Source organism: Bacillus sp. FSL K6-1218 (assembly GCF_038006445.1).
Lineage (GTDB): Bacteria > Bacillota > Bacilli > Bacillales > Bacillaceae_G > Bacillus_A > Bacillus_A thuringiensis_S.
Genome location: NZ_JBBOVE010000001.1, coordinates 4,586,445 through 4,701,787, shown reverse-complemented (window position 1 = coordinate 4,701,787; position 115,343 = coordinate 4,586,445). Strand labels below are relative to the sequence as shown.

Genomic DNA, 115,343 nt, shown 5'->3' with positions numbered 1-115,343 from the left:
CAATGATTGATCAATACTTTATTCGCCACCCAGAAGTACTTGGAACATTTGATCCACGTGGTGTAAATCCATCGCTTGTATTCGCACTTCGCAAGGCGCTTGATGAAGAAGGATTCCAGCATGTAGACATCGTTGTAACTGGTGGATTTGATGAAAAGCGTATTCGTGAATTTGAAGCTCAAAAGGTACCTGTTGACATATACGGGGTAGGGAGTAGCTTGTTAAAAATGAATATAGGCTTTACTGGTGATAATGTAGAATTAAATGGGAAACCAGAAGCAAAAGCTGGTCGTAAATATCGTCCCAACCCACGTTTAGAGCGTGTTCAATTAGAAAAAAGAGAAGAGATGTAAAAGAGAGAAAAACTGATAGGTGATTGACCCTATCAGTTTTTCTGTTATCATAGTATAGCGGCTTCTTTTTTGCTATAATGGACTTGTTATGGACATATAAAGAAGTACGTACGAGTTTATCCTGATAAGTGAAGGGAAAGAATAACTTCACTACATCAAAAATGTATGATGATTACCAAAATAAGAAAAGATTCATATACTGTCTTATAGATAGGCCGTTGTATTAGTTCGAAATGTTGGAGGTTCTTTAAGATGACAGTTTACCATTTTGTAGGAATTAAAGGAACAGGAATGAGTTCATTAGCGCAAATTCTTCATGATATGAAGCATACTGTTCAAGGGTCTGATTATGAAAAGCGTTTCTTTACACAAACAGCGTTGGAAAAGCGTAGTATCTCGATCCTTCCTTTTGATAAGAATAATGTAGAAGAAGGACAAGTGATTATTGCAGGAAATGCATTTCCTGATACGCATGAAGAAATTGTAGCAGCAAAAGAATTAAACATCCCAGTCCATCGTTACCATCACTTCTTAGGTGACCTTATGAACCAATACACAAGTGTTGCTGTAACTGGTGCACATGGAAAAACATCAACAACTGGTTTGTTAGCCCATGTAATGCAAGGTGCACACCCGACATCTTACCTTATTGGAGATGGAACAGGGCATGGGGTAGAAAATAGTAAGTATTTTGTATTTGAAGCTTGTGAGTATCGTCGTCATTTCTTGTCTTACAATCCAGACTATGCAATTATGACGAATATTGATTTTGATCATCCAGATTATTTTGCAGACATCAATGATGTATTCAGTGCATTCCAAGAGATGGCATTGCAAGTGAAAAAAGGCATTATTGCATGTGGAGATGATGAAGAACTTCAAAAAATTCAAGCGAAAGTACCTGTTATTTTCTATGGATTTGGAGAAGATAATGATTTCCAAGCACGTAACATCCAAAAGAGAACAGATGGCACGATATTCGATGTATTCGTTCGTAATACGTACTATGACACGTTCAAAATTACAGGATACGGCAATCACAGCGTATTAAATGCGTTAGCAGTAATCGCGCTTTGTCACTATGAAAACGTTGATGTAGAAGCAGTAAAACATCAATTAACAACTTTTGAAGGCGTAAAACGTCGCTTTAATGAAAAGCCGATGGGAGAGCAAGTAATCATCGATGACTACGCACACCATCCGACAGAAATTAATGCAACGATTGAAGCTGCTCGTCAAAAACATCCAGAGCGTGAAATTGTCGCTGTATTCCAGCCACACACATTCTCACGTACAGAAAAGTTCTTAGATGAGTTCGCAGAAAGCTTAAGTAAAGCTGACCAAGTATACTTATGTGATATTTTCGGATCAGCACGCGAAAACAAAGGTGAATTAACAATCGAAGATCTGCAAAAGCGTATTGACGGTGCAGAACTAATTACAGATACAACAACGGATGTATTAAAGAAACATAAAAACGGCGTTCTAATTTTCATGGGCGCAGGTGACATCCAAAAATTCGAAGCAGCTTACGTAAAAGAAGTTCAAGTTGCAGAGAAATAATAGAAAAGACGCATAGCTGTGGCTGTGCGTCTTTTTTGTTGTGTTCAATTTTTATCCCGCTATTTGCCGGGCAGTGAGACCCCCACCTTAAAATTCAGCGAAAGCAAAGAAGTTAGGTAGGGGTCGTGCTGCCCGTAAAAGCCCGATTGGTGTGGGCTAATAATCAGTGGGGGATGAACAAAATCCCACTGATTAAAGTTTCATTTTATTTATGTATTGACCTAGAGCTAACTCTAGGTTGTAAGATGAAAATGTAAAAACAAGGGGGAGAGAACATGTATAAAATCGGCGAAGTAGCAGAATTAACAGGGATGGGCATTCACACTTTACGCTACTATGAGAAATTAGGTTTATTACCACCACCAACGCGAAATAGCGGTATTCGTCAGTATACAGAAGGTGATGTACGTTTATTAAAATTTTTATATTCATTAAAACAAACTGGGATGTCATTAGAAGAGATGGCTGAATTTGCAAGTGATGGGTGCATTATAGAGGAAATTAGGCAGAAGAAAGAGGAAGTACCAGCGAAAGTAAAAAAGAGAATTTCCATTTTAGCAACTCACTTGGAGCGATTAAAAGAACAGCAGGAACAATTGCAAAAAGTTGTTCAGCTAACGGAGGAGAAGTTAGAAATTTATTACGGTTTTCTAGAAGAAAAAGACTTGGAGGCCGGCAATGAAAAATAAAGTATATGCGCAGTTATTAGGTTTTGCAATATTTACTGGTGGGACATTTAATGCTTCGAAATATGCGGTGCAGTATTTCGAAGCAATTCATATAGCAGCATGGCGTTTTGGGATTGCTGCATTTGTGATGTTATGTTTGTTAAAAATACGAAAAGATTTTGACTTGGAAGTATGGATGCAGAATAGGACCTATTACCTTTTGCTAGGTATTGTTGGTGTATTCGGTTTTAACTTCTTTTTCTTTTCAGGAATGAAATATACAGAAGCTATTGATGGTGCACTTATTATGGCGACAAATCCTCTCGTTACGACGCTGTTAGCAAGTGTCATTTTACGAGAGAAAATAGTGAAGCGCCAAGCAATTGGAATGTTACTTGCACTAATTGGAGTTGTTTTTGTACTTACACAAGGTTCGTTTACAATACTACAACATGTATCATTTTCAAAAGGGGATTTTTATATTTTATTAGGGAATATTTGCTGGGCGTTATACGGCGTGCTAGGCAGAAGGTTTATTAAAACTGGTATTCCAATACAAACGACGACATATACGATGACTATTGGTGCACTTGCCTTTATTATCATATCTTCTACACAAAAAAGTATAGTACCAGTTTTAGAAATTCCTTTGTTTGCATGGGGAGCGATTCTCTTTATGGCAATTGGAATGAGTGTGCTTGGTTACTTATGGTGGAATAATGGAATTGCTCAAATTGGGGCAGCAAGGACATCTTTATTTTTTAATCTAGTGCCTGTTGTTACAATGCTTATTTCTTTTATTGAAGGAGTCAATATAACACCTGCACAATCTGTAGGAATGATATTAGTTGTTACGGGAGTATTGTATTCTTCTGGTTTTATACAAAGAAAATCAAAAGAAAGTGTGAATATTTAACATTTTGCATCCACAAATGTTAGAATAATAAGAAAACTAAAAAGGGGACTAAAAAAATGTTCACACTCCGAGTAGACGACGAAATTGAACTACAATTATTAGAAAAACATCATAAAGAGGAATTATATCAATTATTAGATCAAAACCGTAATCATTTACGAAAATGGCTCCCTTGGGTGGATGGGATGAAATCTGCTGATGCTTATGATGAGATTTTTCCGATGTGGTTAAAGAAATTTGCAGAGGGAGACGGTTTTGAAAGTGGTATACGTTACAAAGGAAAGCTCGTTGGGATGGTGGGTATTCATCCAGTAAGCTGGGGGAAGAGAGCGGCGAGTCTTGGGTATTATCTTGCAGAAGATGCTGGAGGAAAAGGCGTTATGACGCGTAGCGTGAAGGCTGTGCTTCAATATGCATTTGAGAATTTAAAATTAAATAAAATGGAAATCCGATGCGGTGTTGAAAATGTGAAAAGTCGTGCTATTCCAGAGCGTTTAGGGTTTAAGTTAGATGGTATTTTACGAGATGAAGAATGGTTATATGATCATTTCCATGATGTCGCTGTATATAGTTTATTAGCTTCAGAGTGGAAAGAAATTCGATGAACGAGAAGATTCGTATTGTTCCGTATGAAAGTATGTTTCAAGAGGAAGTAGTAGATCTTATCGTTCATATTCAGCAAAAAGAGTATAATGTTCCCATTACGAAAGAAGAACAACCGGATTTACTTCAAATAGAAACATTCTATCAAAAGGATCACGGAAACTTTTGGGTAGCACTTTATGATGGGAAAGTAGTTGGAACAGTAGCTTTATTAGATATTGAGAATCATCAAGTCGCGCTAAGAAAAATGTTCGTACAAAAAGAGTTTCGTGGAAAAGAATGGGGCGCGTCACATATGTTGCTTCAAACAGCAATTTCATGGGCTGAGGATAAAAAGTTGAAAGATATTTATTTAGGAACAACAGTAAAATTTTTAGCGGCACATCGCTTTTATGAAAAGAATGGTTTTCAAAGTGTGAGTATAGATGAGTTGCCGAAAAACTTTCCAGTGTTACAGGTAGATAAGAAATTTTATAGGTACATTGTGAAAAAGGTCATCTAGAAATGGCCTTTTTCTATGAAGCAAAATGGAAATAGTGGTATAATTTGGATTAGGGGGTGTAGGTATGAACTTTCCAATTCAAAGAAGTAAGTCAGTAGTCATTTTCGTTTGTCTTACGTTAGCTTTTATGTGTATATATCCAATTGTCATGCTTTTCACTAATAAAGCGCATTGGATGTCAGCGTTGATTGGGATGGGTTTATGCTTCATTGTAAATGTACCACTTGTTTGGGAGGTATTTATTAAAAAACATAAAATAGAAAATGGCGTATTAAAGTACGGTATTCTAAATGATGATGTTGTATTAAAAGATATAAGAGTTGTTCGTCAAGTTGGAAAGTATCTTGAAATTACGACGAATGCATATAAAGTACATATGGTTGCGATGCCGCAAGATATGGGTGAATTCTTGGCGCTTATCGAGAAAGAAAATCCACATGTGAAAATGGAAATGGTAGGGAAGAAATAAAAAAACGCTCGGATATAATTCCGAGCGTTTTTCATTATTTTAAGTTCTCTGGATTTAAAGCTTCTAGTTCAGGTACAACGAAGCGTCCGTCTTTACGGATTAGTACGTCGTCGAAGTAAATTTCGCCGCCGCCGTATTCAGGGCGTTGGATGCATACTAAGTCCCAATGGATGTTCGAGTTGTTACCGTTCCATGCATCGTCGTAAGCTTGTCCAGGAGTGAAGTGGAAGCTGCCATCGATTTTTTCATCGAATAGGATGTCTCCCATTGGATGTAAGATGTATGGGTTTACGCCGATTGCGAACTCACCAACGTAGCGTGCGCCTTCGTCTGTATCGAAGATTTTGTTAATGCGTTCTGAATCGTTTGCAGTTGCTTCAACGATTTGACCGTTCTCGAACTTAAGTTGTACATTTTCAAATGTATAACCGTTGTAAGGAGATGGTGTGTTGTAAGAAACTGTACCGTTAACAGAATCACGAACTGGTGCAGAGTATACTTCACCGTCTGGAATGTTTAAATGACCTGAGCATTTAATTGCTGGAATGTCTTTAATAGAGAATGTTAAGTCAGTTCCAGGACCAGTTAAACGAACTTTATCTGTTTTATTCATTAATGTAACAAGGCTATCCATCGCCTTATCCATTTTACCGTAGTCTAAGTTACATACTTCGAAGTAGAAGTCTTCGAAAGCTTCTGTACTCATTTTAGCAAGCTGTGCCATAGAAGCATTTGGGTAGCGAAGAACAACCCAACGTGTTTTTGGAACGCGAATGTCTCTATGAACTTTTTTACCAACTGTTTGGCCATGAACTTTCATGCGCTCACTTGGAACGTCAGCTTGTTCATTAATATTATCGCCAGAGCGAAGACCGATATAAGCGTCCATGTCTTTCATTACGCTTGCTTCATATGCAGCGATTTGTTCGAAATGTTCTTCAGTAGCACCCATTAATAAAGAGCGATCTACTTGATGATCTTTTAAAGAGACGAATGGAAAACCACCAGCTGCATATGCTTCTTTTACAAGTGCAGTTACAAGTTCTTTTTGTAAGCCAAAGTTTTCAATTAATACTTTTTCACCTTTTTGTAAGCGGATAGAGTAGTTAATTAAATTGTATGCTAACTTTTCAATACGTGGATCTTTCATATGTAAAGCCTCCCTACTAATTATGTATCCTCTCCTATTGTAACCTACTTAGTGGAATTTGTTGAATGATTTATGTTACAGTTAACGAATAAGTATGAAAATTCTAATGATGAGATAGGGATTAGAATGAAACGGAAAATGATTGTATAATAGGAGAAAGTATGAAAAAGATAAAGGAAGTGATGAAATGCAAGTTCTTTTATATGTAAGTGCGGCTATTATCGCGGTTGCTTTCGCAGTATTAGTTGTGTATGTATGCAGAACGTTGTTATCGGTTCAGAAGACGTTAGAAAACGTTGCAAGCACGTTAGAAGGTTTAGAAAAACAAATGCAAGGAATTAGCGTAGAGACAGAGCAATTATTACATAAAACGAATGCGTTAGCTGATGATATTCAACAGAAGTCACAGTCATTAAATAAAGTGGTAGCGGGTGTAGATGGGATTGGAACGACAATCCAATCTTTAAATACGAAGCTTCGTAATGTATCAGACTCTGTAACGGACGAAATTGAAAATAACGCTGATAAAGTAGCGCAAGTTGTACAGTGGAGCAGTGCGGCGATTGAAGTATACAATCATTACCGTGCGTCGAGACAAGAGAAGAAGGTTGAAAAAGAAGAGCGTAAATTAGAAAGAATTGAGAAAAACGCTGAAAAGAAAGAGAAGCGCTCTAGATTTCGTATGAGAGGTGAATCGTGATGAATATGACAAAGCTTGAAACAATTGAAGAGCTTGAAGTCTTAGTAGAAAAGAATGAGCCGTATGTTCTTTTTAAACATAGTACGACATGCCCGATTAGTCACGGTGCATACACAGAATTTCAAGCGTATTGCAGTGAAGAAAGAGAAGTGCCAGCGTATTACTTATACGTACAAGATGCGAGAGATGTGTCAAATCGTGTTGCAGAACAATACAGTATTAGACATGAATCACCGCAAGTGTTATACATAAAAGATGGGATGGTAGTATGGAATACATCTCATTGGAATATTAAAAAAGATGCTTTAGAAGAGAATATAAAGTAAAAAGAAGCAAGCTAAAGGTGCTTGCTTCTTTTTTTTTGTTTTTGTTGAAATATATTTAGTGGTACACTATTAATAGTTCAAACTAAATAACTAGATTGTTGAAAGTAGGTTTTAAGTAATGAAGAAAATGGCATTATCCTTCGCAGTCGTAAGTTTATTACTGGGAGCTTGTAGTAACAATAGTAATACGATTAGTAAGAAGGATGAAGTTATACAAAAAGATACAAAAGAAAAAAGTATGATTCCGAGAACTGCTGTTTCTAAAGATTATTATAGAACTGTTATTCCTTTAAAAGAACAAAAGGTTATTAATACAGCTAATATAAAAACAAATTCTAAATTGGATTTAGCAGAGTATGAAAATGGTTTAATAAATATTGCAACGCAGCAATTTGATACAGAGAGTCACGTACTGCAATTAAATCAGTATATTCCAGAGAAACTAGTTGATGAACTAGTTGCGAAAGTAGAAGCGCCAGTTTTGACGAATATTATAGAACAAGACTATTTCGGAAAACAGAATTCAAATGAATTAAGTTTATCTGGTGTTATGATTGGCTTAGCTATGTCTTCAAGTGTATCGAATGAAGAAGCTATGTCTAAAGGGTCTGAAGTTGCTAAACAACTTATTGAAGCTATTAACAAAAATGATAAATATAACAAATCTCCAATTACGTTTGCTATCTTTAAGCAAGAAAGTACAAGTTCTTTAAAAAATGGTACGTATATTGCTAGTGCTACTGTTCAAAAGAATGATACGAACCTTGGAAATTGGAGTACAATTGATGAAAAGTCGTATTCATATCCTTCTGATGAATTTACACAAGCACATGGAGAAGATAATACAAAAATAAATAACTTTGCTAAGGAAATAAAAGGTTTTTCTAATGGAGATTTTATTCCAGTCAACGCAAAAGTTTCTTATAAGAAAGATCAAATGGATACATTAAATATGAATATTGTTATTAAATATAACGGTAAAACAGAATTAATGGCTCTTACCCAATTGGCTGCTCAAGGTATGTTAGACAAATTGCCTAAAGATGCGAAAGTACAATTACAGATCAAGTCCGAGAGTAAAATTGAGGCCGTTATTATAAAAGAGAAAAACAGTGATAAACCGTTTGTTTCCTTCTTGTAAAAAAGACAGTATGTAAACTGTCTTTTTTTATTTTAAATGAAAATATAAAATGTTTTTTGATGGTAATTCATTGCTGTATATCGTGTGACAATCGTATATGTATCAACTATAATAAGTTATCTTAAAAAAGTAATATATAGGAATTTGAAAGAGGTGGCTTTCTTATGGCATCACAACAATTAGGTCGTTTACGTTCTGAAATTGATCAACTTAATTTACAAATATTAGAGTTACTAAACGAAAGAGGTCGTCTCGTACAAGAAGTTGGTAATTTAAAAGAAGTATAAGGTGTGAAACGTTTTGATCCTGTACGTGAAAGAAATATGCTGGATTTAATTGCAGAGAATAATAATGGTCCATTTGAAACTTCGACTTTACAACATATTTTCAAACAAATTTTTCAAGTTGGTTTAGAGTTACAAGAAGAGGATCATCGTAAAGCAATACTTGTTTCTCGTAAGAAAAAAACAGAAGATACGATTGTTGAAATTAATAGTGAAAAAATTGGTGACGGAAATCAGCATTTTATTATGGGACCGTGTGCAGTGGAAAGTTATGAACAAGTACGTCAAGTTGCTGAAGCAATGAAAGAGCAACGCGTAATACGCTTGATATTTCCGCTGTACCGATTTTAAAGAAAGAGGCACATTTACCTGTCGTTGTTGATGTAACGCATTCTACAGGGAGACGTGACCTTCTCTTACCAACTGCAAAAGCAGCGATGGCAATTGGTGCAGACGCAATTATGGCTGAAGTAGATTCAGATCCGGCTGTAGCTTTATCAGATGCGGCGCAGCAAATGAATATACCGCAGTTCAATGATTTTATGAATGAATTAAAATCATTTGGAAGTAAATTATAAGAACTTTTAATGAGCTGTTCCAAAAAGGCATTTTGGGACAGCCTTCTCTTATTGTATAGCGACTGTCATTGTCGATTTTTGTTGGGAAGTTGGTATATTAAAAAAATCGCTGATATAATTAGAGTTGTGGTCGATATATTTGGAAAATCGCCGATATATTTCGAGTTACGGTTCATATATTCGAAAAGTCGCCGATATAAATTTCATTTACTATCGTACTGCTTAAAATAAGATTTCTACTTAGGAAATATCTATTTTTTTACAAAAAATGCCCTTTTTTCATAAAAAATACGAAAATACGAGAAAAGAAGCGAATTTTTTCGAAACTTTTGCGGGAAAATATTGTATGAGCCTGCGTTTATATCGTATCATTAGTAAAAGGAAGAACTCGGGACGATTGGTGGCATCTGCAAATAGAGTTGATGTCTTTTTTTCATTCAAGTAACCGATACATAAAAATAGATAACAAAAATAGAAGGAGTGTGCGATGAGATGAACGTAACAATCTATGATGTAGCGCGCGAAGCGAACGTTTCAATGGCTACCGTATCACGCGTTGTGAACGGTAACCCAAATGTAAAGCCTACAACAAGAAAGAAAGTATTAGAAGCAATTGATCGTTTAGGATACCGCCCAAATGCGGTAGCACGTGGACTAGCAAGTAAGAAGACAACTACAGTAGGTGTTATTATTCCTGATATCTCAAATACGTTTTATGCAGAACTTGCACGTGGAATTGAAGATATCGCAACAATGTACAAATATAACATCATTTTAAGTAACTCTGATCAAAACAAAGAGAAAGAGTTCCATCTATTAAATACGATGCTTGGAAAACAAGTGGACGGAATTGTTTTCATGGGTGAAGATATTACAGACCTTCACATTGAAGAATTTAAAAAATCTCCAGTACCAATTGTATTAGCAGCGTCATTTGATGAGCAAAATGAAACGCCATCAGTAAATATTGATTATACACAAGCAGCTTACGATGCAATGAAGCACTTTATCGAGCAAGGACATAAACGTATCGGTTTCGTCTCTGGTCCATTCATTGATAAAGCGGGAAGCGCGAAGAAGTTACAAGGTTATAAAAAAGCTTTAGAAGAAGAAGGTATTTCATATGATGAAAATCTTGTAATCGATGGAGATTACACATATGACTCAGGTATCGAAGCATTCGAAAAGCTTTGGAGCAATGATGAAAAGCCAACAGCAATCTTCGTGTCTTCTGATGAAATGGCACTAGGTGTAATCCATGCAGCACAAGACGCTGGATTAAACGTACCAACTGATGTAGAAGTACTTGGTTTCGATAATACACGCCTTGCATTAATGGTTCGTCCGCAGCTTTCAACAGTTGTACAACCAATGTATGATATCGGTGCAGTAGCAATGCGTCTATTAACAAAGTATATGAACAAAGAAAAAGTGGAAGATCACACTGTTATCTTACCTCACCGTATCCAATTTAGAGATTCAACGAAGTAAGTATAAAAAAGCTCACAGCGATTGCTGTGAGCTTTTATTTGTATTCAGGATAATATTTTTCAATTACTGTATCTACAGTTTCATTTTTCTTAACGTGTAAAAATCTTGCGTACAATTCTTTTCCAGTTTCAAATGGCGTATCGTCTAATTCAAACACATGTAACACTTTTCGGAACGTCCATGTGATTTGCTCATCATACATATTATCGTATGTGTGCTCCGATTGTATAGCTATCTTTTCACCTAGTTCATGAGCTTCTTCTAAACTGTTTGCTTTAACAAGAATAATACTTTCTTCAAAAAGTATATCGTGATTCTCTTCATAATGCTCATCCATTTTCGTAGGATGAGGCTCACCAGAATGAACAGACTCAAACAATAATTTTACAGCGTACATATTATGCTGCATGTTTCACTTTATAAATAATACTTGCGATAAGCGAAGCAGGTATTGTAAATACGTTACTTTGATAATGGTAATGTACTTGGGATTCTTCATAAGACATGTTGTCATATAGTTCGTTTTGTGAGACACTCATTTTTTTCTGTTTTTCTTTGAGCATTTTAATGTAGTTGTATTGTATTGGGACGAGAATGATGAAATAAGCTAATACGATTAGTGAAATCCAAATCATTATGAACACTCCCTTACAAAGAATATTTATATATGGTAATTATATCAATTTATATGAAAAATATCCATTTTTTTATATGAATTGATTCTTTTTTTAAATGAAAAAAATTCTTCTTGGTTTCGTAAATCATGTTCAAGGCATGTTTATGCATTGCGTTTAAAACTTTGTATTAACTGTTCTAATCTAGAAGGATCATATTGTTTCACGTTGTTGGCAATAATACTTGCATCTTTGTCTAAGTCAACTGTAATATAATCGAATCGCTCTACTTGTTTAAAAACTTTATAATATTATATTAGAATTTATTTATTAAAAGACTTCTCTATAGATTTTATTATTCCGTGTTATATGTCACATAAGTGCAAATTTAACTATTATAGGGCAATGTCATGTATAATAGAAAGAAAAGGCTTGTGAGGGGGGAAAAGAGATGATCGTTCTTTGGATAATTACGCTTTGTATGACTGCTATTTTTGCATATATGACGTTAAAACAAAATGGTTTAAAGCGATTTGTTCCAGGAAGTATTCTTGCAGGAATTGCCCTTATCACGTATGTAATTTCTATTTTTATTGAAAGTGTATCAGTAGATATGAGCACAAGTTTAATGTTTATTGGTATTACACTATTTGCAGGTAGCATTATGGTACTTATGGTTGCTGGTATTATTTTATTTATTCATATGAATTCGGAAACGTTATAGCATATAGAAAAGGCATGTCCCGAGGGACATGCCTTTTTATCCGTTCAATTATGCTCTATCTTTAGAAGAATTTTGTTGTTTTAATAAGTCGCGAATTTCGCCAAGAAGAACTTCTTCTTTTGTTGGTTCTGGAATTTCTTCCTCTTTTTCGTCTTCTTTTTTAGATGTTAGTTTGTTGAAAACTTTAACAAACATAAAGATAGAAGCTGCGATAATTAAGAAATCAAAAATTGTTTGGATGAAGTTACCATACATAACAGCTGATTTACCGTATCCAAAGTGCAAATCTGTAAAGTTAACGCCACCTAATACCATACCAAGTAATGGTGTAATAATGTCTTTTACTAAAGAACTAACGATTTTACCGAATGCAGCACCGATTACAACCCCGACAGCTAAATCAACGACATTCCCTTTGAAAGCGAACTTTTTAAACTCGTTCCACATGTGTCAATCCCATCCTTTCCACGATTCATTATGAAATTTATAATTCCTATCAACATATTCTATAGAAATTTACGAGAGAAATAAAGGGGAAATGGGAATGAAAGTAAATTCTGAAAAATGTATCCGTTTTAATTTTTGTTTACATCATCTAGTAAAGATTGTAGCATTTGCTGCGTTTTTAATCCTTCTAATCCATCTACAACAGGCTTTGTATCTCCGTGTACACATTCAATAAAATGATGAACAGCATCTTCAAAACCACGTTGTTTTAACGTCGTATCCCATGATGGAGAACCGCTTTGTGAAACTGAGTTTTCCTGTTCAATTTCAAATGTATTCATATTTTTTACGCGAATGATTTTCCCTGGCGTTACAAGTTCAATTTGTTCTAAATTTGTACCGGCATGGCGATGCATTGCAGTAGAAAGTAACAGTCCACTTGGAGTTGTATATGTATGATGTCCGTAAAGAAGTTCATTCTTTTCATTGATTTGCATCATATTGTGAACGACGTTAAGGTCATCATTAGCGAACCAGCGAGCAGTATCTACAATGTGTAAATAATCATCTAACATAGTGAAGTCGTACGTATATGGCCCGACTTTATTTGTGCGATGCTTTTCAATTCGAATCCATGAAATATCATGAGCCTGTTCTTTGGCAGCGACATACATAGGAACGAATCTGCGATTAAATCCGACCATTAACTTTCGGTTATACTTCTCGCTCAACTCGACTAGTTGCTCAGCTTGTTCCACAGTAGCTGCTAACGGCTTATCAACATAAACGTCGATTCCTTTTTTCAAAAGCTCAGAAACGATTTCATAATGCGATGCAGTTGAACTATGAACGAAGATTGCATCACATTCCGAAGCTAACGTTTCAATAGAATGAAAGTCTTGAATTCGGTATTGCTGGCAAACTTGTTTTCTTTTCTCTGCGTTAGGTGTAAACGCCCCGACAAAGTTCCAATCTGTTTCTTTTGTAAGTGTTGGAAGATAGGCCTTTTGCGCAATGCTACCAAGTCCAATCATCCCAATTTTAGGTTTATTCATATGTATTCCCACCCTATTAATATTGATGTAACGGCTTAAATGTAGCATAGGATGGGGGAGGAAGGCAAAGATAAGCTTTTTACTTATTCCCTTCTAACAAAATCTTCTCTATCTCTGCAAAATTATGAGCGCGAGCATGCTCTAACGGGGTAACACCATCATTATCTGGAATATTTACATCTGCACCGTGCTCAATAAGAAGGCGAATGACTTGTTGCTGTGTTTCGTTTCCGTTACTTAGTACGATGGCTTCCATTAAAGCTGTCCATCCTAGGTTATTTACATGATTTACATCAATATTTGTTCGAGTGAGGATTTCTTTTATAACGTCAATATAGCCATGTTCTGAGGCTGGGATAAGAGCTGTTCCGCCGTAACGATTTGTAATCGTAGGATCTGCACCAGCATCAATTGTTAGCTTTAAAATGTCTAAGTAACCTTCCGCACCGGCGTATAGAAAGGGATTGTTTTTCATGTCATCTTGGATATTTACGTCAGCACCAGCTTCGATAAGTGCCTTTGCAGTTTTTATATCATTTTTGTATGTAGCAATCATAAGAGAGGTACGTCCTTGATTATCCGTCGCATTTATATTTGCACCTTGTTTTAGTAAAGATATAACAGTATTCGTTTCATTTTTTTCAGTAGCTGCTAGTAGTGCAGTCTCCATGTTTGTCATCTCCTTTTTTACTTCTTGTTCTTGCGAGCATCCGTGTAAAAAAATTACGCAACATATCATACTGAATGTTTTTTTGAACATGGAATTTCAACCTCCTAATTTCAACTGTAAAATAGGAACATTAAATTTTTATAAACTGACGCTAAAATTACTATAAAATCGCTTGAGTATTTGAACATATATTTTTATGCTTATGAATATGAAGGATGGGTAAAGTGAAACTTTAATCAGTGGGGGGCATCCCCACTGATTATTAGCTCACACCAATCGGGCATTAACGGGCAGTTTTACTACCTGTTAATGCGGAATAAAGTGAGGATGTAAATTATGTCTATTAAAACAAGGTTTTTATTTTCTTATATTGCTGTCATTCTTGTTTCTATTACGCTCATATTAGTCGCGGGATTTTTAATTGTTTTTTCAATAACAGGTGATTTGGAAGCAGTGAAAAATTTCTATAAAAGTTCTTACATTCAAAAGCCGCTTACACCAGAAGAAGAAAATGCCTATCTTGAATTAAAATTAGCGGCAAAGCAACATCAATCTCAATTATTAGATGAATCGTTCGTTTCATCAATTGAAAAAGAAGGTGTGAAAATAATTGTAAGAAAGGGAGAAAACATTTCTTATGCTAATAAGGGATTTGAAAGTTCGACTTTAACAGAAGCCCTTCCGAAATTTGAAGCGGCAAATATTAATAGTCGTGGTACAACCGAACTAGGCGATACATTTTATCGATATGTAAAATTTGATTTTTATTTTCCCGAGAAAGAAGAAGGGAGTATATTTGTACTAAAAAAGCAAAGTTCATTTGTAGATCTTACACAAAAGTTATTTCCAATCTTATTCGTATCGCTTTTACTACTAGCCATTTTACTCATTGGATTATTAAGTTACCTCGTTTCAAGAAGTGTAATAAAACCAATTTTTGTATTGAAAGGCGCAACGGAGAAAATTAAAGAAGGAAATTTAGATTTTCAAATACCAATTACATCACACGACGAAATAGGGCAATTAAATCAAGGGTTTGAGGAAATGAGGAAGAGATTAAAAGAATCGATAGAGATGCAAACACAGTATGAAGAAAATCGAAAAGAGCTTATTTCAAACATCTCTCATGACTTAAAAACACCGATTACATCAATTATAGGATATGTAGAAGGAATAAAGGACGGGGTAGCAAATACGCCAGAAAAAATGGATAAGTATTTAACAACTATCCATACGAAGGCAAAACATATGGACACACTCATTGATGAACTATTTTTATTTTCGAAGCTCGATTTGAATCGAGTTCCATTCCAGTTTGAAACAGTTGAATTAAATACGTTTATGCAAGAATTAATAGAAGAGATGCAAATGGATTTAAGTAAAGAAGGTATAGAAGTTAACTTACAATTACATGCATCAACACTATATGTAACGGCCGATTGTGAAAAGATAAATAGAGTGATATCAAATTTAATTCATAATAGTGTGAAATACATGGATAAAGAAGAGAAGAAAATTACTGTAACAGTATCGAGTGATAATAATAAAATTATTGTGAAAGTGATGGACAACGGATCAGGTATAGAAGCTGATACATTGCCGTATATCTTTGAACGTTTTTATCGTGCAGAGCAATCGCGGAATTCTAGCACAGGTGGAAGTGGACTTGGTTTAGCAATAGCGAAGCAAATTGTTGAAGAACATGGCGGGGAAATTTGGGCGGAAAGCGAGCTTGGTAAAGGCACAAGCATTTTCTTCTCATTGGAAAAAGTAGAGGAATGTGGTGAGTAAATTGAAAAGAATTTTATTAATAGAAGATGAAGTAAGTATTGCAGAATTACAGCGAGATTATTTAGAAATTAATGATTTCCAAGTTGATGTAGAGCATTCAGGAGAAATAGGTTTACAAACAGCTCTGCAAGAAGACTATGATTTAATTATTTTAGATATTATGCTTCCGAAAATGAACGGATTCGAAATTTGTAAACAAATACGTGCTGTAAAAGATATTCCGATTCTACTTGTTTCAGCAAAAAAAGAAGATATAGATAAAATTCGCGGACTCGGATTAGGAGCGGATGATTATATAACGAAACCGTTTAGTCCAAGCGAATTAGTCGCAAGAGTAAAAGCGCATATTGCTCGTTATGAAAGATTATTAGGAAATGTAAATAAGCAACGTGATACGCTATACATTCACGGAATTTCTATCGATCAACGAGCGAGGAAAGTTTTTATAAACAATGAAGAAGTGGCATTTACAACGAAGGAATTTGATTTATTAACATTCTTTGTCACACATCCAAACCAAGTATTAAATAAAGAACAGTTATTTGAACGCATTTGGGGATTAGATTCCGCTGGTGATTTAGCCACTGTTGTCGTTCATGTTAGAAAGTTACGTGAAAAAATCGAAAGAGACCCTGCCCACCCGCAATATATTGAAACAGTGTGGGGAGCTGGTTATCGTTTTAATGTGTAGGGAACCTGCCGAGTTATTGGTAGGTTTTTTATATGTTATTTGAACGAAAGGAGAGAATAGGAAATTTATGTTAAAATGTAAAGAGAGATAAAACATAGGAGAGTGTGAGAGGGCGTGCTACATTTTGGGGGATACATTAAAAGATAATAAATCAAACAAGGTTTTAAAGATTGGAACTAATATGGTACTTATCTTATTAATTATTGGTGCAATACAAATGTTTTATGATGAAGATTCTACGAATGATCATTTCGGTTGGTTATTTATGATGGTCTTTTTTGCAATTAAAATAATTTCTAGTTTTATGATAAGTTTAAAAGAAGGAGATAAAAAGTCAGTATTTATTGATTTAGGTTTAGTGATTTTTTCTGTTCTTCTTTTGGTTGTTACTAGTGTGAAATATTTCTTTTGAAAAAGCTCATAGTCTTATAGAGGCTGTGAGCTTTTTGTTGGAAAATTAGCTTGCGACCTTAACATACTATTTTAGAGTTCCTTGTTGCAATGATTTATAAAATGTTTGAGTAGTAGAAGTAAACAGAGTCGTTTCTTCTAAAAAAGGATAATGGTTGCTGTTTTCGAATGGAATGAAGATAGAATTACGTATCCCATCATGTATCTCGATAGAATATTGAATTGGACACTGTACATCATATCTTCCGCATATAATAAGTGTCTTTGTTTGGATGGAAGGTAAATACTCTCTTAAATCAAATGACGGATATTCATTGGCGAAAGCGTTCATCCGGCTAGCGGACATAGTTTTTTGGATTGGTTTACAAAAATAAGAGTTGTAGTTTTCTGGTTTATGCAGTGATAATTTTGTTCTCTCAGTAGATAGTTCTTTCCGTTCTTCACTTGTAAGGTGAGGGCTTTTTAAGTTTTCGATGAGTTTTTGCATATAATGAAACTGTGGATGTGCTGGGTGATAAATGCAGAATGGTATTTCGGTATAGTTACTTGCTGCAGCTCCAACGATGACTAATGATTGTAAGGAATTTGGATATGTAATCGCATATAAAAGTCCAAGCATACCACCTGTCGAATGACCAGCGAAATGCCATGTTGGGAGTTGTAAAGCTTCCCGTATTGCTTCTAAATCGTGAACCGTTTCAATCATACTTAATTCGTTTTCTGACTGGGCGGTTACAGAGCTACCAGCATCTCGTAAATTAATGAGAAATACACGCTGCGTAGCAGTGAAAACATCTGCAAAGTAATCACCAGTTTCATTAAATTGTGAATAGTGATGTGTAATACAAAGCGGTTCGCCATTTCCTTTTGTAAAGAGTTCAAATGTGCCGCGTTTTGTGGGGATCATTTGTTGTGTCCACATAATATCACGTCCTTTTTTCATAAAAGTTGGACCAGACTGTTATAAAATGAAAATATATCAGCGATTATTAGAATATATCGGCGCAACTCGGAATATATCAGCGATTATCAAAATATATCGGCGTAACTCGGAATATATCAGCGATTATTAAAATATATCGACTTGCCGACAGAAAACGACAATAATAGTAAGCTTTAAATAAAAGGAGGCTATTCAAAAACGAGCCTCCTTTTCCTTTAGTATAAAGATTTTGTCATATTATTCCGAATAATTTCAAGGGATTTCGCTACAGTTAATGCATTTTTTTCTTCAATTTCTGGTTTACGGGGGATAGGTTTATACATGTTGTCTGGATCTTCCCATGTGAGGGGAAGTTCTGTTTCTGCTTGTCCTTTCCAAGCTTCAATCCATTCTGGAGGGAGATAACCTGAGATGTTTTGGATGTTGTTCATTTCGAGCCAAATGAGTGCCCAAGCTCTTGGAACGACGCGCCAGTGATCATAGCCACCGCCGCCGACAGCGATCCAGCGACCGTCGCAATATTCATTAGCAATTTCACGAGCGAGCTTCGGTATTTCGCGGTAAATATTCATTGTCGCACAAAGATGTGTAAGTGGGTCATAATAATGTGCGTCAGCACCATTTTGCGTTAAAATAATATCCGGTTTAAAGTACGCTGCAACTTCTTTTACAACAGTTCGATATGCTTCTAAGAACGATTCATCTTCTGTAAAAGCATCGAGTGGAACGTTAAAAGAATAACTATAACCATTACCTTGTCCACGTTCGTTTACAGCGCCAGTTCCAGGGAATAAATAGCGACCAGTTTCATGCAGTGAAATGGTGCATACGTTAGGGTCATCATAAAACGACCACTGTACGCCATCACCGTGATGAGCATCTGTATCAATATATAAGACGCGTAAACCGTATTTCTTCTGAATATACTTCATTGCTATGGAGCTATCGTTATAAATACAAAAGCCAGATGCCTTGCCACGGAAGCCATGATGTAAGCCGCCTCCTAAGTTAAGCGCGTGTTTTACTTTTCCGGAAAGAACAGCATCGACAGCTGTTAACGTACCACCAACGAGCAATGCGCTTGCTTCGTGCATATTTGGGAACATCGGTGTATCTTCTGTTCCGAGTCCATATGTCATCGCAATTGATTTTTCTAACTTTCCTTCTCCAGCACGTTTTACCGCATTTATGTACTCCTCTGTATGAATGTAGGCAATCTCTTCATCTGTAGCCATCCGTGGTGAGATGATTTGAGAGGGAGAGATGAAACCGCCCTTTTGTAATAAATCATACGTAAGTGTGACGCGCAGTTGGTTAAAAGGATGATCAGGGCTAAATGAATAGCCCCGAAAGTCATCCGAATAAATAAACGCGCTACTCATGCTTGCATCCCCATGATGTTCGGCCATAATACGCGATAGCCTTCTGCTTCAAGTGCATCAATCACTTTTAGAGGATTCATCGTTTGAATGCGGAAAACAAGTACTTTATCATTCTCATCTTTTGCTGGATAGACGAGAACGCTCACGATATTTATTTGTAAATCACTAAAAATAGCAACGACTTTTCCAAGAATACCAGGTTCGTTTTTTACTTGAATTTCAATTTGTGAACTCGGTTGATGTGCCCCTGTTAATTTCACTAACGTGTGCAGTACTGTAGATTCTGAGATGATACCAACTAACTTACCAGCCTTTGTAACAGGAAGGCAGCCGATTTTATTTTCAAAAAATAAAGTAGCAATTTCCTCAACGAAATCGAGAGGGTGGCAAGTCATTACAGGATGTTTCATAATAAGTTCGAGCGGTTGCTGTAGCATATCGAGTGAAACTTGTTCATCTAGAATAGACGGACTTGCATCTCTTACATCCCGATCAGAAATAATGCCTACGACGTGATTATTTTGATCGACAATTGGAATGTGCCGAATGCCTTTCGTGCGTATCGTTCGGATTGCTGTTTCGATTGTATCGTTTGGATGCAGTGTAACTACATTTTGATTCATAATTTCTTCTACAATCATTCCAGTTGCCCCCTTTATTAATACATAAAACGATTGTGAAAACGTAGACGGTCAAAAGCTTGAATAGAATCCGTATCAACGCGTTTACCGATGCGGACCATTAAACAGTTGGCAGGATGTGAACAAATTTCAGGATCGTCTGTAGCCATCCATTGTAACCCGCCGGCATTCATCATCTTCTCCATTACTTTTCGGTATTCCCAAACATTTAATCCTGTTTGTTTCAAATCCCAGTGCCAATAATATTCAGTCGTCAATATAATGTAATCTTCCATATAATCGTCCATCATAGAAACCTCTAGTAAGTTCTTTCCGACAGAACTCCCGCGGAAGGCTGGGACTACTTCAATGGCCCCAAGCTCAATTAAGTTTTCTATTTTTCCTTCTGACCATCGTTCAAGTGGATCAGGATATAAATATGTAACATATCCAACAATCATTTGGTCATGTCTAGCAATAATGAGTCGAGCTTCTGGTAATTTAGAAATTTCGACAATTGCTTTATATTGCTGTTCTGCAGGACGAAATGCAACTAAATCTGGATGAAATTCATACATTTCAAGATTATGTGTAGAGACAGGACCTTCAATAATTAAAGTGCCTTTCGCTGTTTTTAAGTTTCTAGCATTGTATATTTTTTTATGAATCAATGTATTGCTCACCACCTTGAGGGTTTGTGAATCTATTAATATCGTACTTTATAATATATGCGATGTGAATCGAATTTTGTCATTAAAAATTTGTCTAAAAATCAACAAATATACTGAAAATTTTAAATAATATCATTATAATAGATAATAGAATACATAGGAGGGGGATGTAAAGTATGAAAGTAGAAACGCTTCCTGTCATTAAAGGAGAAAATAATTTGCCGAATTATGATGAGGCATACGCGAATTTTAACTGGGAAGAGGTTAATAAAAATTTTACTTGGAATGAAACAGGCCGAGTAAATATGGCGTATGAGGCAATTGATAAGCATGCGAAATCCGATCGAAAGAATAAAGTAGCCCTTTATTATCAAGATGGATCGCGAAAAGAGAAATATACATTTAAGGAAATGAAGGATTTTTCTAATAAAGCAGGAAATGTCCTGAAAAACTATGGCGATGTAGAAAAAGGCGATCGCGTTTTTATTTTTATGCCACGTTCTCCAGAGTTATATTTCGCACTTTTAGGTGCAGTGAAATTAGGAGCAATTGTTGGACCGCTATTTGAAGCATTTATGGAAGGCGCAGTTCGCGATCGTTTAGAAGATAGCGAAGCAAAGGTGTTAATTACAACGCCTGAATTGTTAGAGCGCGTACCATTAAATGATTTACCAGCTTTAAAAACAGTTTTCCTTGTTGGAGATAATGTAGAAGAAGGCGGTAAAACGGTAGCGTTCAATCCTTTATTTGAACAAGCTTCAAAAGAATTACATATTGAATGGTTAGGCCGTGAAGACGGTTTAATTCTTCACTATACGTCTGGTTCTACTGGTAAGCCAAAGGGTGTGCTTCATGCGCAAAATGCAATGGTTCAGCACTATCAAACGGCGAAATGGGTATTAGATTTAAAAGAAGATGACGTATATTGGTGCACAGCTGACCCGGGCTGGGTAACGGGAACAGCTTACGGCATTTTCGCACCGTGGTTAGTCGGAGCATCAAATGTTATTTTAGGTGGACGATTTAGTCCAGAAGCGTGGTATGAAGCACTGCAAGATTACGGTGTGACGGTTTGGTACAGCGCACCAACAGCATTCCGTATGTTAATGGGAGCTGGACAAGACGCAATTAAAAAATATGACTTATCACAAGTTCGTCACGTATTAAGCGTTGGTGAGCCGTTAAATCCAGAAGTAATTCGCTGGGGTATGAATGCATTTGGACTTCGTATTCATGATACGTGGTGGATGACAGAAACAGGTGGACAAGTTATTTGTAACTACCCTTGTATGGAAATCCGTCCAGGTTCAATGGGTAAACCAATTCCAGGTGTGAAAGCAGCGATTGTTGATAATGAAGGAAATGAAGTGCCTCCTTACACAATGGGTAACTTAGCGATTGCGAAAGGTTGGCCATCTATGATGCGCGGGATCTGGAATAACCAGCAAAAGTATGAATCTTATTTCATGCCGGGAGATTGGTACGTATCAGGCGACTCTGCCTATATGGATGAAGATGGATACTTCTGGTTTCAAGGACGTATTGACGATGTAATTATGACGTCAGGTGAGCGCGTTGGTCCGTTTGAAGTAGAAAGTAAATTAATCGAGCATGCTGCTGTTGCAGAAGCTGGTGTAATTGGTATTCCTGATCCGGTGCGCGGCGAAATTATTAAAGCATTTATCGCACTTCGAGCAGGATACGAACCATCTGATGAATTAAAAGAAGAAATTCGTCAATTTGTAAAGAAAGGCCTAGCAGCTCATGCAGCGCCACGACAAATTGAATTTAGAGATAAATTACCGAAAACGAGAAGTGGTAAAATTATGCGCCGCGTATTAAAAGCGTGGGAGCTGAATTTACCAACAGGTGACTTATCAACGATGGAAGATTAAGAGAGGAAGGTCTGAACGAAAAATGTTCAGGCCTTTTTTTTTTATGATATCATGAACTTGTATATATAAGTTAAAGGGGATAGTATGATGAAACCAGAAAAGGAAAAGATGATACTAGGAGAAATGTATATACCGGCTGATCCAGTTTTAGTACAAGAAAGAGAGCAAGCACGTATATTAACGAGAAAATTAAATGATACGCCAGAAGAGCAATTGAAAGAGCGTAGCGAAATCATAAAAGAATTATTCGGAACGACAGGAGATAATATTCATCTTGAATCTTCTTTTAGATGTGATTACGGCTATAACATTCATGTCGGTGAAAATTTTTACGCGAACTTTGACTGTACGATTTTAGACGTATGCCCGGTAACAATCGGAGTGAACTGTATGTTAGCTCCAGGTGTTCACATTTATACAGCAACGCACCCGCTTGATCCGGTAGAGCGTATAAGCGGATCAGAATACGGAAAACCAGTTACAATTGGCGATAACGTATGGATTGGCGGAAGAGCAATTATTAATCCAGGTGTAACAATTGGAGACAATGCGGTGATCGCATCTGGTGCTGTCGTAACGAAAGATGTGCCTAATAATGTAGTAGTTGGCGGGAATCCTGCAAAGATTATAAAAAAACTAAAATAATATTTGAACGAAGTGCCTTCCTCGTCTGTATACATTTATGAAAGAATAGATGAGGGAGGCTTTTATATGTCTAATAAATTACTTCTTACTTTTGCTTTAATTGGGATTATAGTTGTATTTTCTTGTGGTCTTTTCTTACCGATACCAATTGGATATAGAGTATCAATGCTTACAGCTGGAGTTATAATGGGTGTTATGTTTTCAATCATTATTCCATTTGATAGAAAACATATAGTACGAAAAAAAGGGAATAAAATCGATTTTACAAAAACAAAAGTTTATTTTCGCTGGAATGTATTTGATACGATTTCTGTTTGTCTGGCATTGTATGCATGCATATGTGTGCAAGCGTTAAATACTTTAGTTGCAATGGGATTTACGATTCAAAACCCATATGTGCAATTTTTTACAAATCAATCACAATTGTGGATTTTTATTGCGATTGCATATTTAATTTCCCGTATTTCATTAACGTTAAAAGGAATAAAGGAGATCAAAAATCATGGCGCAGATTGGGATTGAGGAGGAGCTCATGCTTGCGTATCAAAGTGGAGATAAACAAGCGGGAGAAAGACTATATGTTTTAATCAAACCAGCGCTATACACATTTTTATATCGATTTAACCGAGATGAACAATTAAGTATCGATCTTGTGCAAGATACGTTTTTGACGCTAGAGCGTAAGAAACATATGTATGAACTTGAAAAAGGTAAAATAAAAACGTATTTATTTCAAATTGGTTATCGTCTTATGATTAATAAGTTAAATAGGAGAAAAAAGTGGCGTACGCTTTTGCCATTTTTAGTGCCGATTCCGGAAAAAGAATTTTCTCACGAAGATCGGCTTACAGTAAGAGAAGCAATTTTGAAAGTTCCAGAAGAGCAAAGAGCGGTCCTAATCCTTTCTTATTATCATGACATGCAGCAAAAAGAAATTGCAGAAATATTAAACATTCCGATTGGAACAGTGAAATCGAGACTTCATAACGGAATAAAGAAATTGAAACAATTGCTGGAGGTGGACGAAATTGAGCGAAAATCCCTTTAAGAGTGAATATAAATTAAAACAGCATTTAGATAGTGACCATGTAGAAGTACCGGACTTTCCAAAAACGGTAAGTCGCTTCGATCGATTAATCGGATTTCTTGGTTCTCCAGCGAAAGATCCTGTAGAGGCGACCATTGGGAATGATTTATCGGTTGTGTTTCATGTATCGTTATTAGTTGGGGTTCCAATTCTTTCTCTTATTACGATACTCTTTATGGCGTTGTAAAGGATTGACAAGAAGAGAAACCGGACCTCTATTTGACACGCCTATATAAATGATGGTATAAAGAAAAGTATATGAATAATTGAGCGTGGAAAGGGAGAAGTAGTGATCATTTCCCTGTTTTAGAGAGCTGATGGCCGGTGAAAATCAGCACATAGATGATCGCGAATTACGCCCCTAGAGCATCTTTTTTCGATTGAATTGTATTCAAAAGGGAAAAGACGGTGCTAAGCCGTTATGTAAATAAGGTGGTAGGCTTTTTTGCCTGCAACTAGGGTGGTAACGCGATAATCAAAATCGTCCCTTATTTGAAGGGGCGATTTTTTTATGTTTTCAACCTTCACGCCAGTAATGAACTTAAAGGAGAGTATGTAGGATATGGGTATTTTACAAGATCTTGAATTTCGCGGTCTAATTAATCAGCAAACAGATGCTGAGGGCCTTGAGCAATTATTAGAAAAAGAAAGCGTTAAATTATACTGTGGTTTCGATCCGACAGCAGATAGCTTACACATCGGTCATATGTTACCAGTATTAATGTTACGTCGTTTCCAATTAGCTGGTCACCAACCAATCGCACTTGTTGGCGGTGGTACTGGTATGATCGGCGACCCAAGTGGTAAAAAAGCAGAGCGTACATTAAATACGAAAGATACAGTTGCTTACTACACAGAAAGCATTAAAAACCAACTTTCAAACTTCTTAGAGTTCGAAAACGTGGACAACCCAGCAACGATGGCTAACAACTATGACTGGCTTGGTAACTTAGATGTAATTTCATTCTTACGCGATATCGGTAAAAACTTCGGTTTAAACTATATGTTAGCAAAAGATACAGTAGCATCTCGTTTAGAAACTGGTATTTCATTCACTGAGTTCAGTTACATGATTTTACAATCATACGACTTCTTAAACTTATACCAACACCATAATTGCCGTCTGCAAATCGGTGGTAGTGACCAATGGGGTAACATTACAGCTGGTCTTGAATTAATTCGTAAATCAGAGGAAGATGCGAAAGCATTCGGTTTAACAATTCCACTTGTTACAAAATCTGACGGTACGAAGTTTGGTAAAACAGAAGGCGGCGCAATTTGGTTAGACCCAGAGAAAACAACTCCTTACGAGTTCTACCAATTCTGGATTAACACAGATGACCGCGACGTTGTTAAATACTTAAAATACTTCACATTCTTATCTCATGAAGAAATTCTTGAGCTTGAAAAGCAAGTAGCTGAAGCGCCAGAAAAACGTGCAGCACAAAAAGCATTAGGTGCAGAAATGACAAAACTTGTTCACGGCGAAGAAGCATTAGAGCAAGCGATTAAAATTTCAGCTGCACTATTCAGCGGTTCTGTAGCAGAACTAACTGCAAGTGAAATCGAGCAAGGATTCAAAGACGTACCATCTGTAGAACGTACTGCAGAAGATACAGTATTAATCGACTTACTTGTCGAAAGCAAAATCTCTCCATCAAAACGTCAAGCACGTGAAGATGTAACGAACGGCGCAATCTACGTGAACGGTGAGCGTACACAAGCATTAGACTACGTTGTAACAGAAAACGACCGCATCGAAGGTAAATTCACAATCATTCGCCGCGGTAAGAAGAAATATTTCTTAATTCGTTACTAATAAATAAAAAGCTTTGAGGAATTTCCTCAAAGCTTTTTTGTTTTAATCTCCTTTTCGAGTTCATACGGAAATCACATGTAAGCGGTATGATAAACGTATAACAATTAGAAAGGAGTGGTAAAACGAAATGTCACTAGAAGCGTTGATTATTTTTTCTTTGCTAAACGCGGGTCAACTTGCAGAGAATTCGAAGGTTGATATACATAAAGAGCAGAAAGATGCTTATGTATATGTTCAAAAAGAGGAAAATAAATAACTTTAATATATATATAAATAAAAGCTACTCGAAGTAACTGTTTTGGTTTCTTCGGTAGCTTTTTTGTATGCATAGGATTCAAATTTAGTAAGTGAGCTATTTAATAGAGGGTTTGTAGAAGAAAAAAATATAATTAATGTGAACTGATAAATTGATAAAAATAAACCGTTATAAACAGGAGGATTTGTATGGAACATAGTGAGGCATCTCAAAGATTGTTACTTTCAGATTGCATGGATTCTATAATTACTATCCAAAAGTTAGGGATAGATGAACAGTTTACCCCGATAGGTTATGATAATCTATTTAGTCATAAAACAAGTAGTGACTCCTAAAGGGAACGTTTAGATAATTTAGTGTATAAAATCAAAGAAAGGTTTATCATGATATTAATATTTTCCTTTATTAAAAACAGCCGTTTCAAGTATTGACTTGAGAAGGCTGTTTTTTTGATTTAATCTTTTAAGTCCCCCTGTCAAAAAATAAAATTTGTCCTCTGGGGAGGATAGGTAGCGTAGGGGCACATCAATAGTTGCACTATTTTTAAAAAAATGAAAGGGTGGTGAAATGTCTACGAAACTCTGTAAGTATTACATAATAAAAGCCACAACTCATGAAAAGACCTTCTAATATATTGTTAGTTTATTTGATTAATATTCTTTGTCCACTTTTCGTAACTCTGACTGTGTAAGTCCATATGTCTATGTTGTACAACCTGCTAACAACATAACAGGAATAGCTAAGGCTAATAGTTTACGTTTCATTGACACATATACCCCTTTGTGTTATTTCTTTTTACTTAGTTCTTTTGTTGCTTTGTCTACTAACTCAGAAGCTTCGTCTAAATCCTGTTTAGCGAATTCAATTGTATCTTTATCATCCTTTTCTAAACCTGCCTGTATGTTTTCTACCCCTGATTTCGAGAATAACATTGCTTTACTTATGTTTATCGGTGCTTTATTGTCTTCAGCTAACTTATAATCTAATTTATCAATCTTATCAATTAATTCGAAATAAGGTTTCGATAACTCTTTTAATTTTTCAGCCTTCTTCTTATTAGATTTTCTGCTATCTATAAGGTCTTTTATTTCTTCCGTTTGTTCAGTGTAATCTTTAAGTAAGTATGTTGCATTCTTACTATAGTCTTCTTTCTTGTTTTCTTTAACAGAAGCTTCCATTACTTTGTCTTTCTTTTTATCGTTTGACTCACAACCTACCCCTGTTATTAACAACATTGGAATCGCTAAAGTTAATAGTTTACGTTTCATTTTTTCATACCCCTTTAGTATTTATTATTCTGCTTCACTTACTCTTTGTATTTCCGCAAGACCTTGTGCGATACTCGCAGCTAGTTAAAGTGCTGTACTATAGTTATCACTAGATGTTTGATTAAATTCATATAGGTGTTCTAACTTTTCTTTCAGTTTTACCTCTCATGACTGCAAAAAGATTTGCCATAGCGTCCAGACCTGAGATTGGCATAGCTTGATCGATTGTTTCCGTACTTGCTATCATTCGATCGATTTCTCGAATTTGTTCTAATATCTCCTGTTCGATAACATCTGTAGAAGCTACCTGTGATTGAAAGCCTCTTGGAAAAGCATCATTTTGAAGGATTAATTCTTCGCATAAGTAAATGCTTCTTTGTGCTAACGGACGAAAGGTTTGTAAGAAATATGCTTTTGCACTGCTATATGTTTGTCCTTGTAGAACAGTATCCAATGCAAAAGCGTCAATAGAATGAATAATTTGTTCCATACCTTGAATAGTAGCGATACATAAAGAGTTCATACTTTCTGTTTGAGCTTGTACTTCACCGAGATGCATATTTAAAGACACGAACTTTCCCTCCCCTTACAAGAAAATAATACCAATTTAAGGGAGGGGTTGTAAACGGAATATTCTAATGATTTAACGATTAAAGAGGTACTCGTTTATTAAGTTTTTTAATCTCATTCGGATGCTCGAGTGATGAAGAGGTTTTTAAGGTTGAATGTAAATAGAAAAGGGAAGATATAGATTATGTGCAAATAAATACGTTGTAAAAATAATGTTAACAAAAGGAGAGTACAGCAAAGAAAAATGAGTTATGGGATAGAATGTAGTGTTTTTAAGTGTTAGAAGAAGGGAGAGGTTTTTATTAATGTGGATAAAAAACGAATGAAATTCTAGAGAGAGGGTTAAGTTTTATTAACTATAGACTTGCAGTTCTTTTTTATTTTGTTACATTGGTCTGTTTCTATACATATAATCGGGTTATATTCAATAAAAAAAGCCCAGGCCCCTTGATAAACAAGGTTCCTAAGGCTTTTAATACTACTCTTTTCAGAGTACCGAGATTAACGAGAGTAGAACTCTACGATTAATGCTTCGTTGATTTCAGCTGGTAACTCAGCACGCTCAGCGTGACGAGTGTAAGTAGCTTCTAATTTGTCAGCATCGAAAGTTAAGTATTCTGGTACGAAGTTGTTAACTTCGATCGCTTCTTTAACAACAACAAGGCTGTTAGATTTTTCGCGAACGCTGATAGTTTGGTTAGGTTTTACACGGTAAGATGGGATATCTACGCGAGCGCCATCAACCATGATGTGACCGTGGTTTACTAATTGGCGAGCTGCACGACGAGTGCGAGCTAAGCCCATACGGTAAACTAAGTTGTCAAGACGAGCTTCAAGAAGGATCATGAAGTTTTCGCCGTGCTTACCAGGCATTTTACCTGCTTGGTCAAATGTGCGACGGAATTGACGCTCAGTCATGCCGTACATGTGACGAAGTTTTTGTTTCTCTTGTAATTGTAAACCGTATTCTGAAAGTTTCTTACGTTGGTTAGGACCGTGAGGACCTGGTGCGTAAGGGCGTTTTTCTAATTCTTTTCCTGTGCCGCTTAGAGAGATTCCAAGACGACGAGACAGTTTCCAAGCTGGACCTGTATAACGAGCCATAGTTGACTCCTCCTTTAAAAATGTTTTTATTTACGTAAAATAAAAACAGACGTAATCGATATTTACGGGCATTTTGTTTTCATGTACCTTCGCTCCAGCAGCAGGGAGTTACGAGATACACCTCCGTAGAGGAACAAAATACAAACGATAAACTCACATTACAAGGCTGCCTTTTTATTTTACACAAACGCTATTATATCTTTTACCCAGAGTTTCGTCAAGCGAGTACGTTTTTGTTTTATGCATATAAATTTTGGAAATTAATATAAGAAGGAATTTAAAACAATATAAAAGAAGAGATAGAAACACAAATAAAACGCTTACATAAAATGTAGTAAAAACGTTCATCAGTTTTTTACTGGTGAATATGCGGTAATAAAAACATAAAGGGGATGTTTTTATGAAAAAGAAGCATATGGAGACAGCGTTAATTCATCACGGTTATACACCTGAGGAACATAAAGGAAGTTTAACACCACCTTTATTTCAAACCTCTACGTTTACATTTGAGACTGCGCAGCAAGGAGAGGCGAGTTTCGCAGGAGTGGATCCATCTTATATTTACTCACGGCTTGGAAATCCAACTGTGAAATTATTTGAAGAACGTATGGCGGTGTTAGAAGGAGGAGAAGAGGCACTTGCCTTCGGATCTGGTATGGCAGCTATTTCAGCGACTTTAATCGGTTTTTTAAAGGCTGGAGATCATATTATTTGTTCAAATGGATTATACGGATGCACGTACGGTTTTTTAGAAGTGTTAGAAGAAAAATTTATGATTACGCATTCGTTTTGTGATATGGAGACAGAGGCTGATATTGAAAATAAAATTCGCCCAAATACAAAGCTTATTTTCGTTGAAACACCAATTAATCCGACAATGAAATTAATTGATTTAAAACAAGTGATTCGGGTTGCGAAGCGAAAAGGCTTACTTGTTATTGTTGATAATACATTTTGTTCACCTTATTTACAAAGACCGCTTGAGCTTGGCTGTGACGCTGTTGTGCATAGTGCGACAAAATATATTGGAGGCCATGGTGACGTTGTAGCGGGCGTAACAATTTGTAAAACGAAAGCATTAGCTGAAAAGATTCGCCCGATGCGAAAGGATATCGGCGGTATTATGGCGCCGTTTGATGCGTGGTTATTATTACGTGGGTTAAAGACGTTAGCAGTAAGAATGGATCGTCATTGTGATAATGCAGAAAAAATTGTATCGTTCCTAAGAAAACATGATGCGGTAGAAGGGGTTTGGTATCCAGAAGGGGAGTTAGCATCTCGTCAAATGAAACGCGGGGGCGGTGTTATTTCTTTTTCAGTAAAAGGCGGAAAAGAAGAGACGCAAGCGTTTATTAATGATCTTCACTTTATTACAATTGCGGTGAGTTTAGGAGATACAGAAACGTTAATTCAGCATCCAGCAACGATGACGCACGCTGCGATTCCGGCTGAACTAAGAAAAGAAATGGGCATTTTCGATAATTTAATACGCTTATCGGTCGGTCTAGAATCGTGGGAGGATATCGTTTCTGATTTAGAGCAGGCATTAAAGAAAATATCTACTGTTAATCAATAAAAAAAGAGTGAGCTATCGGTTTTGTACAGGACGTACTAAGTCGATAACTCGCTCTTTTCTTTTTACATATGTTTTAGGAGTGTCTCCACAAACTTTTCTAAATAGCGCTGATCTACTTCATCAAAACGATTTTTTTCAGGACTATCAATGTCAAGTACACCAATGACAGCTCCTTCTTTCACAATCGGTACAACGATTTCCGAATTAGAAGCACTATCGCAAGCGATGTGACCTGGGAATTGGTGAACGTCCGCTACAAGCTGAGTTGTTTTCGTTTCAGCTGCTACGCCGCAAACGCCTCGTCCAAATGGAATGCGTACGCAAGCAGGCATTCCTTGGAACGGTCCAAGGACAAGCTGATTTCCTTCTGTTACATAAAAGCCAACCCAATTAACGCGATCTAAAAATTGGTTTAATAATGCGGACGCATTTGATAAGTTTGCGACTACGTTTGATTCGCCAGTTAATAACGCATCCAGTTGTTTAATTACTGTCTCATATTGCTGCACGCGAGATCCTGCATAACTTTCTTTAGTAAACATGGAAACAGCTCCTTTTTTATCGAGATGTGTAAAATATTAGCAAAATACGATGTATTTCACATGACTTTGTCGATAGAAAATTAAAGGAATTTGTCTTAAAAGTCAAGAAATTTAAACTATAGCTGTTCATTGAGAGGAAGTGAGCGCATGAAGCAGACGAAACAAAAAGTAATTGATGCGGCAATATCGTTGTTTAATACGAAAGGTTATGATGGAACGTCGGTGCGAGACATTGCAAAGCGAGCGGATGTGAATGTAGCGAATATTTCATATTATTTTGCTGGGAAGCAAGGTTTATTAGAACAGCTTATTACTGATTTTTTAGAAGGGTATATTCATGTGATTGAAATTTCGTTTGAACAGAGAGAGTATTTGTCGGCTAAAGATGTGATGGTGCAAATGGTGCGTGGGATGTTACGATATCAATTTGAAAATAGAGAACTAACACGTTTCTTCTACCGAGAGCTTTCGCTTGATACGACATTAATTCGTGAAGTGATGACCGTTTATTTTTCTAAAGAAAGATATTATATAGAGCAAATTATTAGGCAAGGACAAATAAAACAAGAATTTCAGAAAGTATCATTTACAATGTTTATGACGCAATTAAAAGGCATGATAAATATGCCGTTTTTATATCCACAATATATATCAGAAGTACTGCATTCTTTCCCGTCTGAGACATTTTTCATAGAAATGTACACGAAAGAGATTGAGCAATGGATGGAACAAGCATTATGTAAAGCGAATATGTACCATGAATGGCCAAGAGCTGTTCATATGTGAAGAATCCCCACCTAACGAACTGAGGTGGGGAGTTTTATGTTTATTTTTCTTTGCCATAAATTGTTACATAATAGCGCGATAATTGTTAACGTTGCTCCAGCGATTTCAATTTTATCGACTGTATAACCTCGAAAGATAGAACCGATCAGTGCAAGAATAGGAACTAAATTCATAAATAATATGCCGTTAATAGATGAAATATAGCGATTTCCCATATTCCAGCAAAATACAGCGATAACTCCTGCGATAATCGACATATAAAAGAGCTCAAAACGAACGCTCACAACTTTACGCAGTGACGGCATAGTAACTATATTTGTGTACGTTAAGAAAGTAACAATAACGATGAGTGAAATGGAGCCAAATAAACAAGTTAATGTCGTGTACCTAAGTGGTGACCAGGATTGAAAACGAGCACCTCCGTTTGTATAAATGACCCAGCAAGTAACGCCGCATAGTATTAATATATTTGTCGATAAGTTACTTGCAGCTCCAAATAATAAGTGAATGCTTCCTTTTGAAATGACAAGCATAACACCGAATAATGCAACGAACATACAAAGAAACGTGTAGTTTTGTGGGCGACGATTTTTCGTTACCCATTGCAGTGATAAGGCGATCAGTGGCATAAGAGACTGAATCATAGCTGCATGAATTGCTCCGGAAGGTCCAGCAAGTTGTTGTCCGTAGAAAACGAGAAAACCATATCCTGCGAAACCGACTGTCCCGTAAAAGAACAGAGAAAGTGTTCTTTTTTCTAAGCGGAGTGAAGTCTTCCCTTCAGTAATTAATAGCAAAATAAGAAAAATAATAGCTGCTGATCCATAGCGAATCGTTGTGAAGAAGAACGGATCGATAAATTGCAGGGCATTTGCCATTACAGGAAACATAAATCCCCAGGCAGTTACGGCGAGTAAGCATAGAAAGGATCCGAGTAGCATTTGTTTTTTGTTCAAGAGTATCTTTCCCCTTTACATTTCGTTATAGTAAGTTGATGAAATAAGTATAAAGAGTAATTGTTTATAGGAGGAAATATCGATTTCTTATAACGGTTATAACTTTTTGTTAGAGGTGTGTACGATGGATTTGGAGGCAGTACGATCGTTTATCGAAGTGAAGCATATGCGAAGTTTATCAAAGGCAAGTAAGATTTTACATATATCTCAACCAGCGCTTAGTAAGCAAATTCAAAAGTTAGAAGCGGATTTAGAGGTTACTTTACTTAAGCGTTCTGCGCAAGGAGTGGAGTTAACGGAGGCAGGAGAGTTATTTATAAAAAGAATGCTACCGATTTTGGAACAAATAAATGAAGTGAAAACAGAAATGAGGGGGTATCAAGAGAACCGAAAGTTTTCAATTGGTATACTACCGAGTTTAGCAGAGCATTACATATTAGAATGTAAAGATGTATTAGGTGATGAGTTCGAAGTAGAGTGGCAAATTGGACATACGGAAGTATTAAGAGATTTATTTAAAGCGCGGGAGATTGACGCGATGTTCATTGATTCAGTAGTAGAAGGTGCTACGTATATAAAAGAAGTGCAACAAGAGAAAATTGTTTGTGCCGTTTCAAATAATCATCCGTATAAAGAGAAGAAAGTCATTCAAATAGAAGAGCTGCAAAATGAAAAATTAATTGTATATCCAGAAATATGCGATGTAAGGAAAATGATTATGAACATGTTTCATGAGATAGGTGTAAAGCCAACTATAGCTGTGGAAACATCTTACGCAGAACCGATGCTTACAATGGTAAAAGCTGGACTTGGTATCACGTTACTTCCAGAAAGGGCAGTAGAGCAGTCTGTAAGGCAGGGAAATGTACATGTAATTTCTGTTGAACCACCACTCATGCGGAAAATTTATTTCGTATCTCATACGAAAGATTGTTTGTTATTACAATCATTTGAGGATAGGTATTGAGGTAGGCGGAATATTGAGAAAGATTACAATCGCATTGAAAGAAACATGAAATTTTAAAAAAAACTAGGTCAAAAACAAGCCATTACATGGTATGATTAGTACATTGTTAGTTGTTAAATATAGGGGAATTCCCTTTTTATACATAATGCCTTCCATTTCATAAACGGAACGGACAAAAAAAGAGATATAACTAGGAGGCTTTTTTGCATGGATTCTATCCTGACGATCGTTATCATTGTAGTAAGCTCTATTCTAGTGCTGCTCATGATAGAGCTTGTGATAAGAAATCGTTCATATAAAGATATTGAAGCACTGGAGCAGTGGAAACAAGAGATAAAAGATAAACCTGTGGCAGATGAACTAAAACGGGTAAAAGATTTAAACATGACGGGTCAAACAGAAGAACTGTTTGGTAAATGGCGTGAAGAATGGGATGAAATTGTATCAACAACCCTTCCGAAAGCGGACAAAGATTTAGCGCAAGCGCGAAAATTCGCCTCGCAATTCTCCTTCCGAAAAGCAAAGCATGCGATGAACGAATCCATAAGTGGTTTAGATGACGCTGATAATCGTATTACAGGTGTTTTAAATGAATTACAGCAATTGTTAGAAAGCCATGAGAAAAATAGCTCGGAAATTGAAGGGTTACGTGATACATATCGTAGTATGAAAAAGAGTGTTCTTGCTCATAGACATATGTATGGAGCAGCAGAGCAGAAAATCGAAGAGATGCTAGACGCTGAATCTAATAAATTTAAAAGCTTTGAAGAAGCAACAGATAATGGTGACTACTTAAAAGCGAGAGAAATTGTTATTAGTTTAGAAGAAGGTTTAGCAAGTTTAGAAATCATTATTCACCAAATTCCAGATTTATTAGTAGAGTGTCAAGCGACGCTACCAGTTCAACTGGAAGATTTATTACAGGGTCATAATGATATGGTAAGACAAGGTTATGTATTAGAGTATTTGGAAATCCCTAAAGAAGTTCGTGATATGACGACACAACTAAACACATGTTTAATGGATATACAGGAGCTTCATATAACAGAAGCGGCTGAAAAAGTGGAAGACTTAAAAACTCGTTTAGATGGTTTCTATGATCAACTTGAGCAAGAGGTGCATGCGAGACATTATGTGGAGCAAAAAACACTTTCTGTTTATGAAGACTTAGAAGAAATACGTATCGAAACGATTGAAACGAAAACAGAAACACAACTTGTGAAACAAAGCTATCAATTGCAAGATAAGGATATTGAATCTCAAAAAGTAATTGAAAAGCAAATGCACATTTTAACGAAACGTTTTGAAATGCTACAATTACGCGTTGCTGAACAAGATATTGCCTTCTCTATTATTCGTGAGGAACTAGAAGAGGTTTATGAGCAATGTGAAACGTTAAAAGTACTTCATGCAGAATATAAAGAAATGCTGCAAACGATGCGTAAAGAAGAATTTGAAGCGCGTGAGAAGTTACAAGAAATGCGAAATACTATTTTCGAAACGAAACGCTTTATGCAAAAGTCGAATTTGCCAGGTCTTCCAGAGAGTATTATGGAAGATTTAAAAAGAGGGCAAATGGCAATGCGAGCTGTATATGAACAATTAGAAGTGAAGCCGTTAAATATGAACGCTGTAAATAGCAGTTTAGAAGAAGCATACACAACTGTGAACGGTGTAGCTGAAATGACAGAAGAGTTAATTGGACAAGCGTATTTAGTTGAAAAATTAATTCAATACGGTAACCGTTACCGCAGTCATGATGAGAGCCTTGCAGAAAGCTTAAATTATGCGGAGAAATTATTCCGTGAATATCAATACGATGCAGCTTTAGAACAAGCCGCTTCTGTACTAGAGCAACTTGAACCTGGTGTTGTTCAAAAAATAGCTGAATATGTAGACAATGAACAAACCCTTTCATAAAGGGTTTGTTTTTTTGTGTAATTTTGCAGGCGATGTTGCTATAATGAATAGCGGAATACAGCAAGGTTATTCGTTTCAAAATAAAGTGAAACTGTAATCAGTGGGGGATTCATCCTCCACTGATTACTAGTTGAACCAATCGGGCATTTACGGGCAGTTGATCTCCCACCTAACTTCTTTGCTCTAGTTGAACTTTGAGGTGAGAGTCTTACTGCCCGTTAATGCGGGGTAAAGTGAAACTGTAATCAGTGGGGGGATCTCACTAATTATTATTATTCACTAATCGGGATAAAACGGAACCTCTGCGTAGTCTTAGCGTAATGACACGTATTTATGATATGATTATATGATGTGATAGCGCTGAAAGGGGAAGAACGATGATCTATTTTGATAATAGTGCGACGACGAAGCCATATCCAGAAGCCCTTCAATCGTACGTGACGGTTGCTGGGAAATATTTTGGTAATCCTTCTTCTATTCATTCGCTTGGAGGAGAGGCAGAGCGTCTATTAACACAATCAAGAACGATTGCAGCGCAGCTTCTTCACGTTAAACCTTCTGAAATTATTTTCACATCAGGTGGAACGGAAGGGAACAACCTTGCGATTAAAGGGATAGCAATGAGGAATCGTTCGCGCGGCAAACATATCATTACAACAAATATTGAACACGCGTCTGTGTTTGAGGCATATAAGCAATTAGAAGAACTCGGATTTGATGTAACATATTTACCGGTTAACGAGCACGGTGTTGTATCGGTAGAGGATGTAAAACGAGCACTTCGTGAAGATACGATTCTTGTATCAATTATTCATGTGAACAACGAAACTGGAGCAATTCAGCCCGTTGCTGAAATTGGAACTTTATTATCGAATCATCCGAAAATAAGATTCCATGTAGATCATGTACAAGGGATAGGAAAAGTACCGCTTGATTTATATGCTTCTCATATTGATCTTTGCTCAATATCTGGACATAAATTCCACAGTGTAAAAGGAACGGGTCTTCTTTATATACGTGATGGCGTAAGATTAGATCCGATTTTATCAGGTGGTCAACAAGAGCTTAAGTATCGCTCTGGTACAGAGAATTTACCTGGCATTGTAGCGATGGTGAAAGCACTTCGCATGACAATGGAACAAGTGAAAGAGAAGGTAGCTCATTTGCAAGGTTTACAAGCGGAGCTTGTCAGCTTCTTTAAAGGGATGGAAGATGTGACGATTAATACATCGCTTGCATATGCAGCACCGCATATTTTAAATGTATCATTTGTTGGTTTAAAACCAGAAGTAGTCGTTCATGCTTTAGAAGAACACGGTGTATATGTGTCAACGAAATCAGCTTGTTCTTCAAAAGCAAATGAAGTAAGCAGAGTGTTAGTGTCGATGGGAGTGCCGCATGCAGCAGCTGCAAGCGCTATTCGTATTAGTTTGGCACCAGACAACACGATGGAAGAAGTAAAACAATTTGAAGGTATTGTAAAAGAGACAATGCCAAAATTATATGAAGTGATGAGGTAAAGAAATATGATGACATATGAATATATTTTAGTGCGTTACGGAGAAATGACGACAAAAGGTAAGAACCGTTCTAAATTTGTAAGCACATTAAAAGATAACGTGAAGTTCAAACTGAAAAAGTTCCCAAATATTAAAATTGATGCAACGCATGACCGTATGTACATCCAGTTAAACGGTGAAGATCATGAGGCAATCTCTGAAAGATTGAAAGACGTATTTGGTATTCATAAGTTTAACTTAGCGATGAAAGTACCATCAGAATTAGAAGACATTAAAAAAGGTGCATTAGCAGCTTTCTTACAAGTAAAAGATGATGTGAAAACATTTAAAATTACAGTGCACCGTTCTGATAAGCGCTTCCCAATGAAGACGATGGAGTTACTTCCAGAAATCGGTGGGCACATTTTAGAAAATACAGAGGATATCACAGTAGATGTTCATAATCCAGATGTGAATGTACGTATAGAAATTCGCAGTGGTTACAGTTATATTATGTGTGGTGAGCACATGGGAGCTGGCGGTTTACCAGTTGGCGTTGGTGGAAAAGTAATGGTACTTCTTTCTGGTGGTATTGATAGCCCGGTAGCAGCGTACTTAACGATGAAACGCGGCGTATCTGTGGAAGCAGTTCACTTCCATAGCCCACCTTTCACAAGTGAGCGTGCAAAACAAAAAGTAATTGATTTAGCACAAGGGTTAACGAAATACTGTAAACGTGTAACGCTGCACCTTGTTCCGTTTACAGAAGTGCAAAAAACGATTAATAAAGAAATCCCATCTAGCTATTCAATGACGGTTATGCGCCGTATGATGATGCGTATTACAGAGCAGATTGCTGAGGAGCGTAATGCACTTGCAATTACGACTGGTGAAAGTCTTGGACAAGTAGCAAGCCAAACATTAGATAGTATGCATACGATTAACGAAGTAACAAACTACCCAGTTATTCGTCCGCTTATTACGATGGATAAATTAGAAATTATTAAAATTGCTGAAGAAATCGGCACGTATGATATTTCAATTCGTCCATACGAAGATTGCTGTACAGTATTCACACCAGCTAGCCCGGCGACGAAGCCGAAGCGTGAAAAAGCAAATCGATTTGAAGCGAAATACGATTTCACACCGTTAATCGAAGAAGCTGTAGCGAACAAAGAAACAATGGTATTACAAACAGTTGAAGTAGTGGCGGAAGAAGAAAAATTCGAAGAACTTTTCTAAAACCATAAATTACCATATCTAAAATGTGTATGAAGTCATGTTATTTATCACACTCTATACTCACAAGGAGGTGATATAACATGGCACGTAGCACAAATAAATTAGCGGTTCCTGGTGCTGAATCAGCATTAGACCAAATGAAATACGAAATCGCTCAAGAGTTTGGTGTTCAACTTGGAGCGGATGCAACATCTCGCGCTAACGGTTCTGTTGGTGGCGAAATTACAAAACGTCTAGTTTCACTAGCTGAGCAACAATTAGGCGGTTACCAAAAATAATCCCATATACGATGGCTTAGAAAGAGCGGGTTTTCCCGCTCTTTCTTTTTGTTGTTCATATTAGTATAAATTTATTTCGACAAAAGCATAAAAAAATTGTCAAAAGAAGAGGGTTCAAAATTTACTGAAAATTCTTTATTATATAAGGGAGGCATAAAGAAAAAGGAGGATGTTTATGAAGAGAGAGGAATTGTTGGCACCACCATCTTATAATTTAGTTTCAGAAATAGAGAAATATACAGATGATAAAGAGAAGCTTGCTTTAATTTGGCAAGATGATAAAGGGAATAGACGAGAAGTTACATATTTTGAATTAATGCAAGGTGCGAACAAAATTGGAAACGCTTTTATAAAAAGTGGCTTACAAAAAGGGGACAAGCTCCTTATTATGATGCCACGTTTAATTGAAGCTTACATGACGTATATCGCTGCGATTAAAGCAGGATTTGTTGTAATTCCGAGTTCGGAAATGTTGCGTAAAAAAGATATCGAATACCGCATTGAACACGGAGAAGTAAAAGCCATAGTAAGCTATGAGCCGTACATTGGACAGTTTGATGATATAGAAGCAATGGAATCTCTTCAAAAATTCGTCCTGAGCGAGCAGTCAGTAGACGGATGGATCAATTTAAAAACAGCATTAGAAACAGAAAGTGACATGTTAGAAATGGCGAAAACAGATAAAGAAGATATGGTCTTTTTATCTTACACGTCAGGGACGACAGGAAACCCGAAAGGTGTCGTTCATACGCACGCGTGGGCATACGCTCATTTACGTACAAGCGCCCCAAATTGGCTCGGAATTGAAGAGAATGATGTTGTATGGGCAACGGCTAGTCCAGGGTGGCAAAAGTGGATTTGGAGCCCGTTTTTAGCAACTCTCGGTTCAGGGGCAACAGGATTTGTGTACAACGGTAAGTTTGAACCGAAAACGTATTTAAATTTATTAGACGATAATAAGGTGAATGTGCTTTGTTGTACACCGACTGAGTATAGATTAATGGCAAAGGTAGAAGATTTAAGCCAGTACAATTTAGAGGCATTACATAGCGCTGTATCGGCAGGTGAGCCGTTAAATAGAGAAGTCATTGAAACGTTCAAAAAGCACTTTCATATTACAGTAAGAGACGGCTATGGGCAAACGGAAAATACACTACTTGTTGGTGTAATGAAAGGGATGGATATTAGACCAGGATCAATGGGGAAACCAACGCCAGGTAACCACGTCGATATCGTAAATGAGGAAGGTATTCCAGTTAAAGTAGGCGAAGTTGGTGATATTGCAGTTCACATTGAAACGCCAGCACTCTTTAAACAATATTATAAAGACGATGAGCGTACAGCGATGCAATTCCGCGGTGATTATTATATTACAGGTGATAAAGCGAAGAAAGATGAAGACGGTTACTTCTGGTTTGAAGGGCGCGGTGATGATATCATTATTAGCTCTGGTTATACAATCGGGCCGTTTGAAGTAGAGGATGCGCTTGTAAAACATCCTTACGTAAGAGAATGTGCGGTTGTCGCAAGTCCTGATGAAATTCGCGGAAGTGTCGTGAAGGCATTTATCGTATTAAGAGAGAATATAGAAAAGAACGAAGAAACGTTAATTCCAACACTCCAACAACACGTCAAAGAACTCACTGCACCATATAAATACCCTCGCAAAATTGAATTTGTAGATGAACTACCAAAAACGATTTCTGGAAAAATTCGCCGTATTGAACTTAGAAAACAAGAGATGGAGATTCCGTCAAAATAATTTTGAAAACAGTGAAGTAAATAGTTGAATGAAATGCAAAACAATGATAATATAAAAACGAACACAAGTTCGATTTTATAAACTTAAAAAAGAGGTGTCCGTATGATTTTAGGTATTAATCCGTACTTAGTTTTAGATGGTAGTGGGCAAGAAGCTGTACAGTTTTATAAAGAGGCTTTAGATGCAAAAGTAGAAGTCATGCAAACTTTTGGTGACATGCCTGAAAATCCAGAATACCCGATTCCAGCTGAAGCGAAAGAGCGCGTTTTACACGCTACTTTAAAAGTTGGTAATACGGATCTTATGATTTCTGATACATTCCCAGGTCAAGGGCATGCAATCGGATCTCAAGTAACAATCGCAATTCAAATTAGTAATGCAGAAAAAGCAAAAGAAGTATTCGATAAGTTACAAGAAGGTGGAGAAGTTATCATGCCACTTCAAGAAACGTTCTGGAGCCCAGCATACGGACAAGTAAAAGATAAATTTAATATTGAATGGCAAGTTACAACGTCTACTACTGAACAAAAGTAATTTTTAGAAAAGCACCATGTTTTGAAATGGTGCTTTTTTTTATACAATAAAAAATAAAGGAGATGGGATATATGGGAGAAATTTGGTATGGCGGCACCATTTACACAATGAGAGAAGAAAATGAAAAAGTGGACGCTGTTTACGTTGAAAACGGTACGATCATTGATGTTGGAAGTAAAGAAGAGTTAGAAAACCAATATGCCGCGGTTACATTGCACGATTTAAAAGGCAAAACAATGATCCCAGGTCTCGTTGATAGTCATATGCATCTTATTGGGCATGGAGAGAGATTACTCCGTCTAGATTTATCAAATTGTACATCTTATGGTGAAGTGCTTACTCTTGTTCAGAAGCGAGTGGAAGAAGCTCCAAAGGGCTCTTGGATTATTGGAGAAGGATGGAATGAAAATAACTTTACAGATACGAAAGATGTTCACGCGCGTGATTTAGATGAAATTTCGAAAGAACACCCCATTTTATTAAAGCGAGTTTGTCGTCACGTTATATGGGTGAATTCATACATATTGCAAGAAGTGAACATAACAGAAGCGACGCAAGATCCAAAAGGCGGGAAAATTGGCAGGGATTCATCAAATAAGTTAACAGGACTTTTATATGAACAAGGACAAGAATTAATTAAACACGTTCAGCCTGAAATTGATGAAGCGTATTTACAAAGAGCTCTGCAAACAGCGATTAAAGATTGTTGGCAATATGGACTTGTTGGCGGGCATACGGAAGATTTAAATTATTATGGTGGTTTTAGAAAAACATATAATGCGTTTTCTCACGTTATAAAAGAAATGCCATTTAAAGCCCATTTGCTCGTTCACCATGAAGTAGCACATGAACGAAAAGAATATGAAAATGAACATTATATTGAATTTGGGGCAATGAAAATTTTTTCTGACGGTTCTTTTGGCGGAAGAACAGCATTATTAAGTGAACCGTATGAAGATGCGAAGGAAACGAATGGGGTTGCAATTTTCTCAAGTGAAGAACTTGCAGAATTAGTGAAGAAAGCACGAGACTTACATATGCCAGTTGCGATTCATACTATCGGTGACTTATCGCTTGAATATGTCATTGATGCACTCGAATTATATCCACCAGCAGAAGGGTTACGTGACCGTATTATTCATTGTCAGCTTGCTCGTGAAGAGTTGATTGAAAGAATGAAAAACTTGTCGGCTATTATCGATATACAACCAGTCTTTCTTTCCTCAGATTTCCCGTCAGTCATTGAAAAACTAGGCGAGCGTCGTCTTCGTTATGCGTACGCTTGGAAGACGTTACTGGAAGCAGGATTACGCTGCAACGGTGGGTCTGACGCACCAATTGAACAAGTGAATCCGTTTTTAGGCATATATAGCGCTGTTACACGCAGAAGTTTTATTGACGATGTATGCTATATGCCTGAGGAAAGATTAACGGTATATGAGGCTGTTTCTCTATTTACAACAGGAAGTGCCTATGCAATCGGAAAAGAAGCGAAGCGAGGGCAAATTACAAAAGGATATGAAGCAGACTTTACGATATTAGACCGTAATATTTTTGAAATTGAGGCAGAAGAAATGAAAGAAGTACAAGCAGAAATGACCGTAATAGATGGCCAAGTTGTCTATAGAAAAGGTATGTAAAAATATATGAGCGATTATTGAAATATATCGACTTACCGACAAAAATAGCAACTAATAGTTAGAGAAATAAATAACCGCAGAATTATGGGATGCCATAATTCTGCGGTTATTTTAATTCTATAAAAACGTTCTTTGTACTTTTTCCCAGAAAGAGTTGTTTTTTAATTTAACTGTTTTAATTTGTTTATCGCTTAAGCGTACAACAGCTTTTTCCACTTGTTTAATGCTAAGCGCTTCGTTATCCATGCCGATAACAGGATAATCGTTACCGTCTGGTCGTAGTTTTAAAGTTAATGTACGTTCGTGATTTAAAATGAACGGTGAACCGAGCGTACGGTAAGTGTTGTTATTTAATGATGCTAGTTCGCTTACTTGGAAACATGGGATAAGCGGGTCAACAACTGCACCATGCAATGATTTATTGTAAGCTGTACTTCCAGTTGGGGTAGAAACAACTAAACCATCCCCTCTAAATGTTTCGAAGTATAAATCATCAACGTGAACATCTACAACGAATGTTTTAATAATGCTAGAACGTAATGAGAACTCATTTAAACAATAGAAAGATGTACCATGATCTACATCTACCTGAATTGTTGGATATTTGCGCACTTCAATTTCATTTTTTGTAATTTCTTGAAGGGCTGTATCAATGTGATCAATGTGAAAATCGCAGTAGAACGAAGTTTCATCTTTCGTAGAAATCCCTGCGTATAAGCAATCTTCTCTAAAACCAGTTTTACGAACGGCTTGTAAGAAGGTTGCATCATCTCCAACACTGACGATAGCGTTTGCATTTTTTGAATGATCTAATATGGTAAATCCATTCTCTTCTAAAATACTATAGATTGGTTTCATTTTTTCAACGAACGTTGCCTTGTCATCACCATAAAAGAAAAATAAATTGCGACGATCTGCCATTATGTATCCCTCCACTGCAGTTGAATTTTCTGTTTTTCGTGCTACATATCATTAGAGTCCGTTCCCTGATGATATGTTCAAATAATATATTTCGATACAAATTGTCAAAATACCTTTTTATTTTTAGAAAAATTTTTATATTCAATCTTATAAAACTCTGTTTAACGATGAATAAACTTGTCGATAATGGGTACGGAGTGAAAGGATGATACGTATGAAGTGGCTCGTAATTGGAATAATAATTCTTCTCCTTTTTATTTTGCTTATACTATTGTCGAAAATATCGCTTAAGGTGACATTTTTATATTCAGAAATGGAAAAGCAATGTTTATTTCAAGTGAAAATATGGATGATTCGATATACATTTGATGTGTTGGAAAGAATTGAAAAACAGCAGAAAAAGACAGGACAGAAAATCGAAAAAGCTGAAGAGGACGGCGGACTAGATAATAAAATTATGGCGCAACTTGACAGTATTGGGGAACTGATAAAAAGGCTTCAAAAAGTTCATACTATCGTTAAAGATTTTCTCAAACGAGTGAAAATCAATGGTTGGAGATGGCATACGCAGATTGGAGCAGGCGACGCAGCTAGTACTGGAATTGTCACTGGATATGCATGGGGGACAAAAGGAATGGCTGCTGGAGTTGTCGGACAATATATGCATATTGTCGATGTACCAGAATTTGAAATTACTCCTGTTTTTCAAGGGAAGGGATTTGCATCGAGATGCGAGTTAACAGCATCTTTTCGTATATTTCGTGCTATAAAAACGGGTATCAAATTACTCACGTTTATGAGAAGACAAAGATCTGGTACGAATGAAAAATCAGTTCAAGCATAGGGGGGATATAAAGTGGACCATCCAATTCAAGGTTTAATGACAACCGCAATGCAGCATTTAAAACAAATGACTGATGTAAATACAATTGTTGGTGATCCGATTAAAGCGGCAGATGGAAGTGTAATTCTTACCGTTTCGAAAGTTAGTTTCGGATTCGCCGCTGGTGGAAGTGAATTTGGTAAAGTAGAACATTCAGGCCGTCATCCATTTGGCGGGGGAAGTGGTGGAGGAGTTTCTATTAATCCTGTTGCTTTTCTTGTAATAAATGGAGATGGTGTGAAAGTATTACATTTAGATAAGCAAACGCATGTCATCGATAAAATAATTGAATTAGCGCCACAAGCTGTTGATAAAGTGAAAGAAATGATGGATAAACGAAAAGAAGATGATCCTGAATTTCAAATTTAACGAATAAAGAAGCTAATCAATAGGTTAGCTTCTTTTATTTTTTTGTAAATAAAGCGATTTTATTTGCATTATCGATAGGGACAAACTATCATTTACATTGTACATATTTTGTTTAAATAAGGGAGGATTTTCAAGTGGCAAACGTAACTTTTAAAGGTAATCCAATGACTTTAGTTGGAACAGAAGTTAAAGTTGGCGATCAAGCGCCAAACTTCCAAGTATTAGCAAACGACTTATCTCCAGTAAGTTTAGAAACATACAAAGGCGAAGTAAAATTAATTAGTGTTGTACCTTCAATCGACACGGGTGTGTGTGATGCACAAACACGTCGTTTTAACCAAGATGCAGCAGGTATTGAAAACGCGAAAGTATTAACAATTAGCGCTGATTTACCATTCGCTCAAAAACGCTGGTGTGCAGCAAACGGTTTAGAAAATGTTGTTACACTTTCTGACCACCGTGACCTTTCATTCGGTGAAGCTTACGGCTTAGTAATGAAAGAACTTCGTTTACTTGCTCGTGCAGTATTCGTAGTAGATAGCAATGACAAAGTAGTTTACGTAGAATACGTAGGCGAAGGTACAAGCCATCCAAACTATGAAGCAGCATTAGAAGCAGCTAAATCTGCAAAGTAATGTGAAGGAAATGACCTCTTATAAAGAGGTCGTTTTTTCTCATATATCGCTGCGTAACGGTGCCGATATATGAGAAAAAACGTTATATCATATATAACTTGAGAGGGAGCTCTTTACAGGAGGTCGCTTTTTCTTTTTGGAAAAAATCACTTTGTGGTATGATATGAGTTATGTGTAAAAGAGAGAAGGAGGAATGTACGTGAGTCAGACAGTAGAAACATTATTTTCTATTTTTGATTCTTCTGCGGTAGTTTTACGTAAAGAATTAGATGTGACATATTTGGAGGCGCTTGTAGAAACAGGTGATAACTTGTTTGAGGGAGCGATTTTACAAGAGGAGTTATCCGAATCGGCAATTGAAAGGCTGAATCGTGAATATAGTACGTTTAATGAAGAAACATATAAAGGTGAAGAAATTCGTAAAGCATTTCAGTTAGCCATCTTAAAAGGAATGAAAGAAGGCGTACAAGCCAATCATGAAATGACGCCTGATGCAGTTGGAATGTTCATGAGTTACTTATTCCATAAATTTATGCAAGGTCAAAACGAAATTACAGTTTTAGATCCTGCAATTGGAACAGGAAATTTAATGACTACAGTGTTTAATAGCGCCAAAGAAGGACTAACAATGAGTGGATTTGGTGTAGAAGTGGATGAAGTGCTAATTAAACTTGCTTTAGTAAATGCAAATTTACAAAAGCATGCAATCGAATTCTTCCATCAAGATGGACTAGCACCACTTTATATCGATCCAGTTGATGCAGTCGTTTCAGATTTACCGATTGGTTACTATCCAAACGAAATCGGTGCAAGTGAATATAAATTAAAAGCAGATGAAGGAATGTCGTATGCTCATCACTTATTTATTGAACAAAGTGTGAAACATACGAAAGAGGGCGGGTACTTATTCTTCTTAGTACCAAACTTCATTTTTGAAAGTGACCAGGCACCAAAATTACATGCATTTATTAAAGAAACATGCTTTATTCAAGGGTTATTACAGCTTCCTGTTTCCATGTTTAAAAACGAGAAAAATGCAAAAAGTATATTTGTTCTCCAAAAGAAAGGCTCTAATGTAACAATGCCAAAACAGGCGTTATTAGTGGAGTTGCCTAAATTCTCTAACATGAAGGCGATGGAGAACATTATGGATCAATTAAATACTTGGTTTGCAACACATAAATAAAGTTGGGTATATGTAACAGAGTTAGTGATTCATGTAGTACAGTTTTATATAATATGTCATATTTTTAAATATATACTAGATTTAACTGAATTTTTTTGAAATCTGTAATATATATTTTTTCTTGGTGTTACAATTTTTTCACTTGAAATATATGTCGGACGATGTTTAAATTAAAATCGTGAGTATAAAATTTGCTAATGATGAAACGTTTTCATATTTAGTAAATTTGATTAGATAAAATCGAGCGGTTTGTGGAAACATCCACACAACTACCAAGAGAAAAAGGGGCGAAAGACTAGATGTCAAAAATCATCGCGATTAACGCAGGAAGCTCTTCCTTAAAATTCCAATTATTTGAAATGCCAAGTGAAACAGTATTAACAAAAGGTTTAGTAGAACGTATCGGTTTAGAAGATAGTATCTTCACTATTACTGTAGATGGCGAAAAACAAAAAGAAATTACAAACATTCCAGATCACGCAGTAGCAGTTAATATGCTTCTAAAAAAATTAACTGAAAACGGAATCGTTAAGTCTCTAGATGAGATTGGCGGTATCGGTCACCGTGTTGTTCACGGCGGCGAAAAATTTGCTGACTCTGTTCTAATTACTGATGAAGTATTAGCTGATATCGAAGAATTAAGCGATTTAGCACCACTTCACAACCCAGCAAACATTGTTGGTATTAAAGCATTCCAAGAAGTATTACCAAACGTACCAGCAGTAGCAGTATTCGATACAGCATTCCACCAAACAATGCCGGAATCTGCATTCCTATACAGCTTACCATATGAGTACTATGAGAAATTTGGCATCCGTAAATACGGTTTCCACGGAACTTCTCATAAATACGTAACTGAGCGTGCGGCTGAATTACTAGGTCGTCCACTTGAAAGCTTAAGCTTACTTTCTTGTCACTTAGGTAACGGTGCAAGTATCGCAGCAGTAGAAGGCGGTAAATCTATCGATACTTCTATGGGCTTCACTCCACTTGCTGGTGTAACAATGGGTACACGTTCTGGTAACCTTGACCCTGCGTTAATTCCATACATCATGGAAAAAACAGGCCAAACAGTAGAAGAAGTAGTTAACGTATTAAACAAGAAGAGTGGTATGTTAGGTCTTACTGGTTACTCTAGTGACCTACGTGACATCATTGCGAAAGAAGAAGAAGGCGACCACCGTGCGAAAGTAGCACTTGATGTATTCGTAAGCCGTATCCACAAATACATCGGTTCTTACACAGCTCGTATGAAAGGTGTCGACGCAATCATCTTTACAGCTGGTGTAGGTGAAAACAGTGCGATTATTCGTGAGCGCGTATTAGAAGGCCTTGAGTACATGGGCGTATACTTCGATGTAAAACGTAATAACGTATTCGGTGAAGAAGCATTCATCAGCTTTCCACACTCTCCAGTAAAAATTATCGTAATTCCAACTGACGAAGAAGTTATGATCGCTCGTGACGTACTACGTCTTGGAGATATTGGTTAATATATGAAAAGAAAGACGAGATCCTATAGGATCTCGCCTTTTTTCTTTTGGATGTATTTTAAAACTCCATCCGGATATAATATTTTTTCTTTCTGAATGAATGCCGTAATAGGAATCCATTTCGCATACGCTACTCCTTGCTCATCTTGTATATTTAATATTTTCATTTCATATAGTGATGTGTCTAATAAACGCAAAGAATATAGTTGAATGATTTCATGACCAATGCCCCCATCTAGATGAAAGACATTTTCTAAACAACCTAAATAATTGGTGATTTCTATCTCCGTATGAAGCTCTTCTTTAAACTCCCGAATAACAGTATGTGTTGATTTTTCACCAAGTTCAATGGAACCGCCAAGAGGACGATAATATGTTTCGTCTTCTGTATGATATTCTTGTACGAGAAGGCGATCTTGATGTACAGCAAGACCGAAAGCTTTTGCACGTGGATACATATAGAATCACTCCTTATTTGTTTTGTATAAGGACGATTATAATGTATGGTGTGATAAAAGTATCGTGTATTTAAGTGTGCGGTCTAACTGTAATTCCATCAAATAAGTCTTTCCAAAATGCTTCATTGTATTGGTATACATCCATAATAGGACATTTCATAACACAAGTATGTTGTAATCCCCAATCTTCTTGAGTGATAGTTGGTATATCGGCAGGAATTAGTAACAGGAAAGAGAATTTATGTGTAACTATTTGAGATGAAATTTGTTCTAGGGAACATGCTTCTTCGTATGTTCCTCCAGTTCGAATAAATAATATGGATTCTGCCGTTTCAATTGTAGTTAGAAAACGATTAGTTCGATGTTCATAGTTTAACTTAATTTCTGTATAAGAAGGCCAAGAAGTTGGTGTGTTTACATCTGTTTTAAAGTCATGACAGGATTCAATTTCATAAAGGTTGTCCCTTCATCTTAATTTTGCATCATCATCCCAAAATGAGATGAAGGATAAATTTTCTTAATTTAAAAAGCTTTCAAATCGATTTTGTAATAATAAATTTACTTTTGCTAATGAAGGACTTAGCATAAAATCAATAACGCCAAAAAAATGGTGATAATTCTAATTGATATAATGCCCAAGTAGGCCAGTAGTTTTGTCCTAAGCTGAATACTGCGTTATAATTTTGTTTTAGATTGGATAGATTCATGTGAAGCATCTCATCCTTTTTGCTATTGTTTTATGTCACTCATAAAGGGTATGTAAAAAGAGATATGCAAGCATATTTGTAAAGAATAAGCAGAAATATGTTACAATAGAAAAAAATCGAACGAGGTGGTTGTTACGATGCGGTCGAAGCGAGAACAAGCCATTTTAGACAATATAAAAGAATGGGAAGCGCAATTAGTTGAGCAAGAAGCGACCGATTTTCAAAAAGTGTTTGATAAATGGTTACATACTACAGTTGCGAAATTACCTGAGAAAAAGCGAAAAGAATTCTTCACGAAAGCAGATGGATGGCTCTTTCATTTGCATGCATTTATTCAAAGTTCACAAGCACAGTTAGATGCACGTAATCGGATTTTAGGAACATCGAGATTATTTGATGAATCGATTGAACAGCTTGAAGATTTGAAAGCATTATCTATTGATCAGTTAACATACATAGCAGAGCAGCAAACAGCACGTCATCGTCTATATTCGTTTGTGCAAGGCGGGGCGACAGGTGCTGGAGGTTTATTATTATTAACGGCAGATTTTCCGGTTATGATCGCGTTAAATGTGAAGGCAGTCCAACTTATTGCAACATCATTTGGGCATGATGTGAACAAGCCTTATGAAATGATGCTTGCGTTAAAGGTGTTTCATGCGTCATTACTACCAGGAAGACTTCAGCAATACGCATGGTACAATTTATTGCAAGAGCTGGAGCAAGAAGATTCGTTCTTTTATGAAGGCGACGAAGCAGTGCTACAAACAGCTTCTACTGAAGTTGTGTTAAAACAAATTTTGAAAACATTTTCGATATATGCTCTTCGTCGTAAATTATTCCAAGGTATTCCGGTAATTGGAATGGCAATTGGATCTACAGTGAACTATCGTTTAACAAGAAACGTTACTGAATTTGCAAATAGATTTTATCAAGTGCGCCATATAGTCGAGAGAGAAAAAAGAGCATAAAAAAAGCGAGAGGCCGAAGCCTTTCGCTTTTTTAATTTGTTGCATGTTTTTTGGACATTGGAACAGATACTGGCTGCTTTTCTGCTGTTTTTTCTGTTTTTGGATAATAAATTAAATCCAATGTTTTTGCCTGTACGGCAATCGAAAGAATAGTAAAAGCAATTTCTGTCCAATTTAAATAATATAATGAAAGCGCAAGAACAATCGCGTCAAAGACGAAGAAAATTTGCCCAATTGTAAAACGAGTTCGTTTACTTAATACAATTGTCAAAATATCGTCTCCACCGGTTGCACCGCCAAATCGCAATATAAAACCGAGTCCAATACCAGCTAACGCACCGCCAACTATTGCAGCTATAAATAAATTATTTGATAAATCTACCGTAAATGGAGAATAATTTTCCATTAAGGAATAAAATAATCCGAATGAAATAGAACCTAAGAATGAATAGCCAACCATTTTTCTACCTAAAAATGAAGCACACAGTAAAATAATTGGGATATCCATTAATACAGTTGAAATAGATGGTGAAATATCATAAAAGTTTTGAATGAATAGTGCAATTCCTACAAAGCCACCTTCTGTTAAGTGGTTTTGGAAGTGAATGTGATATAGCGCTGCTGCTAAAATAAATGAACCGATTAAAACCATAAAAATTTCTTTAATAATTTGCCGACTTTGGATGTTCCTCATCGTTATTCCTTCTTTCCGTAGTTAGTAGTCCTTTTTGTGTTGTAAGCTAACTACGAGCTCACATGTAGCTTTCAGTTAGTTTACGAAAAAACTAACTACGCTATATGTCGCTGAAGAAATAACGAATAATCCTCTCGTCCATCAATTCTCCCTACCTTCGTTTTAGTTTAAGTCTTAAAACGACTAAACAAAACGTGGAGTAGGATTCGTCATTTAGCAATCCTGCTCTTCTTTGTTTTGTTTAGTTAGTAACAATTAAGTCCTAAACAAAACGCTATGTGTAAGAAGAGTCTTTTTTTTGCCAAATTATCCTTCGGGCAATCATAATTTCCCCACTCTCGTATTTTTTTCGCTAGACTAAAGTATCTGAGCTGAAAAATACGCTACGTGTATGATTCGTCAATACGATGCCACATGCTCCTTCGAGCGATCATGATATCAAAATCCCTTCCTTCAAGATTTATACTATTATATCATACTTTTAAAAAATGTATGCGGATGGAAACCGACAATAAACGGAGGGAATCTACAAAAAATGTTATGTTTAAATATTTTTGTAGCAAAGCCTAAGTTATTTCAGAGGATTGGACAGTTTGTAACGGTTTGTCCAATAAGTAAGAAAAAAAGGGTTTTATTCCGTTGTGTTCTTTTCATCACTTTTATCTTTAAAAAACGCATCCCAACTAATTACACTTAAAAAAGTTAAAGCGATAATAACGAAAGCACGCATAAGCTTTAGACCTCCTTTTGTACATAGTATATGAATCATTCGATTCGAAATGTGTCATTTTTTTACAAGTCTTAACTATTATGAGAGTATATTAATATAGATAGATGAAGGGGAGAGTAAAGATATGCTAAAAGACATGTTTAAAAGAAAAAAATTAATATGCGTTTCATGTCAGAAAAAAATTCAATATGAAGAAGAACTTGTTGCTTTTGTAAAGTTGCCGAAAGAAAGAAGTATATTAGTTGGTCCATTTGATGTGTGTTTGGCGAAAACAGCACAAGAGATATATTGTAAATCATGTTACGACAAAAAAGCATGACCCAAAGTAATTGAGGGGCATGCTTTTTTCATTGGTGTGCTTTCCCCTCAGATACATTTTGAGTGAGTCGATACCAAAGCCAAAGGTCATTAATGATGGAAGCAAGATCGGCAATTTCTGAATTTAGTTTACAAGAAACTTCGAAGTCTTCTTCGTTATTTAAATGATGTTGTTTTGTATTAATATAGTGCTCAAGTTCTTTTATACGATCAGGAATTTTCCCGCGAATTTGTTCCCATTTTAGTAAAATAGCATGCTGCATTTTTTCGGGGATATCTTCCCAATCTTCTTGTAAATGTGGAATTTCAATTCCTAGATGATTATCGTATAAGAAATACTTTTCCATAAGTTCACCCCCGTTTTCCTGCTTATATTGTACAGAAAAACAGAAAGAAGTTCGACGAAATTGTTTGAAAAAATTTGAAAATGACTCTTGATACATTTTGTAAAAGGTGTTAAAGTGTGAATTATTATAAAAGAAAATGAATATTTATTCTTTAAGGGGGATGCAAAATGGAGAAGAAAAAAGTTGTATTAGCATATTCCGGAGGTCTTGATACTTCCGTTGCAATTAAATGGTTACAAGAGAAGAATTATGATGTTATCGCACTTTGTTTAGATTTAGGGGAAGGAAAAGACTTAGGGTTTGTGAAAGAAAAGGCACTTTCAGTTGGTGCAATTAAATCATATATGGTGGATGTCCAAGAAGAATTTGCGAATGAATATGCATTGATGGCGATGCAAGCACACACATTATACGAAGGGAAATACCCTCTTGTCTCTGCATTATCTCGTCCGCTTATTGCGAAGAAATTAGTAGAAATCGCAGAACAAGAAGGTGCAACTGCAGTTGCACATGGATGTACAGGAAAGGGAAATGACCAAGTTCGTTTTGAAGTTTCTATCCAAGCATTAAATCCTTACTTAGAAGTAATTGCGCCTGTACGTGAATGGAAGTGGTCACGTGAAGAAGAAATTGCATATGCAAAAGAAAACGATGTACCAATTCCGATTCATTTAGATAGCCCGTTTTCAATCGATCAAAACTTATGGGGACGCAGCAACGAATGTGGAATTTTAGAAGATCCATGGGCAGCACCACCAGAAGAGGCATATGAAATGACATTAGCATTAGAAGATACACCGAATAAGCCAGAGTTTGTAGAAATCGGATTTGAAGCAGGTGTACCGACGACTTTGAATGGTACTGCATATTCACTTGCAGAATTAATTAAAACGTTAAATGCACTTGCTGGAAAACATGGCGTTGGACGTATCGATCACGTAGAAAATCGTCTTGTCGGTATTAAATCTCGTGAAGTATACGAATGCCCAGCAGCAATGACGTTAATCACTGCGCATAAAGAGTTGGAAGATTTAACACACGTAAAAGAAGTAGCGCATTTTAAACCAGTGATTGAACAGAAAATAACAGAACTTATTTATAACGGTTTATGGTTCTCTCCTTTAAAACAAGCGCTTCATGCATTTTTACAAGAAACGCAAAAGAATGTAACAGGTACAGTGCGTGTAAAATTATTTAAAGGTCATGCGATTGTAGAAGGACGTAAATCTGAATACTCTTTATACGATGAAAAATTAGCAACATATACTGCCCAGGACGAATTTAATCATGATGCAGCAGTTGGATTCATTTCATTATTTGGTTTACCGACGAAAGTATACAGCCAAGTGAATCAAAAGAAGGTGGAAGCGTGAGCAAACTTTGGGGCGGACGTTTTACGGAAGAAGCGGAAGCGTGGGTTGAAGAGTTTGGAGCATCCATCTCCTTCGATCAACAATTAGTAAATCAAGATATAAAAGGGAGTATTGCACACGTAACGATGCTAGCAAAGCAAGGCATCGTTACGAAAGAAGAGGCAGAGAAAATAAAGATAGGTCTTCAATATTTATTGAAAGAAGCAAAAGAGAATAAGCTACAATTTTCAGTAGAAGCAGAAGATATTCATTTAAATATCGAAAAGATGCTAATTGAACAAATTGGCGAAGTAGGAGGGAAACTTCATACAGGCCGAAGCCGTAATGATCAAGTAGCAACGGATATGCATTTGTATTTAAAAGAAAAGATAGAACATATTATAAAAGCTACAAAGCAATTGCAAACTGTTCTTGTTCATCAAGCAGAAAATAATATTGAAACGATTATGCCTGGCTATACGCATTTGCAACGTGCCCAGCCGATTTCATTTGCTCATCATATTCTCGCTTACTTTTGGATGTTAGAGCGTGATGTGAATCGTTATGAAGATTCATTAAAGCGTATTAATATCTCCCCATTAGGAGCAGGAGCGCTAGCTGGGACGACATTCCCGATTGACCGAGAATATAGTGCGGAGCTTCTTGGATTTAATGGAATATATGAAAATAGTTTAGATGCAGTAAGTGATCGTGATTTCATCCTGGAGTTTTTAAGTAACTCATCTATGCTTATGATGCACTTATCGCGCTTTTGTGAAGAACTTATTTTATGGAGTAGCCAAGAGTTTCAATTTATTGAAATGAGCGATCAATACGCAACTGGAAGCAGCATTATGCCGCAAAAGAAAAATCCGGATATGGCGGAACTAATCCGTGGTAAAACAGGCAGAGTATACGGTAATTTATTCAGTTTACTTACAGTAATGAAAGGATTACCGCTCGCTTACAATAAAGACTTGCAAGAAGATAAAGAAGGAATGTTTGATACAGTAAAAACAGTAGAAGGATGCCTTCATATTATGGCGGGCATGCTTGAAACGATGACTGTAAACAAAGAAAAAATGGGGCAAGCTGTGACGCAAGATTTCTCCAACGCAACAGAAATTGCCGACTATTTAGCAAACAAAGGACTACCATTCCGTCAAGCTCATGAAATTGTTGGGAAGTTAGTGCTATATTGCACACAAAAAGGAATTTATTTATTAGATGTCTCGCTTGAAACATATAAAGAAATGAGCTCTTTATTTGAAGAAGATTTGTATGAAGTTCTTTCACCATATGCGGCTGTAAAGCGCCGTAATAGTGCTGGTGGGACAGGGTTTGAACAAATCAAAAACGCTTTGGAAAAGGCGAAGGGGTTAACGAAAGAAGTTATTAAGAATTGAGTTGGGAAGTACGCCAGTCTATTAAAGTCTGGCGTACTTTATTTTTTACTAGCATTTAAGTTACAATGTAGTGAAAAATAACAATTTAGGGGAAGTCTATGAAGAAAATAGTGTTTATTATTGTACTGTTAATTAGCTTAATTGCAAATGCTAAAGTGTTTCTTTTGGACAAATATATGTATGTTGGTGAAAAAGAAAAGCGAGAAGAAGCGATTATCGCAACGATGTGGCATTTGCAAGATAAAGGATATAAAGAAAGTGATATTGCATACATAAAACCAGCCTTTTATAGCAAAATTGGTTCATACGGTATGAATGTGCAGTTTAAAGATGAACCAAATGAATCATATACATATAGAGTTTTAAAAGATGAGAAAACAAATAAACTAACTGTACACCAGGATAGCAATGAGCCAGGTGGTATGGGCGGGAAGCATCAAGAGCTTAAATAAAAAAACGACTGATGGCATTCGCCTGCAGTCGTTTTTCTTTTAATCATACTTATGTCGATCTTCTGTAATTCGAATATACTCAATATCCATCAAATCACGAAGTAATGCACCGTTACTTAGTTCAACGCCATGTTTCTCTTTAAAATGAGTGCGAATCGTATCTAGCATTTCAATTTCTTTGCCGTTCACGTCTAAAATAATGCGTTCAGAATCATCCATATAGCATCCTCCTTTTTTACACATATATATTTTGTCCGTCTATTTCTAAAAAATGTATGTTAACGTAATGTTAGGAAATAAGAAAGGGATGAAAAATGAGACGTATTTATCCCGCATTAACGGGCAGTAAGACCCCCACCTCAAAATTTAGCGAAAGCAAAGAAGTTAGGTGGGGATCAACTGCCCGTAAAAGCCCGATTGGTTCAACTAATAATCAGTGGGGGATGAACAAAACCCCCCACTGATTAAAGTTTCACTTTATTTTATAGGGCTAATTTTGTACACGTTAATTGTATTACACGTTGCATTCCCAAATATCTTTTCATTTGAGGATTTAGAAACAGTACACGTTGCGATATTTATTTTTGCTCTATTTGTAGTAGATTGCTTTATTTCTATATGGCTTTCGAAAAGAAATGGAATGGAAAAAGAGAAAACGTTCATTTTGGATGATGACGTACTGTTTGTCTTTAGTGCTTGCTGCTGCTTTTTTTAGTGAACATATTAAATATTGGATTTGGAGCGTTCGTATTCGCATACTATTTTTTTATGCACTTTCTTCCTTATATGAAAGAAAAGCGAGGAGAAGAGGAAGACCAGCTTGTAGAAGAAGCGAGAGAACAAGAGAGTAAGAGAATTGAAGGAGATATAAAGAAACTTGGAGAACAAAAGTGGTATTTAAAATCAAAAATCATATACGCTCTTTGCTTTATTACGCCGCCAATTGGCTATTTGTACGTTTTCTTACTTCGTAAAAAAATGACAGAAGGTGCAAGGCAAACGTACTTAATGGTTGCGAGGATTATGATGGCATTATGGTCTTTGAAGTTTCTTCGGCCTTATGTGTTGGCAATTACCGTTGTTGTCGTAGCATGTCTTGTGTTTATAGTGAAGTTTATAAAATGAAAAACACCAAGCCTATGTGGACTTGGTGTTTTATCTATAAATTAAAGCTCACCTTGTTCCTCATCACCACGAACAACAAGGACATCGCATTTCGCATAGCGAATAATATGTTCAGAGACGCTACCGATTAGGAAACGCTCAACAGCATTTAAACCAGTCGCGCCACACATAATTAAATCTACTTTATGGTTTGGAGCGATTTCTTTTGAAATTTTAGATTTAGGGTTACCAAATTCTAATACAGTTTCAATTTTTTCAAGACCAGCTTCAAGCGCAGTTTTTTTGTAGTCTTCTAATAAGTCTTCTGCAAATAGATTTGCACGTTCAGCAATTGCACGGCTATAAGCCTCTACTGCTGAGTACGCTTTTACATCAACGATATGAGCAATTGTTAATGTTGCATTATTGCGCTTTGCGACTTGAATTGCTTTTTTAAAGGCTTTTTCTGCTTCTTTAGAACCATCCACCGCGATTAAAATATTTGTATATGTATTATTCATAGTAAATTCCTCCCAATCTGTTTTATAACTGTTTACAACTTAATTATAAAACAAATTTTGGTAACGTGCTTGCCAGAAACGTTACAGAATTTTGAAAACTCTGTTTCAATTCATTTTAGTTGTAATTGGAGCGAGAACTTGTTACATATGAAGTATAGCAATTTAAAAGGGGGCAGTTTTGTGAGACATGCGCTCATTACAGCCGGTACGAAAGGTTTAGGAAAGCAAGTAACAGAAAAGTTATTGGCTAAAGGCTATTCAGTAACAGTAACGTACCATAGCGATATCATGGCTATGGAAACGATGAAAGAAACATATAAAGATGTGGAAGAGCGTCTACAATTCGTGCAAGCGGATGTCACGAAAAAGGAAGATTTACATAAAATAGTAGAAGAAGCGATGAGCCGTTTTGGCAAAATTGACTTTTTAATTAATAATGCTGGTCCATATGTATTTGAACGAAAAAAGTTAGTTGATTATGAAGAAGATGAATGGAATGAAATGATTCAGGGAAATTTAACAGCGGTATTTCATTTATTAAAACTTGTCGTTCCGGTCATGAGAAAACAGAACTTTGGCCGTATTATTAATTACGGATTTCAAGGGGCGGATAGTGCACCGGGATGGATTTATCGTTCAGCTTTTGCCGCAGCGAAAGTAGGACTTGTTTCATTAACGAAAACAGTTGCTTATGAAGAAGCGGAGTATGGTATTACTGCGAACATGGTATGTCCTGGTGATATTATAGGCGAGATGAAAGAGGCAACTATTCAAGAAGCACGTCAGCTGAAAGAGCATAACACACCGATTGGTAGATCTGGAACAGGTGAAGATATTGCAAGAACCATTTCGTTTTTATGTGAGGACGATTCCGATATGATTACCGGTACAATTATTGAAGTGACTGGTGCAGTGGATGTTATTCATAGACATCGATAGAATAAAATAAGATGAAGTTTCGAATAATTGGACAGTTTATCCATTGTGCTGAGAGGTGCGGATAATACTGTCCTTTAATATAAAATTAAATCTATCGGAAAACTCGTGTTATTTTTTTGTCAAATATTGAGATATTATGTTAAAATATAAGAGCGTAGAAAGCGCTTTAAAAAAATGATTCAGGGGTCATTTCATAACTCAAGGGGGAACTAATCATGCGTATCGGTATTCCAACAGAAATTAAAAACAATGAAAACCGTGTGGCAATGACGCCAGCGGGAGCAGTACATTTAGTACAAAATGGTCATGAAGTTTTTGTTCAAAAAGGAGCAGGTTTAGGATCTGGCTTTACGGATGAAGAATATGTACAAGCTGGTGCGAAACTTGTAGAAACTGCTGAAGAAGCATGGAATCAAGATATGGTTATGAAGGTAAAAGAGCCAGTAGCAAGTGAATACGGCTATTTCCGTGAAGGTTTAATTTTATTCACATACTTACACTTAGCTCCAGAACCAGAATTAACGAAAGCATTAATCGATAACAAAGTTGCATCAATCGCATACGAAACAGTACAATTAGACAATCGTTCTTTACCATTACTTGCACCTATGAGTGAAGTAGCTGGTCGTATGTCTGCACAAATCGGTGCACAATTCCTTGAGAAAAACAAAGGTGGTAAAGGTATTTTACTTGCAGGCGTTCCAGGGGTAAAACGCGGCAAAGTAACAATCATCGGCGGTGGTCAAGCTGGTACAAACGCAGCTAAGATTGCAGTAGGTTTAGGTGCAGATGTAACAATCATTGACTTAAGTGCAGAACGTCTTCGTCAATTAGATGATATTTTCGGTAACCAAGTAAAAACATTAATGTCTAATCCATACAACATTGCAGAAGCTGTTAAAGAATCTGACCTTGTTATTGGAGCAGTATTAATTCCAGGTGCAAAAGCGCCAAAACTTGTAACAGAAGAAATGATTCAATCAATGGAACCAGGTTCTGTCGTTGTAGATATCGCGATTGACCAAGGTGGTATTTTCGAAACAACTGACCGTATTACAACTCACGACAACCCAACTTACGAAAAACATGGCGTTGTTCATTATGCAGTTGCTAATATGCCAGGTGCGGTTCCACGTACGTCAACTCTTGCATTAACAAACGTAACAGTACCATATGCAGTACAAATTGCTAACAAAGGCTACAAAGAAGCTTGCTTAGGCAACACTGCATTATTAAAAGGTATTAACACATTAGATGGTTATGTAACATTCGAAGCAGTTGCAGAAGCTCACGGCTTACAATACGCTGATGCAAAAGAGCTACTTGAAAAAGCTCCTGCTTTATCATAATAGAAATACATTTGAGACCTTCCTTTTCGTGAGGAGGGTCTTTTTTATATGGGGAAATAACATGTGAATAATTGTTATTTATCCCGCATTAACGGGCAGTAAGACCCCCACCCAAAAATTCAGCGGAAGCAAAGAAGTTAGGTGGGGGATGAATAAAACCCCCACTGATCAAAGTTTCACTTTATTGGTGTAAATCGATTTTTATTATGATAATTTAGAATTGTATAATAAAAAAGAGGGGATTCTATGGGGAGCAAAAAGAGAAAGCGAAAGCAAGCTAAAAGACAAAAGTACATAAAGAAAAAACAGGAGCAGAACATACCTTTTTCACAAAAAGTAGTCATTACGATAGAGAAATCATTTCGGTATATTTGTATGGCTCTGTATGTAATTTTGTGTATGTATTCATTTGGAGTGTTTTACAGTTTTGAGATAACTCCTAATATTATTGAGAGTATTTTAGTATTTATCCTTGTTGCAATAGAATTAGTCTTATTCGTTATATTTTTTGATACAGTATGGCCTAGTCATGAAAGTAAAAAAGATAGAAAAAGAAGTGAAAAATCTTCATACGCTTCAAGCTCATCAAGTGGATTCGGTGACTACAGTAGCAGTGATTGTAGTAGCTCAAGTGATGGTGGAGGAGATTGCGGAGGTGGTGGAGATTAAGGTGATTTTTCAGAAGAACGACTAATGAAAGGATGAGACGAAAGATGGAAACTGTGAACTTAATAGAATTAACAAAGGACATTCAAGATCAACATAAAAACTTCGTCGTTTCAAATATAAACAGTCATTGCTTACGAATCGCTGTATTTACTGGTGAATATGATTGGCACTATCATTCTAATTCGGATGAATTATTTATTGTGCTAGAGGGAGAGTTACTTATTGATTTTGAAGATGGAGAAACAGCGGTTTTAAAGCCAAATGATTCTATTTTAATTCCAGCATGTACGATTCATAGAACGAGAGCATTAAAGAGAACGGTAAATCTTTGTTTTGAACATATAGAGGCTGATACGATTAAAGTGGAGCAATTATGAAAAAATTATCTGTAGCTGATTATAGAAAAGTTCTTCCGGTTTTAGAAGGTAATACAAGAACGACGACGTTTGCTTATGCGGTATGTGATCAAATGATAGATGGTGAGGTTTTTATAAACGGGCAATTAACAGCAGGATTAATTATTACAGCTAACGGTATCTATTATTTATTTGGTGATACGGATGATCAAAATTATAACGAAGAGTTATTTTCATATTTAAAAACGGCTATTGAAAAAACAGAGAAGAGATTTACACTCTTCACTTCGAGTGAAGAGTGGGAAATGATGATAGAAGAGCGTTTTAGTAATGTACTTCGGAACATCCCGCGAATGAAATTTCAAAGCGTAACCTTTGAAGAGAGCCAACGAGATTTTAACAAAAATACATATGAAGTGAAGCGTATTGATAGAAGAGATATAGAGCGCAGCAGTGAATTTAAAGAGGAGTACTACAAAGAATATTGGGGATCAAAAGAAACTTTTTTGAACAGTGGTTTTGGATTTTGTATAGAACAAGCTGGAATAATTGTAGCTGAATGTGTCTCAATATTTAGCGGGAATGGTTATGCTGAAATAGATATTACAACACATGAAGCGCATCAAGGGAAAGGATTAGCTCAAGCTGTTGCAACACGGTTCATTGAACATTGCATGCAAAATGATATTATACCGAGCTGGGATTGTTATGTAGACAATATTCCTTCGCGAAAATTAGCTAGTAAATTAAGTTTTTATCATCCAATAGAATACAGTTTGTTTGTACGTAAGAAAACGGGGGAATAAAAATGAATGTAGAATTAACAAGATTTAAAGTTAAGCCTGGTAAGAGTCATCGAGTAGATGAATGGATGCAGCTTCTTAATGACAATATGAAAGAAGTACTTTTGACATTAAACGACGAAAAGATGTACGTTGAGACAATTTTCCGGGAAATAAGAGATGGAGAAGAGTACTTATATTGGTATTCTGTGCAAGGAGAAGGCGGGGCTCTTGTCGAAAATTCTCATTATGAAATCGATAAAAAGCACTTAGCGTTTTGGTATGAATGTATCGATGAAGAAGCACCATCTATTGATATGAAAACAGAAGTTGTTATGATTCAAGATGTTGTGAAGGAAGCGATGAAATAATAGAATAGTATGTTGAAGAGAGGCGCATCAAAATAGATGTGCTTTTTTATTTTGAAAGAAATTATAGAAAAGCTGTATACATTTTACGCTCTCAAACGTTGAGTATATAGAAAGGAGAGCAGGATGAGCCATGATACGTTTGAAACATTATTAATAGAGAAGTCAAAAGCTGTGTTTGGATATTTAATTAAGATTGGAGCAGATAGAAAAGAAGTAGAGGATATTGTGCAAGATACGTTGTACAAAGCTTTATTACTTATGGAGGAAATACCGTTAGAGCATTTAACACCGTGGCTCTTTAGAGTTGCGATAAATCAGCACCGAGATTTACACCGGAAAGAAAAAAGACTAAATCCTATAGCGATTGAATCTGTTGTTCTTATTGGTCAAAAGTCGTTAGATGAAGTGCTTTTAACAAGTGAATTACAAGGTGAGGTACAAGAAACATTGGGAACGATGACGGAGGATTATCGTCATATTTTACTGTTGAAATATGAGTATGAACTATCTTATAAGGAAATTGCCATTTTATTAAGTATGAAAGAAGAAACAGTGAAAACAAGTTTGTATCGTGCAAGAAATCAATTTAAAAAATTGTATAGGAGGAGAAACGATGAGTCGGAAGGACTTTGATTTGAATATGGATGATAAGCAGATGAAAGTTTTGATGAAGAGAGCGAAGCGGAAGCAACTTTGGAGAAATTGGCTTATTTCTATTTGTGCGTCCATTATTGTTATAATAAGTTTGTTTTTGGGAGCAGCTTATTTTTCTCAGCAAACGTTTAGAAAAATGGAAAGAGAAATGAATGCACTACATATGGTTCAAGGGCCTAATATTCGTTTCAGTGGAAGTATGTATTTAAGCCTTGGTATGACAGGAAGTACAGTAATATATAACTCTTATAAAAATATAGCCGGTCAACCAGTGAAATGGGTAAATGATATATACGAATCTGGTATATGGGATTATAGTATGAAACACTACAATGGTGAGCTTGTTAGTTTAGATGAGGAAAAAAGAGGTGAAGAGGCTGTTACGATACCAGATTATAATGTGCAAACAATGCAAAGGGAAATGAGGTTTTATTTACCTTTCATTACTTATAAAAATTATGTAGATGACCTGAAAAATATTGGGGATTTGCAAAATAAAGTTGCAGAAGTAGCCTTATCTTTTGATAAATCGTATACAGCTGAACAAATTACTGAGATGCTTCCGAAAAGTGTACAGCCAGTTTGGTTTTGGGTAGATACATATAATGAACAGAAAGGTGATTCTTATGTAGGGTTAAAAGATCCTAAAAATGGCGCAATATTAAATGCGGAAATGGCTAAAAATGTTTTTGGATTTGAAGGAAGTTATGCAAAAGTAAAAGAGGATGTGAAAAACGATTTAATAATAAACTCAAAAGAGTTTCTATACCAAATGAAGTATTTAGCAAAAAATAGTGAAGGTATACCAAGTGATTATTTTGAACAATATTATAAAGAAATAAAAAACACCAAACCAAAAGACCTACCAATATACGGTGTAGTCGTAACAGGAAAAACAGAGGATTTACAAAGTTTACAAGGGTCACCGTATATTAAGGCTGCTGTAAGAGGTGTAACAGTTGAGAAATATTGATTACAAGTAATTAATGTGAATAATCAGAAAATTTATGTTATAATATGGGAAAAGGAGGTTTATATGAGGCAAATACATGGAGCAATTTATATTTACATAACAATGTTTTTCGTGGCGATATCCTATGGATTGGGGCACGTGTATTCGCATCCTATACTCACTTTTTTAAGTGGAGCATGTATGGCGTTTGCGCTTCTTGTCCACCTTTTCTCAGTTTGGATCGTGAAATTTCAATTAAATATTAGTGAAATAGAAGAAGGCACTTTTTGAGTGGCCTTCTTTTTTAATAATATTTTGGAAGCTCTTGTAGCAATTTTTCAATTTCGAATTCGGTTTCTTCACATATAGAAAGTGTGCGTAGTCTGAAAAATAAGCTACGTAAGAAAGATTTTGTATTTCCATATAGAAACTCGTACGATTCAATAGGTAGTGCTTGTTTTTGGACCGGTAATTGAGCTACTAAGTCACGAAGGGCTAATATGAGTATTTCTTCTTTTAGGCCATTTTGCAGCATTGCGACAATCGGATAAACGAGACGCTCGTCTTCTTCATATTTGTAGTAAATAGAATGGACAAAAACTTTGTTTAACAAAGTTTTTAATATCTCTTCGTAATGTAAAGTTTCTAGTTTAGGACTATGAACAAGCGCCTCAAATGTATCGGAAGCATGAGCGATACTATGTGCCCAGCCGTGATCTGGAACATATCCGCGGAAATCATGTTCATTGTTCATATATAGAATTAATTGATCTTTTACAGTTAAAATATCATTCTGTGATAAGAAATTATGAGTTGTATCTGCATCTATAATGAGTGCAATTAATAAGGTCGTAAATGCGCGAGTAAATACAGCATCTTCATCATCTGAATGAATCTTATACAATAAATATTTTTCACCGATGCTTTCTAATAATAGTTTCTGTAACTGTGTGTGTGAAAGGTAGCGATTTTTGATGAGATGATAAAAAGTAGAGTAGATGAGTTTGTCCCTTAAATAGCTATCAGTATCGCCAATTTGCTCAAGCATATTGAAACTTAAAGAATCAATGTTAAGTGTGTTATCCAGTATGTAATTATTATTACGAATTTCTTCTAACCGTTGTTGTAACATATAAACCTCCTATTTTAGAAAAATCTGTATTTTTATAATATAATAAGAGGAAGAAATAGACAATAAATAAGTGCATTTGAATGGAGGGGGCATTATGAAGAGAGCATTATTCTTTTTCATTAGTATTTTCTTTTTAGGAAGCTGTTCCATTTCGTATGTTAATTTTTCTAGCGAGAGCAAAAGTTGGACTGGACAATATAAAGGGCATATTAAGGATGACAGTGAAGATGGAATGTTTACGTTTCAATATAAGGGTGGGGATGGAAAGACAGAATTTAAAAACTTAGAGATTGCTATTAATGGAGCCTTTAGTACAATGACAGAAACGTCAGAAAATCATAAAGGAGAAAAGGTTGAAATGAAATCTTCTTGTGTAAGTTGTGCACCTCTATCTAAAGATAAACCGATAGAAGTTGTGATTAAATGGGATGATAAGTATGAAGAGAAGATGGTGTTAAATTTGAAATAGCCTAGAGTAAGGAGTTAAAAATGAATAGGCATATGAAAATTGTTATGTTTTTAAGTATATTTCTAGTCATATTATCAGCGTGTACTACAAAACAAGTAGAGCAAGTAACTGTAAAAGAAGTGCCTAAAGAAGGGTATATCATATTAAGAAATGACACGGTGTTTTTTGCCGATGATAAAAAGTTTAACACAAAAGTAGAGTTACAAAATTATATAGAACAACAAATGAATAAAGACCATCCATCACATATAGTCTTGAGCTTTAAGGACAAATACGCATATAAACAGTTAAAAACAGGGGATAAAATAAAAGTATGGTTTTCTCAAATACTTGAAAGTTATCCAGCAAAAATGATTGTAGAGAAATTTGAAATAGTAGAGAAATAAAAAAAGGCAGCAATCACGCTGCCTTTTTTCTTATTTCACAAATTGTAATTCTTTCGGGAATTTCGTTAAAATTTCTGACCCGTCTTTTGTGATGTAAATATCATCTTCAATACGAACGCCACCTACGTTTGGTACGTAAATACCAGGTTCGATTGTGAAGACCATACCTTCTTTTAATGGAGATTCGTTACCAGTTTTTACATCTGGATATTCGTGAACGCTAATTCCAAGTCCGTGACCAAGTCGGTGTGGGAAGAAGTCTCCGTAACCTGCATCTGCGATAACAGAACGAGCAGCATTGTCGATTGCGCCAAGTGTAACACCTGGTTTACATGCTTCAACTGCTTGTAGTTGTCCAGCAAGTACAGTGTTGTAAATGCGGGTTTGTTCTTCAGAAATCTCGCCGAATGCTACTGTACGTGTAATATCAGAGCAATACCCTTCAATGATTACGCCTAAATCAAATAGTACGAAATCACCGCGCTTCATTTTGTTTGCGCCAGGAATACCGTGTGGAAGAGCAGAGTTTGCACCGGCTAATACCATCGTATCAAATGACATTTTATGTATGCCTTTTGTTTTTAATTCGTGTTCAATAATTGCTAATACTTCTAGCTCGCTGCGGTTTTCTTTAATTGCATTTACACCAACTTCAACAGCATAGTCTGCCATTTTAGCTGCTTCACGTAAAATAGAAAGTTCTTTTTCATCTTTAATTAAACGAAGTTCGCGAACTTTCTCCTCTGCCGATTTGAACGCTGCATTTGGGAATAATTTCGTTAACTCTTCGTAGCGCTCTACGTTTAAATGTTCTTTTTCAATTGCAACTGCATTTGCATTGATGCCGCGGTCTTTAATTGCTTTTGCAATCATATCCCATGGTCGATCAGTATCAGTGAATCCGATAATTTCATGTGCCCAGCCAGCGTTACGTGCTTGACCTTCTTCCATTTTAGGACAAATTAAAATAGGTTCTTTTTCTTGGAATACAAACATACCAAGTAATCTTTCATGCGGTTCACAGTGGAAGTTCGTCATGTAGAAGACGTTCGGTGTAGAAGTTAAGAACGCAGCTTCTACATTTTTTTCTTTTAGCCATTGCATTAAATTTTCTAATCTAGCATTCATTGATTGGCACCTCCGAGATTTCAATTACATGTATAACTTTACATCGGATGAAAGCGTTATGACAAGTAAATAGATGTTAGAAAAGACAGGGAATAGAGAAATCATGTAGAATAAAAAGTGTGAATGTAATAAGGGGAGGAATGTAATAATGAAAGTATCTTATCATGGACATTCAGTTGTGAAAATTGAGGTGAATGGAAAAGTTATTTTAATTGACCCGTTTTTAACAGGAAATCCGAAAACAGATTTAAAAGCTGAAGATGTCAAAGTGGATGCAATTCTTTTATCGCATGGACACGGTGATCATGTTGGAGATACAGTAGAACTTGCGAAGAAAAATAATGCAGTTGTTGTAGCGCCATTTGAACTAGCAACATTTTTAAGTTGGCAAGGTGTAAATACACATCCGATGCATATTGGTGGTTCACATGAATTTGACTTCGGAAAAGTGAAGTTTACACAAGCATTCCACGGCTCTAGTTATATTGACGAAGAAAATAAGACGATTACATATACAGGTATGCCAGCAGGTATTTTATTTACAGCAGAAGAGAAAACTGTATATCACGCAGGAGATACTGCACTATTCTCTGATATGAAGTTAATTGGGGAATTAAATAAAGTTGATCTAGCATTTTTACCAATTGGTGATAATTTCACAATGGGACCAGAAGATGCTGTACTAGCGGCAAAATGGATTAATGCGAAAACTGTTGTACCGATGCATTACAATACGTTCCCAGTTATTGAACAAGATCCATATCAATTTGTAGAAAAGCTACAAAATTGTACAGGGAAAGTATTAGAAGCTGGAGAAAGTATTACACTATAGAAAAGAAACCCTTCATTTGAAAAGAAAAGTGAAGGGTTTTTTACGTGTGTAGGACAGCTTTTAATGCTTGTATTTGTTTTGGTGATTCTTTTCTTTTTGTACGTGGTTGTTTAGGTGTTTCATTCAATTCCATCGCAACTTGTTTCCCATCTACGAAAGCTAAAAATATAGCACATACAACCTCTAAAAATTTTTTCATCATGTGTTCGCTCCTTTGTCTTATTTCTTGTCTTCATTGTATAGGGAATCAAGTGGGCGAACTATCGAATGAGATGACAATAGCATTACATTGTTGTCATAGAATGACTGGTGGAATGTAAGAGTCATTTTGTTATAAAAAAAATAGTACAGGTATGCAAAGAGAGAGTGTAACAGTTTTGAAAATATAGTATACTGAAAGTACAACACATGAAGAATTTAGGGAAAAGAAAGTATGGTGAAACCATTTGGCTACCAAGCATAACCAAATTTTAGAACATATTAATAGCCTGCCAGTAGGGCATAAAATTTCTGTAAGACAAATTGCGAAAGATTTGAGTGTAAGTGAAGGGACAGCTTACCGTGCAATTAAAGATGCAGAAAATAAAGGATATGTTAGTACAATTGAACGTGTCGGAACAATTCGAATTGAACAAAAGAAGAAAGAGAATATCGAAAAACTGACATATGCAGAAGTCGTTAACATTGTAGACGGTCAAGTACTTGGGGGCAGAGAAGGACTACATAAAACATTAAATAAATTCGTAATCGGAGCTATGAAATTAGAAGCGATGATGCGCTATACAGAAGCTGGGAATTTACTCATTATTGGTAACCGTACGAACGCACATCAATTAGCACTAGAAGCTGGAGCCGCTGTATTAATTACGGGCGGATTTGATACGGAAGATCATGTGAAAAAATTAGCAGACGAATTAAAGTTGCCGATTATTTCAAGTAGCTACGATACATTTACGGTCGCAACGTTAATTAACCGTGCAATTTATGATCAACTGATTAAGAAAGAAATTGTACTTGTTGAGGATATTTTAACACCAATTGAAGAAACATTATATTTAAAGCCGCATGATACAGTACAGCAATGGCATGCATATAACGAAGAAACAATGCACGGAAGATATCCAATTGTCGATGAAAATAAAAAAGTGCTAGGAATCGTAACTTCAAAAGATATGATTGGTGTAGCGAAAGAAACACCAATTGATAAAGTAATGACAAAACACCCAATTACAGTGAATGGTAAAATGTCTGTCGCAGCTGCGGCACGTATGATGGTGTGGGAAGGAATTGAATTACTTCCTGTCGTTGAGGAAGGAAATAAACTGCAAGGTATTATTAGCCGTCAAGATGTACTTCAGGCACTGCAAATGATTCAACGTCAGCCACAAGTTGGAGAAACAATTGATGATATCGTAACGAATCAATTTATGACGCCAAAAGAAGCGAAGAATGAGCATCTATATCAATTTTCAGTGACGCCGCAAATGACGAATTCAATCGGAACGTTATCGTACGGTGTATTTGCAACAATTGTGACAGAAGCGACAAATCGCGTCATTCGTGCGCAAAAGAAAAGCGATTTAATTGTTGAAAACTTAACGATTTATTTCGTAAAGCCGGTTCAGATTGATAATGTTGTATCCGTTCATCCGAAAGTATTAGAAATTGGCCGTAAATTTGGTAAGGTCGATGTAGAGGTGCATCATGAAGGTAATGTCGTTGGAAAAGCATTACTTATGGTTCAGTTAATCGATAAATAAAAAGATGGAACAAATCGTTTTGATTTGTTCTGTCTTTTTTTGTTGTTTTAAATTTGTAAGGCATGATTTTAGATGGGAGTTTTAGTGGAATAGGTATGGGATGGAGTGGAAAAGTAACGCAAGAAAAGACAGAATAGTAATTCAATTATGCCGTATATTGTGTTATGATTATATTGTAAGAAAATGGATTTCTGGAAGGTGGTATGCAATATGTCATCAACAGTACTCTTTTTTGGTAGTATCGCACTATTTTACTTTCTTGTGATGATACCGATTCAATATTTATATTTACAAGGTTTACATGAAAAAAAGAAAAAAACAGGATTATCTCAGCGAGAGCTATATGAAAAAATGTCTTTTGGGGAAGAACAATTACATCTTCATGTGCAAGGCAATCCATTCAATATCCCTTCTGCGTTTGTTGCATATATGATTTTGAAAGTTAAGGGACGTAAAAAAGCATCACAATATTGATGCTTTTTTTATGTTGCTTCATAGACTTCGGCTTCTTTAACTGCTAATGGTAAGAAGTGTTTGTATTGGCGAAACCCATTAAATACACTTGCACTACCAAATAGAACGAATAAAACACCAACGATAATACGAGCGGTTGAAAGTTCTAAAAAGAATTGGTTTACCCCGAAAAATAAAACGAATGAACCGAGTGCCATTGCGGATTTTCCTGAGAGCCAACCTTTTTCCATTGGGCGGTTTGTACGAAAGTATTTTGTTTTGTAAAAGAGGTACAACATAAATGAGACGATAATACAGAAGACTAATACTGGCATAATGAACACTCCCATCGCTTTGTGAAAAATAATAGAAAAGAAAAAGAAATATCTAAACTTTCTAACTTCTATTATAAAGCAATTGTTCGCATGTATGAAATACTTTCCGTTATAATGGAGGATAAAGTGAAGAAGTTGATTAAAAAGGAGATTATACATATGCATGAGCAAATTTTAGGAGCAATTAAAGAATTTGATACAATTATTATTCATCGCCACGTGCGTCCGGACCCAGATGCATTAGGTTCACAGGGTGGCCTTGGTACAATTCTACAAGAATCGTTTCCAGAGAAAAATATTTATACGGTTGGGTACAATGAACCGTCGTTAGCGTACTTACGAGTAATGGATGATATTGAAGATAGTGTATACGAAAATGCGCTTGTTATCGTTTGTGATACTGCGAATCAAGAACGTGTTGATGATCAACGCTATACAAAAGGGAAGATGTTAATTAAAATTGATCATCATCCAAATGAAGATCCATATGGAGATATTACGTGGGTAGATACGGCAGCGAGTTCTACAAGTGAAATGATTTATGAGTTTTACACGTATGGAAAAGATAAAGGATTAAAAATAACAAAAGAAGCAGCTCGCCTTATTTTAGCTGGAATTGTTGGGGACACAGGTCGTTTCTTATTCCCGAATACAACAGCAAAAACACTTCGTTACGTAAGTGAGCTTGTTGATATGGGTTTGAAATTCACAGATTTATACAATGAAATGTATAAGACAAAAGAAAAAATTGCTCGTTTAAACGGTTATATTTTACAAAACTTTACGATGGTAGAAGAAGGAGCAGCTTACATTAAATTAACGAAAGAAGTATTAGAAGAGTTTGATGTACTTTCTTCTGAAGCATCTGGTGTTGTTGGAGCACTTGGCAATATTGACGGATTAAAGGCGTGGGTTCTATTTTTAGAGGAAGACGACGTAATTCGTGTTCGTCTTCGTTCAAAAGGACCAGTTATAAACAAATTAGCAATGCAATATAACGGTGGAGGACACCCGATGGCTTCTGGTGCGAAGGCATCTTCTTGGGAAGAAGCGGATCGTCTTTTTGCTGATTTACGTGAGATTTGTAAATAAGAGATTATATGTTAGAACGAAAAGAAGGAGTGGCGCTAAAGCCCTCCTTCTTTATTTTTCTTTCTCTATAGTAATGCTAATTTCAAGCACTGTATCAAAAGATATTGTATCGACTTTAAAACGGTATAGCCGATCGTAATGTTTGTACGTCTTGTTTTCGATTACCTTTTTGAGTAGGTCTTTATTTTTTGCGATACTCTGAATGTTTTTCGTTAAAAGATGCTGGAGATCATTATGGATAGATGTAGTCATATTTTCGAGTGTAAGATTGTCTAAATCGTATTTTTCTCGATTGATAAGTTTTATTTTAATCTCTTGAATGGTTAAGAGCCGTTTATTTTCAGTGTTCAATTTTTCTTGATCTTCGAGAAGGACGTGGAGTTTGGCTTCTTGTTTTTCTATAATTTCTCTTTGTTCTGCTATTTTACTAGCTTGTTCTTCTTGAAAAACACCGTATATGTACAAAAAAATAAACCAGCTCAACACGCCTCCAACAGCAGCACCAGCTAAAACTAAGTACCATCTTTTTGCTGTATTGGCACTTGGTACTCTCATACATGTTCCTGCGTTAGCCATTTAATAATAATGAGACCTGTTTGCATACCACCAGTTGCGAAAAAAATAAGGAGAATTTGTTTTACGATATCTTTCATATCTCCGCCAAAGAAACTTCTTTCAAAGCTATAAAAGGTATCGAATGTTCCGCCGATTGCTGCAACGAGTGCCCAAATTCTTAAATTTTGGGCGAATTGATTAATGTAAGTTAGAGCTGGTTTTCCGATAAGAAACGCACCAAATCCACCAATTAATGAACCGCCAAGTATAACCCCAAAGGCAATAAAATAACTAATAATAAGCAGAGAGAAAAAAGTATGTTCTCTTACATCCATCGTCATTCCCCTTTCTTCTTCTTCATATATATGGACAAAGTATAAGAAGTATGTTTTGATTTCCGCTTTCCTCATCACCTATAATAAAAGTAGTCAAATAGGTAAAGAGAGGGTACAACAGTGAAGTTTGTGCATTTACAATGTCAAACCGTTTTTAGTTTATTAAAAAGTGCTTGTAAAATTGATGAGCTTGTAGCCAGGGCGAAAGAACTTGGTTTTTCATCGCTGGCTATTACGGATGAAAATGTTATGTATGGCGTTATTCCGTTTTATAAAGCATGTAAGAAACATGGTATACAGCCTGTTATTGGATTAACCGCTTCTATTTTTAGTGAAGAAGAAGAAAGGTCTTATCCGCTTGTATTACTTGCTGAGAATGAAATAGGCTACCAAAATTTATTAAAGATTTCTAGCAGTATTATGACAAAGTCCAAAGAAGGTATTCCTAAGAAGTGGCTTGCGCATTATGCGAAAGGATTAATTGCTATTTCACCAGGTAAAGATGGCGAAATTGAGCAATTATTACTAGAAGACAATGAGAGTCAGGCTAAAGAAGTAGCTCGCACATATCAAAATATGTTCGGCCATTTTTATATGAGTTTGCAGCATCATGCAATTCAAGATGAGTTGCTTTTACAAGAGAAGCTACCTGAATTTATTAGTAGGGTTAATATTCCAGTCGTTGCAACAAACGATGTGCGTTATATCAATCAAAGTGACGCACTTGTTCACGAATGTTTACTATCTGTTGAAAGTGGAACGAAAATGACTGATCCAGATAGGCCGAGGCTGAAAACAGATCAATATTATTTAAAATCATCGGATGAAATGGAAGCACTATTTTCCCATGCGCCGGAAGCGATCCAAAATACAATAAAAATTGCAGAGCGTTGCCAAGTAGAAATACCGTTCCATGTAAATCAACTTCCGAAGTTTCCTGTTCCGTCTAACGAAACGAGTGATATATACTTGCGTCGTGTTTGTGAAGAAGGTTTGCGGAAACGGTATGGTGCGCCGAAAGAAGTGCATATAAAGCGTTTGGATCATGAATTAAATGTTATTTCTCGCATGGGATTTAGTGATTATTTCCTCATCGTATGGGATTTTATGAAGTATGCACATGAAAATCATATTTTAACAGGACCAGGTCGTGGATCGGCAGCTGGTTCACTCGTCTCATACGTATTAGAAATTACAGATATTGATCCGATTGAATACGATCTATTATTTGAAAGGTTTTTAAATCCTGAACGTGTGACGCTTCCAGATATTGATATTGATTTTCCAGACGTAAGACGTGATGAGATGATTCGCTATGTGAAAGATAAATACGGTCAGCTTCGTGTTGCGCAAATTGTAACGTTTGGTACGCTTGCAGCAAAAGCAGCAATTAGAGACATTGCCCGCGTAATGGGGCTTCCGCCGCGAGATATTGATATATTTTCAAAACTTATCCCATCAAAGCTCGGTATAACGTTAAAAGATGCATATGAAGAATCACAATCACTTCGTGAGTTTATACAAGGGAATCTTCTGCATGAGCGTGTGTTTGAAATCGCAAAACGTGTAGAAGGTTTACCACGTCATACGTCTATTCATGCGGCTGGCGTTATTATGAGTCAAGAACCGTTAACAGGCAGTGTAGCAATTCAAGAAGGACATAACGATGTTTATGTTACGCAATATCCAGCCGATGCGCTAGAAGAACTTGGGTTGCTTAAGATGGACTTTTTAGGGTTACGTAATTTAACGTTACTTGAAAATATTATAAAATTTATCGCGAACAAAACTGGGAAAGAAATCGATATAAGAAACTTACCTCTTCAAGATGAAAAGACGTTCCAATTATTAGGGAGAGGGGATACAACAGGTGTATTCCAGCTTGAGTCAGGTGGTATGCGAAATGTACTTCGCGGGTTAAAACCGAATGAGTTTGAAGATATCGTAGCTGTTAACTCGTTATACAGACCGGGGCCGATGGAACAGATACCGACCTTTATTGAATCGAAACATGGAAAAAGAAAAATTGAATATTTACATCCGGATTTAAAGCCAATTTTAGAAAGAACATACGGCGTCATTGTATACCAAGAACAAATTATGCAAATTGCATCGAAGTTAGCAGGGTTTTCGCTCGGAGAAGCAGATTTACTGCGCCGTGCAGTGAGTAAAAAAAATCGTGATATTTTAGATCAGGAACGTAAGCATTTTGTCCAAGGGTGTTTGCAAAATGGTTATGATGAGATGTCCGCTGAGAAAATTTATGATTTAATTGTAAGATTTGCGAATTACGGTTTTAACCGAAGTCACGCTGTAGCTTACAGTATGATCGGATATCAGCTTGCCTATTTGAAAGCGAACTATACGCTGGAATTTATGACGGCATTATTATCAAGCGCAATTGGAAATGAAGATAAAATTGTACAGTATATACGAGAAACGAAGCGGAAAGGCTTTCACGTTTTGCCGCCGTCTCTTCAGAGAAGTGGTTACAACTTCCAAATAGAAGGGAATGCGATACGTTACAGTTTACTTTCGATTCGAAATATTGGAATGGCTACAGTGACGGCATTATTAGAAGAACGAGAGAAAAAAATGTTCGAAGATTTGTTTGAATTTTGTCTCCGTATGCCGTCAAAGTTTGTGACGGAGCGCAATTTAGAAGCTTTCGTCTGGTCCGGATGTTTTGATGATTTTGGTGTTTCGAGAACGAATTTATGGAAAAGTATTAAAGGGGCATTAGAGTACGCGAATCTCGCACGTGATTTAGGAGATGCTGTTCCAAAATCAAAATACGTACAAGGAGAAGAGCTATCTTTTATTGAACAACTAAATAAAGAGAAGGAAGCACTTGGCTTTTATTTATCAAGTTATCCGACAGCGCAGTATGTAAAGTTAGCAAAAGAATTAGAAATTCCATCTCTCGCTCAGGCGATGCGACACAAGAAAAAAGTACAAAGAGCTATTGTGTATATAACAAGTGTGAGAGTGATTCGTACGAAAAAGTTTCAAAAGATGGCATTTATTACATTCTGTGATCAAAATGATGAAATGGAAGCAGTCCTCTTCCCGGAAACGTATATACATTTCTCGGACAAGTTACAAGAAGGAGCAATTGTTTTAGTTGACGGTACGATTGAGCTAAGAAATCATAAGCTGCAATGGATTGTAAATGGGCTATATCCGCTAGAGGAAATGGATGTTTATGAAGAAAAGAAAGACGCATCTGTTTACGTGAAATTGCCGTCTCAGTATGAGAAAAAGCTTTTAAATCAGGTTACGAAAATATTGTTCGACTATTCAGGTTTTGCGAAAGTACTAATTTATTATGAAAAGGAACATAAAATGGTACAATTATCTCGGAGTTTATCGATTCATCCAAGTGAAGAATGTTTAGGAGCACTTCGTGAAATTGTCGGGGAAGAAAATGTAGTTGTGAAAATATAATGGACAATTTCCCTACACTTCGATTATTATAGTAGTAGTGTTCGTGGTCAGACCACTTGGAGAAATTGATATCAGCAAGAATAATTTGAGGAGAGTGGATAGTTTGTCAACACTTCGTGAAGAAGCACTTCACATGCATAAAGTGCATCAAGGAAAATTAGAAACTGTATCAAAAGTAAAAGTAGAAAATGCAAAAGATTTAAGTCTTGCATATTCTCCAGGGGTTGCAGAACCTTGTAAAGAAATTTATGACGATAAAAGTAAGGTATATGAATATACGATGAAGGGAAATATGGTAGCAGTTGTGACAGACGGAACAGCTGTACTTGGTCTTGGTAACATTGGACCTGAAGCATCTCTTCCAGTAATGGAAGGTAAAGCTGTATTATTCAAGAGCTTTGCTGGTGTAGATGCATTCCCGATTGCCTTAAATACAAACGATGTAGATAAAATTGTTGAAACTGTAAAATTAATGGAGCCAACTTTTGGCGGCGTTAACTTAGAAGATATCGCAGCACCAAACTGCTTCATTATTGAAGAGCGTTTGAAAAAAGAAACAAATATTCCTATCTTCCATGATGATCAACACGGAACAGCTATCGTAACAGTAGCAGGTCTTGTAAATGCACTGAAATTAGTTGGAAAGAAAATGTCTGACATTAAAGTTGTCGCAAATGGCGCAGGTGCAGCAGGTATTGCAATTATTAAACTTTTATATCGCTATGGTGTACGCGACATTATTATGTGTGACCGTAAAGGGGCAATCTATGATGGTCGTCCTACAGGTATGAATCCGGTGAAGGATGAAGTTGCAAAATATACAAATAAGAATCGTATAGAAGGTTCTTTAGCTGATGTTGTACAAGGTGCGGACGTATTCATTGGTGTATCTGCAGAAGGTGCATTAACAGAAGAGATGGTTCGTACAATGAATGACAATGCGATTATTTTTGCAATGGCAAATCCAGTTCCAGAAATTATGCCAGAATTGGCAAAAGCAGCGGGCGCAGCTGTTGTTGGAACAGGTCGTTCTGACTTCCCGAACCAAGTAAATAATGTACTGGCGTTCCCTGGTATTTTCCGCGGTGCACTTGACGTACATGCGACACAAATTAACGAAGAAATGAAGATGGCAGCTGTACAGGCTATTGCTGAGCTTGTAGCAGAAGATGAGTTGAATGCAGACTATATCATTCCAGCACCATTTGACGCGCGTGTAGCGCCTCAAGTAGCGGCTTACGTTGCAAAAGCAGCAATGGAGACAGGAGTAGCTCGCCGTCAAGTAGATCCAAATGAGATCGCTGAAAAAACAAAACAATTAGCGCTGATTGGTAAAGAATAAGCGAGGAATTTCCATTGACATCATCAAATACAAAAGTATATCTCGAAATTGTAAAAAAAATCCGTTCCATTATGGAAGAGGATGGATTGGTAGCGGGGGATCGTTTGCCGTCTGAGCGTGAGTTAAGTTCACGCTTAAACGTAGGACGTTCCTCTGTAAGAGAAGCATTGCGTGCTTTAGAACTGGTAGGATTGATTGAAACGAGACGTGGTGAAGGGACGTTTATTCGAAACTTTTATGATAACGGCCTTGTACAATTAATTGCTCCGTTCTTACTGCAAGATGAGAAAACAATTCGTGATTTATTACAAACGAAACGATTGCTTGAGAAAGATATGATTCGAATTGTATGTAATTTACCGAAAGAAACATTTTCTAAAGTACTAAGTAGATTACACCAAGTACTTGAAGGAAATGAAAACTCAATCCAAACGCTTCATCAAACGTTCTTTAAAACACTTATTGAACAAGTCGATAATTATTTACTATATCGCATTTGGATGATCGTAAATGATTACGTAGCAACTCTTTCTTGTAAAGTTTCAAGAGATTCTATCGATATGTATAGAAAGCTTTATGCTACTTTGGAAGAAAAACAAGAAAATGATGCACTAAAAATTTACGATGAATTAGTAGAGAATATACAGTTTCACTCGTAATGTATAAAATTTGTCGAAATGACCATGACACGTTATGACAAACATTCTACCGCGTAGCGGTTAAAGTTAAACGTAAAGAGTGAGGTTATTAGACAGATTGAGAAGATAAGGCTAACATCAAACTTTGGTGTTAGCCCCATTTTCTTCTTACGCTAACCTTAGCTCTCAACGAAGGGGGTCAAATTGTGCTAAGAGATTTATTCGTGAAAAAGAAAAAGTACGCTGCAATACCTTCAGAACAAGTACGAAAAGATGTACCAGATGGCGTTATGACAAAATGTCCGGAATGTAAAAAAATCATGTATACGAAAGAACTTCTAAAAAATTTAAAAGTATGTGTGAATTGTGGATATCATCATCCTATGAATGCATGGGAACGTCTTGATAGTATATTGGACGAAGGGTCATTCCGTGAGTATGACAAAGAAATGGTTTCATTAAATCCACTCGAGTTTCCAGGTTATGAAGAGAAACTAGAGAGCGATCGTAAGAAGACTGAATTGAACGAAGCGGTTGTAACTGGTGAAGGAACAATTGATGACATGCTTGTTGTTGTTGCAGTAATGGATTCTCGTTTTCGAATGGGGAGCATGGGCTCTGTAGTAGGAGAGAAAATCGCCCGTGCGGTTGAAAAGGCGTACGACTTACAAGTTCCATTTATTATCTTTACTGCTTCGGGTGGTGCCCGTATGCAAGAAGGTATATTAAGTTTAATGCAAATGGCAAAAACAAGCGTAGCTTTGAAAAAGCATAGTAATGCAGGAGGATTATTTATTTCTGTTATGACTCACCCGACGACGGGCGGGGTTTCAGCGAGTTTCGCTTCACTTGGTGATTATAATCTTGCAGAACCAGGTGCACTTATCGGATTTGCTGGTAGACGTGTAATTGAACAAACGGTGCGTGAGAAACTACCGGAAGATTTCCAAACGGCAGAATTCTTACTAGATCATGGTCAATTAGATGCGGTGGTGCATCGTGATGATATGAGAGAATCGCTTCGCAAGATTTTAGAAGTTCATCAAGGAGGGGGAATGGCTGTATGGCAGAGCTAGAATTTGAAAAACCAGTTGTTGAGCTAAGAAATAAGATTCGTGAACTGAAAGACTATACGAAAAACAGCCAGATGGACTTCAGTGAGGAGATTCGTATTTTGGAAGACAAGCTAGAAAATTTAGAGGAAGATATATACGGTAATCTGAAAGTATGGGACCGTGTTCAAATTGCTCGTCATGCAGAACGACCGACAACGCTCGATTATATTGAGCACTTATTTACTGATTTTTTCGAATGTCATGGAGATCGTCTATTTGGCGATGATGCAGCGATTGTCGGCGGCATTGCGAAATATAAAGGGATGCCTGTAACTGTAATTGGGCATCAGCGCGGAAAAGATACGAAAGAAAATATTCGCCGTAACTTTGGAATGCCTCATCCAGAAGGATATCGAAAAGCATTACGCTTAATGAAGCAGGCGGAAAAGTTCAATCGTCCTATTATTTGTTTTATTGATACGAAAGGGGCTTATCCTGGTAAAGCTGCTGAAGAACGTGGTCAAAGTGAAGCTATCGCCCGCAATTTATTTGAAATGGCAGGTTTAACTGTACCTGTTATTTGTATTGTTATCGGTGAAGGTGGTAGTGGCGGTGCGCTGGGCCTTGGAGTTGGAGATTACATTCATATGCTAGAAAATTCCACTTATTCTGTTATTACACCAGAGGGTGCAGCGGCAATTCTTTGGAAAGATGCAGGAAAAGCAAAGGAAGCTGCAGAGGCAATGAAAATTACAGCAGCAGATTTGAAAGAATTAGGTGTAATTGATGAAATTATTCCAGAGGCAAAAGGTGGAGCTCACCGTAATCTTTTGAAACAGTCAGAAAATATAGACTTAATGATTAGAAAAACTTTTGAACAATTAAACGGAATTTCGAAAGATGAATTAATCGAAAAACGTTATGAAAAATATATGAAAATTGGGCAAGTTTCGTTTTCAAACGCTTCCATTGGGATAAAATAAGAAAAGCGTGCGTTCCTCTTCGCGAATGCACGTTTTTATTATGAAAAGACACATCTTCTCCATTGTGTTTTTATATTTTTTCGTGTTATTTTATTATAAGGCAAATAATCTTTATGAGGTGAGTACAAATGAAACGTATTGGTGTATTAACAAGTGGTGGAGATTCACCTGGTATGAATGCTGCCATTCGTGCAGTTGTTCGTAAAGCGATTTTCCATGATATTGAAGTATATGGTATTTACCATGGATACGCTGGATTAATTTCTGGTCACATTGAAAAATTAGAACTTGGTTCTGTTGGCGATATTATCCACCGCGGTGGTACGAAATTATATACAGCAAGATGTCCTGAGTTTAAAGATCCAGAAGTACGACTAAAAGGTATCGAGCAATTAAAGAAACATGGTATCGAAGGACTTGTTGTTATTGGTGGAGATGGTTCTTACCAAGGCGCTAAAAAATTAACTGAACAAGGATTCCCATGTGTTGGTGTACCAGGTACAATCGACAATGATATCCCTGGAACAGACTTCACAATTGGTTTCGATACAGCTTTAAACACTGTTATTGATGCAATTGATAAAATCCGTGACACAGCTACATCTCATGAACGTACATATGTTATCGAAGTAATGGGACGTCACGCTGGTGATATCGCATTATGGGCTGGTTTAGCTGATGGTGCAGAAACAATCTTAATTCCAGAAGAAGAGTATGACATGGATGATGTTATCGCTCGTCTGAAGCGCGGTAGTGAACGTGGTAAAAAACACAGTATTATCGTTGTAGCTGAAGGTGTTGGAAGTGCAATTGACATCGGTAAGCACATTGAAGAAGCAACAAACTTTGATACTCGTGTAACTGTATTAGGTCACGTACAACGTGGCGGATCACCAAGTGCACAAGACCGTGTATTAGCAAGTCGTCTTGGCGCAAGAGCAGTTGAATTATTAATTGCTGGTAGAGGTGGACGTTGTGTAGGTATTCAAGATAACAAACTTGTTGATCATGATATTATCGAAGCGTTAGCTCAAAAGCATACAATCGATAAAGATATGTATCAATTATCTAAAGAATTATCCATCTAATCGGCGTAATGTCGGATATTTGGGAACGGTTTCATAATTTTCGGAGGTGCAATATGCGTAAAACTAAAATTGTATGTACTATAGGTCCTGCTAGTGAAAGTATTGAAAAATTAGAGCAATTAATTGAAGCAGGTATGAACGTTGCTCGTTTAAACTTCTCTCATGGTAGCCATGAAGAGCACGGAGCTCGTATTAAAAACATTCGTGAAGCTTCAAAGAAAACTGGTAAAACAGTTGGTATCTTACTTGATACAAAAGGTCCAGAAATCCGTACTCACGACTTCGTAGACGGACAAGCTGAGCTTGTAACAGGTGCAGAAGTAGTTCTTTCTACTGAGCAAGTATTAGGTACTGCAGAGAAGTTCTCTGTATCTTATGCTGGTCTTTATGACGATGTAGACCCAGGTTCTCGCATTCTAATCGATGACGGTCTTATCGAACTAGAAGTAATCGAAAAAGCTGATGGAAACATCCGTACAAAAGTTCTTAACAGCGGAACTGTGAAAAATAAAAAAGGTGTTAACGTACCAAACGTAAGCATTAAGCTTCCTGGTATCACTGAAAAAGACGTAAAAGATATCATCTTCGGTATCGAGCAAAAAGTTGATTTCATCGCAGCTTCATTCGTACGTAAAGCGTCTGACGTATTAGAAATCCGTGAATTATTAGAAGAGCATAACGCTCAATACATCCAAATCGTACCAAAAATCGAAAACCAAGAAGGTATCGACAACATCGATTCAATCTTAGAAGTTTCTGACGGTTTAATGGTAGCTCGTGGTGATATGGGTGTAGAAATTCCACCAGAAGAAGTACCATTAGTACAAAAACGTCTAATCAAAAAATGTAACGTGTTAGGTAAACCAGTTATTACTGCGACACAAATGTTAGACTCTATGCAACGTAACCCACGTCCAACTCGTGCGGAAGCAAGTGACGTAGCTAACGCAATCTTCGATGGTACAGATGCAATTATGCTTTCAGGTGAAACAGCTGCTGGTCAATACCCGGTAGAAGCAGTAACAATGATGGCTAACATTGCAGTACGTGTTGAAAAATCATTACAATACGAAGATATGTTCAAAAAACGTATTAAAGAGTTCACTCCAACAATTACAGATGCAATTAGCCAATCTGTTGCGCATACAGCACTTGCTCTTGATGTAGCTGCAATCGTAGCTCCAACAGAAAGTGGACATACTGCGAAAATGATCTCTAAATACCGTCCAAAATCTCCAATCGTAGCTGTAACATCTGACGAGCAAGTAGGGCGTCGTCTTGCACTTGTTTGGGGTGTACAAGCATTTATGGCTGAGAAGCGCGCGGCTTCAACTGACGAAATGCTAGATACAGCAATTCAAACAGGTATGGATGCAGGTCTAATCGGACTTGGAGATACTGTAGTAATTACTGCTGGTGTTCCAGTTGCTGAAACTGGTACAACAAACTTAATGAAAATCCATGTTGTTGGTGAAGAAGTTGCTAAAGGACAAGGAATCGGTCGTAAAGCTGCAAAAGGTAAAGTAGTTGTAGCAAAAACAGCTGCTGAAGCTGTAGCGAACGTAAACGAAGGTGATATCCTTGTTACAACAAGTACTGATAAAGATATGATTCCTGCAATCGAAAAAGCTGCTGCTTTAGTTGTAGAAGAAGGTGGCTTAACAAGCCATGCGGCTGTTGTAGGCGTATCAATCGGTATTCCTGTTATCGTTGGTGTAAGCGGCGTAACAGCAACTTTAAAAAATGGCCAAGAAGTAACAGTTGATGCAGCACGCGGAATTGTTTATAATGGACATGCGGAAGTGCTATAAGTAATACGGAGAGAAGGATCGGAGTCCTTCTCTTTTTTTTACACAAAAACGAGATGAAATTAGCTTAAAATGCCTAGAATTGCTTTTGAAAGCTGTTTGTTATGGGTTTTAATATGAAAGGGTATCTATATTTCATATGATGTATATAGGCGTTGTGAGGGCGTTAAAAGTGAGTTGAGAGAGAGGTGTAGAACTATGAAGTGGTTACTATTCTTGTTTATTTTAATACCGGCGATTGAGATTACGGTCTTAATTGGATCAAGTCATGTAATAGGATTATGGTCTACGTTCGCTATGATTGTATTTACAGGTGTTGTAGGTGTGTATTTGGCGAAAAGACAAGGATTTAAAGTGCTTGGAGAAATTCGATCTAAGTTGAATAGAGGGGAAATGCCAGGTGAGGTAGTACTAGATGGTATTTTTGTATTTGTAGGAGGTATTCTCTTGGTGCTTCCTGGGTATGTGACAGATGTGCTAGGGTTTATATGCGTGATCCCTATTACGAGAGCTTTATTGAAGCCGCTTGTTATGAAGTGGATGGAATGGAAATTTAGAAAGAACTCTACTATTATCATTCAGAAATAGCACTTAGATTATAACGATCTAAGTGCTATTTTTTTGTCTTGTAAGAGGAGAGGAACTTTGTGATTGAAGTTTGGCTTTATCGCACCATTTGTGGGGTGGATTTCTATCTCAAAGCTGTGCTGCTCGTAAGTGTCTGATGCGTGGGGGATGAACAAAACGTTCGCTTATTATATTTGCTATATAATTTTCGTTTGAACTCTTGTTGTGCTTCTATTAAACGTGTGATTTTTAAGTGCTATTAATTTGGATGAATAAGATGGAGAGAAATGCAGCTAAATTAAAGTTTTGCTTTCGTATATAAATGAACGATTGGTGTAAAGAATTCATATAAAAGGCGAGGATTGTAGTTGAAGCCTTATTCTATGCTATTTTGTATATTTATTCATTTACATAAAAAGTAATAAATGTAAGTAATAAATATAGATAAAATAGAATAAAAATGTATTTTTGATTAGAAAATGTGTTTTTTTATGCAAAAAAACAAGAGGATTATCCTTTTTTGGGTAATACTCTTGTTACATGTGAGTAGTGTGAAAAAATAAGTGAAAGGAATAATCAGTGGGAAATTCCCACTGATTACAGCTTGTTTTTTATATGAATTAGAAACTTTTATTTTGAAGGTGAACCTTTAATATATTTCCACAAGTCATGGAAGACATTAGCTTTGTGTAATGTATTAAGTAGTACTAAGGTGACTGGGCCGATGATTAATCCTAAAAAGCCAAAAAGCTTAAAGCCGACAAATAGAGCGACGAGTGTTGCTAATGGATCGAGACCGATGTTAGATGAAAGCACTTTCGGTTCCATAATTTGTCTTTGGACAATCACGACGATGTATAAAATGAGAAGACCAATGGCGAATGCGGTATCGCCAGTGAAAAATACGTATATAACCCATGGAACGAAGACTGCGCCTGTTCCTAAATATGGTAGTAAATCTACAACTCCTGTAATAATCGCAATAGTAATGGCGTATGGTACGCGTAATATTAAAAGGCCGATCAGTACAATGACGGTTGTCATAGATACGAGTGTAAGTTGTGCTTTCACAAAACCAAATAAAGCTTTTTTTAAGTCGACAAAAATAGTTTTTCCGTAGCCATGTACACGATTTGGTAGTAATTTTCTTGCTTTTTGAGCAAGACGGTGCCAATCGTAACTAATGAAGAAAGTGGCTAATAAAATGAATACAAGGACAGTTAACGTTGTTGGCAGTGCACTAATGAAATTCGTTAATCCGCTTATAATGGCGGTTAAAAGTTCTTTCATTTGTGTTGTTGCTTCTGTTCCTAAGTTTTGAATGTTTTGTGTAATTGTATAGCGCTGTGGTTCTCCAAGATGATTAAATTTAGAGATTAAATCATCGTAGAGAGGCATAATATGATTAAGTGCAAATTGCTGAGCGAATGTAACGATATCCGGAAACTTTACTGTAACAAGTTGGAGTAAGTATGTTGTGGCAGATATTGCTTCAGTCACAAGATATGTAACAAGTCCAACGATAGCTCCAAATACGAGAATTAAGCTAACGAGTACTGCTAGTGCGCGAGGAAATTGTAGTTTTTGATTAAGGAAATTGACGACAGGATTAATCAAATAAGCAAATGCAAAAGCGATAATAAAAGGATAGATAAGCCCTGACATGTATAGTAATACATAGAACCCAGCTATCGTTGCTACAATGACAAATATGAGTCGCAATATCGTATATAGTAAGTTTCGGTTCAAAGATGTATACCTCCCATTCCGATTTGGATTATCCTAATTCGTTCAACTTATAACTAACGTGCTCTGCTGATTAAAGTCTCACTTTATCGGCAGTAAATCTCCCGCCAAAGCCCAATTGATGAAGGCTAATAATTAGTGGAAGATGCCCAACTGATCAAAGTGTTACTTTATGTTATAGTGGAATGATGGATTTAGCCTGCTTTTTTCGGTATATGAATGGCTGTGAAAGCCTATTGGTGATGCTACTACTATATGGTAAAAACTTCATTTTCTCTTCTTTTTATTTTACCTGTTTCTTATTAGAAAAGAAAGAAGAGACGACTGTTTTCAAAAATGTATACATGCTTAAATTTTTTTGGTGAAAGTCTCTTTTTTAAATTTTAAAATGTATAAAAAATTGAAGGTGTTATCGATAAATAGGCATCTGTATAGCATGTATAACGATAGGTTTAAAGGTATTTTTGTTTTGAAATGAGTTCATTATTTTCAGAAAGGAAGTGTAAACATGATTAGTCAGTCAACGTTATTTTTATTCATACTACTTATTATAGGACTTATTGCTAAAAACCAATCGCTTACTGTAGCTATTGGTGTGTTATTTCTATTCAAATTTACGTTTTTAGGAGATAAGGTCTTTCCTTATTTACAAACGAAAGGAATTAACCTAGGTGTAACGGTCATTACAATAGCGGTGCTAGTACCGATTGCGACGGGGGAAATAGGTTTTAAACAACTTGGAGAAGCGGCGAAATCGTATTATGCGTGGATTGCTTTAGCTTCAGGTGTAGCAGTCGCTTTGTTAGCGAAAGGCGGCGTGCAATTGTTGACAACGGATCCTCATATTACAACTGCGCTTGTTTTTGGGACAATTATAGCGGTTGCGTTATTTAATGGGGTTGCTGTTGGTCCGTTAATTGGGGCTGGAATTGCCTATGCGGTTATGAGTATTATACAAATGTTTAAATAAGGAATTTTATAGTAATATAAAATTTTTGAATTCTTTCTGTTCACAAAAGTCAGATAATTGTTTATAATAGGATTAGAAACTTTGAAAAGTTACATAACAGCAGAGACTTTACACCAGATAAAATAAAAACAACATAAAACAATTTTATAATGATATTGTTTTATGTTGTTTTTATCATAAAACTCTTCGGAATGTGTTTTCCTCACTAACTTGTTGTTTTGAGCGTGAGGATTCGGGGAGACATTCACGCTCATGCTTTCCATGTAAACAATGGACAATAAGAGGGGAACATCGCAACAAATTTGCATGATCGTGCATTTTGCTTGCCTAAAGAGTGAACGGGCGTTCATAATTCATAAGGGGAGCAAATAGATATAAGGAGCAAGGTTGGGAGAATTTTCAGGAAAAGGAGAGAATGTCATGACTGTTATTCGAGGTTTAGAAGGGGTAGTAGCAACAACATCATCTGTGAGCTCTATTATTGATGATACATTAACTTATGTTGGGTATAATATTGATGATTTAGCTGAGAATGCTACGTTTGAAGAAGTAGTGTACTTATTATGGCACCGCAAGCTTCCTAATGAAAAAGAACTAGCGGAATTTAATGAAATTGTATCTGAATACTATAAAGTTCCAGGTGAGATTTTAACATATTTGAAACAAGTAGATTTAAAAGTTGCACATCCGATGTCTGTTTTACGAACTGCAATTTCCATGCTATCATTATACGATGAGAGCGCTGAAATTATGGATGAAAAGTCTAATTATTTGAAAGCGGTTAAATTACAGGCTCAAGTGGGAACTTTAGTTGCTGCTTACGCGAGAATCCGTAAAGGTTTAGATATTGTTGAGCCAAGAAAGGATTTATCATTAGCTGCAAACTTCTTGTACATGTTAAATAATCGCGAGCCAAATGAAGTTGAAATTGAAGCTTTTGATAAGGCGCTTGTACTTCATGCAGATCATGAGTTAAACGCTTCTACATTTACTGCACGTGTTTGCGTAGCTACACTTTCAGATGTATATTCTGGTATTACAGCAGCAATTGGTGCATTAAAAGGTCCTCTTCACGGTGGGGCAAATGAAAATGTAATGAAGATGTTAACTGAAATTGGCGAAGAAGAAAATGTAGAGTCATATATTCATAATGCTCTTCAAAATAAAGTGAAAATCATGGGCTTTGGCCATCGTGTGTATGAGCAGGGTGATCCACGTGCAAAACACTTACGTGAAATGTCTAAGAGATTATGCGTGCTTTTAGGAGAAGACAAATGGTATAATATGTCTATCAAAATTGAAGACATTGTAACAAAAGAAAAAGGTCTTCCACCAAATGTTGATTTCTATTCAGCTTCTGTATACCATTGTCTAGGAATTGACCATGACTTATTTACACCTATTTTTGCAATTAGCCGTATGTCAGGCTGGTTAGCTCATATTCTAGAACAATATGAAAACAACCGTTTAATCCGTCCGCGTGCTGATTATAATGGACCAACGCATCAAGTGTATGTTCCAATTGCACAAAGATAAGCGAAAAACACTATTTCGATAGTGAAAATACGCTTTCAAAAGTCTGATTTTTTCGGAAAGATGTAATGATTAGAATATTTTAATTTGACTAACGGTTTGAACTGAGGGGTTATTCCCTCAGTTTCATACATATGAAATTTCAAACATGGGGGTTATCACATTGACGACAGGTGAAAAAATTACTGTAACTAATGGTGTTATGAATGTACCAAACAATCCGATTATTCCATTTATCGAAGGAGATGGAATTGGTCCTGATATTTGGGCAGCTGCATCTCGCGTAATAGAAGCAGCAGTTGAAAAAGCTTATGATGGTGAGAAGAAAATCGTTTGGAAAGAAGTGCTTGCAGGGGAAAAAGCATTCAACCAAACAGGCGAATGGTTACCAGAAGAGACTTTAAATTTAATCCGCGAATATTTAATCGCAATCAAAGGTCCACTTACAACTCCAGTTGGCGGTGGTATTCGTTCTCTAAACGTAGCACTTCGTCAAGAATTAGATCTATATGTATGTCTACGTCCAGTTCGTTATTTTGAAGGTGTTCCTTCACCTGTAAAACGTCCGGAAGATACTGATATGGTTATTTTCCGTGAAAATACAGAAGACATTTATGCTGGAATTGAATATGCACAAGGATCTCCAGAAGCAGAAAAAGTTCTTGCTTTCTTAAAAGAAGCAATGGGTGTTAATAAAATCCGCTTCCCAGAAACATCTGGTATTGGTATTAAACCAATCTCAGAAGAAGGGACAAAGCGTCTTGTTCGTGCTGCAATTCAATATGCAATTAACGAAAAACGTTCTTCTGTTACATTAGTTCATAAAGGAAACATTATGAAATTTACAGAAGGTGCTTTCAAAAACTGGGGTTACGAAGTAGCGGAACAAGAATTCGGCGACAAAGTATTTACTTGGGCTGAATATGATCGCATTGTTGAAAAAGATGGTAAAGATGCAGCGAATAAAGCGATGGCAGACGCTGAAGTGGCTGGAAAAATCATCGTAAAAGATTCTATTGCAGACATCTTCTTACAACAAATTTTAACTCGTCCACGTGAGTTCGATGTTGTTGCAACAATGAACTTAAATGGTGACTATATCTCTGATGCACTTGCTGCACAAGTAGGTGGAATTGGTATTGCACCTGGTGCAAACATTAACTATGTGACTGGACATGCTATCTTTGAAGCTACACATGGTACAGCTCCAAAATATGCAGGTTTAGATAAAGTAAACCCATCTTCAGTTCTTCTTTCAGGTGTATTATTATTAGAACACTTAGGATGGAATGAAGCAGCGAAATTAGTAACAGATTCAGTTGAGAAAACAATTGCATCAAAAGTAGTAACATATGACTTCGCTCGCCTAATGGAAGGCGCAACAGAAGTGAAATGTTCTGAGTTTGCTAATGAGCTTATTAAAAACATGGATGTAGCGATAATCAAAAACGCATAATTAAAGCGGGGGGGTAAATTATGACAATCAAACGCAAGAAGGTTTCAGTCATCGGTGCAGGATTTACAGGAGCAACAACGGCATTCTTATTAGCACAAAAAGAACTTGCAGATGTTGTATTAGTGGACATTCCACAACTGGAAAATCCAACAAAAGGGAAAGCGTTAGATATGTTAGAAGCGAGCCCAGTACAAGGTTTTGATGCTAACATTATTGGAACATCTGATTACGCAGATACTGCTGATTCTGACGTTGTCGTTATTACAGCAGGTATTGCACGTAAGCCTGGTATGAGCCGTGATGACTTAGTAGCAACGAACTCTAAAATTATGAAAAGTATTACGCGCGACATTGCAAAACATTCACCAAATGCAATTATTGTTGTGTTAACAAATCCAGTTGATGCAATGACATATTCTGTATTTAAAGAAGCGGGATTCCCGAAAGAGCGTGTAATCGGCCAATCGGGCGTATTAGATACAGCTCGTTTCCGTACATTCATCGCACAAGAATTAAATCTTTCTGTAAAAGATATTACAGGATTTGTTCTTGGTGGACATGGTGACGACATGGTACCTCTTGTGCGTTATTCTTATGCAGGCGGTATTCCGTTAGAAACGTTAATTCCGAAAGAGCGTTTAGAAGCAATCGTAGAACGTACACGTAAAGGTGGCGGTGAGATTGTAGGCTTATTAGGAAACGGTAGTGCATATTACGCACCAGCAGCTTCTTTAGTTGAAATGACAGAAGCAATCTTAAAAGATCAACGCCGTGTATTACCAGCTATTGCGTACCTTGAAGGTGAGTATGGTTATAGTGACCTTTACTTAGGGGTACCAGTAATTCTAGGTGGTAACGGAATTGAAAAAATTATTGAATTAGAACTTCTTGCAGATGAAAAAGAAGCGTTAGATCGCTCTGTAGAATCTGTACGCAACGTAATGAAAGTTCTTGTTTAATAATTGAATAGTAGTGAAAAAGATTCGGGATCCCGAATCTTTTTCTACTATTTACCGAATTGTTTTTTTGAAATAATATGAAAACGCTATCATTTGTAATATCCTATAATGAAACTGTAGATTTATACTATACATTGCCCTCATCATAGTAAATTTCGGATAAGGTATCGTTTTTAGTAGGATAATAAGGTGAAAAAATCGGAGGGGGTTGTAACATGTTAAAGAAAAAAGTTCAAATTGGTCGTAAAATGGATGAAATTACAGTAGGAGAGAAATTATCTATCACTGAAAAAATTGAGGATAAAGATTTGTTATTGTACTTAGGGTTAACGAATGATGCCAATCCATTATATATTCAGCATGATTACGCATCCCAAACTCCGTATGAAAAGCCGATTGTACCAAGCATTATGCTAACGGGGATGATTACAACGGCGGTTACGAAATATTTACCGGGTCCAGGAAGTCATATTACTAGGAAGGACCTTACGTTCGTGAAGCATGTTCACCATTATGAAACGTTACAAATCCACTTTGAAGTTGTGGCTGTTTCTGAGGAGGAACATACAATTGATATGCTTGTATCTGCTCATGATGAAAAAGGAGAAACTGTTGTAAAGGGTTCATTAACAGTAACGCCACCTTTTAAATCTGTTTCCATTATGGAAAAAGCATTAGATAATTTTTAAAAGATGAAAATATGAATAGCGCTAGCATCCTTATTAAAAGGATGCTAGCGCTATTTTTAGTTGAAAAATCCTTCTTTGAACCCTTCAGCAAATTCTGAGCAACCCGTTTTAATCGTATCCCAGCTCGGAGCGTTGAAAGCAAGGATACATGTGACTGCTAAAGATAGAATGGGTAGTATTAGTCGCATAATAGACCTCCAAATTATATTAATTTGTATATTAAGATTAATAATATAACCATCGGTAATTGAAGTCAATGAAAGGAGTGATTCTTTTAGGTGAGGTGGAAAAGAGAGGACGTTATCTTTGAAACGATACGAGAAGCTGAAGTGTGGGTCGATTCGATCGCAAATGAAATGTATGGAAGAGTATTTGATGGATATGAAACACTAGACTATAAAATTGCATACGCTCTCGCGTTTTTCCTAGCACAAAATCAAGATTTTATCCCGCATTAACGGGCAGTAAGATCCCACCTCAAAATTCAGCGAAAGCAAAGAAGTTAGGTGGGGAATCAACTGCCCGTAAAAGCCCGATTGATTCAACTAATAATCAGTGGGGAATGAACACCCCCACTGATTAAAGTTTCACTTTATAGTTCATACGGAAGTGAGCTTTAAAGAAGAGAGAGTAATCTATAAAGTTTGGCAAAATCCTGTGTAGTAGTTGCAGGTGAAGCGTAATTACGTCTGTTTTCTCAATTCTACACAAACGATCTCCATGAATAGACAATTATATTGAGAGGGACCTTGTTTTCTAGTATGATGAGAATAACGGGGAAAATACTAGGATGAAGAAGGTTTCAAGTCTATAACTTGGAGGAAAAGAATGAACAATCGTATTTTAGTAGTTGATGATGAGGAATTTATCTTAACTTTAATTGAATTTAATTTACAACAAGCTGGGTTTGAAGTTATAACAGCGATGGATGGAGAAATGGCGCTTCAAAAAGCGACAACAGAACGCCCAGATTTAATTATATTAGATTTAATGCTTCCGAAAATGGATGGTATGGAAGTGTGTAAAGAATTACGATTGCAGCGCGTTATGACGCCGATTTTAATGTTAACGGCAAAAGATGATGAGTTTGATAAGGTGCTAGGCCTTGAACTTGGGGCAGATGATTATATGACGAAGCCATTTAGTCCAAGAGAAGTTGTTGCTCGTGTGAAGGCGATTTTGCGCCGCACGAAATTACAACAAGAAGAACAAGTTGCAGAAGCGCCAGATGAAGATAGCATCACAATTGCAGAACTTAAAATTTTACCGGAGTTTTATGAGGCTTATTTCCAAGGAAGAAAGCTTGAATTAACACCAAAAGAATTTGAACTACTTGTGTATCTCGCGAAAAATAAAAGTCGCGTGTTGACGCGTGATCAATTATTAAGTGCTGTATGGAATTACGATTTTGCTGGTGATACACGAATTGTTGATGTTCATATTAGCCATTTGCGCGATAAAATTGAACAAAATACAAAAAAACCGACGTACATTAAAACGATACGTGGTTTAGGATATAAATTAGAGGAGCCAAAAGGGAATGAATAAATTTCGTTCCAGGCTTCTTTTTACATTTGTTTCTCTTATTGTATTTATTTTAGTTGGACTAGGCTTATTGCTAGAAACTGTGTTTGAAAACTACTATATAGATCATGCTAAAGAGAGAATGGTAAAAGAAACGGAGTATGTTGCGGCGTTAGCAGAAGAGCAAGGTTTTGATAATGTCCTAAAAAATCCATACGTATTTGAAAAGTTAGAAGAAAAAATACCAGCTTCTATCGTATTTGTGGATGAAAAAAAGAAAGTTCAATATAGAAAAGGACAAGAATTGGCATTTAGTCCAGAGACGATTCAAGAACTTTCTTCGGAAGTGGCAAAACAACGAAGTAAAGTGATTACGAAAGAGACAGATCGAAAGAATGAATTTTATCATGCGGTGTTCGTTCAAGATGTAGAAGGAAAACAAGGATACATTTTGGTGAAAAGTACAATCGATCCTTTAAGAGACGTACATCAAAAAACGTGGGGATTATTAATTATCGGATTTGTCATTGCTTGTCTCGTAGTTGTATTTTTGGGTATGAAAATTACAGGGCAATATATTAGGCCAATTGAATCAGTTACGAAAGTTGCAATTGAATTGGCGAAGGGTAATTATAAAGCACGTGCATACGAAAGTCATTCGGATGAAACTGGAATGCTGAGTAAAGCAATTAATATTTTAGCTCGAAATTTACAAGAGATGACACTTGAACAAGAAATGCAGCAAGATCGTCTGCATACGTTAATTGAAAATATGGGAAGCGGAATGATTTTAATTGATAGCCGCGGATATATAAACCTTGTAAACCGCTCTTATAAGGAAACTTTTCACGTAACAGATGAAGAATATTTAGATCGCTTATATTATGAATCGTTTCATCATACAGAAATTATTGAGCTTGTAGAAGAAATCTTTATGACAGAAGTGAAAGTGCGTAAACAAATGTTATTGCCACTTGGAATTGAGCGGAAGCACTTTGAAGTATATGGAGCACCGATTATCGGGACAAACCATGAATGGAAAGGGATTGTTCTCGTATTCCATGACATAACAGAGTTAAAGAAATTAGAACAAATGAGAAAAGACTTTTTAGCGAATGTTTCTCATGAATTAAAGACACCGATTACTTCTATTAAAGGTTTTTCAGAAACACTCTTAGACGGAGCGATGGATAATAAAAAATTCTGCGAACATTTCTTGCACATTATTTTAAAAGAAAGTGAGCGCATGCAAGGGTTAATTGAAGATTTATTAGATTTGTCGAAGATCGAACAACAAGGATTTAAATTAAATATGGGAACCGTTGACATGAAGGGGCTGCTTGAAGATATTCATATGGTGCTTGATAATAAAGCAGGAGAAAAAGAAATCTCTTTACAAGTGAATGTATTAAAACGTGCCTCTGTTATTGGAGATCCAAGTCGTCTGAAACAAATCTTTATTAATTTAATTAATAATGCGATCGTATATACACCGGCTGGAGGCGTTGTTTCAGTAGAGTTAGCGGAAGATAAATATAATGCTTATATAAAAGTATCGGATACTGGAATTGGTATTAGTAAAGAGGAAATTCCGCGTATTTTTGAACGCTTTTACCGAGTGGATAAAGCGAGAAGTAGAAATACTGGTGGTACAGGCCTTGGATTATCAATTGTAAAGCATTTAGTAGAGGCGCATCAAGGTACGATTACAGTAGATAGTGAAGTTGGAGAAGGGACAACGTTTACAGTTGTTTTACCGAAATCAGCAACTGAAAAATAGGATGAAGGATGTTTACAATATATTAACAATAGCTTAATTAAATATTAATAAAGCTCTGTTAATATAATACATGAAAACCCCTTCATCCAAGGAGTAATTTTGGACGAGAATAGTTAAACTGTTCTCGTCACTTCCCTTTATGCCAATATAAGTCTGTTTTATATATGAAAGAAAAGAACCGTTATTTTTCTTCTCTCTATTAGTCATGTTAATATAGAGAGAGGAAAGGAACGGTTTTTTTCTGTGAAAAAAATCATTTCAAATTTGCATGGGGAGGTTTCTGATTTGGAAAAAAAGGTCGTATTAGTAGATGGTAATAATATCGCGTATCGTGCTTTCTTTGCACTACCGCTTTTAAATAACGACAAAGGTATACATACGAACGCAATTTACGGTTTTACAATGATGTTAATGAGAATATTAGAGGAAGAAAAACCGACGCATATGTTAGTAGCATTTGATGCGGGTAAAACGACATTCCGTCATAAAACATATAGTGAGTATAAAGGCGGACGTCAAAAGACCCCACCTGAATTATCAGAACAATTCCCGTTTATTCGTGAGATGCTTGATGCATTCAACGTACCGCGTTATGAATTGGAAAATTATGAAGCGGATGATATTATGGGAACGCTAGCAAAAGAAGCAAGCGAACAAGGAGCAAGTGTAAAAGTTATTTCAGGAGATAAAGATTTACTTCAACTTGTTTCTGATAACACGCTTGTATGTATTCCGCGAAAAGGGATTACGGAAGTAGATGAATATACGAAAGAAGCTTTATTTGAAAAATATAGCTTATCACCAAAGCAAATTATCGATATGAAAGGTTTAATGGGAGACCAATCAGATAATATTCCGGGTGTACCAGGAGTTGGTGAAAAAACTGCGATTAAATTGTTAACACAGTTTGGAACGGTTGAAGAAGTGTATGACAATCTAGATCAAGTAAGCGGGAAGAAATTAAAAGAAAAACTGGAAGCAAATAAAGACCAAGCTCTTATGAGTAAAGATCTTGCAACTATCATTACAGATGCGCCGATTACAGTGCATGTGGATGATATGGAATATAAAGGATATGAAGCAAGTGATGTCGTTCCAATGTTCGAGAGTTTAGGATTTACATCTCTTTTAAATAAATTAGGTGTTACGCCAGAAGAAACGGCTCCAGCTGAATTAGATGATATTACATTTGAGATTGTGGAAGAAGTTACAGAAGAAATGCTTCAGCAAGATAGTGCGCTTATTGTTGAAGTGCAAGAAGATAACTATCATAAAGCAGATATTCAAGGTTTTGGTATTCAAAATGAAAATGGTTGCTACTTTATTCAAAAGGACATTGCTCTTAAGTCAGATGCATTTAAAGACTGGCTTGCAGATGGAGAGATGAGAAAGCATACATTTGATGCGAAGCGTGCAATCGTTGCACTGAAATGGAACGGTATAGATATACAAGGGGTTGACTTTGATCTATTAATCGCTGCTTATTTACTTGACCCGGCTGATACAGATAAAGATTTCCGTACTGTAGCGAAAATGAAAGAAACGCATGCTGTGAAATCTGACGAAGAAGTTTATGGAAAAGGCGCGAAGCGTGCTGTTCCAGAGTTAAAAGTAGTAGCGGAGCATGTAGCTCGTAAAGTGCATGTATTATATGATGTAAAGCAAACATTCGTTGAAGAGCTAGAGAAGAATGAGCAATATGAACTGTTTACAGAGTTAGAATTACCACTTGCGCGTGTATTAGCTGATATGGAAGTAAAAGGTGTAAAAGTTGATACAGAGCGTCTTCGTAATATGGGAGAAGAACTTGCAGGTAGATTAAAGGAAATGGAACAGGAAATTTATAAGCTTGCGGGAACAGAATTTAATATTAATTCACCGAAGCAGCTTGGTGTTATTCTGTTTGAGAATTTAAACTTACCGGTTATTAAAAAGACGAAAACAGGTTATTCTACGTCAGCTGATGTACTAGATAAGCTTATGGATCACCATGAAATTATTCCAAACATTTTACATTATCGTCAATTAGGGAAACTAAATTCAACTTACATTGAAGGTTTACTGAAAGTTGTACATGAAGATTCATCTAAAATTCATACTCGCTTTAATCAAGTGTTAACGCAAACAGGTCGATTAAGTTCGACGGATCCGAACTTGCAAAATATCCCGATTCGATTAGAAGAAGGAAGAAAGATTCGTCAGGCATTTGTTCCATCAGAAGAAGGTTGGATTATGTATGCGGCTGATTATTCACAAATCGAGCTGCGTGTATTAGCTCATATTGCAAATGATAAAGGGCTAGTTGAAGCATTCCAACATGACATGGATATTCATACGAAAACAGCTATGGATGTATTTGGCGTTGAAAAAGATGAAGTAACTTCAAATATGAGACGACAAGCGAAAGCTGTTAACTTCGGAATTGTGTATGGTATTAGTGATTACGGTCTTTCGCAAAACTTAGGGATTACAAGAAAAGCAGCAGCGGAATTTATTGAAAAGTATTTAGAAAGTTTCCCTGGTGTACAAGAATACATGGAGGACATCGTAAAAGATGCGAAACAAAAAGGATATGTGGCTACATTATTAAATCGTCGCCGTTATATTCCAGAAATTACAAGTCGTAATTTCAATTTACGTAGCTTTGCTGAGCGTACAGCGATGAATACACCAATTCAAGGTACTGCAGCAGATATTATTAAAAAAGCGATGATTATTATGGCAGATCGTTTAGAAGAAGAAGGCTTACAAGCGCGTCTTCTTCTGCAAGTACACGATGAATTAATATTTGAAGCACCAAAAGAAGAAATTGAAAAATTAGAGCAGCTTGTACCTGAAGTAATGGAGCATGCAATTGAACTCGCAGTTCCGCTGAAAGTTGATTATTCTTACGGTCCAACTTGGTACGACGCAAAATAAGGAAGTGATGAAATGCCTGAATTACCAGAGGTTGAAAACGTCAGACGGACACTTGAAAATCTTGTAACAGGAAAAACGATTGAAGATGTTATTGTTACTTATCCAAAAATAGTGAAACGACCGGATGATGCAGAAATCTTTAAAGAAATGCTAAAAGGCGAGAAGATTGAAAATATAAAGCGAAGAGGAAAGTTTTTGCTTCTATATGTAACAAATTATGTTATTGTTTCACATTTGCGTATGGAAGGAAAGTTTTTACTACATCAAGAGGATGAGCCGATTGATAAACATACGCACGTCCGTTTCTTATTTACAGATGGAACTGAATTACATTATAAAGATGTGAGAAAGTTTGGTACGATGCATCTCTTTAAGAAAGGTGAAGAGATGCATCAAATGCCTCTTGCTGACTTAGGTCCGGAGCCGTTTGATGCTGAATTGACACCGCAGTATTTACAAGAAAGACTGCAAAAGACAAATCGTAAAATAAAAGTTGTGCTATTGGACCAGCGTCTTTTAGTAGGGCTTGGAAATATATATGTTGATGAAGTTTTATTCCGTTCTCAAATTCATCCGGAACGAGAAGCTTCTTCTTTAACAGTAGAAGAAATTGAGCGGATTTATGAGGCTACCGTTACAACGTTAGGTGAAGCGGTAAAACGTGGCGGAAGTACAATTCGGACGTATATCAACTCACAAGGGCAAATTGGTTCATTCCAAGAACTCCTAAATGTATATGGAAAAAAAGGAGAGCCGTGTGTAACTTGTGGTACGATATTAGAAAAAACAGTTGTCGGCGGGCGAGGAACGCATTACTGCCCAATTTGTCAGCCTAGAATATAGAAAAGAGATAACATCGGATAGGCATTTGTCATATACATACAGCAGAGCTATGTATAAGGGAGGAGCTTACCGATGTACCTTTATTTATCTCTTATTTTATTAGCTTTTACATTAAGCTTAGATAGCTGTAGTGTAGGGCTAACATATGGGTTAAGAAGCGTAAGAATTCCACTAAAATCAATTATAATTATCGGAATCTGTTCAGCGGCTGTTATGCTTGTTTCAATGGGAATTGGACATATGATCGCGAAAATATTTTCACCTGTTATCGCAACGCGTATCGGTGGGCTTGTTCTTATTGGAATAGGGATTTGGGTGTTATATCAATTTTTTCGAAGTGAGAAAAAAGAAGAACCGAAGCAAGAGGAGAAGGTCTGGAAATTAGAGATTGCCTCGCTAGGGCTAGTAATTCAAATTTTACGGAAACCGACTGTAGCAGATTTTGATAAATCAGGCACCATTTCTGCAGGGGAAGCATTACTTCTTGGTATCGCTCTTTCTGTAGATTCATTTGGTGCTGGAATTGGTGCATCTTTATTAGGGTATGCACCCGCTATGATGGCGATATTAGTTGCAGTTATGAGTTCTTTGTTTTTATTTATTGGAATGAAACTTGGGACGGTTTTATCGAATATGAAGTGGTTACAAAAATTTACATTCCTGCCTGGAGTATTACTCATTATTATTGGAATTTGGAAAATGTAAGTATGGGCGTGGAACATTAGTTTCGCGCCTTTTATTATGAGGAGGATTATGATGACAGTAGTAATTGGATTAACAGGAGGCATTGCAAGTGGAAAAAGTACAGTGTCTCAAATGTTTCGTGAATTGAGCATACCAGTTATTGATGCAGATATTATTGCGCGAGAAGTTGTAGAGCGAGGAAAACCAGCATATAACAAAATAGTAGAAGTATTTGGAACGGAAGTGTTACAAAAAGACGGAGAACTGAATCGGCCGAAATTAGGGAGTGTCGTTTTCTATAATGAAGAAAAACGATTGCAGTTAAACAAAATTGTTCATCCTGCAGTACGTGAGGAAATGAATAGACAAAAGGAAATGTACATAAAAGAAAGTATGCAAGCGATTGTGTTAGATATCCCTCTTTTATTTGAAAGTAAATTAACAAGTCTCGTTGACCGTGTTTTAGTTGTAGCAGTTACGCCTGATACACAATTAGAACGTTTGATGAAACGAAATGGTTTTTCGGAAGAAGAAGCAACGGCGCGTATTCAATCTCAAATGCCGTTAGCAGAAAAAGTGAAAAATGCAGATGAAGTGATAAATAATGATGGCACAATTATGGGAACGAAAACACAATTGCAGGTAATTTTAAAGAAATGGAACATTATTGACTAAAAAATTGTGAAATTAATGAAAATGCTTAGTGACATATCCCCTTTTTGTGTTATACTATTATTGGGATTGGAGATAAATAGTATAACGCATTCAAGGGGGATAACATATTATGACTCGTGTGGCAATTAATGGATTTGGACGTATTGGGAGAATGGTATTTCGTCAAGCAATAAAAGAAAGCGCATTCGAAATTGTAGCAATCAATGCAAGCTATCCATCTGAAACGTTAGCACACTTAATTAAATATGATACAGTTCATGGCAAGTTTGACGGAACAGTAGAAGCATTTGAAGATCACTTATTAGTTGATGGAAAAATGATTCGCCTTTTAAACAACCGCGATCCAAAGGAATTGCCTTGGACAGATTTAGGTGTTGAAGTTGTAATTGAAGCGACTGGTAAATTTAATTCAAAAGAAAAAGCAATTCTTCATGTTGAAGCTGGAGCGAAAAAGGTTATTTTAACAGCGCCTGGTAAAAATGAAGATGTAACAATTGTAGTTGGTGTGAATGAAGACCAATTAGATATTACAAAACATACTGTTATTTCAAATGCATCTTGTACAACAAACTGTTTAGCGCCTGTTGTAAAGGTGTTAGATGAGCAGTTCGGAATTGAAAACGGTTTAATGACGACTGTTCACGCTTATACAAATGACCAAAAAAATATTGATAACCCACATAAAGATTTAAGAAGAGCGCGTGCTTGCGGACAATCAATCATTCCGACAACGACAGGTGCCGCGAAAGCGCTAGCAAAAGTTCTTCCGCACTTAAACGGAAAACTTCATGGTATGGCACTTCGTGTACCAACGCCAAACGTGTCTCTTGTTGACTTAGTAGTAGACGTAAAACGTGATGTGACAGTTGAAGCTATTAATGAAGCTTTCAAAACGGTTGCAAACGGTGCGTTAAAAGGTATTGTAGAATTCAGCGAAGAGCCTTTAGTATCTATCGACTTTAATACAAATACACACTCAGCTATCATTGATGGTTTATCTACAATGGTAATGGGTGATCGTAAAGTGAAAGTACTTGCTTGGTATGATAACGAGTGGGGCTACTCTCGTCGTGTTGTAGATCTTGTAACGTTAGTTGTTGAAGAGTTAGCGAAACAAGAAAATGTGCAACACATTTAAGTGAATAAGGGAGAGGGCAAGGCAATATTTGCCCTCTTTTTTTATTTTTTTCTGAAAAGGAAAAAAATTATATGAGTATATTTTAAAAAGTGGACATACCACGAAACGTTGTGATTGCTGCATTTGTGAATCGTTTATTTTTTTTAGGGAAAAGTAAAGAGGAAAATATGACAGAAAATCGAAAAAACTGTTGTTGCAAAATGAAAATAAACAAAGTATACTAACACTCGTAAACTTAAGAGCTGAGGTACGTAGTCACTACTTAAAGGGTTAGGACCTCTCTGGACTAACTTTCCCCCGTGGTAGTGGAGCAAGCCAAATTGCAAATTAGTTTTCAATTCGAACAGTTAGAATAAATTTACAAGGGGGAACTGTAGAATGGATACTATGGATACGATGGGTCGTCACGTGATCGCTGAACTTTGGGATTGCGATTTCGACAAGCTTAATGACATGCCGTATATTGAACAATTATTTGTGGATGCAGCACTAAGAGCTGGTGCTGAAGTGCGTGAGGTTGCTTTTCATAAATTTGCACCACAAGGTGTAAGTGGAGTAGTAATTATCTCGGAATCACATTTAACAATTCATAGCTTTCCGGAGCACGGTTACGCGAGTATTGATGTTTATACTTGTGGGGATCGTATTGATCCAAATGTTGCTGCAGAATATATTGCAGAAGGTTTAAACGCGAAAATGCGTGAGAGCATCGAGCTTCCTCGAGGCACTGGTAGCTTCGAAATTAAGCAGAGAGAAACAAAAGCTCTTTAAAAAAGAACATAATTGATTTAAAATGTAAAGAGGTGTATAATGCACCTCTTTTTTAGTTTATAAAAAAGAGGAAATATAACGTACTCGTTAGTTGAATAAATTGTACTCTTGCAAATGAGGTAGTGCCCTATATACCATCTTATTTTTAAGGATGAGATGATAAAGTGATGCGCTGAAACTTAAAGTGGTAAGAGAGTTAGAATGAGTTATATAATATTGTATATATATTTTAGGTGAAGTGAGTAGAGAAAAATAAAGAGTATAGTGTAAAGGAGTGAATGAATTGCGTTGTCCATCCTGTTCTCATAATGGTACAAGAGTGTTAGATTCGCGTCCGGTAGACGAGGGGCGCTCTATTCGAAGAAGGAGAGAGTGTGAAAGTTGTTTAAGTCGCTTTACGACCTTTGAAAGGGTAGAAGAGTCACCTCTTATCGTTGTAAAAAAAGAAGGCACACGAGAAGAGTTTAATAAAGAAAAGATTTTACGTGGTTTAATTAAAGCGTGTGAAAAAAGACCAGTATCTTTAAGACAATTAGAAGAAGTAACACAAAGCGTGGAACGTGAACTGCGTAATTTAGGTATATCAGAAGTGAAAAGTGATATGATTGGTGAAATTGTTATGGAAGAACTTCGCGATATTGATGATGTTGCTTACGTACGCTTTGCTTCTGTATATCGTCAATTTAAAGATTTAAATGTATTTATTGAAGAATTAAAAGATATACTGCAAAAAGAAAGAGAGTAGAAGTTGTATTTTATTCTCTTTACATACCGTAAGTAATAGGATAAGAGAGCTAGAAGCGTAAGCTAATAGCTCTTTTTCACTAAGAATTTATATAATGAAGATAGGACGAATGAAGTAGAGGATAGATTGGATGAGAGAAAGGAAAAGCAAGAATGGAAAAACAGTCATGGATGGAGCTATTGCCGATTGATCGTTATAAAGTAAGTGCGAAAGGGCTACTGCATAATTACGACCGAAAAGTATTAACGATGTTGTATCAGCCGTTAATAGGTAGTAGAGCTTTTAGCTTATACATGACACTATGGGGGGAGCTAGAGCAAGATCGTGTATTTGGAAAAGAGAATACGCATCATTCCCTTATGGTGACTATGCAAATGCAACTTCCTGAAATATATGAGGAACGAGTAAAGTTAGAGGCAATTGGACTTTTGAAGGTATATATTAAGAAAGAAAAAGATATTCGAATGTTCATATATGAGTTGCAACCACCTTTATCTCCGAAGCAGTTTTTTGATGATATTGTTTTAAGTATCTTTTTATACAATCGATTGAGTCGGACAAAATATAATCAAGTAAAGCAATATTTCTTAGAAGAAGAATTTGATTTTGCTTCTTATGAAAATGTTACGCGTTCTTTCAATGATGTGTTTGGTTCGTTTAATCCAGGACAGCTTGAGCATGCGCAAGAAGATCTGCGTATTCCAAAAACGACAACTATGCCAAGTAACGAGAAGGGAGACGCTCCGAAAGTTTGGAATGATTTCTTTGACTTCTCTTTATTTGTAGATGGATTGTCCGCTCTTGTTCCTAAAAAGTCGATTACAGATCAAGTGAGAGATTGCGTTATAACACTTGCTTACGTGTATGGTGTAGATGTGTTATCGATGCAAAATATCGTTCTTGGTGCGGTGACAGAGATGCAAACAATTGATATGGAAAGGCTTAGAAAAGGAGCACGCGATTGGTATCAATTTGAAAATGGTCAAGCATTACCGGTATTAAGTGAAAGAGTACAGCCTCATGCTGCACGTACGATGAAAGAGAAAGAGCCTTCATCGCAAGAGGAGATGCTAATAAAGCAGCTAGAGGAAATCTCGCCAAAACAACTATTGAAAGAGATTTCTGGTGGTGCAGAGGCAACGAAAGCGGACTTGCAAATCGTTGAAGATGTCATGATTAATCAAAAATTGACACCAGGAGTTGTGAATGTACTTATTTATTACGTTATGCTACGCTCAGATATGAAACTTGCGAAAACGTATGTCGAGAAGATTGCTGGGCATTGGGCACGTAAAAAGGTCGGTACAGTAGCGGACGCGATGGAGTTAGCGAAAGAAGAGAACCGTCAATATCAAGAGTGGGCTGAGACGAAGAAAAAAGGCCGTACGGCGAAGAAAACGGTACGGAAAGAAATGGTACCAGATTGGCTTAAGGAAGAAGAACCGAAAGAACAAGAGAAAGAAACGGCGAAGAAAGATGTAAGTGTAGAAAAAGATGCAAGTACGTTAGAAGATGAACGAAAACGATTAGAAGAAGTGTTAAAAAAATATAAGCGTGATTAATAGAAGAGAATGAACGCTCTTTGAGGTGAGAAAATGGAGCATATTCAAAATTCATTTGCAAAATTAATGGGAAATGAAAAATTTAAAAATAGATATGAAGTATTAAAGGCAGAAGTAATGGCGCATCCGCGTGTGAAAGAATTTATAGACGAACATAAAGGTGAAGTAACGACTTCTATGATTGAGCGCAGTCTTGTGAAGCTATATGAATATATTGGACAAAGTGTAGGTTGCGTGGATTGTCCGGATTTAGGTTCATGTAAAAATATGCTGCAAGGGTACGAGCCAAAGCTTGTTATTCAAGGAAAGATGATTGATATTCAATACGATCGCTGTGTTAGAAAAGTAGCACATGACGAGAGAAAGAAATATGAAAAACTCGTTCAAAGTGTATATATGCCAACGGATATTTTACAGGCAACTATGGAAAACTTAGACCCTTCTGATTTAAATGCACGTATCGATGCAATTGGTGCAGCGAATGAATTTTTAAGTACATATGAACCAGGTAAAAAAGCACAAGGTTTATATTTGTACGGTAAATTTGGTGTAGGAAAAACGTACCTTTTAGGAGCAATTGCGAACGAGCTTGCTCGAAAGAAAATAAGTTCGATGCTCGTATACTTCCCAGAATTTTTACGTGAAATCAAAAGTTCGATTCAAGATAATTCGATTGGTGAAAAGATTGATGCGGTTAAACGCGTACAAGTTTTAATGTTAGATGATATCGGGGCAGAAGCGATGTCAAGCTTTGTGCGTGACGATGTGCTTGGTGCAATCTTGCAATTCCGTATGTTAGAAAACTTACCGACGTTCTTTACGTCTAATTTTGATTTTAAACAACTGGAACACCATTTAACGTATACACAGCGTGGTGAGGCTGAAGAAATGAAGGCAGCACGTATTATGGAACGAATTAAATATTTAGCGAAACCAATTCCGATTGGTGGGAAAAACCGTCGTCATAAGTAAAAGAGCAAGCTGAGAAGCTTGCTCTTTTGTATTATAGTGATACTTTCTTTTCAAATATGAGGTCGAAATATTCAGGTTGTCCAGAACTGCCAATCGTAGGGGCGACAATCTGTACGAACCTCCAGTCATCTCTAGCATGTTCTTGAATAATTTCTTGGTAGTCTTCAGCTAGTTTTGAGCGAGTGAGCCCCCAATGGAATTCGACTTTTACGAATTTATATTCGAACATTCAGATACCCCCTTTTAGTGATAAATAAAGTATACAATAAAAAATTCATAGTAGCTTGTATCATTTTTTTCTCTCTCCCTTAATATATATAAAATTAGCAAGCCATATTGAGTGGATTTTCTAACGATAGGAAATGTAATTCTACTAAGAGTGAACTTCCACGGGACGGACTCTTATAGGATTTGTAACGTATAGATACAGTCCTTTAGAGCAGGGATAAAAGGGGGGACAAAAGTGATTGAAATTTGCTTCGAAGAAAAAAATGATGCTATGCACGTATATAGACAATTGCTGAAAAGAGCGGAAGTGTTATATAAGGAAACGAGTGTGTATTTACAGGAGCAAAAAGTGGTGATTCACATACCAGTACGTGAATCGAATTATATTGAAAAAATCTTATTGCCAGTAATGGTGTATTTCATTGTGAATGTGAAACAAAATGAGTGGATTTATACGATCTTAAAAGAAAAGTTTTTTTATGAAGAACAAGAAGAATGTCATCAAATATTGCACATGGCACATGAGATTTTAAAGGGAAGAAGAAAAGGTGTAGCTCAGGATTTAACGCGTAACGCATTTGAGTCATATATTAAGTCTTCTTTAAATAATTGGCTTTGTGATCCGCTCTCATTCTCGTTTTCATCATATATCCGTTTTCGTCTTCGTACATATAGGGAAATGGTGGCTAAACTTGCGGAAGTGGCAATTGATGAGTATAAGATGGAGCAAGAATACCAAATGTTCATTGAAACGCTTCGGCAACAAGTGAGTAGCCGTAAATCACGCTTGTCCTGTGTGCATCTTATTTTTGATGAAAGCTTTATCTTTTATGATGATAAAGGTAGACGTTTAAAACAGGAGAAGTTGGTCCAATATATAGATGAGGAATTATTAAAGCAAAATGATGTATATATTGATACGAAAGTAATTGCGCCGCTTCTTTCTATTTCGCCCAAAAAGATTTATTTATATACGAAAGAACAAGACCATAATATGATTATTACTTTGCGAAATGTGTTTCAAGAACGGGTCCAATTACATGGATTACATGATTTTGAGCGCAATGTGAAAAATTTAAAAAATAAAGGTAACGCCCTTGATTTTCTAAGTTTTTGAGCATATAATTACCTACATAAATGAAATATATCGAAATGTCATGATGAGGACATGAGTAGTTTTCTACGATTTTCAGAGAGGGAAGCCTTAGGGTGTGAGCTTCCTAGTACGGGATTATTACTTACCACCTCTAAACTTTAGCAGTGAACGATTCTTTTAGTAATTGCTAACGGACAACACCGTTATGTTGAACTTGAGCAATTAACGATCATGTTAATTGGAACAAGGGTGGAACCACGAATTCAACACTCGTCCCTTTTTATGGGATGAGTGTTTTTTATTTTGAGAAAAAGAGGAGTGACCAGTGATGGCAGATGTAGTTAAAATTACTTTCCCTGATGGAGCTGTGAAGGAGTTTCCAAAAGGCGTAACAACTGAAGAAATCGCAGCTTCTATTAGCCCAGGCTTAAAGAAAAAAGCTGTAGCTGGAAAATTAAACGATGAGATGATCGATCTTGTTACACCAATCGAAGAAGATGGTGCAGTTTCTATTATTACATTAGATTCTGAAGATGGCTTATATATTTTACGCCATTCAACAGCCCACCTTTTAGCACAAGCGTTAAAACGTTTATATAAAGATGTTAAGCTTGAGCTTGGCATTGGCCCAGTAATTGAAAATGGCTTCTATTACGATATCGATATGGAAGAAGCAATTACAGTTGAAGACTTCAAGAAAATCGAAAAAGAAATGCAAAAAATCGTGAACGAGAACTTAGAAATCGTTCGTCATGAAGTACCACGTGCAGAAGCACTTCGTCGCTTTGAAGAAATTGGCGATGAGTTAAAATTAGATTTAATTAACGACCTTCCAGAAGATGCAGTTATTTCAATCTATGAGCAAGGCGAATTCTTCGACCTTTGCCGTGGTGTTCACCTTCCATCTACAGGGAAAATTAAAGTGTTTAAATTATTAAGCGTTGCAGGTGCTTACTGGCGCGGCGATAGCAATAATAAAATGTTACAACGTATTTACGGTACTGCATTCGTTAAGAAAGCAGAATTAGATGAGCATTTACGTATGCTTGAAGAAGCGAAAGAGCGCGATCACCGTAAATTAGGTAAAGAATTAAAACTATTTACTAATAGCCAAAAAGTAGGACAGGGTTTACCACTTTGGTTACCAAAAGGTGCAACAATTCGTCGTATTATCGAGCGTTACATCGTTGATAAAGAAGCAAGCTTAGGTTATGATCACGTATACACTCCAGTATTAGGAAGCAGAGAGTTATATGAAACTTCTGGTCACTGGAACCACTACCGTGATGGCATGTTCCCATCAATGGAAATGGATAATGAAGAATTAGTTCTTCGTCCAATGAACTGTCCTCACCATATGATGGTTTATAAAAATGATATTCACAGCTACCGTGAATTACCAATCCGTATTGCGGAACTTGGAACAATGCATCGTTATGAAATGTCAGGTGCGTTATCTGGATTACAACGTGTACGCGGAATGACTTTAAACGATGCGCACATTTTCGTTCGTCCAGATCAAATTAAAGAAGAGTTAAAACGTGTTGTAAACTTAACTCTAGAAGTATACAAAGATTTCGGTTTAGAGAACTACTCATTCCGTCTATCTTATCGCGACCCAGCAGATACTAAAAAGTATTATGCGGATGATGAGATGTGGGAAAAAGCACAAGGTATGTTAAAAGAAGCTATGGATGAAATGGGTCTTGATTACTATGAAGCTGAAGGTGAAGCGGCATTCTACGGTCCAAAACTTGATGTTCAAGTTCGTACTGCTCTTGGAAAAGACGAAACACTTTCAACTGTACAATTAGACTTCTTACTTCCAGAACGCTTTGAATTAACTTATGTTGGTGAAGACGGTAAGCAACATCGTCCAGTTGTAATTCACCGTGGTGTTGTATCAACTATGGAACGCTTCGTAGCCTTCTTAATTGAAGAATACAAAGGTGCATTCCCAACTTGGTTAGCTCCAGTTCAAGTACAAGTAATTCCAGTTTCTCCGCAAGTACATTTAGACTATGCGAAGAAAGTACAAGACGAATTGCGTCGCGCTGGTATCCGTGTTGAATTAGACACTCGTGAAGAGAAGATCGGTTACAAAATCCGTGAAGCACAAATGCAAAAAATTCCGTACATGCTTGTAGTAGGTGACAATGAAGTAACTGAAAACGGCGTAAACGTACGTAAATATGGTGAACAAAAATCAGAAACAATCGCATTAGATGCTTTTGTTGACATGATTAAAGTAGAAGGAAAACGATAAGAAAAAGCCGCGGTATACCGCGGCTTTTTTATCAGAGTGTTGGGAAACCCTTTAGGGTTCCCCACACTCTGGAATCATTTTGATTTTAGCGAATAAAAACAACATAAAATAATAGAGTTTCAAAAAAATAGCCCTCCACCAGACCTTTTTTGGTCAGATGGAGGGCTATTTTTTTCATGTTTTGACAAGTTGCGGTGAGATAAGCCTGCATTTGGACAGACTTCAGCCCCCGAAATCGAGCATATCGATAGCCATGTAGTTCTTTGGCGTCCGCAAAGCTTCGCTCTATAGTTGAACAGCGTACTTTGTACAACTTTTTCCCTGTAACTGTTAGTTTGTTTTTTCTAGCGATATCCTTATATTTCTCCCATATATGATGAGTGATAACTTTTTGTTTTTGTTTCTTTGAAAAACATACCTCACGTAGCGGACAAACAGCGCAGTCTTCTGGGTTGGATTTATAGTGACGATATCCTTCACGATCCGTTGTCGCATACTCTAAAATACACCCCATCGGACAAGCAAATGCATTCATTTCTTCTACATATTTAAATTGGCTTTTTGGTACTTCTTTATTTCGTTTTCCAAATCGGCGATACCCCATCACCATAAATATATTTCTCTCCGATAATTTCTTACAGATATACCCTGTAAAATAGCCTGCATCAAGAGCTACAGCTTCCACTTTAAATCCGAATTTATCAATTTGAGCTTGTAGACGCGCTAAATATGGCTCGGAATCTGCCATATTTCCAGCCGTTACATAAGTATCTGTAATAATATTGTACTTCGCATCAGTCGTACGATGGTCTAAGAAATGAAAACCGTTCGGTTTTCCATCTCTCATTAAAAATCCACTATCTGGATCCGTAGTACTTATACGAGTTTTTTTAGTGGGAGTATCACTTTCCTTTCTGGGTTTTAATTCTTTTTTTCGTGTACCTCACGATCTTCAATTACCGCAGCTTCTAGTTCATCTATATAAAACTTTGCCTTTTCTTTTTTATATTTATGTACAAACTTATTTTTATTAGCATTGGCCTTAATGTGCGTAGAATCTGTCATCAGCGCACGTCCTCCCACCATCCGGTGCTCTGTCGCTTGCCTCACGATCTCATCAAAAATTTCTTCGAAAATATTTGTATGAATAAAGCGAGTACGACGATTCCAACTGATTGTAGAATGATCCGGAATAGTATCTGATAGAGAAAACCCTAAAAACCAACGGTAGGCGATATTCGTTTTAATCTCTTTTTCCAATTGACGCTCCGAACGAATACCGTAAAAATATCCAATAAACATCATTTTAAATAAAACGATAGGATGGATTGACGGACGTCCATTGTTTTCACAGTAATAAGGGCGTAACTTCTCTTCAATAAAATCAAAACTAATTGTCGCTTCGATCGCACGAAGGAAATGATCTTGTGGAACCAACTCTTCTACAGAAACAGATACACGTTCATCACGATGATTTTTTAAAGCACCCATCATAAAAAATCTCTCCTTTACCTCTTTTTATCAGTGTTGACACATAAAAAGAGGTTCAGACACAAAAACAGGCTGTGGAGAAGACTTTCTCCACAGCCTGAGAAAAAGCCGCGGTATACCGCGGCTTTTTTATGTAATATACTTGAGGGGAATTAGAAAAAATAACCATGTAACACTTATCATAAAAAAGTATTGCAAGTATGTTAGTTGTTTGTTACAATATTTCTTGTTGTTAGTAAAACACATCGCGTCTTCTTGACAGACGTCATGTCCTATGATAAACTCATCAAGGATAATAGAATATTGTTTTGTGGAACAAGTAGAAGCACCCGCTTCTCACCTGATGGACGCATTCGCAGTTAGCAGGTAAATGTATTTCTTACTTAAGATTTTACAAGTGTGGGTGTCGTATGCCCGCACTTTTTTTGTCGGGTTCTATGACTACAAAATATGTTCTGAGAAAACCTTGGAGGTGGCTTACTATTAGCAAGGATATGATGATTAACGAGCAAATTCGTGCACGTGAAGTACGTTTAGTTGGCGCAAATGGCGATCAACTTGGAATCAAGTCTCGTAATGACGCTTTAGACTTAGCTGCAAATCTTAATCTTGATTTAGTATTAGTTGCTCCAAATGCGAAACCGCCAGTATGCCGCATTATGGACTACGGTAAATTCCGCTTTGAGCAACAGAAGAAAGAAAAAGAGCAGCGCAAAAATCAAAAAGTAATTAGCATGAAAGAAGTTCGTTTAAGTCCAACAATTGATGAACACGACTTTAACACAAAACTTCGTAATGCTATCAAGTTTTTAGAGAAAGGCGACAAGGTTAAAGCGTCAATTCGCTTTAAAGGACGTGCCATTACTCATAAAGAAATCGGTCAACGTGTTTTAGATCGCTTCTCAGAAGCTTGTGCTGAAGTTAGTACAGTTGAATCTAAGCCTAAAATGGAAGGACGCAGTATGTTCTTAGTTTTAGCACCGAAAAACGATAAGTAATAGATAGAGGAGGAAATACCTATGCCTAAACAAAAAACTCATCGCGGCGCTGCAAAGCGTTTCAAAAAGACTGGATCAGGTAAACTGAAACGTTCTCACGCTTACACAAGCCATTTATTCGCTAACAAATCTACAAAAGCTAAACGTAAACTACGTAAAGCTGGTGTAGTAAGCGCTGGTGACTTCAAACGCATTCGTCAAATGCTTGACAACTTAAAATAAGTTCGGCTGATATATAGAACAATTAGGAGGTAATATTATGCCAAGAGTAAAAGGTGGTACAGTTACTCGTCAACGTCGTAAAAAAGTTATAAAATTAGCAAAAGGTTACTACGGTTCAAAAAATACATTATTCAAGGTTGCTAACCAACAGGTTATGAAATCTCTAATGTATGCATTCCGTGACCGTCGTCAAAAGAAACGTGACTTCCGTAAATTATGGATTACACGTATCAACGCAGCAGCTCGTATGAATGGTCTTTCTTACAGCCGCTTAATGCACGGTCTTAAAAATGCTGGCATCGAAGTTAACCGCAAGATGCTTGCTGACTTAGCTGTTCATGACGAAAAAGCTTTCGCTGAATTAGCAACAGTTGCAAAAAACAACATTAACTAATTAATTAGTTGAAACCTTAGAAGAATTTTCTTCTAAGGTTTTTTGTTTGTATTCAGAGAGAAGTTTGAAGTTCTAAAGATTAACGGATGTGTCGTTATCGATATGACAAAATTAATATAAAAACTATAGCGGTATAGAAGAATATATATGTGAAGTCAGGATAATCCTCCTGGCTTGTTTCAATTCTGCTCTTTTGGAAAGAAGAGTATCTTTCCTAGCCGAAACGACACTGCTATAATGGAAAGATGATATGGAACTTTCATCAGATGAACAATTTAAGAGCGATGACTGAAACGTATTTGTAAATTAAGGACAAGCTATTTTATAAAGAGGTAGATAGCTGACTTATTCATAAGAACTGAAACATAATAATGAACTTTGAGATGAAACAACATTGTTGCGTAAAATGCGATGTTGGAGGAGGACAATAGAATGGACTTACTACAACTATTTAAATTACAAAAAGAATTAGATGACCGTATTGCAAAAGAACATGACTTACAACCGAAAAAATTGTTAAAAGAAAAAATGTTAGCTCTTCTTGTAGAAATTGGAGAACTTGCAAATGAAACACGTTGTTTTAAATATTGGAGCAACAAACCAGCTTCGGAACGTGAAGTAATATTAGAAGAATACGTAGATGGTTTGCATTTTATTTTATCAATCGGAATTGATTTAGGTATTGATAAAAACTTCCTATTCTATAAATGTGCACAAACGAATAAAACACAAGTGGAAATTTTCTTAGACACATACGCGAAAGTAATTCGTTTTACAGATCAACCATCTATTACAAACTATATTGAATTATTTACGAGCTATCTTCGACTTGGACAAGCACTTGAATTTGAGCAAGAAGAGATTGAAAAAGCGTATTTAGATAAAAATGAAGTAAATCATCAGCGTCAAACACAAGGATACTAATTTAATTTTTGAATATTTCAATTTAATTATTGTATAATGAATTGACTGAAGAAAAAGGAGGGTGTTGGCAATGACAAAATTAGACGCGACATTGACAATGCTAAAAGAATTAACAGATGCACGTGGTATTGCCGGTAACGAGCGTGAACCACGCGAAGTAATGAAGAAATATATCGAGCCATTTGCAGACGAGCTTTCTACTGATAATTTAGGAAGTTTAGTTGCGAAAAAAGTAGGGGAAGAAAACGGCCCGAAAATTATGGTTGCAGGTCATTTAGATGAAGTTGGCTTTATGATTACGCAAATTGATGACAAAGGTTTCCTACGCTTCCAAACGGTGGGAGGCTGGTGGTCACAAGTTATGCTTGCACAGCGCGTGACGATTGTAACGCGTAAAGGAGATGTAACAGGTGTAATTGGTTCAAAACCACCGCACATCTTACCTCCAGAAGCACGTAAAAAGCCAGTTGAAATTAAAGACATGTTCATCGATATCGGTGCTTCTAGCCAAGAAGAAGCAATGGAGTGGGGCGTACGACCAGGAGATCAAGTTGTACCTTACTTTGAATTCCAAGTGATGAAGAATGAAAAAATGTTACTTGCAAAAGCATGGGATAACCGAATCGGTTGTGCGATTGCAATTGACGTATTAAAACAATTAAAAGATGAAAAGCATCCAAACGTTGTATACGGCGTTGGAACTGTACAAGAAGAAGTTGGTCTTCGTGGTGCAAAAACATCTGCGAATTATATTAAACCAGATATCGCGTTCGCAGTAGATGTTGGTATCGCTGGAGATACACCGGGTGTAACGTCAAAAGAAGCGCAAAGTAAAATGGGCGATGGACCACAAATCATTTTATATGATGCTTCTGTTATTGGACATACAGGTTTACGTGATTTCGTAGTTGATGTTGCTGACGAATTACAAATCCCATACCAATATGATTCAGTAGCGGGCGGGGGAACTGATGCGGGTGCGATTCACATTGCTGTAAACGGTATTCCTTCTATGGCAATTACAATTGCAACGCGCTATATCCATTCACATGCAGCGATGTTACACCGTGATGATTATGAAAATGCAGTAAAGTTAATTGTAGAAGTTATTAAACGTCTTGATAAGGATGCTGTACATAACATTACATTTAATTAATAGAAAAAGCGAAGGAGATTTTCCTTCGCTTTTTTATGTTTTAAAAAGGTCGTTCTAATCCTGCTGCAGTATGAGCACCTAAAATAATTAAACGAGTTAATTGCATCGCCATAAAATGCGGGGTATATATCATTCCTCTTTTTAACCATGACATAATCATTCCGATGTGAGCCCCTGTCACATAACTAATCAAAATATCACGAGGAACCATAAGATCTTCGTCATCTGGTTGTGAAATAGACAAGCTTAATGTTAAATGCACTTGTATTGTTTTCATCATTTTATAAGAGTAGTTTCCGGCAGCTTTATCCCCAAGCATAACGTTATAAAAGTTTACATTTTCTGCGATATGTTCGAATAAAGCCAGAAATGTAGGATGAGGTGAATCGAATGTAAGTTGAAAATCTTCTTTATTTCTATTTTTCGGTTTAATTACTTCTGCTAGCTTCTCTAACATTTCTTCAATACTTTTGTCTAATAGGTCATATTTATCATGGTAATGGCTATAAAATGTAGCGCGATTTACAGGAGCGCGTTCTGCGATATGTTGCACAGTTACATTTTCAAAGCCTTTTTCGCCTACTAAAGCGACAAAAGCATCCTGAATGAGTTGTCTCGTTCGCTTTACACGTGGATCATTTGTATTTTTAATAGACATTTTACTTCTCCTCGTTTAATTTTCTATACTTAAACAACATATTGGTATTATATTGTTGTTTAAGCAACATTTCATACGTAAATTGTCGGTTGTAGATTCAAAATAATTATTTATAATTATAAACGATAGTCCTTCAGAAATCAGCACCGCTCGCAGGCAGATAAGTTTCGATTTATGCTGCAGATGGTGTGATTTTTTTGTTAAAAGGTTAATATAATTAACAATTAAACAATCTAAACAATCTAAACAATAAGGACATAAATAGTTTAGAAAAAAATTATATGCGATATAAGGAGAGGAATGCAATGAATCAGTTTCGAAGAATGGTAATTATCAACATTATCACATTAATTGTACTAGTTGGCGGCGGTATTGGCGGTTATTACTATTACAACCAAACGGAAAATTACTTAAAAACAGACAATGCAAAGATCGATGGAAAGGTAATTCCGGTTGCTTCACCAGTAGCAGGGAAACTAACTGACTGGAAAGCTGAAGTTGGAAAAAATTACAATGAGAATGATAAATTAGGAGCTGTTACTGTAACAGCAGCTAATGGAGAACAAACAGTAGATGTAACAATTCCACAAAATGCAACGGTTGTACAATCAAACGCAACAACAAATGCTTTCGTTGGAGCAGGTAGCCCGATTGCTTACGCATTTGATATGAACAATTTATGGGTAACAGCAAACATTGAAGAAACAGATGTTGATGATGTTCAGAAAGGTCAAGACGTAGACGTGTATGTAGATGCATACCCAGATACAACGTTAACTGGGAAAGTAGAACAGGTTGGTTTAACAACAGCAAATACATTCTCGATGTTACCATCAAGTAATGCAACAGCGAACTATACGAAAGTAACACAAGTAGTGCCAGTTAAAATTTCATTAGATCATAGCAAATCAGTAAATATTGTTCCTGGAATGAATGTGTCAGTTCGTATTCATAAGTAAGGGGGAGATGAGATGTCCTCAATTGCAATTGTAGGATATGCACTATTTTGTATAATCGTCTTCTTCCTTGTAAATCGTCTTTTACGAAAGAAAAAAACGAACGTGGGAGAAGAACAAGTCCCAGCCGTAAGTAAAATAGAAGTAAGTAAGCTAGAAGCAGTAGAGAAAGAAAGTGAACAAAAGCAAGAAGCCGAAATTTCTAATGTAGTTGAATTAGAAACAGGCAAGCAAGAAGAAGTAAAACAAGAAAAAGAAATGCCGAAAAAACAAACGTCTATGCCTATAGAGAATGTAAATGTAAAAGCAGTTGTAACAGTATTAATTCTCGGCATGTTCGTTTCTATTTTGAACCAAACAATCATTAACGTTGCATTGCCTCCGTTAATGAATGAATTTAACGTATCAACTTCAACGGCGCAATGGTTAATTACAGGGTTTATGCTTGTAAATGGTATTTTAGTGCCGATTAGTGCCTTTTTAGTTTCACGATTTACGTATCGTAAATTATTTGTAGCGGCAATGTTATTCTTCACAGTAGGATCTATCATTTGCGCTACATCAGGAAACTTTACAATGATGATGACGGGCCGCGTAATTCAAGCGGTCGGTGCAGGTATTTTAATGCCAGTTGGCATGAACATCTTTATGACGTTGTTCCCGCCTCATAAGCGTGGGGCAGCGATGGGATTACTAGGTGTTGCAATGATTTTAGCGCCAGCTATTGGGCCAACTGTAACAGGCTGGGTTATTGAAAACTATAGCTGGAACTTAATGTTCTATGCGATGTTTATTATTGGTTTAATTATTACGTTCCTATCTTTAAAATTCTTTACACTCGCTCAACCAGTGTCT

Annotated in this window: 123 protein-coding genes, 4 pseudogenes and 3 other annotated features (2 of these 130 cut by a window edge); of the genes and pseudogenes, 94 read left to right on the top strand and 33 right to left on the bottom strand. The window is 36.4% G+C overall.

Annotated elements, in window-relative coordinates; translation table 11 throughout:
- The 7 genes from MHI26_RS24045 to MHI26_RS24015 form a co-directional block, all read left to right on the top strand.
- Positions 1 to 353, top strand: partial view of a nicotinate phosphoribosyltransferase gene (locus MHI26_RS24045; RefSeq protein WP_000658373.1) — the final stretch only. Its footprint begins 766 nt before the window's first position; only the last 353 of its 1,119 coding nucleotides appear in the window; its start codon lies off the left edge, out of view; the stop codon is at positions 351 to 353.
- 252 nt (positions 354 to 605) lie between these two features.
- Complete coding sequence (gene murC, locus MHI26_RS24040) at positions 606 to 1,916, top strand: UDP-N-acetylmuramate--L-alanine ligase (protein WP_000219467.1); 1,311 nt, start codon at positions 606 to 608, stop codon at positions 1,914 to 1,916.
- Between the two features lie 275 nt (positions 1,917 to 2,191).
- Positions 2,192 to 2,605 (top strand): MerR family transcriptional regulator, encoded by a 414-nt coding sequence (locus tag MHI26_RS24035; RefSeq protein ID WP_000276600.1) that lies wholly within the window; start codon positions 2,192 to 2,194, stop codon positions 2,603 to 2,605.
- Entirely contained in the window at positions 2,595 to 3,500 is a 906-nt protein-coding gene (locus tag MHI26_RS24030) for a DMT family transporter (RefSeq protein ID WP_061666042.1), read from the top strand. Before MHI26_RS24035 ends, MHI26_RS24030 begins: the two co-directional genes overlap by 11 nt.
- 56 nt (positions 3,501 to 3,556) lie before the next feature.
- Positions 3,557 to 4,105, top strand: a complete 549-nt coding sequence (locus MHI26_RS24025) for a GNAT family N-acetyltransferase (protein WP_061666043.1) — start codon at positions 3,557 to 3,559, stop codon at positions 4,103 to 4,105.
- Complete coding sequence (locus MHI26_RS24020; RefSeq protein ID WP_061666044.1) at positions 4,102 to 4,605, top strand: GNAT family N-acetyltransferase; 504 nt, start codon at positions 4,102 to 4,104, stop codon at positions 4,603 to 4,605. Before MHI26_RS24025 ends, MHI26_RS24020 begins: the two co-directional genes overlap by 4 nt.
- A gap of 64 nt (positions 4,606 to 4,669) precedes the next feature.
- Complete coding sequence (locus tag MHI26_RS24015) at positions 4,670 to 5,074, top strand: PH domain-containing protein (RefSeq protein WP_001010621.1); 405 nt, start codon at positions 4,670 to 4,672, stop codon at positions 5,072 to 5,074.
- A 34-nt stretch (positions 5,075 to 5,108) separates the two neighbouring features.
- Here MHI26_RS24015 and MHI26_RS24010 read toward each other — a convergent pair whose 3' ends face one another.
- Complete coding sequence (locus MHI26_RS24010; RefSeq protein WP_000654729.1) at positions 5,109 to 6,224, bottom strand: aminopeptidase; 1,116 nt, start codon at positions 6,222 to 6,224, stop codon at positions 5,109 to 5,111.
- A gap of 187 nt (positions 6,225 to 6,411) precedes the next feature.
- Between MHI26_RS24010 and MHI26_RS24005 the strand changes: the two genes are divergently transcribed.
- The 5 genes and pseudogenes from MHI26_RS24005 (at position 6,412) to ccpA (ending at position 10,744) form a co-directional block, all read left to right on the top strand.
- Entirely contained in the window at positions 6,412 to 6,924 is a 513-nt protein-coding gene (locus tag MHI26_RS24005; protein WP_001197721.1) for a DUF948 domain-containing protein, read from the top strand.
- Positions 6,924 to 7,250, top strand: coding sequence for a bacillithiol system redox-active protein YtxJ (gene ytxJ, locus MHI26_RS24000; RefSeq protein ID WP_001057469.1), 327 nt, complete (start codon positions 6,924 to 6,926; stop codon positions 7,248 to 7,250). Before MHI26_RS24005 ends, ytxJ begins: the two co-directional genes overlap by 1 nt.
- A gap of 118 nt (positions 7,251 to 7,368) precedes the next feature.
- The gene (locus tag MHI26_RS23995) at positions 7,369 to 8,391 is read left to right on the top strand and encodes a CamS family sex pheromone protein (RefSeq protein ID WP_000738028.1); all 1,023 of its coding nucleotides are present in this window, start codon (positions 7,369 to 7,371) and stop codon (positions 8,389 to 8,391) included.
- Between the two features lie 164 nt (positions 8,392 to 8,555).
- Positions 8,556 to 9,253 (top strand): annotated as a pseudogene (aroA, locus tag MHI26_RS31630) (chorismate mutase).
- A 492-nt stretch (positions 9,254 to 9,745) separates the two neighbouring features.
- A complete protein-coding gene (ccpA, locus tag MHI26_RS23975) occupies positions 9,746 to 10,744 on the top strand; it encodes a catabolite control protein A (protein ID WP_001103313.1) in 999 nt (332 codons plus the stop codon).
- 34 nt (positions 10,745 to 10,778) lie between these two features.
- Here ccpA and MHI26_RS23970 read toward each other — a convergent pair whose 3' ends face one another.
- Both MHI26_RS23970 and MHI26_RS23965 read right to left on the bottom strand, forming a co-directional pair.
- On the bottom strand, positions 10,779 to 11,141 hold the full coding sequence (locus MHI26_RS23970; RefSeq protein ID WP_061666072.1) for a DUF4288 domain-containing protein: 363 nt from the start codon (positions 11,139 to 11,141) through the stop codon (positions 10,779 to 10,781).
- Position 11,142: 1 nt separating this feature from the next.
- Positions 11,143 to 11,379 (bottom strand): DUF3949 domain-containing protein, encoded by a 237-nt coding sequence (locus MHI26_RS23965; protein WP_000637901.1) that lies wholly within the window; start codon positions 11,377 to 11,379, stop codon positions 11,143 to 11,145.
- A 430-nt stretch (positions 11,380 to 11,809) separates the two neighbouring features.
- On the opposite strand from MHI26_RS23965, the gene MHI26_RS23960 reads away from it, so the two are divergent.
- The gene (locus MHI26_RS23960) at positions 11,810 to 12,082 is read left to right on the top strand and encodes a DUF3917 domain-containing protein (RefSeq protein WP_000636589.1); all 273 of its coding nucleotides are present in this window, start codon (positions 11,810 to 11,812) and stop codon (positions 12,080 to 12,082) included.
- Between the two features lie 48 nt (positions 12,083 to 12,130).
- On the opposite strand, the gene mscL is transcribed toward MHI26_RS23960, so the two are convergent.
- The 3 genes from mscL to MHI26_RS23945 form a co-directional block, all read right to left on the bottom strand.
- Positions 12,131 to 12,529 carry a large conductance mechanosensitive channel protein MscL gene (gene mscL / locus MHI26_RS23955; RefSeq protein WP_000267016.1) on the bottom strand — a complete coding sequence of 133 codons (399 nt, stop codon included), beginning with the start codon at positions 12,527 to 12,529 and terminating at the stop codon, positions 12,131 to 12,133.
- Between the two features lie 128 nt (positions 12,530 to 12,657).
- On the bottom strand, positions 12,658 to 13,584 hold the full coding sequence (locus MHI26_RS23950) for a Gfo/Idh/MocA family protein (protein WP_001039702.1): 927 nt from the start codon (positions 13,582 to 13,584) through the stop codon (positions 12,658 to 12,660).
- Between the two features lie 79 nt (positions 13,585 to 13,663).
- Positions 13,664 to 14,344, bottom strand: coding sequence for an ankyrin repeat domain-containing protein (locus MHI26_RS23945; protein ID WP_061666045.1), 681 nt, complete (start codon positions 14,342 to 14,344; stop codon positions 13,664 to 13,666).
- A gap of 246 nt (positions 14,345 to 14,590) precedes the next feature.
- On the opposite strand from MHI26_RS23945, the gene MHI26_RS23940 reads away from it, so the two are divergent.
- The 3 genes from MHI26_RS23940 to MHI26_RS23930 all read left to right on the top strand — a co-directional run bounded on the left by MHI26_RS23940 (position 14,591) and on the right by MHI26_RS23930 (position 17,148).
- Positions 14,591 to 16,045 (top strand): sensor histidine kinase, encoded by a 1,455-nt coding sequence (locus tag MHI26_RS23940; RefSeq protein ID WP_061666046.1) that lies wholly within the window; start codon positions 14,591 to 14,593, stop codon positions 16,043 to 16,045.
- 1 nt (position 16,046) lies between these two features.
- Positions 16,047 to 16,736 carry a response regulator transcription factor gene (locus MHI26_RS23935; protein WP_061666073.1) on the top strand — a complete coding sequence of 230 codons (690 nt, stop codon included), beginning with the start codon at positions 16,047 to 16,049 and terminating at the stop codon, positions 16,734 to 16,736.
- Between the two features lie 124 nt (positions 16,737 to 16,860).
- A complete protein-coding gene (locus MHI26_RS23930; protein ID WP_061666047.1) occupies positions 16,861 to 17,148 on the top strand; it encodes a hypothetical protein in 288 nt (95 codons plus the stop codon).
- 66 nt (positions 17,149 to 17,214) lie between these two features.
- On the opposite strand, the gene MHI26_RS23925 is transcribed toward MHI26_RS23930, so the two are convergent.
- From MHI26_RS23925 to acuA, 4 genes are all read right to left on the bottom strand, one after another.
- On the bottom strand, positions 17,215 to 18,090 hold the full coding sequence (locus MHI26_RS23925; RefSeq protein ID WP_141526906.1) for an alpha/beta fold hydrolase: 876 nt from the start codon (positions 18,088 to 18,090) through the stop codon (positions 17,215 to 17,217).
- 215 nt (positions 18,091 to 18,305) lie between these two features.
- On the bottom strand, positions 18,306 to 19,472 hold the full coding sequence (gene acuC / locus MHI26_RS23920; protein WP_000092808.1) for an acetoin utilization protein AcuC: 1,167 nt from the start codon (positions 19,470 to 19,472) through the stop codon (positions 18,306 to 18,308).
- Positions 19,469 to 20,113: an acetoin utilization AcuB family protein gene (locus MHI26_RS23915; RefSeq protein WP_000634583.1), complete on the bottom strand. Its 645-nt coding sequence runs from the start codon at positions 20,111 to 20,113 to the stop codon at positions 19,469 to 19,471. Before MHI26_RS23915 ends, acuC begins: the two co-directional genes overlap by 4 nt.
- 17 nt (positions 20,114 to 20,130) lie before the next feature.
- Positions 20,131 to 20,763 (bottom strand): acetoin utilization protein acetyltransferase AcuA, encoded by a 633-nt coding sequence (gene acuA, locus MHI26_RS23910; RefSeq protein WP_000581392.1) that lies wholly within the window; start codon positions 20,761 to 20,763, stop codon positions 20,131 to 20,133.
- A 176-nt stretch (positions 20,764 to 20,939) separates the two neighbouring features.
- Here acuA and acsA point away from each other — a divergent pair, with 176 nt between their 5' ends.
- The 8 genes from acsA to MHI26_RS23870 all read left to right on the top strand — a co-directional run bounded on the left by acsA (position 20,940) and on the right by MHI26_RS23870 (position 26,800).
- Positions 20,940 to 22,658 carry an acetate--CoA ligase gene (gene acsA / locus MHI26_RS23905; protein ID WP_000862049.1) on the top strand — a complete coding sequence of 573 codons (1,719 nt, stop codon included), beginning with the start codon at positions 20,940 to 20,942 and terminating at the stop codon, positions 22,656 to 22,658.
- A gap of 84 nt (positions 22,659 to 22,742) precedes the next feature.
- Complete coding sequence (locus MHI26_RS23900; RefSeq protein ID WP_061666050.1) at positions 22,743 to 23,303, top strand: maltose acetyltransferase domain-containing protein; 561 nt, start codon at positions 22,743 to 22,745, stop codon at positions 23,301 to 23,303.
- A gap of 66 nt (positions 23,304 to 23,369) precedes the next feature.
- Positions 23,370 to 23,825, top strand: a complete 456-nt coding sequence (locus tag MHI26_RS23895) for a hypothetical protein (RefSeq protein WP_000066443.1) — start codon at positions 23,370 to 23,372, stop codon at positions 23,823 to 23,825.
- Entirely contained in the window at positions 23,806 to 24,351 is a 546-nt protein-coding gene (locus MHI26_RS23890; RefSeq protein ID WP_000057201.1) for an RNA polymerase sigma factor, read from the top strand. Before MHI26_RS23895 ends, MHI26_RS23890 begins: the two co-directional genes overlap by 20 nt.
- Positions 24,332 to 24,577 carry a hypothetical protein gene (locus MHI26_RS23885; RefSeq protein ID WP_001293795.1) on the top strand — a complete coding sequence of 82 codons (246 nt, stop codon included), beginning with the start codon at positions 24,332 to 24,334 and terminating at the stop codon, positions 24,575 to 24,577. Before MHI26_RS23890 ends, MHI26_RS23885 begins: the two co-directional genes overlap by 20 nt.
- A 77-nt stretch (positions 24,578 to 24,654) precedes the next feature.
- Positions 24,655 to 24,882 (top strand) — a binding site (T-box leader).
- Positions 24,883 to 24,952: 70 nt separating this feature from the next.
- Entirely contained in the window at positions 24,953 to 26,209 is a 1,257-nt protein-coding gene (gene tyrS / locus MHI26_RS23880; protein WP_001994474.1) for a tyrosine--tRNA ligase, read from the top strand.
- A gap of 127 nt (positions 26,210 to 26,336) precedes the next feature.
- On the top strand, positions 26,337 to 26,465 hold the full coding sequence (locus tag MHI26_RS23875; RefSeq protein WP_000050940.1) for a hypothetical protein: 129 nt from the start codon (positions 26,337 to 26,339) through the stop codon (positions 26,463 to 26,465).
- Positions 26,466 to 26,653: 188 nt separating this feature from the next.
- On the top strand, positions 26,654 to 26,800 hold the full coding sequence (locus tag MHI26_RS23870; protein WP_017763656.1) for a hypothetical protein: 147 nt from the start codon (positions 26,654 to 26,656) through the stop codon (positions 26,798 to 26,800).
- A gap of 450 nt (positions 26,801 to 27,250) precedes the next feature.
- Here MHI26_RS23870 and MHI26_RS23865 read toward each other — a convergent pair whose 3' ends face one another.
- The 3 genes and pseudogenes from MHI26_RS23865 to rpsD all read right to left on the bottom strand — a co-directional run bounded on the left by MHI26_RS23865 (position 27,251) and on the right by rpsD (position 29,407).
- The gene (locus tag MHI26_RS23865) at positions 27,251 to 27,733 is read right to left on the bottom strand and encodes a hypothetical protein (RefSeq protein ID WP_061666051.1); all 483 of its coding nucleotides are present in this window, start codon (positions 27,731 to 27,733) and stop codon (positions 27,251 to 27,253) included.
- Between the two features lie 87 nt (positions 27,734 to 27,820).
- A pseudogene (locus tag MHI26_RS23860) lies at positions 27,821 to 28,304 on the bottom strand (T7SS effector LXG polymorphic toxin); the annotation flags it as partial.
- A 500-nt stretch (positions 28,305 to 28,804) separates the two neighbouring features.
- Positions 28,805 to 29,407 carry a 30S ribosomal protein S4 gene (gene rpsD / locus MHI26_RS23855; protein ID WP_000135320.1) on the bottom strand — a complete coding sequence of 201 codons (603 nt, stop codon included), beginning with the start codon at positions 29,405 to 29,407 and terminating at the stop codon, positions 28,805 to 28,807.
- A 400-nt stretch (positions 29,408 to 29,807) separates the two neighbouring features.
- On the opposite strand from rpsD, the gene megL reads away from it, so the two are divergent.
- Complete coding sequence (megL, locus tag MHI26_RS23850; RefSeq protein ID WP_000726565.1) at positions 29,808 to 30,983, top strand: methionine gamma-lyase; 1,176 nt, start codon at positions 29,808 to 29,810, stop codon at positions 30,981 to 30,983.
- A gap of 62 nt (positions 30,984 to 31,045) precedes the next feature.
- On the opposite strand, the gene MHI26_RS23845 is transcribed toward megL, so the two are convergent.
- The gene (locus MHI26_RS23845) at positions 31,046 to 31,525 is read right to left on the bottom strand and encodes a GAF domain-containing protein (RefSeq protein WP_000494340.1); all 480 of its coding nucleotides are present in this window, start codon (positions 31,523 to 31,525) and stop codon (positions 31,046 to 31,048) included.
- 147 nt (positions 31,526 to 31,672) lie between these two features.
- On the opposite strand from MHI26_RS23845, the gene refZ reads away from it, so the two are divergent.
- Positions 31,673 to 32,311, top strand: a complete 639-nt coding sequence (refZ, locus tag MHI26_RS23840; RefSeq protein WP_000814913.1) for a forespore capture DNA-binding protein RefZ — start codon at positions 31,673 to 31,675, stop codon at positions 32,309 to 32,311.
- An 11-nt stretch (positions 32,312 to 32,322) separates the two neighbouring features.
- Here the strand turns inward: refZ and MHI26_RS23835 are convergent, their stop codons facing one another.
- On the bottom strand, positions 32,323 to 33,267 hold the full coding sequence (locus MHI26_RS23835; RefSeq protein WP_061666052.1) for a DMT family transporter: 945 nt from the start codon (positions 33,265 to 33,267) through the stop codon (positions 32,323 to 32,325).
- 124 nt (positions 33,268 to 33,391) lie between these two features.
- Here MHI26_RS23835 and MHI26_RS23830 point away from each other — a divergent pair, with 124 nt between their 5' ends.
- The 8 genes from MHI26_RS23830 (at position 33,392) to MHI26_RS23795 (ending at position 43,109) form a co-directional block, all read left to right on the top strand.
- Positions 33,392 to 34,234 (top strand): LysR family transcriptional regulator, encoded by an 843-nt coding sequence (locus MHI26_RS23830; protein ID WP_061666053.1) that lies wholly within the window; start codon positions 33,392 to 33,394, stop codon positions 34,232 to 34,234.
- Between the two features lie 207 nt (positions 34,235 to 34,441).
- Positions 34,442 to 36,154 (top strand): septation ring formation regulator EzrA, encoded by a 1,713-nt coding sequence (gene ezrA, locus MHI26_RS23825; RefSeq protein ID WP_061666054.1) that lies wholly within the window; start codon positions 34,442 to 34,444, stop codon positions 36,152 to 36,154.
- 377 nt (positions 36,155 to 36,531) lie between these two features.
- Positions 36,532 to 37,674, top strand: a complete 1,143-nt coding sequence (locus tag MHI26_RS23820) for a cysteine desulfurase family protein (RefSeq protein WP_000638975.1) — start codon at positions 36,532 to 36,534, stop codon at positions 37,672 to 37,674.
- Between the two features lie 6 nt (positions 37,675 to 37,680).
- A complete protein-coding gene (gene thiI / locus MHI26_RS23815) occupies positions 37,681 to 38,895 on the top strand; it encodes a tRNA uracil 4-sulfurtransferase ThiI (RefSeq protein WP_000989272.1) in 1,215 nt (404 codons plus the stop codon).
- Positions 38,896 to 38,975: 80 nt separating this feature from the next.
- Positions 38,976 to 39,173: an alpha/beta-type small acid-soluble spore protein gene (locus MHI26_RS23810; protein WP_000124491.1), complete on the top strand. Its 198-nt coding sequence runs from the start codon at positions 38,976 to 38,978 to the stop codon at positions 39,171 to 39,173.
- A 175-nt stretch (positions 39,174 to 39,348) separates the two neighbouring features.
- A complete protein-coding gene (gene mbcS, locus MHI26_RS23805; protein WP_000817725.1) occupies positions 39,349 to 40,935 on the top strand; it encodes an acyl-CoA synthetase MbcS in 1,587 nt (528 codons plus the stop codon).
- A 102-nt stretch (positions 40,936 to 41,037) separates the two neighbouring features.
- Complete coding sequence (locus MHI26_RS23800; protein WP_000600350.1) at positions 41,038 to 41,469, top strand: VOC family protein; 432 nt, start codon at positions 41,038 to 41,040, stop codon at positions 41,467 to 41,469.
- Between the two features lie 71 nt (positions 41,470 to 41,540).
- Positions 41,541 to 43,109 carry an amidohydrolase gene (locus tag MHI26_RS23795; RefSeq protein WP_061666055.1) on the top strand — a complete coding sequence of 523 codons (1,569 nt, stop codon included), beginning with the start codon at positions 41,541 to 41,543 and terminating at the stop codon, positions 43,107 to 43,109.
- A gap of 117 nt (positions 43,110 to 43,226) precedes the next feature.
- Here MHI26_RS23795 and MHI26_RS23790 read toward each other — a convergent pair whose 3' ends face one another.
- The gene (locus MHI26_RS23790) at positions 43,227 to 44,030 is read right to left on the bottom strand and encodes an NAD kinase (RefSeq protein ID WP_000785175.1); all 804 of its coding nucleotides are present in this window, start codon (positions 44,028 to 44,030) and stop codon (positions 43,227 to 43,229) included.
- A gap of 205 nt (positions 44,031 to 44,235) precedes the next feature.
- Between MHI26_RS23790 and MHI26_RS23785 the strand changes: the two genes are divergently transcribed.
- The 5 genes from MHI26_RS23785 (at position 44,236) to ackA (ending at position 48,596) form a co-directional block, all read left to right on the top strand.
- Positions 44,236 to 44,874, top strand: coding sequence for a DUF2953 domain-containing protein (locus MHI26_RS23785; RefSeq protein ID WP_042972715.1), 639 nt, complete (start codon positions 44,236 to 44,238; stop codon positions 44,872 to 44,874).
- 12 nt (positions 44,875 to 44,886) lie between these two features.
- Complete coding sequence (ytfJ, locus tag MHI26_RS23780) at positions 44,887 to 45,282, top strand: GerW family sporulation protein (RefSeq protein ID WP_000350003.1); 396 nt, start codon at positions 44,887 to 44,889, stop codon at positions 45,280 to 45,282.
- A 134-nt stretch (positions 45,283 to 45,416) separates the two neighbouring features.
- The gene (gene tpx, locus MHI26_RS23775; protein WP_000024527.1) at positions 45,417 to 45,917 is read left to right on the top strand and encodes a thiol peroxidase; all 501 of its coding nucleotides are present in this window, start codon (positions 45,417 to 45,419) and stop codon (positions 45,915 to 45,917) included.
- A gap of 199 nt (positions 45,918 to 46,116) precedes the next feature.
- Positions 46,117 to 47,103 carry a class I SAM-dependent methyltransferase gene (locus tag MHI26_RS23770; protein WP_000084365.1) on the top strand — a complete coding sequence of 329 codons (987 nt, stop codon included), beginning with the start codon at positions 46,117 to 46,119 and terminating at the stop codon, positions 47,101 to 47,103.
- A gap of 299 nt (positions 47,104 to 47,402) precedes the next feature.
- Positions 47,403 to 48,596: an acetate kinase gene (gene ackA / locus MHI26_RS23765; RefSeq protein WP_000034570.1), complete on the top strand. Its 1,194-nt coding sequence runs from the start codon at positions 47,403 to 47,405 to the stop codon at positions 48,594 to 48,596.
- Between the two features lie 23 nt (positions 48,597 to 48,619).
- Here the strand turns inward: ackA and MHI26_RS23760 are convergent, their stop codons facing one another.
- Both MHI26_RS23760 and MHI26_RS23755 read right to left on the bottom strand, forming a co-directional pair.
- On the bottom strand, positions 48,620 to 49,054 hold the full coding sequence (locus tag MHI26_RS23760; protein WP_000283496.1) for an NUDIX hydrolase: 435 nt from the start codon (positions 49,052 to 49,054) through the stop codon (positions 48,620 to 48,622).
- Between the two features lie 70 nt (positions 49,055 to 49,124).
- Positions 49,125 to 49,761 (bottom strand): annotated as a pseudogene (locus MHI26_RS23755) (DUF1796 family putative cysteine peptidase).
- A gap of 137 nt (positions 49,762 to 49,898) precedes the next feature.
- On the opposite strand from MHI26_RS23755, the gene MHI26_RS23750 reads away from it, so the two are divergent.
- Positions 49,899 to 50,732 carry an EcsC family protein gene (locus MHI26_RS23750; protein WP_061666056.1) on the top strand — a complete coding sequence of 278 codons (834 nt, stop codon included), beginning with the start codon at positions 49,899 to 49,901 and terminating at the stop codon, positions 50,730 to 50,732.
- A 31-nt stretch (positions 50,733 to 50,763) separates the two neighbouring features.
- Here the strand turns inward: MHI26_RS23750 and MHI26_RS23745 are convergent, their stop codons facing one another.
- The gene (locus MHI26_RS23745; protein WP_001244514.1) at positions 50,764 to 51,426 is read right to left on the bottom strand and encodes a YitT family protein; all 663 of its coding nucleotides are present in this window, start codon (positions 51,424 to 51,426) and stop codon (positions 50,764 to 50,766) included.
- Positions 51,427 to 52,280: 854 nt separating this feature from the next.
- On the opposite strand from MHI26_RS23745, the gene MHI26_RS23740 reads away from it, so the two are divergent.
- On the top strand, positions 52,281 to 52,475 hold the full coding sequence (locus tag MHI26_RS23740) for a hypothetical protein (RefSeq protein WP_000910294.1): 195 nt from the start codon (positions 52,281 to 52,283) through the stop codon (positions 52,473 to 52,475).
- 28 nt (positions 52,476 to 52,503) lie between these two features.
- On the opposite strand, the gene MHI26_RS23735 is transcribed toward MHI26_RS23740, so the two are convergent.
- Positions 52,504 to 52,821, bottom strand: a complete 318-nt coding sequence (locus tag MHI26_RS23735; RefSeq protein WP_000417222.1) for a hypothetical protein — start codon at positions 52,819 to 52,821, stop codon at positions 52,504 to 52,506.
- Between the two features lie 167 nt (positions 52,822 to 52,988).
- Here MHI26_RS23735 and MHI26_RS23730 point away from each other — a divergent pair, with 167 nt between their 5' ends.
- The 3 genes from MHI26_RS23730 (at position 52,989) to MHI26_RS23720 (ending at position 56,031) form a co-directional block, all read left to right on the top strand.
- Positions 52,989 to 54,194, top strand: a complete 1,206-nt coding sequence (locus MHI26_RS23730; RefSeq protein WP_000412339.1) for an argininosuccinate synthase — start codon at positions 52,989 to 52,991, stop codon at positions 54,192 to 54,194.
- On the top strand, positions 54,191 to 55,579 hold the full coding sequence (argH, locus tag MHI26_RS23725; protein ID WP_061666057.1) for an argininosuccinate lyase: 1,389 nt from the start codon (positions 54,191 to 54,193) through the stop codon (positions 55,577 to 55,579). The genes MHI26_RS23730 and argH overlap by 4 nt, the downstream gene beginning before the upstream one ends.
- A 98-nt stretch (positions 55,580 to 55,677) precedes the next feature.
- A complete protein-coding gene (locus tag MHI26_RS23720) occupies positions 55,678 to 56,031 on the top strand; it encodes a DUF3139 domain-containing protein (protein WP_000724670.1) in 354 nt (117 codons plus the stop codon).
- 39 nt (positions 56,032 to 56,070) lie between these two features.
- Here the strand turns inward: MHI26_RS23720 and MHI26_RS23715 are convergent, their stop codons facing one another.
- The gene (locus MHI26_RS23715) at positions 56,071 to 56,250 is read right to left on the bottom strand and encodes a hypothetical protein (RefSeq protein ID WP_000342760.1); all 180 of its coding nucleotides are present in this window, start codon (positions 56,248 to 56,250) and stop codon (positions 56,071 to 56,073) included.
- A 244-nt stretch (positions 56,251 to 56,494) separates the two neighbouring features.
- Here MHI26_RS23715 and MHI26_RS23710 point away from each other — a divergent pair.
- A pseudogene (locus MHI26_RS23710) lies at positions 56,495 to 57,156 on the top strand (hypothetical protein).
- A gap of 41 nt (positions 57,157 to 57,197) precedes the next feature.
- Here the strand turns inward: MHI26_RS23710 and MHI26_RS23705 are convergent.
- Positions 57,198 to 57,656: a universal stress protein gene (locus tag MHI26_RS23705; RefSeq protein ID WP_001066673.1), complete on the bottom strand. Its 459-nt coding sequence runs from the start codon at positions 57,654 to 57,656 to the stop codon at positions 57,198 to 57,200.
- 147 nt (positions 57,657 to 57,803) lie between these two features.
- On the opposite strand from MHI26_RS23705, the gene MHI26_RS23700 reads away from it, so the two are divergent.
- From MHI26_RS23700 to MHI26_RS23660, 9 genes are all read left to right on the top strand, one after another.
- Complete coding sequence (locus tag MHI26_RS23700) at positions 57,804 to 58,595, top strand: SDR family oxidoreductase (RefSeq protein ID WP_003307942.1); 792 nt, start codon at positions 57,804 to 57,806, stop codon at positions 58,593 to 58,595.
- Positions 58,596 to 58,810: 215 nt separating this feature from the next.
- Positions 58,811 to 59,944: an alanine dehydrogenase gene (ald, locus tag MHI26_RS23695; protein WP_001219403.1), complete on the top strand. Its 1,134-nt coding sequence runs from the start codon at positions 58,811 to 58,813 to the stop codon at positions 59,942 to 59,944.
- A gap of 246 nt (positions 59,945 to 60,190) precedes the next feature.
- Positions 60,191 to 60,613: a hypothetical protein gene (locus tag MHI26_RS23690; protein WP_061666058.1), complete on the top strand. Its 423-nt coding sequence runs from the start codon at positions 60,191 to 60,193 to the stop codon at positions 60,611 to 60,613.
- 44 nt (positions 60,614 to 60,657) lie between these two features.
- Positions 60,658 to 60,990 (top strand): cupin domain-containing protein, encoded by a 333-nt coding sequence (locus MHI26_RS23685; protein WP_000450933.1) that lies wholly within the window; start codon positions 60,658 to 60,660, stop codon positions 60,988 to 60,990.
- Positions 60,987 to 61,775 carry a GNAT family N-acetyltransferase gene (locus MHI26_RS23680; protein ID WP_000736716.1) on the top strand — a complete coding sequence of 263 codons (789 nt, stop codon included), beginning with the start codon at positions 60,987 to 60,989 and terminating at the stop codon, positions 61,773 to 61,775. Before MHI26_RS23685 ends, MHI26_RS23680 begins: the two co-directional genes overlap by 4 nt.
- A gap of 2 nt (positions 61,776 to 61,777) precedes the next feature.
- Positions 61,778 to 62,122 carry a DUF6176 family protein gene (locus tag MHI26_RS23675; RefSeq protein WP_001100209.1) on the top strand — a complete coding sequence of 115 codons (345 nt, stop codon included), beginning with the start codon at positions 61,778 to 61,780 and terminating at the stop codon, positions 62,120 to 62,122.
- A 123-nt stretch (positions 62,123 to 62,245) separates the two neighbouring features.
- A complete protein-coding gene (locus tag MHI26_RS23670) occupies positions 62,246 to 62,755 on the top strand; it encodes an RNA polymerase sigma factor (protein ID WP_000017731.1) in 510 nt (169 codons plus the stop codon).
- Positions 62,736 to 63,749: an anti sigma factor C-terminal domain-containing protein gene (locus MHI26_RS23665; protein ID WP_000087168.1), complete on the top strand. Its 1,014-nt coding sequence runs from the start codon at positions 62,736 to 62,738 to the stop codon at positions 63,747 to 63,749. Before MHI26_RS23670 ends, MHI26_RS23665 begins: the two co-directional genes overlap by 20 nt.
- A gap of 63 nt (positions 63,750 to 63,812) precedes the next feature.
- On the top strand, positions 63,813 to 64,019 hold the full coding sequence (locus MHI26_RS23660; RefSeq protein ID WP_001248905.1) for a hypothetical protein: 207 nt from the start codon (positions 63,813 to 63,815) through the stop codon (positions 64,017 to 64,019).
- Between the two features lie 13 nt (positions 64,020 to 64,032).
- Here the strand turns inward: MHI26_RS23660 and MHI26_RS23655 are convergent, their stop codons facing one another.
- Positions 64,033 to 64,860, bottom strand: a complete 828-nt coding sequence (locus tag MHI26_RS23655; RefSeq protein ID WP_061666059.1) for a DUF2785 domain-containing protein — start codon at positions 64,858 to 64,860, stop codon at positions 64,033 to 64,035.
- Between the two features lie 94 nt (positions 64,861 to 64,954).
- Between MHI26_RS23655 and MHI26_RS23650 the strand changes: the two genes are divergently transcribed.
- Together MHI26_RS23650 and MHI26_RS23645 are read left to right on the top strand one after the other, a co-directional pair.
- Positions 64,955 to 65,329: a hypothetical protein gene (locus MHI26_RS23650; protein ID WP_000816699.1), complete on the top strand. Its 375-nt coding sequence runs from the start codon at positions 64,955 to 64,957 to the stop codon at positions 65,327 to 65,329.
- A gap of 20 nt (positions 65,330 to 65,349) precedes the next feature.
- On the top strand, positions 65,350 to 65,715 hold the full coding sequence (locus MHI26_RS23645) for a DUF3221 domain-containing protein (RefSeq protein WP_061666060.1): 366 nt from the start codon (positions 65,350 to 65,352) through the stop codon (positions 65,713 to 65,715).
- Between the two features lie 30 nt (positions 65,716 to 65,745).
- Here MHI26_RS23645 and pepQ read toward each other — a convergent pair whose 3' ends face one another.
- The gene (pepQ, locus tag MHI26_RS23640) at positions 65,746 to 66,843 is read right to left on the bottom strand and encodes a Xaa-Pro dipeptidase (RefSeq protein WP_061666061.1); all 1,098 of its coding nucleotides are present in this window, start codon (positions 66,841 to 66,843) and stop codon (positions 65,746 to 65,748) included.
- A gap of 148 nt (positions 66,844 to 66,991) precedes the next feature.
- On the opposite strand from pepQ, the gene MHI26_RS23635 reads away from it, so the two are divergent.
- Entirely contained in the window at positions 66,992 to 67,675 is a 684-nt protein-coding gene (locus tag MHI26_RS23635; RefSeq protein ID WP_061666062.1) for a metal-dependent hydrolase, read from the top strand.
- Between the two features lie 40 nt (positions 67,676 to 67,715).
- On the opposite strand, the gene MHI26_RS23630 is transcribed toward MHI26_RS23635, so the two are convergent.
- Complete coding sequence (locus MHI26_RS23630; RefSeq protein WP_086405842.1) at positions 67,716 to 67,877, bottom strand: hypothetical protein; 162 nt, start codon at positions 67,875 to 67,877, stop codon at positions 67,716 to 67,718.
- A 244-nt stretch (positions 67,878 to 68,121) separates the two neighbouring features.
- On the opposite strand from MHI26_RS23630, the gene MHI26_RS23625 reads away from it, so the two are divergent.
- Both MHI26_RS23625 and MHI26_RS23620 read left to right on the top strand, forming a co-directional pair.
- Positions 68,122 to 69,435: a CBS domain-containing protein gene (locus tag MHI26_RS23625; RefSeq protein WP_000201577.1), complete on the top strand. Its 1,314-nt coding sequence runs from the start codon at positions 68,122 to 68,124 to the stop codon at positions 69,433 to 69,435.
- A 210-nt stretch (positions 69,436 to 69,645) separates the two neighbouring features.
- Entirely contained in the window at positions 69,646 to 69,909 is a 264-nt protein-coding gene (locus MHI26_RS23620; RefSeq protein ID WP_000099738.1) for a DUF3949 domain-containing protein, read from the top strand.
- Positions 69,910 to 69,917: 8 nt separating this feature from the next.
- Here the strand turns inward: MHI26_RS23620 and MHI26_RS23615 are convergent, their stop codons facing one another.
- Positions 69,918 to 70,223 carry a YtpI family protein gene (locus MHI26_RS23615; protein WP_016080095.1) on the bottom strand — a complete coding sequence of 102 codons (306 nt, stop codon included), beginning with the start codon at positions 70,221 to 70,223 and terminating at the stop codon, positions 69,918 to 69,920.
- A 159-nt stretch (positions 70,224 to 70,382) separates the two neighbouring features.
- On the opposite strand from MHI26_RS23615, the gene MHI26_RS23610 reads away from it, so the two are divergent.
- Positions 70,383 to 71,315 carry a DHH family phosphoesterase gene (locus tag MHI26_RS23610; protein WP_000545133.1) on the top strand — a complete coding sequence of 311 codons (933 nt, stop codon included), beginning with the start codon at positions 70,383 to 70,385 and terminating at the stop codon, positions 71,313 to 71,315.
- Between the two features lie 51 nt (positions 71,316 to 71,366).
- On the opposite strand, the gene ytrI is transcribed toward MHI26_RS23610, so the two are convergent.
- Both ytrI and MHI26_RS23600 read right to left on the bottom strand, forming a co-directional pair.
- Positions 71,367 to 71,870 (bottom strand): sporulation membrane protein YtrI, encoded by a 504-nt coding sequence (ytrI, locus tag MHI26_RS23605; protein WP_001265736.1) that lies wholly within the window; start codon positions 71,868 to 71,870, stop codon positions 71,367 to 71,369.
- Positions 71,867 to 72,283: a YtrH family sporulation protein gene (locus MHI26_RS23600; protein ID WP_137073875.1), complete on the bottom strand. Its 417-nt coding sequence runs from the start codon at positions 72,281 to 72,283 to the stop codon at positions 71,867 to 71,869. Before MHI26_RS23600 ends, ytrI begins: the two co-directional genes overlap by 4 nt.
- 42 nt (positions 72,284 to 72,325) lie before the next feature.
- Between MHI26_RS23600 and dnaE the strand changes: the two genes are divergently transcribed.
- The 8 genes from dnaE to MHI26_RS23560 all read left to right on the top strand — a co-directional run bounded on the left by dnaE (position 72,326) and on the right by MHI26_RS23560 (position 83,154).
- A complete protein-coding gene (gene dnaE / locus MHI26_RS23595; RefSeq protein WP_061666063.1) occupies positions 72,326 to 75,652 on the top strand; it encodes a DNA polymerase III subunit alpha in 3,327 nt (1,108 codons plus the stop codon).
- A gap of 133 nt (positions 75,653 to 75,785) precedes the next feature.
- Entirely contained in the window at positions 75,786 to 76,994 is a 1,209-nt protein-coding gene (locus MHI26_RS23590; protein WP_161114790.1) for an NAD(P)-dependent malic enzyme, read from the top strand.
- Between the two features lie 14 nt (positions 76,995 to 77,008).
- Positions 77,009 to 77,653 (top strand): FadR/GntR family transcriptional regulator, encoded by a 645-nt coding sequence (locus MHI26_RS23585; RefSeq protein WP_061666064.1) that lies wholly within the window; start codon positions 77,009 to 77,011, stop codon positions 77,651 to 77,653.
- Between the two features lie 185 nt (positions 77,654 to 77,838).
- Complete coding sequence (accD, locus tag MHI26_RS23580; protein WP_000942858.1) at positions 77,839 to 78,708, top strand: acetyl-CoA carboxylase, carboxyltransferase subunit beta; 870 nt, start codon at positions 77,839 to 77,841, stop codon at positions 78,706 to 78,708.
- Positions 78,696 to 79,670, top strand: coding sequence for an acetyl-CoA carboxylase carboxyl transferase subunit alpha (gene accA, locus MHI26_RS23575; protein WP_000818788.1), 975 nt, complete (start codon positions 78,696 to 78,698; stop codon positions 79,668 to 79,670). The genes accD and accA overlap by 13 nt, the downstream gene beginning before the upstream one ends.
- A gap of 128 nt (positions 79,671 to 79,798) precedes the next feature.
- Complete coding sequence (pfkA, locus tag MHI26_RS23570) at positions 79,799 to 80,758, top strand: 6-phosphofructokinase (RefSeq protein WP_000821158.1); 960 nt, start codon at positions 79,799 to 79,801, stop codon at positions 80,756 to 80,758.
- Positions 80,759 to 80,811: 53 nt separating this feature from the next.
- On the top strand, positions 80,812 to 82,569 hold the full coding sequence (pyk, locus tag MHI26_RS23565) for a pyruvate kinase (protein ID WP_061666065.1): 1,758 nt from the start codon (positions 80,812 to 80,814) through the stop codon (positions 82,567 to 82,569).
- Positions 82,570 to 82,764: 195 nt separating this feature from the next.
- Complete coding sequence (locus MHI26_RS23560) at positions 82,765 to 83,154, top strand: FxsA family protein (protein ID WP_061666066.1); 390 nt, start codon at positions 82,765 to 82,767, stop codon at positions 83,152 to 83,154.
- A gap of 609 nt (positions 83,155 to 83,763) precedes the next feature.
- Here MHI26_RS23560 and ytvI read toward each other — a convergent pair.
- A complete protein-coding gene (ytvI, locus tag MHI26_RS23555) occupies positions 83,764 to 84,882 on the bottom strand; it encodes a sporulation integral membrane protein YtvI (RefSeq protein ID WP_001081402.1) in 1,119 nt (372 codons plus the stop codon).
- A 505-nt stretch (positions 84,883 to 85,387) separates the two neighbouring features.
- On the opposite strand from ytvI, the gene MHI26_RS23550 reads away from it, so the two are divergent.
- From MHI26_RS23550 to MHI26_RS23530, 5 genes are all read left to right on the top strand, one after another.
- Positions 85,388 to 85,849: a DUF441 domain-containing protein gene (locus tag MHI26_RS23550; protein WP_000625504.1), complete on the top strand. Its 462-nt coding sequence runs from the start codon at positions 85,388 to 85,390 to the stop codon at positions 85,847 to 85,849.
- Positions 85,850 to 86,236: 387 nt separating this feature from the next.
- On the top strand, positions 86,237 to 87,385 hold the full coding sequence (gene citZ, locus MHI26_RS23545) for a citrate synthase (protein WP_003307960.1): 1,149 nt from the start codon (positions 86,237 to 86,239) through the stop codon (positions 87,383 to 87,385).
- Positions 87,386 to 87,545: 160 nt separating this feature from the next.
- Complete coding sequence (gene icd / locus MHI26_RS23540) at positions 87,546 to 88,838, top strand: NADP-dependent isocitrate dehydrogenase (protein ID WP_000206893.1); 1,293 nt, start codon at positions 87,546 to 87,548, stop codon at positions 88,836 to 88,838.
- Positions 88,839 to 88,858: 20 nt separating this feature from the next.
- A complete protein-coding gene (gene mdh / locus MHI26_RS23535; RefSeq protein ID WP_000153232.1) occupies positions 88,859 to 89,797 on the top strand; it encodes a malate dehydrogenase in 939 nt (312 codons plus the stop codon).
- A gap of 215 nt (positions 89,798 to 90,012) precedes the next feature.
- Positions 90,013 to 90,486: a MaoC family dehydratase gene (locus MHI26_RS23530; RefSeq protein ID WP_000914180.1), complete on the top strand. Its 474-nt coding sequence runs from the start codon at positions 90,013 to 90,015 to the stop codon at positions 90,484 to 90,486.
- Between the two features lie 56 nt (positions 90,487 to 90,542).
- Here the strand turns inward: MHI26_RS23530 and MHI26_RS23525 are convergent, their stop codons facing one another.
- Positions 90,543 to 90,674, bottom strand: coding sequence for a hypothetical protein (locus tag MHI26_RS23525; RefSeq protein WP_001237011.1), 132 nt, complete (start codon positions 90,672 to 90,674; stop codon positions 90,543 to 90,545).
- Between the two features lie 90 nt (positions 90,675 to 90,764).
- Here MHI26_RS23525 and MHI26_RS23520 point away from each other — a divergent pair, with 90 nt between their 5' ends.
- The 12 genes from MHI26_RS23520 (at position 90,765) to dnaI (ending at position 104,099) form a co-directional block, all read left to right on the top strand.
- Positions 90,765 to 90,944 (top strand): hypothetical protein, encoded by a 180-nt coding sequence (locus MHI26_RS23520; protein WP_001267381.1) that lies wholly within the window; start codon positions 90,765 to 90,767, stop codon positions 90,942 to 90,944.
- Between the two features lie 370 nt (positions 90,945 to 91,314).
- On the top strand, positions 91,315 to 92,034 hold the full coding sequence (gene phoP / locus MHI26_RS23515) for a two-component system response regulator PhoP (protein ID WP_001065220.1): 720 nt from the start codon (positions 91,315 to 91,317) through the stop codon (positions 92,032 to 92,034).
- Entirely contained in the window at positions 92,027 to 93,790 is a 1,764-nt protein-coding gene (gene phoR, locus MHI26_RS23510; protein WP_061666067.1) for a sensory box histidine kinase PhoR, read from the top strand. The genes phoP and phoR overlap by 8 nt, the downstream gene beginning before the upstream one ends.
- 285 nt (positions 93,791 to 94,075) lie before the next feature.
- Positions 94,076 to 96,709 carry a DNA polymerase I gene (polA, locus tag MHI26_RS23505; protein ID WP_000412810.1) on the top strand — a complete coding sequence of 878 codons (2,634 nt, stop codon included), beginning with the start codon at positions 94,076 to 94,078 and terminating at the stop codon, positions 96,707 to 96,709.
- Positions 96,710 to 96,721: 12 nt separating this feature from the next.
- A complete protein-coding gene (gene mutM, locus MHI26_RS23500; protein ID WP_061666068.1) occupies positions 96,722 to 97,552 on the top strand; it encodes a DNA-formamidopyrimidine glycosylase in 831 nt (276 codons plus the stop codon).
- Between the two features lie 72 nt (positions 97,553 to 97,624).
- Positions 97,625 to 98,257, top strand: a complete 633-nt coding sequence (ytaF, locus tag MHI26_RS23495) for a sporulation membrane protein YtaF (protein WP_000281729.1) — start codon at positions 97,625 to 97,627, stop codon at positions 98,255 to 98,257.
- Positions 98,258 to 98,308: 51 nt separating this feature from the next.
- Positions 98,309 to 98,911, top strand: coding sequence for a dephospho-CoA kinase (gene coaE / locus MHI26_RS23490; protein WP_061666069.1), 603 nt, complete (start codon positions 98,309 to 98,311; stop codon positions 98,909 to 98,911).
- Positions 98,912 to 99,020: 109 nt separating this feature from the next.
- Complete coding sequence (locus MHI26_RS23485; RefSeq protein WP_000198979.1) at positions 99,021 to 100,049, top strand: glyceraldehyde-3-phosphate dehydrogenase; 1,029 nt, start codon at positions 99,021 to 99,023, stop codon at positions 100,047 to 100,049.
- A gap of 387 nt (positions 100,050 to 100,436) precedes the next feature.
- Positions 100,437 to 100,820 carry an adenosylmethionine decarboxylase gene (gene speD / locus MHI26_RS23480; protein ID WP_176520904.1) on the top strand — a complete coding sequence of 128 codons (384 nt, stop codon included), beginning with the start codon at positions 100,437 to 100,439 and terminating at the stop codon, positions 100,818 to 100,820.
- A 283-nt stretch (positions 100,821 to 101,103) separates the two neighbouring features.
- Positions 101,104 to 101,565, top strand: coding sequence for a transcriptional regulator NrdR (gene nrdR, locus MHI26_RS23475; protein WP_001203687.1), 462 nt, complete (start codon positions 101,104 to 101,106; stop codon positions 101,563 to 101,565).
- Positions 101,566 to 101,717: 152 nt separating this feature from the next.
- Positions 101,718 to 103,127, top strand: coding sequence for a replication initiation and membrane attachment family protein (locus MHI26_RS23470; protein ID WP_000415031.1), 1,410 nt, complete (start codon positions 101,718 to 101,720; stop codon positions 103,125 to 103,127).
- A gap of 33 nt (positions 103,128 to 103,160) precedes the next feature.
- The gene (gene dnaI / locus MHI26_RS23465) at positions 103,161 to 104,099 is read left to right on the top strand and encodes a primosomal protein DnaI (RefSeq protein WP_000400117.1); all 939 of its coding nucleotides are present in this window, start codon (positions 103,161 to 103,163) and stop codon (positions 104,097 to 104,099) included.
- Positions 104,100 to 104,130: 31 nt separating this feature from the next.
- Here the strand turns inward: dnaI and MHI26_RS23460 are convergent, their stop codons facing one another.
- The gene (locus tag MHI26_RS23460; RefSeq protein ID WP_061666071.1) at positions 104,131 to 104,328 is read right to left on the bottom strand and encodes a DUF4177 domain-containing protein; all 198 of its coding nucleotides are present in this window, start codon (positions 104,326 to 104,328) and stop codon (positions 104,131 to 104,133) included.
- Between the two features lie 234 nt (positions 104,329 to 104,562).
- Here MHI26_RS23460 and ytxC point away from each other — a divergent pair, with 234 nt between their 5' ends.
- Positions 104,563 to 105,444 carry a putative sporulation protein YtxC gene (ytxC, locus tag MHI26_RS23455; RefSeq protein ID WP_000569629.1) on the top strand — a complete coding sequence of 294 codons (882 nt, stop codon included), beginning with the start codon at positions 104,563 to 104,565 and terminating at the stop codon, positions 105,442 to 105,444.
- Positions 105,445 to 105,475: 31 nt separating this feature from the next.
- Positions 105,476 to 105,704: a binding site (T-box leader), on the top strand.
- Between the two features lie 47 nt (positions 105,705 to 105,751).
- Positions 105,752 to 107,689 carry a threonine--tRNA ligase gene (gene thrS, locus MHI26_RS23450; protein ID WP_000786077.1) on the top strand — a complete coding sequence of 646 codons (1,938 nt, stop codon included), beginning with the start codon at positions 105,752 to 105,754 and terminating at the stop codon, positions 107,687 to 107,689.
- Between the two features lie 85 nt (positions 107,690 to 107,774).
- On the opposite strand, the gene MHI26_RS23445 is transcribed toward thrS, so the two are convergent.
- Positions 107,775 to 109,183 (bottom strand): IS1182-like element ISBth7 family transposase gene (locus MHI26_RS23445; RefSeq protein ID WP_097821175.1). Its coding sequence is split into 2 segments (ribosomal slippage): positions 107,775 to 108,625 and positions 108,625 to 109,183, totalling 1,410 coding nucleotides; the frame shifts between segments, so codons are not numbered across the junction.
- Between the two features lie 308 nt (positions 109,184 to 109,491).
- Positions 109,492 to 109,612 (top strand) — a sequence feature (ribosomal protein L20 leader region).
- A 62-nt stretch (positions 109,613 to 109,674) separates the two neighbouring features.
- Here MHI26_RS23445 and infC point away from each other — a divergent pair.
- From infC to MHI26_RS23420, 5 genes are all read left to right on the top strand, one after another.
- Complete coding sequence (infC, locus tag MHI26_RS23440) at positions 109,675 to 110,178, top strand: translation initiation factor IF-3 (RefSeq protein WP_000973215.1); 504 nt, start codon at positions 109,675 to 109,677, stop codon at positions 110,176 to 110,178.
- Between the two features lie 21 nt (positions 110,179 to 110,199).
- A complete protein-coding gene (gene rpmI / locus MHI26_RS23435) occupies positions 110,200 to 110,400 on the top strand; it encodes a 50S ribosomal protein L35 (protein ID WP_001125945.1) in 201 nt (66 codons plus the stop codon).
- Between the two features lie 37 nt (positions 110,401 to 110,437).
- Positions 110,438 to 110,794, top strand: a complete 357-nt coding sequence (gene rplT / locus MHI26_RS23430; protein WP_001138362.1) for a 50S ribosomal protein L20 — start codon at positions 110,438 to 110,440, stop codon at positions 110,792 to 110,794.
- Positions 110,795 to 111,226: 432 nt separating this feature from the next.
- A complete protein-coding gene (locus tag MHI26_RS23425; RefSeq protein WP_000365050.1) occupies positions 111,227 to 111,718 on the top strand; it encodes a dUTP diphosphatase in 492 nt (163 codons plus the stop codon).
- A 70-nt stretch (positions 111,719 to 111,788) separates the two neighbouring features.
- Positions 111,789 to 112,874 carry a M42 family metallopeptidase gene (locus MHI26_RS23420; RefSeq protein WP_000163554.1) on the top strand — a complete coding sequence of 362 codons (1,086 nt, stop codon included), beginning with the start codon at positions 111,789 to 111,791 and terminating at the stop codon, positions 112,872 to 112,874.
- 40 nt (positions 112,875 to 112,914) lie between these two features.
- On the opposite strand, the gene MHI26_RS23415 is transcribed toward MHI26_RS23420, so the two are convergent.
- Positions 112,915 to 113,532 carry a TetR/AcrR family transcriptional regulator gene (locus MHI26_RS23415; protein ID WP_000023661.1) on the bottom strand — a complete coding sequence of 206 codons (618 nt, stop codon included), beginning with the start codon at positions 113,530 to 113,532 and terminating at the stop codon, positions 112,915 to 112,917.
- A 305-nt stretch (positions 113,533 to 113,837) separates the two neighbouring features.
- On the opposite strand from MHI26_RS23415, the gene MHI26_RS23410 reads away from it, so the two are divergent.
- Positions 113,838 to 114,491, top strand: a complete 654-nt coding sequence (locus tag MHI26_RS23410) for an HlyD family secretion protein (protein ID WP_001071418.1) — start codon at positions 113,838 to 113,840, stop codon at positions 114,489 to 114,491.
- Positions 114,492 to 114,503: 12 nt separating this feature from the next.
- Positions 114,504 to 115,343: the 5' end (the start) of a DHA2 family efflux MFS transporter permease subunit gene (locus MHI26_RS23405; RefSeq protein WP_000094779.1), read on the top strand. The gene runs 960 nt beyond the window's last position; 840 of the gene's 1,800 nt are visible here — the first part of the coding sequence; the start codon lies at positions 114,504 to 114,506; its stop codon lies off the right edge, out of view.

Coding starts and splice junctions, on each gene's coding strand:
- murC (WP_000219467.1), top strand. CDS start 606: ATGACAGTTTACCATTTTGTAGGAATTAAAGGAACAGGAATGAGTTCA.
- MHI26_RS24035 (WP_000276600.1), top strand. CDS start 2,192: ATGTATAAAATCGGCGAAGTAGCAGAATTAACAGGGATGGGCATTCAC.
- MHI26_RS24030 (WP_061666042.1), top strand. CDS start 2,595: ATGAAAAATAAAGTATATGCGCAGTTATTAGGTTTTGCAATATTTACT.
- MHI26_RS24025 (WP_061666043.1), top strand. CDS start 3,557: ATGTTCACACTCCGAGTAGACGACGAAATTGAACTACAATTATTAGAA.
- MHI26_RS24020 (WP_061666044.1), top strand. CDS start 4,102: ATGAACGAGAAGATTCGTATTGTTCCGTATGAAAGTATGTTTCAAGAG.
- MHI26_RS24015 (WP_001010621.1), top strand. CDS start 4,670: ATGAACTTTCCAATTCAAAGAAGTAAGTCAGTAGTCATTTTCGTTTGT.
- MHI26_RS24010 (WP_000654729.1), bottom strand. CDS start 6,224: ATGAAAGATCCACGTATTGAAAAGTTAGCATACAATTTAATTAACTAC.
- MHI26_RS24005 (WP_001197721.1), top strand. CDS start 6,412: ATGCAAGTTCTTTTATATGTAAGTGCGGCTATTATCGCGGTTGCTTTC.
- ytxJ (WP_001057469.1), top strand. CDS start 6,924: ATGAATATGACAAAGCTTGAAACAATTGAAGAGCTTGAAGTCTTAGTA.
- MHI26_RS23995 (WP_000738028.1), top strand. CDS start 7,369: ATGAAGAAAATGGCATTATCCTTCGCAGTCGTAAGTTTATTACTGGGA.
- ccpA (WP_001103313.1), top strand. CDS start 9,746: ATGAACGTAACAATCTATGATGTAGCGCGCGAAGCGAACGTTTCAATG.
- MHI26_RS23970 (WP_061666072.1), bottom strand. CDS start 11,141: ATGTACGCTGTAAAATTATTGTTTGAGTCTGTTCATTCTGGTGAGCCT.
- MHI26_RS23965 (WP_000637901.1), bottom strand. CDS start 11,379: ATGATTTGGATTTCACTAATCGTATTAGCTTATTTCATCATTCTCGTC.
- MHI26_RS23960 (WP_000636589.1), top strand. CDS start 11,810: ATGATCGTTCTTTGGATAATTACGCTTTGTATGACTGCTATTTTTGCA.
- mscL (WP_000267016.1), bottom strand. CDS start 12,529: ATGTGGAACGAGTTTAAAAAGTTCGCTTTCAAAGGGAATGTCGTTGAT.
- MHI26_RS23950 (WP_001039702.1), bottom strand. CDS start 13,584: ATGAATAAACCTAAAATTGGGATGATTGGACTTGGTAGCATTGCGCAA.
- MHI26_RS23945 (WP_061666045.1), bottom strand. CDS start 14,344: ATGTTCAAAAAAACATTCAGTATGATATGTTGCGTAATTTTTTTACAC.
- MHI26_RS23940 (WP_061666046.1), top strand. CDS start 14,591: ATGTCTATTAAAACAAGGTTTTTATTTTCTTATATTGCTGTCATTCTT.
- MHI26_RS23925 (WP_141526906.1), bottom strand. CDS start 18,090: ATGAAAAAAGGACGTGATATTATGTGGACACAACAAATGATCCCCACA.
- acuC (WP_000092808.1), bottom strand. CDS start 19,472: ATGAGTAGCGCGTTTATTTATTCGGATGACTTTCGGGGCTATTCATTT.
- MHI26_RS23915 (WP_000634583.1), bottom strand. CDS start 20,113: ATGATTGTAGAAGAAATTATGAATCAAAATGTAGTTACACTGCATCCA.
- acsA (WP_000862049.1), top strand. CDS start 20,940: ATGAAAGTAGAAACGCTTCCTGTCATTAAAGGAGAAAATAATTTGCCG.
- MHI26_RS23900 (WP_061666050.1), top strand. CDS start 22,743: ATGATGAAACCAGAAAAGGAAAAGATGATACTAGGAGAAATGTATATA.
- MHI26_RS23895 (WP_000066443.1), top strand. CDS start 23,370: ATGTCTAATAAATTACTTCTTACTTTTGCTTTAATTGGGATTATAGTT.
- MHI26_RS23890 (WP_000057201.1), top strand. CDS start 23,806: ATGGCGCAGATTGGGATTGAGGAGGAGCTCATGCTTGCGTATCAAAGT.
- tyrS (WP_001994474.1), top strand. CDS start 24,953: ATGGGTATTTTACAAGATCTTGAATTTCGCGGTCTAATTAATCAGCAA.
- MHI26_RS23875 (WP_000050940.1), top strand. CDS start 26,337: ATGTCACTAGAAGCGTTGATTATTTTTTCTTTGCTAAACGCGGGTCAA.
- MHI26_RS23870 (WP_017763656.1), top strand. CDS start 26,654: ATGGAACATAGTGAGGCATCTCAAAGATTGTTACTTTCAGATTGCATG.
- MHI26_RS23865 (WP_061666051.1), bottom strand. CDS start 27,733: ATGAAACGTAAACTATTAACTTTAGCGATTCCAATGTTGTTAATAACA.
- rpsD (WP_000135320.1), bottom strand. CDS start 29,407: ATGGCTCGTTATACAGGTCCAGCTTGGAAACTGTCTCGTCGTCTTGGA.
- megL (WP_000726565.1), top strand. CDS start 29,808: ATGAAAAAGAAGCATATGGAGACAGCGTTAATTCATCACGGTTATACA.
- MHI26_RS23845 (WP_000494340.1), bottom strand. CDS start 31,525: ATGTTTACTAAAGAAAGTTATGCAGGATCTCGCGTGCAGCAATATGAG.
- refZ (WP_000814913.1), top strand. CDS start 31,673: ATGAAGCAGACGAAACAAAAAGTAATTGATGCGGCAATATCGTTGTTT.
- MHI26_RS23830 (WP_061666053.1), top strand. CDS start 33,392: ATGGATTTGGAGGCAGTACGATCGTTTATCGAAGTGAAGCATATGCGA.
- ezrA (WP_061666054.1), top strand. CDS start 34,442: ATGGATTCTATCCTGACGATCGTTATCATTGTAGTAAGCTCTATTCTA.
- MHI26_RS23820 (WP_000638975.1), top strand. CDS start 36,532: ATGATCTATTTTGATAATAGTGCGACGACGAAGCCATATCCAGAAGCC.
- thiI (WP_000989272.1), top strand. CDS start 37,681: ATGATGACATATGAATATATTTTAGTGCGTTACGGAGAAATGACGACA.
- MHI26_RS23810 (WP_000124491.1), top strand. CDS start 38,976: ATGGCACGTAGCACAAATAAATTAGCGGTTCCTGGTGCTGAATCAGCA.
- mbcS (WP_000817725.1), top strand. CDS start 39,349: ATGAAGAGAGAGGAATTGTTGGCACCACCATCTTATAATTTAGTTTCA.
- MHI26_RS23800 (WP_000600350.1), top strand. CDS start 41,038: ATGATTTTAGGTATTAATCCGTACTTAGTTTTAGATGGTAGTGGGCAA.
- MHI26_RS23795 (WP_061666055.1), top strand. CDS start 41,541: ATGGGAGAAATTTGGTATGGCGGCACCATTTACACAATGAGAGAAGAA.
- MHI26_RS23790 (WP_000785175.1), bottom strand. CDS start 44,030: ATGGCAGATCGTCGCAATTTATTTTTCTTTTATGGTGATGACAAGGCA.
- MHI26_RS23785 (WP_042972715.1), top strand. CDS start 44,236: ATGATACGTATGAAGTGGCTCGTAATTGGAATAATAATTCTTCTCCTT.
- ackA (WP_000034570.1), top strand. CDS start 47,403: ATGTCAAAAATCATCGCGATTAACGCAGGAAGCTCTTCCTTAAAATTC.
- MHI26_RS23760 (WP_000283496.1), bottom strand. CDS start 49,054: ATGTATCCACGTGCAAAAGCTTTCGGTCTTGCTGTACATCAAGATCGC.
- MHI26_RS23750 (WP_061666056.1), top strand. CDS start 49,899: ATGCGGTCGAAGCGAGAACAAGCCATTTTAGACAATATAAAAGAATGG.
- MHI26_RS23745 (WP_001244514.1), bottom strand. CDS start 51,426: ATGAGGAACATCCAAAGTCGGCAAATTATTAAAGAAATTTTTATGGTT.
- MHI26_RS23740 (WP_000910294.1), top strand. CDS start 52,281: ATGCTAAAAGACATGTTTAAAAGAAAAAAATTAATATGCGTTTCATGT.
- MHI26_RS23735 (WP_000417222.1), bottom strand. CDS start 52,821: ATGGAAAAGTATTTCTTATACGATAATCATCTAGGAATTGAAATTCCA.
- MHI26_RS23730 (WP_000412339.1), top strand. CDS start 52,989: ATGGAGAAGAAAAAAGTTGTATTAGCATATTCCGGAGGTCTTGATACT.
- MHI26_RS23720 (WP_000724670.1), top strand. CDS start 55,678: ATGAAGAAAATAGTGTTTATTATTGTACTGTTAATTAGCTTAATTGCA.
- MHI26_RS23715 (WP_000342760.1), bottom strand. CDS start 56,250: ATGGATGATTCTGAACGCATTATTTTAGACGTGAACGGCAAAGAAATT.
- MHI26_RS23705 (WP_001066673.1), bottom strand. CDS start 57,656: ATGAATAATACATATACAAATATTTTAATCGCGGTGGATGGTTCTAAA.
- MHI26_RS23700 (WP_003307942.1), top strand. CDS start 57,804: ATGAAGTATAGCAATTTAAAAGGGGGCAGTTTTGTGAGACATGCGCTC.
- ald (WP_001219403.1), top strand. CDS start 58,811: ATGCGTATCGGTATTCCAACAGAAATTAAAAACAATGAAAACCGTGTG.
- MHI26_RS23690 (WP_061666058.1), top strand. CDS start 60,191: ATGGGGAGCAAAAAGAGAAAGCGAAAGCAAGCTAAAAGACAAAAGTAC.
- MHI26_RS23685 (WP_000450933.1), top strand. CDS start 60,658: ATGGAAACTGTGAACTTAATAGAATTAACAAAGGACATTCAAGATCAA.
- MHI26_RS23680 (WP_000736716.1), top strand. CDS start 60,987: ATGAAAAAATTATCTGTAGCTGATTATAGAAAAGTTCTTCCGGTTTTA.
- MHI26_RS23675 (WP_001100209.1), top strand. CDS start 61,778: ATGAATGTAGAATTAACAAGATTTAAAGTTAAGCCTGGTAAGAGTCAT.
- MHI26_RS23670 (WP_000017731.1), top strand. CDS start 62,246: ATGAGCCATGATACGTTTGAAACATTATTAATAGAGAAGTCAAAAGCT.
- MHI26_RS23665 (WP_000087168.1), top strand. CDS start 62,736: ATGAGTCGGAAGGACTTTGATTTGAATATGGATGATAAGCAGATGAAA.
- MHI26_RS23660 (WP_001248905.1), top strand. CDS start 63,813: ATGAGGCAAATACATGGAGCAATTTATATTTACATAACAATGTTTTTC.
- MHI26_RS23655 (WP_061666059.1), bottom strand. CDS start 64,860: ATGTTACAACAACGGTTAGAAGAAATTCGTAATAATAATTACATACTG.
- MHI26_RS23650 (WP_000816699.1), top strand. CDS start 64,955: ATGAAGAGAGCATTATTCTTTTTCATTAGTATTTTCTTTTTAGGAAGC.
- MHI26_RS23645 (WP_061666060.1), top strand. CDS start 65,350: ATGAATAGGCATATGAAAATTGTTATGTTTTTAAGTATATTTCTAGTC.
- pepQ (WP_061666061.1), bottom strand. CDS start 66,843: ATGAATGCTAGATTAGAAAATTTAATGCAATGGCTAAAAGAAAAAAAT.
- MHI26_RS23635 (WP_061666062.1), top strand. CDS start 66,992: ATGAAAGTATCTTATCATGGACATTCAGTTGTGAAAATTGAGGTGAAT.
- MHI26_RS23630 (WP_086405842.1), bottom strand. CDS start 67,877: ATGATGAAAAAATTTTTAGAGGTTGTATGTGCTATATTTTTAGCTTTC.
- MHI26_RS23620 (WP_000099738.1), top strand. CDS start 69,646: ATGTCATCAACAGTACTCTTTTTTGGTAGTATCGCACTATTTTACTTT.
- MHI26_RS23615 (WP_016080095.1), bottom strand. CDS start 70,223: ATGCCAGTATTAGTCTTCTGTATTATCGTCTCATTTATGTTGTACCTC.
- MHI26_RS23610 (WP_000545133.1), top strand. CDS start 70,383: ATGCATGAGCAAATTTTAGGAGCAATTAAAGAATTTGATACAATTATT.
- ytrI (WP_001265736.1), bottom strand. CDS start 71,870: ATGAGAGTACCAAGTGCCAATACAGCAAAAAGATGGTACTTAGTTTTA.
- MHI26_RS23590 (WP_161114790.1), top strand. CDS start 75,786: ATGCATAAAGTGCATCAAGGAAAATTAGAAACTGTATCAAAAGTAAAA.
- accA (WP_000818788.1), top strand. CDS start 78,696: ATGGCAGAGCTAGAATTTGAAAAACCAGTTGTTGAGCTAAGAAATAAG.
- pfkA (WP_000821158.1), top strand. CDS start 79,799: ATGAAACGTATTGGTGTATTAACAAGTGGTGGAGATTCACCTGGTATG.
- pyk (WP_061666065.1), top strand. CDS start 80,812: ATGCGTAAAACTAAAATTGTATGTACTATAGGTCCTGCTAGTGAAAGT.
- MHI26_RS23560 (WP_061666066.1), top strand. CDS start 82,765: ATGAAGTGGTTACTATTCTTGTTTATTTTAATACCGGCGATTGAGATT.
- MHI26_RS23550 (WP_000625504.1), top strand. CDS start 85,388: ATGATTAGTCAGTCAACGTTATTTTTATTCATACTACTTATTATAGGA.
- mdh (WP_000153232.1), top strand. CDS start 88,859: ATGACAATCAAACGCAAGAAGGTTTCAGTCATCGGTGCAGGATTTACA.
- MHI26_RS23530 (WP_000914180.1), top strand. CDS start 90,013: ATGTTAAAGAAAAAAGTTCAAATTGGTCGTAAAATGGATGAAATTACA.
- MHI26_RS23525 (WP_001237011.1), bottom strand. CDS start 90,674: ATGCGACTAATACTACCCATTCTATCTTTAGCAGTCACATGTATCCTT.
- phoP (WP_001065220.1), top strand. CDS start 91,315: ATGAACAATCGTATTTTAGTAGTTGATGATGAGGAATTTATCTTAACT.
- phoR (WP_061666067.1), top strand. CDS start 92,027: ATGAATAAATTTCGTTCCAGGCTTCTTTTTACATTTGTTTCTCTTATT.
- mutM (WP_061666068.1), top strand. CDS start 96,722: ATGCCTGAATTACCAGAGGTTGAAAACGTCAGACGGACACTTGAAAAT.
- ytaF (WP_000281729.1), top strand. CDS start 97,625: ATGTACCTTTATTTATCTCTTATTTTATTAGCTTTTACATTAAGCTTA.
- coaE (WP_061666069.1), top strand. CDS start 98,309: ATGACAGTAGTAATTGGATTAACAGGAGGCATTGCAAGTGGAAAAAGT.
- MHI26_RS23485 (WP_000198979.1), top strand. CDS start 99,021: ATGACTCGTGTGGCAATTAATGGATTTGGACGTATTGGGAGAATGGTA.
- speD (WP_176520904.1), top strand. CDS start 100,437: ATGGATACGATGGGTCGTCACGTGATCGCTGAACTTTGGGATTGCGAT.
- MHI26_RS23470 (WP_000415031.1), top strand. CDS start 101,718: ATGGAAAAACAGTCATGGATGGAGCTATTGCCGATTGATCGTTATAAA.
- dnaI (WP_000400117.1), top strand. CDS start 103,161: ATGGAGCATATTCAAAATTCATTTGCAAAATTAATGGGAAATGAAAAA.
- MHI26_RS23460 (WP_061666071.1), bottom strand. CDS start 104,328: ATGTTCGAATATAAATTCGTAAAAGTCGAATTCCATTGGGGGCTCACT.
- thrS (WP_000786077.1), top strand. CDS start 105,752: ATGGCAGATGTAGTTAAAATTACTTTCCCTGATGGAGCTGTGAAGGAG.
- infC (WP_000973215.1), top strand. CDS start 109,675: ATGATGATTAACGAGCAAATTCGTGCACGTGAAGTACGTTTAGTTGGC.
- rpmI (WP_001125945.1), top strand. CDS start 110,200: ATGCCTAAACAAAAAACTCATCGCGGCGCTGCAAAGCGTTTCAAAAAG.
- rplT (WP_001138362.1), top strand. CDS start 110,438: ATGCCAAGAGTAAAAGGTGGTACAGTTACTCGTCAACGTCGTAAAAAA.
- MHI26_RS23425 (WP_000365050.1), top strand. CDS start 111,227: ATGGACTTACTACAACTATTTAAATTACAAAAAGAATTAGATGACCGT.
- MHI26_RS23420 (WP_000163554.1), top strand. CDS start 111,789: ATGACAAAATTAGACGCGACATTGACAATGCTAAAAGAATTAACAGAT.
- MHI26_RS23415 (WP_000023661.1), bottom strand. CDS start 113,532: ATGTCTATTAAAAATACAAATGATCCACGTGTAAAGCGAACGAGACAA.
- MHI26_RS23410 (WP_001071418.1), top strand. CDS start 113,838: ATGAATCAGTTTCGAAGAATGGTAATTATCAACATTATCACATTAATT.